This is a genomic window from Citrobacter telavivensis, from assembly GCF_041807075.1.
Taxonomy (GTDB): domain Bacteria; phylum Pseudomonadota; class Gammaproteobacteria; order Enterobacterales; family Enterobacteriaceae; genus Citrobacter_A; species Citrobacter_A telavivensis.
The window spans coordinates 172,783-288,125 of the sequence record NZ_JBGUBF010000002.1 but is presented as its reverse complement, the minus strand read 5'-3'; the positions used below and the strand labels follow the sequence as shown (position 1 = coordinate 288,125).

The following is a 115,343-nucleotide window of genomic DNA, read 5'->3' as shown; positions in this document are numbered from 1 at the left end:
CTTCAGGTGTTAGTGTCCTTACGGACGTGGGGGTTCAAGTCCCCCCCCTCGCACCAATTATCTTACATCCCTCTCTGTAGCATTCCCGGTTTTCATCCCTGATTCCAGTTCATCATTACCAGCATCATTCCACCGATCAGCACGACACACGATGGCAGCAACACAAAGTGCCGCAATTGTTTGTGATAGAGCATCACCGGGGTCAGCAATAACCCTAATACAATGATGGCTTTCCATGCCCCGAGAGAAAGATCGGCAAATGCCAGCCCGGTAATGACGATTCCAGGCAGCAATACTCCCCAGCCACTCCCCAGCGCCCGTTGCAACATGGTTTCACCTCTCACATCGATAATGATAACCAATATCATATGACAATCTTTCTCATTTGTCAGCAATCCATACGTCACTTATATGAGCTTTACTCAAGCAATGATGACATGAATTATTTAAGGTGATAAATTGCACAACGGTAAACGTACAGATACAATAATCTGATTCCAGGCAAGCATCTTCTCACCCATTATTTATGTGTCGTGAACAGTGTATGCGACGTGAACAGTGTAATTGTTAGATAAATAATGACGTTAAGATATGACTGCACAATCCTGGCAAACGCTGCGCACTAAAAAGTACCAACTCTCTCTGCGACTCTTTTTGTTTCTCAACGCTATTTCTGCGTTGTTTGTCATTGCTTTTCCTATCTATCCCAGTAAAACCGTCTCCACACCGGTGTCTCTCATCCTTGTGCTGAGCACTGCGTTGCTGACATGGCATGTAAGGTATGCGAAGAAGCGGATTAATCTCCATGTCATCTCAATACTCTTTGGCGGTTTATGGGCAGCGCACATTACGCTGAAATACCAGGCGTTGCAGAATCCTGACTATGCCTTTTTGCTGATCGCACTGCTGAGCGTGTTGTTTATTGGATCAATTGCGTTTGCCAATAACATCGTCGCATTTACCCTCCATTCACTGCCGTCCTTGTTGGCCTGTTTATGTCTGAACGGTAGCGAACACGCTCTACGACTGCTCTATTTTATGGCCCTGCCCATGGCTGGTATTGCCATTCAGCATGTGATTCAAAAGCGCTACGACGATTTCGCCCAGCAACTTATGTTCAAACTGCTCGCCGAAAGAGAGACGCTGACCGACCTGAGTATGCTCGACCCCTTAACGGGATTGTACAATCGGCGAGGACTCCAGCATAAGCTGAAAGCTGTGCTGGAACTGGATACGCATGAGCATTACGTTTTGCTGATCGACATCGACCATTTCAAAGCCTACAACGATCACTATGGGCATATGATGGGCGATCAGGCCCTGATCCGCGTTTCCGCCGCGATCCGCAATGCCGTGCGTTCACGCGATATTGTCGCCCGTTTTGGCGGTGAAGAGTTTATGGTGCTACTGACGGCGAGCGATCCACTGACAGCCCGCGAGGCGGCTGAACGCATCCGGCAGAATGTTTACGATCTTAAAATTCCCCATATGTTCAATGAGAACGTCGCAACGCAGGTCACAATCAGTATTGGTATTGCGCCTCTGGTAGGGGGAGATGTCGAAGAGGCGATTCGTCATGCTGATAAAGCGCTCTATAAAGCGAAAGATCTGGGTCGTAACCATATTTTAGTCAGTGACGATCCGGGTATCGCCTGACACGCCGTAGCCAATTAATGCGCCGTTGAATGTCAGACTGACAAAGATCTTGCTATCGGTTATGCCTGTCGCTAGGATTAGCAATCATTATCATTTAGATTACTATCTAACTCATGGCCTATCGTTCCGCACCGATTATTGACGATGTCATCTGGCGAGGGCATCTCCAACCGCAGATGCCCTCGCTGGCTGAGGCCGTGCGCGCAACCATAGCCCAGACGCGTGAGCATCTGCTGGATTTCATCCGTCTGGATGAACCCGCCCCTCCGAGCGCGATGACACTGGCGCAATGGCGTCGCCCAAGCGAACTCCAGTCTCTGCTGGCAATTTACTCCAATCATATTTATCGCAACCACCCCACGCAGTCGCGCGAAAACAAACCATTACTCTCGCTGTGGGCACAGTGGTACATCGGTCTGATGGTGCCCCCACTGATGCTTGCCCTGCTGACGCAGGAGACGGCAATTGATGTCTCTCCCGAACACGTCCACGTGGAGTTTCACGAGACGGGGCGTGCGGCGTGCTTCTGGATTGACGTGCATCAGGATCGTCTGGCGACGACGCAATCACCGCAGGCGCGCATGGAAACATTGGTTAAGCAGGCGTTGACTCCGGTCATCCAGGCGCTTGAGGCAACCGGAGAAATCAACGGTAAACTTATCTGGAGCAATACCGGCTATCTGATTAACTGGTATCTCACGGAGATGAAACCGCTGCTGGGTGAAGAGTTGTTGAACACGCTGCGCCAGGGCTGCTTCTTTGAAAAGCAGTTGTCCTGTGGTGCTGACAACCCACTCTGGCGCACGGTCGTCCCTCGCGAGGGGATTCTGGTACGCAGAACATGCTGTCAGCGTTATCGTCTGCCGGACGTTCAGCAGTGCGGTGACTGTACGCTGAAGTAATCAGGGAGCGTTCGCCCCCTGATGATTACAACGCAATCTGCTCGTTTTCCGCGTCTGAACGCTGTGCCTCTTCCGCCTCTTGTTCCAGCAGCTGCTTCTCGTACACTTTAAAGAACGGGAAATAGATGACGGCAGAAACGATAGCCAGGAGAACCACCAGAATCGCTGCGCGATAATCCCAACCTAGCGCCCACGCCGCACCGACAGGTGCCGGCGCGGTCCATGGCACCACCGAAATCACGCGACCAATCAGATCCAGTTTCATCGCCGCCCAGGCCAGCACGGCATTCACCATCGGTGCCAGCAGGAAAGGAATAAAGAACACGGGATTCATGACGATAGGCGTACCAAAAATCACCGGCTCGTTAATGTTGAAGATACTGGGAACCACGCTCAGTCGGCCTATCGAGCGCAGATGTACGGAACGACTGCGCAAATAGCAAATCACCAGCCCCATTGTCGCACCCGACCCACCGATCACGATGAAGAATGTCCAGAATGCCTCCATGAAAATATGCGGTAATGGTGCGCCCTGCGCCAGCGCAGTCTGGTTCATACCGAGGTTGGTCAGCCAAAACATTTGCAGCATCCCGGAGACGATCGCCGCGCCGTGAATACCGGCAAACCACAACAAATGGCCAATCAGCACCGCCAGTAAGATCGCTGGCAGAGAATCGGCAGCCGATACCAGCGGTTTAAAAATAGACATAATGGCCTGCGGGATGAGCATGTCGAACTGTGCCTGAATCAGCAGGCTGAGCGGGTACAATGTGAGCACCACCACCAGCACCGGAATCAGGAGATCGAATGAGTTTTTGATCATCGGCGGAACCTGATCGGGTAAACGAATGCCAATGTTATGTGCCTTCAGAAAACGCATCATTTCTACGCAATAAATTGCCACCAGAATCGCCGTAAAAATCCCCGTTCCGCCGAGGCTGTCCACAGGCAGAGTGCCTTTTGTTTTAGGCGCAGCGACCAGTAAGAACGCCATGGTGGAGAGCATGGCGCACATGAACGGATCCAACTGATGTGACTTCGCGTAATGTTTGCCCAGGTTATAGGCAATAGCGGCACAAATATAGATCGACATGATCCCCATGGTCATATCAAAAGGGGTCAGGATCTGCCCTTCAAACTGTTTCGCCATATCCAGCCAGGCCCGGGCAAATCCCCAGGTGGTATCCGGCGAAAACGGAGGATAGGCAAATACCAACAGAAACGATCCGACAATCATAAATGGCATCGCGGAAATAAAGCCGTCACGGATAGACATAACATGACGCTGTGAAGAAATGCGCCCGGCAATCGGGCTGACATAGTTTTCAACAAACCGAAAAATCACATTAAAGACTGCATGGTTGGTAGATTTCATAAGTGGCTCTTTTTATGTGATACAGAGGAAGTGACAACTCCAGTATTAATCGCTCTTTCACAGACTGCAACCGGTTACGGTAACCGGTTTCCGTGATTGTGAAGAGGATCGAAAAATCTCTCATGTTGCTGGTTTGTTACATTAAAATATTTACAGTACAGGGCGACTTATGCCAAATTACACTCGCAGTTTTCTGGAGCGTCGGGGACTGCAGAAATGGTGTCAGGAGAATCGAATGAGTCTGCAATCGGTACGGCAATTTCTGGCCGAACATGCCCCGGATATTGAAATCATTGAATTAAAACAAAGTACCGCGACGGTTGAACTGGCGGCCAAAGCACATAACGTACAGCCCGGACAAATAGCAAAAACCCTTTCGCTGAAGGTGAAAGACACCATCATCCTGGTTGTCGCCAAAGGCGACGCAAGACTGGACAATAAAAAGCTCAAAAGCACCTTCGGTGCCAAAGCGCGCATGCTGAACAGTGATGAAGTCGTCAACGCGACGGGGCATCCCGTTGGCGGGGTTTGCCCTTTCGGGCTGGAAACTCCGTTGCCCGTTTATTGTGACGTCTCTTTACGATCGTTCACCGAAGTCCTTCCGGCAGCAGGAGCCACATATAGCGCCGTGCGTATTGCACCAGAGCGTATGGCTGAACTAACTTCAGCCACCTGGGTTGATGTGTGCCAGTAATCATCCGTTTTTAGCTTTCGCGGCGGTTAAAGCAAAATATCTGCCGCATGCAGTAAACCGGCGTCAGAATTGACGCCCAGTTTCGACATCACGTTAAACTTGTGCGCCCGGATGGTCTTAATATTCCGCGCCAGTTCAATCGCAATTTGCGGCATTGAGTAGCCATTGGACATAAAGCGCAAAATCTCACGCTCAGTTGGACTCAGCATGCGGCTCTGATTGAGATACCAGAGATTGTTGTTACTTTCACTGATCCGCCGCGTGCCGCTTAATGCGGTAAATAACGCCTCCTGCAGCGCAGGGAGCGAGTTTGCCTTACTCAGCACACCATCTAACGGGGAGGGCGACAGTGCGCTGATTAAACGCGCTTCATCATCATCATCCGCAATAACCAGACGACGCATGCCAGGATAGTTTTCAGACAGTTCGGTAAGGCTCATTAGTTCTACCCGCCGGGCTTTTCGGACCGAGGAGAGAGAAAAAATAACGGCAGAAAAGACTGTCGAACTCATCGCCTGTTGAAAATCATCCAGCGTCAAATAGAGATGCAATTTGAATTGGTTATCTGAGGTTGCATTAAATAGATTCTGAATACCAATTCCACTCATAACACATTTTTCTATGAGTGCGACATTTCGCGTACGGTTTCTATTTTCCATTCCGCTGACTCTCCATATACCGAAGGTAAATTCAGCTCTCTGGCTCCCTGAGAACTGTTAATCCATGCATACATTTCCGCATTACTGTGTATTGATAAGCGGCGCATGGCGCTGTTTTTCTGGGCGCTAATAGTTTTATTACTTTTCTTAAGTAACGCCGCAATTTGATTGATCCCCCACCCCTTCCCCAACAGGCGCAGTACTTTTCGCTCCGATAGCGTCAAAAGAATAGCATGGGAACTGAATTCCAGATGTTCTAACGGGGGGGGCGACAACAGCATTTTGCTGATTCGGTCTGGACTGTTATGCCCGGAACGGATAGTGCTTACCAGACTCTCAATTGGTTCGACGTCAGACAGCAGCGTACTGGAGGGGCGTATCAGCAATTCAACCGCCTGCGCGTAATACGCACGTGACACCAGGAAAACCCAATGGATATCACGATATTGAGAAAGGAGTGCGTAGAATCGTTCGCAGACCGTGCGCGGGTGTTGGCATTCACCGGTTAAATCCACGATCGCCAACTCCGCCCGCCGGAGTTGTAGTGGCGTGAGTTCTTCTACCGCACCACAAGCGGTAAGCTCATACTCCGGGAAATGCCGTTGCATAACGCCGTGGAATCCCGCTTGTATAACAGGGACTTTACTGATGACAATTCCGTTTTTGCAGCATCCTGGCAACATATATCCTCCACATTCATATGAATTTATCTGCTATTAACTGGATCGCATGAGTATTAATACATACAACGATACAATACAAAAAACAGAATAATAGCCAATATGAATTGTTTATCCTTGGTGTTTTTCTTTAATTTCGCAAGAGGTGGTTATACAACTATCACGGGGTATAATACAAGTCGATATTGTCAATATGTACACTATATTCCTGAATGGGACATTAAACATTCCTATTTTATATACGATTTTTTTATTCATCCAAATTTGGACAAACTATTTGTTTTTAATTAATTCCCGATATGACTTCGGAGACAACGTTGAATGTTTTTTAAAAAAACGGGAAAAATAGGTTACATCACTGAATCCCAGATAGTCGGAGATCTGACTTATGGTCATGCTGGTATATTGCAGGCTGCGCTTGGCTTCGAGCATCAACCGCTGATGCAAAACGTTTAATGCACTGCAATGATGAAATTCACGACATAACTGATTCAGATAATTGGCAGAGAGGCCGATTCGATGCGCATATTCTGTAAGAGGAAGATGCTCACGATAGTGGCTCTCAATCTGCCGGGCAAAAAGACGGAGTGTGCTACGCCGACGCGCCAGAGTGTCATTCGATTGCGCAATAGGCCGGCTCTGCCGACGAAGCCAGACCAGCAACGCACTCAGCAACGAAAACAACATCATTTCCCGCGCCTCGTTATCCGTCTGATACTCCTTCTGCAAGGCGGAAAAAAGCGTGCGGATGTGACTGCGGGACTGAGCTACCGATATGCACTGCGGACTATTCAGCAAAGGCAGCGGCTGTGGAAACTGGGATTCCAGGCGGCCAATCAGCGGCAACGCCAGAGAGAGAACATAGCCCTGGGTTCCGGGGGAAAAGCGAAAACCGTGGACACAAAGCGCAGGAACGACCTGAATACAGGCATCGCGCCTCACCGTCGTCTGCCCCTCAATTTCAATCGTTGCTTCACCCCGATGCAAGTAGAGTAACTGGACGATCTCCGCATGCTGATGCACCCGAATATGCCATTCATACAAACTGCTACGCTGATGAATCGACTCGCAGTGCAGCAGATCGGGGGTTGGCCATCCCTGTTGTTCACCATACAGTTTAAAAACAGGAATAACGTCAGCCAGTTGCATCATTTTTCCTCATCATTTACCCACCGTTTCATAAGGCAGTCCGACGTAGTTCTCCGCAATCGTCGTCAGCCCAGCCCTCGAACCCAGATAGTACTGACGATCCGCCTCCTGCATCTTGCGATCAAAATCGCTCTTTTCCTGAAAATCATGCAGCAGGTGAGTCATAAACCAGCTGAATCGCTCTCCTTTCCACACCCGGTTAAGGGCCAGCCGGGAATAGGTTGCCAGCAGATCGCTACGACCATGCTGATAGTACTGCGTCAAAATACGCCATAAATAATTCACGTCAGACGCGGCCAGATTCAACCCCTTTGCACCGGTCGGCGGAACGATATGCGCCGCATCACCGACCAGAAAGAGCTTGCCGTACTGCATCGGTTCCACCACGTAGCTGCGTAATGGCGCGATACTCTTTTCAAGTGAGTGACCAGTCACTAACTTCGTGGCCAGTTCCTCAGGCAAACGCCGTTTCAGCTCGCCCCAGAAGCGCTCATCGCTCCAGGATTCCACCTGCTCGCTGAGCGGGACCTGCAAATAGTAGCGACTTCTGGTTAGTGAGCGCTGACTACAAAGTACAAATCCGCGCTCATGATGCGCATAAATCAACTCCGGATTGACCGGCGGCGTATCGGCAAGTAACCCCAGCCAGCCAAACGGCCAGATACTTTCGTACTCGCGGATGACATCTCGCGGAATACTTTGTCGCGAAATGCCGTGGAATCCATCACACCCGGCAATGAAATCACACTCAATGCGGCACTTCTCCCCCTCTTTCTCAAACGTGACTGAGGGGCGGTCACTTTTGGCATCGTGAATCTCAACCTGCTGGACGCCATAAATCGTAGGCGCGCCACAATCGCTACGCGCCTGCATCAGGTCCCGTGTGACTTCCGTCTGCCCGTAGACCATTACGCTTTTGCCGCCGGTTAATTCGCTCAGCGCAACGGGAATGCGTTTGCCGTCAAAAATAAACTCAACGCCGTGATGCACCAGACCTTCGCTGTCCATACGCTGCGCCACGCCGGCCTCCCGCAAGAGCGAGACGGTCCCACTCTCGAGGATCCCTGCCCGGATGCGCCCCAACACATACTCTGGCGTCTGACGTTCAATGATGAGTGTGCGGATCCCCGCCTTATGCAGCAACTGACCTAACAGCAGCCCGGAAGGTCCTGCCCCAATAATTGCGACCTGAGTTTTCATCACATTCCCCATCTGCTTGGTTGATTATTTGTTTAATCAATGTTGAATAAAAGTTTCAAATTGCATTTTTGATAAGCAGGCACAGAAAAAGAAGGTCCAAATGCGGGCAAAAATTGCACTTTTCACCGATTTAGCAAAACTGTGGAGCAGTTCAAATTCTGGCCACCGCATGGCAGGTTCTTTTTTCAACAAAAAGATTGATCTCAGCCGGAGCCAAAAAATGCGCGCTTCGTGATACAAAGGAGTCTTTCGTCATTCGACAGTACGCAACACGTCTTTTCAGCCAGGGCGAGTCATGCAAGAAGAGCAGTCATTACAGCGAACGGTTACACGGTTATGCATTCAGTGTGGGCTTTTTTTACTGCAACACGGCGCGGAGAGCGCGTTAGTTGATGAACTTTCTACCCGACTTGGGCTGGCATTGGGGATGGACAGCGTCGAAAGCGCTATCTCCTCCAATGCTATCGTTCTGACCACCATTAAAGACGGGCAATGCCTGACCTCCACGCGAAAAAACCAGGATCGCGGCATTAATATGCATGTGGTCACGGAGGTTCAGCACATCGTCATTCTCGCCGAACACAAGCTGCTGGATTACAAAGGCGTCGAGAAGCGCTTCAGTCAGGTCAGACCCTTGCGCTATCCGCGCTGGCTGGTCGCGCTAATGGTCGGCCTCTCCTGTGCCTGCTTCTGTAAGCTGAATGATGGTGGTTGGGACGGCGCGGTGATTACCTTTTTTGCCAGTATGGTGGCAATGTATATTCGTCAGATCCTGGCACATCGCCATTTACATCCGCAGATCAACTTTTGCGTTACCGCGTTTGTCGCGACCACCATTTCCGGTCTGATGCTGCATCTTCCCACCTTTAGCCAGACGCCCTCGGTGGCAATGGCCGCCAGCGTCTTGCTGCTGGTTCCCGGCTTTCCGCTGATCAATGCGGTGGCGGATATGTTTAAAGGACACATTAATACCGGTCTGGCGCGCTGGGCTATCGCCAGCCTACTGACGCTCGCGACCTGCGTGGGCGTGGTCATGGCGCTGACACTTTGGGGGCTTCGCGGATGGGTATAATCGATTTCATTCTTGCGCTAATGCAGGACATGTTGCTTTCCGCGATCCCCGCCGTGGGGTTCGCGATGGTCTTTAACGTCCCGCACCGCGCGCTGCCCTGGTGTGCGCTGCTTGGCGCGCTCGGTCACGGTTCGCGGATGGTGATGATGACCGCCGGATTTAATATTGAATGGTCCACGTTTGTCGCCTCGCTGCTCGTCGGTAGCATTGGCATTCAATGGTCGCGCTGGTATCTGGCGCATCCCAAAGTGTTTACCGTTGCGGCGGTGATCCCGATGTTCCCTGGAATCTCAGCCTATACGGCGATGATCTCGGCGGTGAAAATCAGCCACTTCGGCTACAGCGAACCGTTGATGATTACGCTGTTGACCAATTTCCTGAAAGCCTCGTCGATTGTGGGCGCGCTTTCGATCGGACTCTCCGTGCCCGGCCTGTGGCTCTACCGGAAACGCCCGCGCGTTTAATCGCCGCGGCAGGCGCATCCCTGCCGCTGCTCCTCATCGATGTGTTACTATAGAAGCAGTGTCCCTTCTCGGTTGCAGTCAGTCTTGAGAAACGTTATGTCATCCAGAATTTTGACCCCAGACGTCATTGGTATTGACGCCTTATTACACGATCATCAGACGGTGCTGGCGAAGTCAGAAGGCGGCGCGGTGGCGGTGTTTGCCAATAACGCTCCGGCCTTTTACGCGCTGACCCCCGCTCGTCTGGCACAACTGCTGGCGCTCGAAGAAAAGCTCGCCCGACCGGGGAGCGATGTGACGCTGGATGCACAGTTTTATGAAGAACCGCAGCCTGTACCGGTCGCCGTACCGCTGGGGAAATTCGCCATGTACCCCGACTGGCAACCGGATGACGACTTTCAGCGTCAGGCCGCGCTGTGGGGCGTGGCGTTAAGAGAACCGGTCACCGCCGAAGAACTGGCCTCATTCGTGGCTTACTGGCAAGCGGAAGGCAAAGTTTTTCATCACGTGCAATGGCAGCAAAAACTGGCACGCAGCGTCCAGATCGGACGCGCGAGCAATGGTGGCCTGCCAAAGCGCGATGTGAACACGGTCAGCGAACCAGATAATCAAATTCCACCGGGTTTTAGAGGTTAACCATGAAAAACGTTGGCGATCTGATGAAACGTCTGCAAAAAATGATGCCCGCCCATATCGAACCCGCGTTCAAAACGGGTGAAGAGCTACTGGCATGGCAGAAGGAGCAAGGTGAAATTCGCGCCGCCGCGCTGGCTCGCGAAAATCGGGCGATGAAAATGCAGCGCACCTTTAACCGTTCCGGCATTCGTCCGTTGCACCAGAACTGCTCGTTCGATAACTATCATGTTGAATGCGAAGGTCAGATGAATGCGCTGAGCAAAGCGCGCCAGTATGTGGAAGAGTTTGATGGCAACATCGCCAGTTTTATCTTCTCCGGCAAACCGGGGACGGGGAAAAACCATCTCGCTGCGGCAATCTGTAACGAACTGCTGCTGCGCGGAAAGTCGGTGCTGATTATCACCGTGGCAGACATCATGTCGGCGATGAAAGAGACGTTCAGCAATCGCCAGACCAGCGAAGAACAGTTGCTGAACGATCTCAGCAATGTTGATCTACTGGTCATTGATGAGATCGGCGTACAAACCGAATCGCGCTATGAAAAAGTGATCATCAACCAGATCGTCGATCGTCGTTCCTCTTCAAAGCGCCCGACCGGCATGCTCACCAACAGCAATATGGAAGAAATGACCAAGCTGTTGGGTGAACGCGTGATGGATCGCATGCGACTGGGCAACAGCCTGTGGGTGATCTTCAACTGGGACAGTTTCCGCAGTCGGGTAACCGGCAAAGAGTATTAAGACCATTCTTAGACTGAGCGGCGCTATACTTCGACGAAGGTCTATACACGAGTAATCATAATGAAAACGACAAAACGTTTGCTGTGCTGCGCGATAGCGGCCAGCGCCTGCTTCGCAGCCAATACTTTCGCCGCCTCCTGGCAAGACTCGCTCTCCAGCGCCGCCAGCGAACTGAGCAAGCAGAGTACCACCTCATCGCAAAGCGGCACGTCGCTCTCTTCCCTGACCAGCCTGCTGAATGGCGGCAACCAGGCACTGAGTGCGAACAATATGAATAACGCAGCCGGGATTTTACAGTACTGCGCGAAGCAGAAGCTGGCTTCCGTTACCGATGCGGAAAATGTGAAAAATCAGGTACTGGATAAACTGGGTCTCGGCGCAACCGAGCAAAAACAGGACACCAACTATCTGGACGGTATTCAGGGTCTGCTCAATACCAAAGATGGTCAGCAGCTTAACCTGAACAACATCGGCAGCACGCCGCTCGCAGAAAAAGTGAAAACCAAAGCCTGCGACCTGGTGCTCAAACAGGGTATGAGCTTTATTTCCTGATTCCCGACGCCGCGTTTTGGCCGTTTTTCGCCAGACGCGGCGCTTCTCGTCCCTTTTCGCCCTTCTCTTTTGCCCACCTCAGGAACGACAGGAGGTGACGGCGATCAAAAAAGTCCCGATCTAAACCAATTCTGAATAACAACGTAATTAAATGTCACTAGAATTGCAGCTAAGTGACAACCCCATTACATTGTACTTTCTGTAAACGCTGAACTGCCAGTCGAACACCTGGTTTAGAGCCTTATCGCAAGGCTATTTGTGAGGATCGTCCGTTGTCTGAGTTACTCTCCATCGCGCTGTTTCTTGCCTCTGTACTGATTTATGCCTGGAAAGCGGGTCGCAACACCTGGTGGTTTATCGCCACCCTGACGGTGCTGGGACTTTTTGTGGTTCTGAATATCACGCTATTTGCCAGCGACTATTTCACAGGTGATGGCATTAACGATGCAGTACTCTACACGTTGACGAACAGTCTGACGGGGGCCGGTGTCGGCAAATATATTCTGCCGGGCATTGGCATTGCGCTGGCGCTCGTGGCGGTGTTTGGCACGCTGGGCTGGGTGCTGCGTCGTCGCCGTCATCATCCTCACCATTTTGGTTACAGCCTGCTGGCACTACTGTTGGCGCTGGGTTCCGTCGATGCCAGCCCGGCATTTCGTCAGATCAGCGAGCTGGTCAAATCTCAGACCCGCGACGGCGATCCCGATTTCGCGGCCTACTATAAAGAACCGGCGAAAAGCATACCCAACCCGAAGCTGAATCTGGTGTACATCTACGGTGAAAGCCTGGAGCGAACCTATTTCGACAATGAGGCCTTCCCGGAACTCACTCCGGAACTCGGCGCGTTGAAAAACGAAGGTATGGATTTCAGCCACACCCAGCAGTTACCGGGAACAGACTACACCATCGCCGGGATGGTCGCCTCCCAGTGCGGCATTCCCCTGTTCGCACCGTTTGAAGGCAATGCGTCGGCATCGGTCTCCAGCTTCTTCCCGCAGAATCTCTGTCTTGGGGATATCCTTAAAAACTCCGGCTACCAGAACCACTTTGTGCAGGGCGCAAACCTGCGTTTTGCCGGGAAAGACGTGTTCCTGAAGTCCCACGGCTTCGATTATCTGTATGGCGCCGAAGAGCTAAAAAGCGTCGTCGCCGATCCAAATTACCGTAACGATTGGGGTTTCTATGACGACACGGTACTGGATGAAGCGTGGAAGAAGTTCGAAGCACTCTCTCGCTCCGGCCAGCGTTTTTCGTTGTTTACCCTGACGGTCGATACCCATCATCCGGATGGTTTTATCTCGCGCGCCTGTCAGCGCAAACGCTATGATTTCGACGGTAAACCCAATCAGTCTTTTAGCGCCGTCAGCTGTAGCCAGGAAAACATCGCGGCGTTTATCAATAAAATCAAAGCCTCACCGTGGTTTAAAGATACCGTCATTGTGGTCTCTTCAGACCATCTGGCGATGAACAACAGCGCATGGAAATACCTGAACAAACAGGATCGTAACAACCTGTTCTTCGTGATCCGCGGCGACAAGCCTCAGCAGGAGACGCTGGCGGTCAAACGTAACACCATGGATAACGGCGCGACGGTACTGGATATTCTCGGCGGCGATAACTATATCGGCCTGGGACGCAGCAGCCTGTCGGGTCAGTCGATGTCGGAAGTGTTCCTTAACAGTAAAGAAAAGGTCCTTGCCATGAAGCCGGACATTATTCGCCTGTGGAACTTCCCGAAAGAGATGAAAGATTTCACCGTCGACCGGGATAAAAATATGATCGCCTTCTCCGGCAGCCATTTCCGTCTGCCGCTGCTGTTGAGGATATCGGATAAGCGCGTCGAACCCCTCCCGGAAAGCGAATACTCCGCCCCGCTGCGCTTCCAGCTTGCCGATTTTGCCCCTCGCGATAACTTCGTCTGGGTCGATCGCTGCTACAAAATGGGCCAGTTATGGTCACCGGCGCTGGCGCTCTCAACCGACTGGTGCGTCTCGCAGGGCCAGCTTGGCGGAGAGCAAATCGTCCAGCATGTTGATAAAGCGCAGTGGAAAGGTAAAACGGCCTTTAAAGACACGGTGATCGACATGGAGCGCTATAAAGGCAACGTCGATACCCTGAAAATCGTCGACAACGACATCCGCTATAAAGCCGACAGTTTTGTCTTCAACGTGGCGGGCGCACCGGAAGAGGTGAAGCAGTTCAGCGGGATTTCTCGTCCGGAATCCTGGGGACGCTGGTCCAACGCGCAGCTGGCGGAAGAAGTGAAGATCGAGTACAAACAGCCGCTGCCGAAAAAATTCGACCTGGTGATCACCGCGAAAGCCTTTGGCGACAATGCCAATCGCCCGATTCCGGTGCGTGTAGGCCAGGAAGAGCAGACGCTGGTGTTAAGTCACGATGTCACCACCACCACGCTGCATTTCGACAACCCGACGGATGCGGATACGCTGGTGATTGTCCCGCCCGATCCGGTCTCGACCAACGAAGGCAACATCCTCGGCCACTCGCCGCGTAAGCTGGGGATCGGGATGGTTGAAATCAAAGTGGTCAGCGCCCAGGGCTGACCACCGGTGATAAAAAAACAGCGCCCAACACCACCCCGGGCGCTGCATGGCAATCGTCAGAACGTAATCACCCCTTTGATTAGCGTCCGGTTATTAATCACATCGCGTTCGAAGACCTCCGCTAGTTGGCTAAACGGATAGCGATGCGTAAGCATCATTTCAGCGTTCAGTTTACCTTCCGCCATCAGCCGTCCCACCTTCGCAAAATCCTCCGGCGTGGCGTTACGACTGCCCATCATCGTGGTCTCTTTCTTGTGAAATTCCGGGTCAGAGAACTGCAAGTCGCCTTTGAACAGCCCGACAAAAACAATGGTGCCGCCGTGGCGGATCAGGTTAACGGTATTGTTCATGGCATGCTGGTTACCCGTCGCATCGAGCACCTTCTGCGCCAATGAACCGCCAAATTGCGAACGTAGCTGAGCCTCAAAATCGTCCGCAGAGGGATCCACCACCGGCAGGCCGAGGCGGGAAGTCACGTGTTCGCGACGAGCGATACTGGTATCTGCCACCACCACCTGTGCCCCATCAGCCCTCGCAATCGCTGCCGCCCCGATCCCAATCGGCCCGGCCCCAACGACCAGCACCTGATCACCCGGCGCGATCGCTGCCCGACGCACCGCATGTGCGCTAATCGCGTAAGGCTCGATCAAGGCTGCTGCGTGAGGATCAATCCCCTCCGCCTGCAACAGATTGGTCACCGGAACGCTGAGATACTCGCTAAAACCCCCATCCTGATGCACGCCGATCACGGAGATCTTTTCACAGCAGTTCGTCCGTCCCCCCAGACACGCCGGACACTGCTGGCACGCAACGTAGGGAATTACCGCCACCTGCTGACCCACCTTAAATTGCGTTACCTTCTCGCCGAGCGTCACAATATCCCCACATATTTCATGGCCTAATACGCGTGGATAACTGAAAAAAGGTTGATTGCCTCCCCAGGCATGAATATCGGTTCCACATATACCGACAGACTTAATTTTAATTAATGCTTCATGTTTATCCGGAATCGGAATGTCGCGTTTCTCATGAATTAATTTCCTGGGTTCCTGGCAAATCAACATATTCATTGTGGACATCGTTATGCGCTCCTGTTTCTTTGTTGCTTCAGATATTGATGAAAATAGAAATAGCCGCGTAACGAGAAAGCTAATTTGTGAAACCCTGCGCATTAAAATGTTTTAAATCGGGTTTTAATGCAGGCAAAAGGAGATCCCGATGAGCCGTTCGCAAAATTTACGTCACAATGTCATTAACCAGGTGATCGATGATATGGCGCGCGGTCATCTTCCTTCCCCGCTGCCGTCGCAAAGCGCATTAGCCGAGATGTACAACATCAGTCGCACCACGGTGCGGCACATGCTCAATCACCTCAGCGAGTGTGGCGTATTGACCCTGGTCGGCAACGACCATGTCATTACCCGTAGCCCTGAACATGATGATGGTTTTGCCTGTACTACCGCCTCCATGGCGGAGCAAAATCGTATTTTTGAGCAGGCGTTTTATACGATGATTAACCAGCGCCAGCTTCGCGCTGGCGAGACGTTTTCTGAACTTCAACTGGCCCGGATGGCGGGCGTCAGCCCGGTAGTGGTGCGAGAATACCTTTTAAAATTTGGGCGTTACAATCTCATCCAGAGTGAAAAGCGCGGCCAGTGGAGCATGAAAAAGTTCGATCAGTCCTATGCCGAACAGCTTTTTGAGCTGCGCGAGATGCTGGAAACCCATGCGCTACAACACTTTCTCAATTTGCCGGATGACGATCCGCGCTGGCTGCAGGCAAAAATGTTGCTTGAACGCCACCGTCTGCTGCGCGACAGCGTCGGTAGCAACTTCCGCATGTTCTCCCTGTTAGACCGTGATTTTCACGCGCTGCTGCTCTCTGCCGCCGACAATATATTTTTTAATCAGTCGCTTGAAATCATCTCCGTGATCTTCCATTTCCATTACCAATGGGATGAACGCGATCTTAAACAACGCAATATCATCGCCATTGATGAGCACATGACCATCCTCAGCGCGCTGATTTGCCGCAGCGATCTCGATGCGCTTCTTGCGCTGCGAAACCACCTGAATACGGCGAAACAATCGATGATTCGCTCCATCCGACAAGAAAATGAATGAATTAAAAACACATTAAAAACAACAAACCTTTAGCAAGAGCACGATTTCATACAACGCATACAGCACCATGATGACTTTCTGCTTACTTTCTGATTAGGCAGGATTCACTATGAATTTTTCCGCCAGTACAAATGTTGGTTTTATTCGTTGATCCCTGGGAGCAAGTAGAAAATGAACAAGATAATAGCCGTGCTGATTACTGTTTGTACTTTTTTTCTGCCATTCACCATTCAGGCTAAACCGCTTTCTATTAAAGTCGCATATGAGAATAATCCAGGCGAGCCATTAGACGTGGTGATGCGCTACTGGGCTGAGATTCTGAATAAAAAGAGTGATGGAGAAATAACGCTGGTTCTCTATCCCAGCTCACAGCTAGGGTCAAAACAAGATGTGACTGAACAAGCCATGATGGGAATGAACGTCATCACGCTCACCGATGTGGCTTTCCTCGCCGATTACGAACCTGATTTAGGTATTTTGTTTGGACCTTATCTGACCGATGACCCACAGAAACTCTTCAAAATTTATGAGAGCGACTGGTTTCGTCAAAAAAATGAAGACCTGAAGAAAAAAGGAATTCATGTGGTGATGAACAATTATCTGTATGGCACCCGTCAGATTATTTCTAAAAAACCGATTCGCAAAGTGGAAGATCTTGCGGGAATGAAGATCCGCGTACCGAATAACGTGATGCAAATTAAAGCCATTCAGGCAATGGGTGCCACACCAACCCCAATGCCGCTGGGTGAGGTTTACCCTGCGCTGACTCAGGGCGTTATTGATGGCGTCGAAAACCCAATTTCGGTTCTGCAAGGGCAAAAACTGTTTGAGCAGGCGAAATATCTGTCGATGGTAAATTACCTGACCAACACCTCGGTATGGATTGGCGGCGAAGCCTTTTTCAGTACGCTCTCTCCTGAGCAACTGGAATTGATTCATTCAACGGGTTATGAAGCCGGCCTTTACAGCCAGAAATTAACGATTGAACACGACGCCGAAATGCTGAAGAGCATGGAAGCGGAAGGCGTTGAAGTTATTTATCCGGATACCGAAGCATTCCGCCAGAAAGCACGCGAAGTTTACTCGCAATTCCCGGAGTGGACACCGGGCTTGTATGAAACCATTCAACAGCAACTGCAATAAATACAGGCACAGAGCGCCCAACGCCTTTTCCTCTCAAGGCCAGGGCGACTCTCTGAAGGAGGATTAATGCGTTTCTTTGGCAAGCTTGTAGAACTGAGCGCAGCACTGGCACTGTTTATCCTGGTGATAATGACCATTGCAGCCGTATTCATGCGCTATTTTGTAGGACAGCCCATTCAATGGACTGAGGAAATGTCCGGACTGCTGATGATTTGGGTTGTGATGTTGGGCGGAGTGGTGGCTGAACGCGATCGGGCGCATCTGACTATTCCTTTTGTCGTCGATATGTTCCCACATAAAGTCAAACGCATTATTGCCTCGCTGGTTGCCCTGCTTTCCATCGGGTTGCTGGTTTATATGGCCTGGCTGGGTTACCGACTGGCGGAAATGGCGCAGTATAAGGTCACGCAAATATTGAAAGTTTCCTGGTTCTGGATTGATATCGCTGTTCCCGTCGGTACTCTGGCAACGGCAATTTATACGCTCTACTGGTTAATTAACGACGTTAAACAGGTAGATGTCGGCGAGGAAAAACAATGAGCTGGTTATTGATTATTCCACTAATGATCGTGTGCTTATTTCTGAATATTCGTGTGTATCTGGCAATGTTTATCGGCATTATTGCCTATTTCCTCTTTTTTTCCACGGTTCCGATTGAAATTGCTGTTCAGCGATTAATTGCGCCAACCCAGAGCCCATCATTGCTGGCGATACCTTTCTTTATTCTGTTGGGTACGCTGATGAGTTATACCGGTATTGCAGAACGTATTCTGCAAGTGGCGAATATTCTGGTGGGTAAAATGCGGGGCGGACTCGGTGTCGCCAATATTCTGGTCAGTACCATGATGGGAGGGGTCAGCGCCTCAAACCTGGCCGACGCGGCGATGCTGTCGCGCATGATGGTTCCTGAGATGGAACGTAAAGGCTACAACCGTGCCTTCGCTGCTGCAATCACCGCCGGAGGGTCCCTCGTCACCCCAATCATCCCGCCGGGGATTGCCCTGATTATTTATGGCCTGGTGGCAGACGTCTCCATCGGAAAGATGTTCATGGCCGGTCTGATTCCGGGTCTGCTCTGTGCGGTACTGTTAATGATTACGGTTTATCTGGTTGCCCGTAAAACGAACGCTAAGCCCTCACGCGACACCTGGCCTACCGGTAAGGAAGCGCTCTTCTCTATTGGACAAGCCTGGCCCGCGCTGTTTTTGATTTTTGCCGTCGTAGGAGGGATTCGCGCCAACATCTTCACTCCAACAGAAGCCGGCGCGGCTGCGGTACTCATTGTGTTGATCATCGGTTTCTTCATTTATCGTCAAATGACCCTTGGCCATGTCGTAAAAGCGCTGGGAGAAACGGCACGGGCAACGGCATCGGTCATGTTAGTCATCATGGCAAGTGCCGCGCTCGGTTGGATCTTCTCAATGGAACATGCCGGCGTCGCGGTGGCGAACTTTGTCACGACGCTGACAGAAAACAAATACATTTTCCTGTTAATTATCAATATTCTTTTGCTGACACTGGGGATGTTTCTTGAAGGGAATGCCATTCTGCTGATTCTGGTTCCATTGCTTAAACCTGTCGTGGCGCATTTTGGTATCGACCCGGTACACTTCGGTATCATCATGATCTTCAACCTTTCTATCGGCGCCTTCACGCCGCCGGTTGGCACCGTCATGTTACTGGTCTGCAATATTACTCAGGTTTCAGTCGGACAGTTTTTCCGTCAATCTCTGCCGTTGCTGGGGACTTTATTGCTCATGCTGTTGCTGGTGACCTACATACCGGCCATTTCGTTATTACTCGTTTAACCCGTTAACACCGTAAAGTCCCCGCTGCCGGGGACTTTTCCCTGTGGCGGGGCACCGCGTTATACTGCCCACACTGTCACCTTAATCCCGGTATCGTTATGCACATTACCTTTCGCCCAACCACACTGGCAGATGCTACCGCCCTGCCCGCCATTGAACGCTCAGCAGGACAGCGCTTTTTAGACGTGCCGGAACTGGCATGGATCGCGGACGATCGCATTGTCAGCGTGGAACAGCATCGGGAATATGCCGGTAAGGGGATGAGTTGGCTGGCGCTGGTTGACGACAGACCCGTTGGATTTCTGCTGGGCGAAGCAATGGAATCGTCGCTGTATATTGCCGAATTTTCGCTGCATCTGGCGTGGCAGGGTAAAGGCATTGGCCGTCAGTTAGTAGACACGGTCGCGCAGTGGGCGCGCGAGCAGGGCTTTACCTCTCTGACGCTCACCACGTTTCGCCATGTCGACTGGAACGCGCCGCTGTATCAACATCTGGGATTTGAAATACTGGAAGATGGCGCGTTGCCGGCAGCATTGCGCCAGAAGCGAGAGGAAGAGACGGCGCATGGTATCGCGTTTGAATCACGTTGTGCCATGCGCCTGATGCTTAATTAAAACGTTTCCCAGTTATCCCCGCTCTCCGCCACAGCGGCTTTACGCGGTTGAACCGTCGAGGAAGCGGGCTTAACGCTGGCAACGTCACGCGCACGCCGCTGTTCCTGCTGGATGTGGAACACGGCAACGGCCTGAGTCAGACGACTGGCCTGCTCTTCCAGCGCGGCGGCAGCGGCGGCGGACTCTTCCACCAGCGAGGCGTTCTGCTGGGTGACGCGATCCATTTCCGCTACGGCCAGACCCACCTGGTCAATCCCACGACTTTGCTCATCGGAAGCCGACGCGATCTCGCCCATGATGTCGGTCACGCGGGTAACGGCATTCACGATCTCATCCATGGTTTCACCGGCGCTTTCTACCAGCGTAGAACCGACGTCAACACGGCTGACGGAGTCTTCAATCAGGCTCTTGATCTCACGTGCTGCCTGCGCGCTGCGCTGCGCGAGGTTACGCACTTCACCAGCAACCACCGCAAAGCCACGCCCCTGCTCACCGGCACGCGCCGCTTCTACCGCCGCGTTCAGCGCCAGAATGTTGGTCTGGAAGGCAATGCCGTCGATCACGCTGATGATGTCAGCAATTTTCTGCGAGCTGGAGGCGATATCACGCATGGTTTGCACCACGTTATCGACCACTTTCCCGCCTTTCTGCGCCGTTTCGGACGCGCTCAGCGCCAGATGGCTGGCCTGACGCGCGTTTTCGGCGTTCTGCTTAACGGTAGCCGTCAGCTCTTCCATGCTCGCCGCCGTCTCTTCCAGAGACGCCGCCTGCTGCTCGGTACGGGAAGAGAGATCGTTGTTACCCATCGCGATTTCGCTGGCACCGCTGTAAATGGCGTTCGCGCCGTTACGCACGTCGCCCACGGTACGCACCAGCTCACCCTGCATGTGGCGCAGGCTTTCCGCCAGTTGGCCCATTTCATTGGTGCCTTCCACATCAATACGCTTCACCAGATCGCCGCTGGCAATATGACGAATGCTCGCGATCAGGCGGTTCATTGGTGCTATCAGCGACAGCTTGATGCCAAACCAGACAGCAATAATGACTACCAGCACCGCCAACAACACGCTGACCAGAACCCACATCGCCTGGCTGTATGAGCGGTTGTTGTCCTCTACCGCCAGGTCATACAGGCGGTCGTTCTGTTGCAGATAGTTCACATACTGCTTCTCAAAACCGTCCTGATACCCCTGAGTGGGCTGATCGAAAAACTCGTTGATTTTCCCGGCACCCAGCAACTGGATCAGTTCAGCTAACGCGTTGTGATAGATATCGTAATTACGTTTGATTTCCGCCGATGCCGCTTCGCTTTGGCGCGGGTCACGCGGTAACGCTTCGTAATCCGTCCAGTTCTTTTCCGCCTGTTTCAGGGAGACGCTGGCAATCTGCATCAGATCCGCAACGGTCGCACCGCTACCGATATTGCTCTGATCCATCATGTAGCGGATACCCGCACGGTTAAGGGTGTTACGCGTTTGCAGCAGCGCCACCCAACTGCCATTCAGCGTGGACTGCTGCTGACGAATAGTTTGCAGAACGGTGAAGTTCTCTTTGTCATTTTTCAATGCATTAAAGAACAATCCGCCTGAAGTGAGTTGTAAAAGGCCAAATAAAACCAGAACCAACAGTAGGCTGGTCACAATCTTGATACGTTTTAACATGTTTTCTCTTTCCGCTAGACAGATACTCTGGTTTTCGGCCCGGAATGAGAAAACTTTATGTAATCGCAGGGGGTATCACAGGAAATTTGTTCAATTAACTGGCAAAAAATGCGATTACCCTCTACCCGAACGGGAATCAGGCGAGGATGCCTCGCCCATTCTGCCTTATCTCAGCGCGGAAATGTCCGCAAACAGAGAACGGGTAATCGTCACGCCTTCCTGCATTGATTTCTCCCGCGAACGGAAGCGTCTTTCTCCCGGCAGTCGCGCCCCCTGCGCCTGCATCGCGGCAAACAGGGTTTCTGCCCGCTCAAGATGGAGATACGCCTCATCTCCGAGGAATCGGGACGGGTCAAACGCCAGAATCAACTCACCGCCGTACGGCAGACCGCCCGCCCCTTCATCCCAGGCCAGCGATTCCGCGCTGGTCATATCACCGATGAGCGGCCCTGCCAGCAGTTCAACCATTGCTGCAAACGCCGAGCCCTTGTGACCGCCAAAGGTCAGCATGGCACCGTTTAATACCGCCTGCGGATCGGTTGACGGTTGCCCCTCGCTGTCGATGCCCCACCCTTCCGGGATCGCTTTACCGGCCCGCTGATGCAACTGGATCTCGCCGCGCGCCGCCGCGCTGGTTGCCATATCAAAAATGTAAGGCGGTTTGCCTTTACGCGGCCAACCAAAGGCGATGGGGTTCGTGCCAAACAGCGGACGCGTACCGCCAGCCGGGGCGACCCAGGCGTGGCTTGGCGTACAGGCGTAACCCACCAGTCCGGCGTCGGTCAGCGGCTCAATGTCCGCAAACAACGCGGAAAAGTGAACGCAGCGGTTGATCGCCAGCGCCGCAATGCCGCACGTGCTGGCTTTACTGATGAGCAACGGCAGCGCCTGTTCATACGCCACCAGCGAGAACGCGCCGCCAGCGTCCGCCCTGACGATTGCGGGCGCCCGATCGGAAATCTGCGGACGTGCATCAGCGGAGACTTTTCCTTTACGCAGAGTCTCGACGATCCCCAACAATCGCCATAACCCGTGAGACGCGCAGCCATCACGCTCGCCTGCCGTCACGTTACGCGCGATGGCATCCGCATGTTCCGCGCTAAAGCCGTTGGTGCTCAGCACCTCACGCGCCAGCGTGTAAGCCTCAGATAATGTGAGGTTTACTGTTTCCATGTTGTTCTCCTTATGATGTTGTCGGCAATAAGCGTAGTCGGTATTCGTCAGTCGTTGGCGGATTTTTCTTTGTGATCTCAGTCACATAATATCCGTCGTTCAGCGATCCTCTTTACCGCTTACTGACACTTCTGACCGCTTAACTCACCATTTGACCGCTCACTTATTTACCGTACTTTACGCGCGCGACTCTCTGGCAAGATCGTCACCAGCATAGCAGTCCAATTACCTCTTCAAACGCAACCCAAACCAAACGGCTTCGGCCAATTATTAATCTTATAAAACCAGGTTTTACTATGGATACGAAAAAGATATTCAAGCACATACCCTGGGTGATCCTCGGGATCATCGGGGCATTCTGCCTCTCGGTTGTCGCCTTACGCCGGGGTGAACACGTCAGCGCCCTGTGGATCGTGGTCGCTTCCGTGTCGGTATATCTGGTGGCTTACCGCTACTACAGTCTGTACATCGCCCAGAAGGTGATGAAGCTCGACCCTACACGTTCGACACCTGCGGTCATCAATAACGATGGCCTGAACTACGTTCCAACCAACCGCTATGTCCTGTTCGGACACCACTTTGCCGCCATCGCTGGCGCCGGTCCGCTGGTCGGTCCGGTTCTGGCCGCGCAGATGGGCTACCTGCCTGGTACCCTGTGGCTGCTGGCGGGCGTCGTGCTGGCGGGTGCGGTTCAGGACTTCATGGTGCTGTTTATCTCTTCTCGCCGTAACGGCGCGTCGCTTGGCGAGATGATTAAAGAAGAGATGGGCTCCGTGCCGGGGACGATTGCGCTGTTTGGCTGCTTCTTAATTATGATCATCATCCTTGCGGTACTGGCGCTGATCGTCGTAAAAGCGCTGGCCGAAAGTCCGTGGGGGGTCTTCACCGTTTGCTCCACCGTGCCTATCGCGCTGTTCATGGGGATCTACATGCGCTTCCTGCGTCCGGGGCGTGTAGGTGAAGTGTCGGTGATTGGTATTGTTCTGCTGGTGGCATCTATTTATTTCGGTGGCGTGATTGCTCACGACCCATACTGGGGTCCGGCGCTGACCTTTAAAGACACCACCATTACCTTTGCACTGATCGGCTATGCGTTTGTGTCTGCGCTGCTGCCGGTATGGCTGATCCTCGCCCCGCGCGACTATCTGGCCACCTTCCTGAAAATCGGCGTTATCGTCGGCCTGGCGCTGGGTATTGTGATCCTCAACCCTGAGCTGAAAATGCCGGCCATGACGCAGTACATCGACGGTACCGGTCCGCTGTGGAAAGGTGCACTGTTCCCGTTCCTGTTCATTACCATCGCCTGTGGCGCTGTCTCTGGCTTCCACGCGCTGATCTCTTCCGGTACCACCCCGAAACTGCTGGCCTGTGAAACTGACGCCCGCTTCATCGGTTACGGTGCGATGCTGATGGAATCCTTCGTGGCGATTATGGCGCTGGTTGCGGCTTCCATTATCGAACCGGGTCTCTACTTTGCGATGAACACCCCGCCGGCAGGCCTGGGCATTACGATGCCGAACCTGCATGAAATGGGGGGTGAGAACGCGCCGCTGATTATGGCGCAGTTGAAAGACGTGACCGCGCATGCGGCGGCAACCGTCAGCTCATGGGGCTTCGTGATTTCGCCTGAGCAGATCCTGCAAACCGCGAAAGACATCGGCGAACCGTCCGTTCTGAACCGTGCCGGTGGTGCACCGACGCTGGCGGTTGGTATCGCGCACGTATTCCACAAAGTACTGCCGATGGCTGACATGGGCTTCTGGTACCACTTCGGTATTCTGTTTGAAGCGCTGTTCATCCTGACCGCACTGGATGCGGGTACGCGTTCCGGTCGATTCATGCTGCAGGACCTGCTGGGTAACTTCGTACCGTTCCTGAAGAAAACCGACTCTCTGGTTGCCGGTATCATTGGTACAGCGGGTTGTGTGGGCCTGTGGGGCTACCTGCTGTATCAGGGCGTGGTCGATCCGCTGGGCGGCGTTAAGAGCCTGTGGCCGCTGTTCGGTATCTCTAACCAGATGCTGGCAGCCGTGGCGCTGGTTCTGGGTACCGTGGTACTGATTAAAATGCAGCGCACCAAATACATCTGGGTGACCGTTATCCCGGCTGTGTGGCTGCTGATCTGCACCACCTGGGCGCTGGGTCTGAAACTGTTCAGCACCAACCCGCAGATGGAAGGCTTCTTCTACATGGCTAACCAGTACAAAGAGAAGATTGCCAACGGCGGCGAACTGACCGCTCAGCAGATTGCCAACATGAATCACATCGTTGTGAACAACTACACTAACGCAGGCCTGAGTATTCTGTTCCTGGTGGTGGTGTACAGCATCATCTTCTACGGTTTCAAAACCTGGATGAATGTGCGCAACGTGGACAAACGTACCGATAAAGAAACCCCGTACGTTCCGATTCCTGAAGGCGGCGTGAAAACCTCTTCACATCACTAAGCTGATGCCGGGTAACGTTTCGCTTACCCGGCTTACAGAATGCTGTAAGCGTAGGCCGGATAAGGCGAAAGCCGCCATCCGGCTTTAATCATTCACGAGGCGGCACAATGTTTGGTAACTTAGGTCAGGCAAAAAAATATCTCGGCCAGGCGGCAAAGATGTTGATTGGTATTCCAGACTACGACAACTACGTCGAGCATATGCAAACCAACCATCCGGACAAGCCGTACATGAGCTATGAAGAATTCTTCCGCGAGCGCCAGCAGGCGCGCTACGGCGGCGACGGTAAAGGCGGCATGCGCTGCTGTTAGAAGGAGAAGTGAATGACCCCGATTGCAGTCACCCTACTCACCGGCTTTCTTGGCGCGGGTAAAACCACTCTGCTGCGCCACATCCTCAACGAAGAACACGGCTATAAGATTGCCGTTATCGAAAACGAATTCGGCGAAGTGTCCGTTGACGATCAGCTGATTGGCGATCGCGCCACGCAGATCAAAACCCTGACCAACGGCTGCATCTGCTGTACGCGTTCGAACGAACTGGAGGACGCGCTATTAGACCTTCTCGACAACCTCGATAAGGGCAATATCAGCTTCGATCGTCTGGTGATTGAATGCACCGGCATGGCCGACCCCGGCCCGATTATTCAGACCTTTTTCTCGCACGAGATCCTTTGCCAGCGCTATCTGTTAGACGGCGTTATTGCGCTGGTCGATGCGGTCCATGCCGACGATCAGATGAACCAGTTCACGATTGCCCAGTCGCAGGTTGGCTACGCCGATCGCATCCTGCTGACCAAAACCGATGTCGCAGGCGAAAGCGAGAAACTGCGCGAACGTCTGGCGCGTATCAACGCCCGCGCGCCGGTTTATACCGTGACACATGGCGATATCGATCTCTCCCTGCTGTTCGACACCAACGGCTTTATGCTGGAAGAGAACGTCGTTAGCGCTAAACCGCGCTTCCACTTCATCGCCGACAAGCAGAACGATATCTCTTCTATTGTGGTGGAACTGGATTACCCGGTGGATATCAGCGACGTCTCCCGCGTGATGGAAAACCTGCTGCTGGAGTCCGCAGAAAAACTGCTGCGTTACAAAGGGATGTTGTGGATTGAAGGCGAACCGAACCGTCTGCTGTTCCAGGGCGTGCAACGCCTGTACAGCGCCGACTGGGATCGCCCGTGGGGCGATGAACCGCCGCACAGCACGCTGGTGTTTATTGGCATTCAGCTCCCCGAAGACGACATCAGAGCCGCGTTCGCGGGGCTGAAGAAGTCGTGATTCCCGTGCCCGATGGCGCTGCGCTTATCGGGCCTACGCCGATTTGTAGGCCGGATAAGGCGTAGCCGCCATCCGGCATCTACACCCGAGTAAACACTCACTATTTCTTGTTTTGCTCCCGCAGCATCGCTTCCCGCAGAATCGCGTTAAGTCGGGTCTGATACCCTTTGCCCGGACGCTTCAACCATTCCATCACATCGGCGTCAATCCGTACGGACGCCTGAGTTTTTAGCGGGCGAAAAAACTTACCGCGTACCGCGTCAGACCACTGCGCCTCTTCCGAGGAGGGAATATCGCTGTAATCAATTTCATCATCGGATTGCTTCGCCAGCGCGTTGAGTTCAGCTTCATGCTGAGCACTGAGCGCGGATTGTGTGCCGCGTTTATGTTTAACCATGCTCATAACGATTCCTCTCTTTACGATCCGCCTTTCGGGCGCTGATGATGCGAATGACTTCAATGCCGCTTTCAAACCGAATGCTGTGGGCAACCAGAATAATCACGATGCCATGAACGAGACCGATTGTTTGCCAGCGATATTCCCCGTTCTCTATGCGATCCTGTCGTGACAGATGTCGGGGATCGTCGAATACCAGAATCGCATCTTCAAAACGGACACCGTGTTTACCGACGTTGCTTTTTGCCTTGTTTGTATCCCATTCAAACTCCGTTGGCATATCGCGCTTCCTGATTGTATATACAAAAAAGTATAGACAATTATCTTACGAGTATAACGACGCTGTTGGAAAAAGCATCACCATTTACGTATTTTTCTGCCTGCGTTCATGTATGGATTAGCTGAGATCGCTATGAGGAACCTCACTCCACCACCACAAACCGTGTCGCGGCGAAGCAGTTCAATATCCGGTGTACCAGAAAAACCATCGTCAGCGTCACCACCAGCGCGACGGTGACTGAGGTGATGCGATACAGATCGCTGAACACTAAATCGCTGTTCGGGTGCAGATTCTGGCCGAACATAATGCCGATGGTGGTGATGCTGGCGAAACCAACGCCTGCGCCCACTTTTTCCATCACGTGCAGACGGGCGCTGAAGGCCAGCCCGAGGCCAATCAGCGGCATCATCAGCAGCATATGGTTGCTGAAATCATAAATAAGTAACTGCACCACCAGAATATAGAGACAGGCCAGCACCACGCCCACGACGCGCCAGATAGAACTCAGGACCGCGCCGCGATAATGCATGGGAAACAGAATCAAAATCCCCGCCATCAGCGCCGACAGCGAATCACTCAGATCGCAGACCTGAAAGATGACAAAAATCATCGTCGCCACGCTCCCGGAAAGCAGCGATTCATGGCGAACGCGGGCGTCATCTTTCTCAATGCGCGGCGGCGGCTTGCGTGGTTCCACGTCGGGGATCAGATAGTGCAGCAGCGCGCTCAGCGCCACCGCCATCACGCAGGCTTCCATGTTGGAAAACATCAGCGTGTGCCAGTTCGTGGTGGAATAGCTCATAAAGTTGAGCATCGTGCTCTGGCAGACCACGCCCATTGACCCCAGCAAAAACAACGGCCCCTTGCTCATAAAGCGAAAGCGCAGGACGTACAGACCAAACACCACCAGCGTCATGATCACCGGCCACTGCGAGAGATAGCCAACGATAAGCACCATTTCGACGCAGTTCACCGCTGCACTGAACACAAACTGTCGCGCCACGTGGCGGTTGAATACCGGCACCAACGACATCAGCATCAGTGGATAAACCACGAAGAAAACGCCGTACTGCACGTTGTAAAAGGTCGAAATACTCAGCGCGATCGTCCCGGCAACGGCTATCCGCAGGGTCTGGCGAAAGTCGTTCGCCGTATAGACGATATTGTCATGTGGCGTAAACACGCGCGCCAGCGTGTTAATAGACATAATGCAGCCAGCTAACCAGATGGATTTGCGCGCCGGCAAAGGTGCGGGCAAACGGCCCTTCACTGTTGTACAACTGCACCGTCGCGCGGGCACCGGTCGGCAACGGTTTATCCAGTGGCTCACTCAGCGTCACGTGAATACGCATCCGCTGCGCATCGCGCACCCAGCGCGTGGATTGCTCCGGCTGCGACAACTGACCGTTGACCGCTTCCTGTCCGGCGAGGATCCCGGCATCGCTGCTGGTCACGCGCGCACGGAACACTTTGCCCGGCATGGCATCAAATACCACGGCGGCATCGGTGTTCACGCGGGTATGACGCAGGCTTTTCTCGCGAAAATCGGCCACGATATCCGTCTGGTTGCTGACCAGCGCCAGCAGCGGCGTGGCGGCGGTGGCGTAAAGCCCGGCGTTAAGCTGGAGATTACTCACCGTCCCGTCCGTCTCTGCGTGCACTTTTGTCCATGCCAGATTCAACTGCGCCTCTTCCAGCGCATTACGATATTTTTGCAGCGTCACGTTATGGCTATCTTCGCGCTCGCCACGCTGGATCAGCAGATTCTGGATGTTGGCATGCAGGGCGGTTACCGACTGTTCGCTGGTTTGCCAGGTCGTCCGCACCTTGTCGAGATCCGCCTGTGAAACGTTCTGCATCGTGCTTAGCCGCTGATAGCGATCGAACGTCAGCTTGTCATTACGCGCAGTATATTCGGCAGTACGCAGACTGGCGCGGGCAGAGGCAATCTGCGCATCCAGTTGCTGATTGCTCAGTCTGGCCTGCGCAAAGGCGATTTGCGCGGCCTCGACTTTATTGATAAATGGCGTGGGATCCAACTCATACAGCAGATCGCCTTTTTTCACCTGGCTATTATTGCGCACATAGACGTGCGAGACGTATCCGGAAACGCGCGACGAAACCGGCGTGACCGAGCGCATCACCGTGGAGTCCGGCGTCAACGGGATCCAGATATCGGCAACGATAAACCAGGCGAATATGGCAAGGAAAGCGGCAATACTCACCCTTACCCAACGGGCAAATTTCTGTTCTGGGGTCATCATAGTTTTTTAGTGTTGATTATCTTCTTCGCGGATTGTCCGCAAATTGCAGGCGATTAAATTTAGGGTGGCGCTGAAGGAAGCGAGATCCGCTTCAGGTATGGAACGCGTGACGCGATGTTGATAGGCCTCAATCACCCGGTTCAACTCTTCCAGCCGGGCACGGCCTTCCACGGTCAGCATAAGCAGGCGGATGCGTTTGTCATATGGCGATGTGGAACGCACCAGATAGCCCTGATTTTCCAGTTGCGTGAGAGTGCGCATCAGCGGCGGCAGTTCAATGCCCTGCACCTCCGCCAGTTCGCTGACCGAGACGTTATCGCCCAACTGATGCAGTTGCATCAGTACCGTCCAACTGGACTGGGTCAGGCCGGTATCGGTAATAGCCGCATCAATAATGGCACGCCATTGACGCACTACCATCGCCATACGCATTCCCATCGGGCGGCAGGCAAACCGCTCATCTTCAGTCATGTGTCTTTCCTCTCTTAGAGAAAGGGAAAATAATACTTATCAGGGTAAGTATCAAGAAACATACTGTCAGGAAGCATAAATTGATAAATTTTCTGAATGTAAAAAAAGGCCGGACAGGGTCAACATCCAGCCTCTGACTCCCAAAATCGCGCTAGTCAATCTGATCCCGGCGTAATCCCAGGTCTTTGAGCCGTTCATCGCTCATCTGTTGCAGGATCCGTCGGGTCTGTACCTGCAAGCGCCATTTTTTAAACGCTCGCCAGATCAGGACAAAACCAATAAACGGCTGCTTCGCTCTGTTTTCATGAAATTCCATACTCCACCCCCTCGCCTACCAGAGCCTTTATTCTGGCGGTTTCCGGGCTGAACAATACAGATTCAAAAACAGCTTTTATTTAACATACAGATCCGCTAAAACAGTCTCTGCACCGCACATTTTCCGCCTGTCTGTACTGATTTTTGCATCTGTATGGCATCTTCGAGGGATACAGCATGACGCGTTACCAACATCTGGCCAACCTGCTGGCCGAGCGTATTGAACAAGGGCTGTATCGTCACGGAGAAAAACTACCGTCGGTGCGCAGTCTGAGTCAGGAGCACGGGGTCAGCATTAGCACTGTGCAGCAGGCGTATCAGGTACTGGAATCGCTGCAACTCATCACGCCGCAGCCCCGCTCAGGTTACTTCGTCGCGCCGCAGAAAGCGCAGCCGCCGGTCCCGCCGATGTCGCGTCCGGTACAGCGTCCGGTTGAGATTACCCAATGGGAGCAGGTGCTGAACATGCTGGAAGGCCATCACGACCAATCGGTTATCCCGCTTAGCAGCGGTATTCCGGATGTCAGCCAACCCAGTCTGAAACCGCTCTGGCGCGAACTCAGTCGCGTAGCACAACACAATCTAAGTGCGATTCTGGGCTACGATGAACTGGCTGGCAGCCTCGCACTACGCCAACAAATCGCGAGGCTGATGCTTGATGGCGGTTCGGTTGTTAACGCCGATGATCTGGTGATCACCAGCGGCAGTCAAAGCGGCATGTCGCTGGCACTGCTGGCCGTCTGCCAGCCAGGAGACATTGTGGCCGTGGAATCCCCGGCTTATTACGGCACCATGCAATTGCTGCGCGGCTTAGGGATCAAAGTGATTGAAATCCCGACAGATCCGGATACCGGCATCAGTATTGAAGCGCTGGAGCTGGCGCTGGAACAATGGCCGATCAAAGGGGTAATTCTGGTGCCGAATTGCAACAATCCGCTGGGGTTTATCATGCCGGATGCCCGTAAACGGGCCGTACTGGCGCTTGCCCAACGCCACGACATTGTGATTTTTGAAGATGATGTGTATGGCGAGCTGGCGACAGAGTATCCCCGTCCCAGAACCCTTCATTCCTGGGATATCGACGGTCGGGTTATCCTTTGCAGTTCATTCACCAAATCGGTCGCCCCCGGCCTGCGCGTTGGCTGGGTCGCACCGGGTCGTTATCATGACAAACTGCTGCACATGAAATACGCCGTCATTGGCACTAACGTTCCCGCCACACAGCTGGCCGCGACGGCGTTTGTCCGGGAGGGGCACTATCATCGCCACGTTCGGCGAATGCGCCAGATTTATCAGCGTAACAGGGAGATGTATACCTGCTGGGCGCGGGAATATTTTCCCTGTGGGATCTGCGTTACGCGGCCAAAAGGCGGTTTTATGCTGTGGGTTGAACTCCCGGAGCAGGTCGACATGGTTTGTGTCGCCAAACAGCTCTGTCGCCTGAAAATTCAGGTCGCGCCGGGTTCATTGTTTTCCGCATCCGGAAAATACCGCAACTGCGTGCGCATAAACTGCGCGCTCCCGCCCAATGAAAAGCATCGGGATGTGATGCAGAAACTGGGTGAGGCGTTAAAGGTGGCGATGGAAGAAGTCGCGACGCCAGGGGCCGTGAACCTGTGATATAACAAATCATCACTTTGTCGGAGGCGCTGACCGTGACCCATACCCGAGATATTCCGCAATCGTTCTGGCGCGATGAACGGCTTACGTGGCTGGAACTGCGCAGCACCTGGCGCAGTCATCAGGCCTATAAGCGTCATCATCATCCGCAACTCTCTATTGGGGCCATTCTGGAAGGTGAAACCTGCTGCGTCAGCCACGGCAAAGAATATCGCCTGCAGGTGGGCGATCTGATTGTGATCCCGCCACTGGTGCCTCACAGCTGTAACCCTGTCGATGGACAGTTCCGCAGCTACCATATGCTCTACCTTGACGCCGACTGGTGCCTTGCTCAGTTGCCCGAACTGACGCCCCACACACCACTCTTCGCACCGAATCCGGTGGTCCGCAACCCACAACGCTTTCAGCACTTTCTGGATCTTGTTGCGTTAATGGGGAAGCGGCAAACCGCACCGCTTGTCGATGCCGCCCGCCTCCTGTTGCGCGCACTCCCCTTGCAGTCAGGAAATCCGCAGCGTTCGCGTGCGACCAGTCAGTCTCTGAAAGCGCGACTGCAACGCAATTTGCTTTCTCCACCGTCGCTTGATGACGTCGCGCAAGAGTTCGGCATGCGTAAAGAAACGCTGATCCGCACCTTTAAGCAGGACACCGGTCTGACGCCGGGCAGCTATCTGAACATCGCGCGGATCGATTTTGCCAGGACGCGACTGCGCGCCGGAGACGACATCGCCGACGTCGGCTATCAGAGCGGTTTTGCCGACCAGAGTCATTTCCACCGTACCTTTGTCAGCTATACCGCCGCCACGCCGCGCCAGTATGCGCGGGCACGATCAATATCAGACAATAATTAGCGTTTCACCGGGCGTAACGTGACCTCAGGTTTGCACACTGAGGTCATTATGGAAGCGTTGTCTGTACTCTTTCCCCCTGCATTTCCCGCACTGGCGCTGGCGCACTTTGTGGCACTGCTCAGCCCCGGACCAGATTTCTTTTTACTGCTGGGCTACGCCGTTCGCTACCGACTTCGCGGCAGCGCTGGGCTGTGTCTGGGGATCGCCGCCGGTAATGGGATCTATATCCTGCTGGCGATTGCCGGCTGGGGAATTCTCCGTCAGCATCCTCTGCTCTTCACGCTGATCGCGCTGCTGGGCGCACTCTATTTACTGTGGATCGGTAGCCTGCTGTTACGCAGTCGTCCGCAAGCGCTGACGGGCGCAGATGCCCAGTCCACGTGTCCGGGCCTGAGCAAACAGGTGCTGCTGGGGCTGGGTTCGTCGCTGCTCAATCCGAAAAATGCCCTGTTCTATCTGGCGCTGATGACCGCCCTGCTTGGCCCGTCAGTGACGCTGTTGCAGCAGGCCGCCAGCGGCGTCTGGATGACCAGCGTCGTGCTAGGCTGGGATCTGTTGATTGTGATGGGAATTGGCCTGCCGTTTGTCCAGCGACGGCTCAGTCATGGGATCGTGTGGATCGAACGCATTGCCGGGGCCGTGTTGATCGCCTTCGGCTGCGGGATCGTCTGGCGTTTTCTCTTCCCGTAGACCACTGGCGCGCGGAATGTTTTCAGCTCAATCTATTGACTAACATCAAATTATAATGACACTTAAGGTGTATATTTTCCGTTCAACTTACTTTTCCCGAGGTGTGATGTGCTGATAACCATTTGTAATCGATACACATTCTGACACAGATCAGAATGTGTTCCCCTGTCTGTGATTCCCCATGGGCAGTGCTTTTGATTACATGAAATTCAGTACATCCGCAGTCTGCTGTTCTCTATTTTCTGCCTGATGTCCCTGTGACAGTATTGAATTTCGTTGTTCCCGTTAAGGGGTTCTCCACATGGAGTTCGTTTTGTATGCAATGGATTATTGAGTTTTTCAAGCGGCACGCCACGACGCTGTTCTTTCCGATGGCGCTGATTCTGTACGATTTTGCCGCCTATCTGTCGACGGACCTGATTCAGCCCGGCATCATCAATGTCGTGAGAGAGTTTGATGCCGATGTCAGTCTGGCACCGGCAGCGGTCAGCCTTTATCTCGCGGGGGGGATGGCGCTGCAATGGCTGCTGGGGCCGCTTTCCGACAGGATCGGGCGTCGTCCGGTACTGGTCACGGGGGCGCTCATTTTTGCTCTCGCCTGTACCGCTACACTGTTCACCACCTCAATGACACAGTTTCTGGCGGCACGCGTGGTGCAGGGCACCAGCATCTGCTTTATCGCGACGGTCGGTTATGTCACGGTGCAGGAAGCGTTCGGGCAGACAAAAGCCATCAAGCTGATGGCGATCATCACCTCTATCGTGCTGGTGGCGCCGATCATCGGCCCGCTTTCCGGCGCGGCGTTGATGCACTTCGTCCACTGGAAAGTGCTGTTTGCCATTATTGCGGTGATGGGTTTTATCGCCTTTATGGGCCTGTTGCTGGCGATGCCGGAAACGGTCCAGCGCGGTGCAGTGCCATTTAGCGCGATCGGCGTCATACGCGATTTCCGTGATGTCTTTCGCAACCGCGTGTTCCTCTTTGGGGTCGCCACGATCTCGTTGAGCTACATCCCGATGATGAGCTGGGTCGCCGTTTCCCCGGTGATCCTGATCGACGCGGGCGGCATGAGTTCCTCACAGTTCGCCTGGGTGCAGGTCCCGGTATTTGGTGCGGTGATCGTTGCCAACATGGTCGTTGCACGTTTTGTGAAAGATCCGACCGACCCACGCTTTATCTGGCGTGCGGTGCCGATTCAACTCAGCGGCCTGTTTGTCCTGATTGCCGGTAACCTTTTCTGGCCTCACGTGTGGCTGTGGTCGGTACTGGGCACCAGCCTGTATGCGTTTGGTATCGGGCTTATCTTCCCGACGCTGTTTCGCTTCACGCTGTTTACCAACAATCTGCCGAAAGGCACCGTGTCAGCCTCGCTGAACATGGTTATCCTGGCGGTCATGGCCGTTTCCGTCGAAATCGGGCGTGGACTGTGGTTTAACGGCGGCAGGATCCCGTTTCACCTGCTGGCGGTGATTGCGGGTGTGGCGGTGGTATTCACGTTGAAAGGATTGTTAGCGCGGGTGCGTCAGTATCAGGCAACGGAGCTGGCAACAGAGAAGTAAAATCAGGCCCCGCCATGCGGGGCCTGTGACTTTTTACGCGATGCGGGCGAAGCCGGCTTCAAGGTCGGCAATCAAATCGCCGACATCTTCCAGACCGATATGCACCCTCACCAGCGTCCCGCTGAAATCGACATCTCCGGCCGGGCGAATACTGTTCAACTCCTCCGGCTGGTTTGCCAGAATCAGCGACTCAAACCCGCCCCACGAGTAAGCCATATGGAACAGCGAGAAGTTATCAAGGAAGTTCGCTAACTGCTCATCCGTCAGTCGTTTTTTCAGCACAAACGAGAACAGACCGGAACTGCCGCTGAAATCACGCGTGAAGTATTCGTGCCCCGGACACTCCGGCAGCGCCGGATGATTTACTCGCGCCACTTCCGCTCGTGCTGACAACCAGCGCGCAATCTGAATACTGCTCTCCTGATGCTGCTTCAGGCGCACCGACAGCGTGCGCAATCCACGACTGCCGTTATACGCGGTATCAGCATCCAGCGTTTGCCCCATCAGATACGAGTTCTCGCGCAATTGATCCCAGCAGCGCGCATTGGACACCGCCGTTCCCAGCATGCCATCCGAGTGACCGATCGTGTATTTAGTCCCCGCCTGAATCGAGATATCCACCCCGTAGTCCAGCGCCTTAAACAGCACGCCCGCCGCCCAGGTGTTGTCGATCATAATGACGATCTCCGGATTCACCGCGCGGATCGCCTTCACCATTCCCGGCACATCCTGAACTTCCATCGTGATCGAGCTCGGTGATTCAAGAAACACCACTTTGGTTTCCGGGCGGATCAGGTCGACAATCCCGGCGCCAATCATCGGATCGTAGTACGTTGTTTCGACGTTGAATTTACTCAGGATCTTATTGCAGAAATCCTGTGTCGGTTCATACGCTGCCCCGGTCATCAGCAGATGATCGCCGCTCTGTACAAACGCGAGGATCGCGTTTGTCACCGCCGCCGCACCGCACGGGTAAAGCGCGCAGCCAACGCCGCCTTCCAGTTCACTCATCGCCTTCTGGAACGCGAAGTGGGTATAAGTGCCACGGCGACCGTAAAACAACTCGCCGTTTGCGCGATTGGCGGTGGCGAATTTTTTGTCCTTCACGGTATCAAACACCAGCGAAGAGGCGCGCTGGATAACCGGGTTTACCGCACCCTGGGTATAGCGTTTATCGCGTCCGGCGATGATCAACTGGGTTTCGAGTTTCACTGAATCTTTCATAACTTTTCTTATCCTTAATTCTGCGTTAAACCTCGGCTACCGTAGCCGTCGCATCTATCTCTGCATTCACCGATTTTTTCCCGGAGAAGCGTTCTACAATTTGTGCCGCATTCAAATCATGAATCACGTTAATCAGCGTCGCCGGCGCATCGGTAATGGTGCCCAGCACCACTAACATAGGAATGGTTTCCATCGGCAGCCCCAGCGTAGTGACGATAAAGATCTCCCCAAGGAATGCCCCACCCGGTACGCCGCCGACGATAATCGCGGAAAGCACGGCGATCAGCATGGTTAGGAAGAAGGTTTCCGTCGTGAACGGAATCCCCAGCACCGAGTAGATAAAGACTATCTTCAGCGCCGCGATCATCGCCACGCCGCCCTTATTCAGGTTGACCAGCAGCGGGATCGAGACATCCACGATTTCCGGGTTAATCCCCATCGCTTTGCCCGCGCGCAGCGTCACCGGCAGCGTTCCCAACGAAGAACAGGTGCCCAGCGCCGTCACGGAAGGCTCAATGGCGTGACGCCAGAAGGCTTTCACTGCCGGTATGCCGCCGCCAATGTAAGAGTAAAGAATAGAACCCAAAATGTAGTAAGCCAGCGTGGCAACCATGAACAGGCCAATCGCCCGGGCAAAGGTGAGCAGCAGTCCGGAATCCTGACTGGCCATCGTGGCGGCAAAGTAGCAGCCAAGCCCCAGCGGCGCGACCTTCATGATGATCGATACGATCTTCATAATGACGGTGTTGGCATCTTCCAGCAGCGAGGCAATGCGTTTGCCCGCCTGTTCTGACTGACCAATCGCGATCCCGGCAATGATCGCCATCACGATCAGCGCGAGGATATTCGACTTAGAAAACAGGCCAATAAAGTCGTTGGTGGTGATCATGCTGACAAAATCCATCTTGCCGCTGCCCGCCTGCACGGACTGCGAAAGATCGATGGTGACCCCCTGCGCCGGGTTGTACCACAGGGCTAACGCCACGATACCGGCAGCAGGAATAAACGCCATTGCGATGGAAACGATAAAGATAATCGCCATAATTCGCCCTAAACGTTTCAGGTCGGTCATGCTGGCGATGGAGGACATTACGCTGATTCCAACCAGCGGAACGATAATCATAAATAACAGGTTCAGGAAAATCTGACCTATCGGCTGGAGTTTACTGGCAAACGCGGGGGCGTAAATCCCTAATAAACCACCTGCAACCAGAGCAAGTAATAAAATAATTGACGATTTGTAGGGTTCGAGTCGTGTCCACATAATCGGTACCTTTTATAAGAATGGAATTAAATGAGAGTAAATTCACAATTTGGCGACGTTCTGTTTTTGCCTCCTTACTATTTGTGACGCAACTCACTTAAGTTGTTATTTTTTCATTTTGTGCGTAGGTCGTTTCCTGTGGTTCAATAGTTACATGTTTCAAAACCCAATGTAACGGCCTATTCGTACCGTTTTTGCAAATCACTTGTGAGTAAAAGGAAATAATGAGCACACCCATTTCTCTCAAGCATTTAGAATTTTTTGTCCGGATTGTGGACTGCGGAGGATTATCTGAAGCCGCGGTGCAACTTAACGTGTCGCCGTCGGCGGTCAGTAAAAGTCTGGCGGCAATGGAGGATACGCTGGGGACAACATTAATTAAGCGCACGACCCGCAGTATTACCCTGACCGACGCCGGGCAATATTTATTTAACCGGGCCAATAAATTACTGAAAGAGTTTGATGAAACGTTAAATACCACCTCCGGTTATTATCACAATCCGCAGGGTGAATTACGCATTACCTGTTCGATTGCCTTCGGCTATTCCCGACTGGTCAATCTGGTGGACAAATATCGCACCCAGTACCCGGATGTGAATCTGTATATCGATCTCAACGATAACTTCGTCAATCTGAACGACACGGATTTCGATATCGCCCTGCGCATCTCCACCGCGCCACCGCAAAACTATGCCATGCGTAAACTGGTGCCTATCCGCTGGGCGTACTGCGCGTCTCCCGGTTACCTCGCGAAAAAAGGAATGCCGCTACGGCGTACCGATCTGGTGAATCATGACTGTCTGGTTTACCCCGGCCTGACCCCCGTTCTGAAGGTTGCCGACGAGCAGGATCGCCTGCATCAGTTGAAACTGCATATGCCTATCCAGGCCAACAGCAGCCTGGTGCTGCTGAAATCGGTGCTGGAAGATCAGGGCGTAGCCTATCTGCCCACCTATCTGATTGGCGATCATATTCAGAAAGAGGAGATCACCCCGCTAATGCTCGACGGCACCATCACCTGCGAAACGCACACCCTTTATGCGCTCTATTTCCCCAGCAAATACAGCAACCCGAAGGTGCGTTCATTTATTGATTTTCTGGTCGCAGAGCTAGGGACGCTGCCGGCGTGGGACAACTGGATCCCCGGCTGATCCCCGGTTGTTTTTGCACGATCCCCCCGTCTGGCTCTATCCTTAACCCTATGAATAAAATCGCTGAACTCAAACGCGCCAAACTGTTGGCGCTCTCATTACTGCTGATCGCTGCCACCACGTTCGTCGTCACCCTCTTCCTGCCGCCCGGCTTTTGGGTCAGCGGGATCAAAGCCATTGCCGAGGCGGCGATGGTCGGTGCGCTGGCGGACTGGTTTGCGGTGGTGGCGCTGTTTCGCCGCGTCCCCCTCCCGTTCATTTCTCGGCACACGGCGATTATTCCCCGTAATAAGGACCGGATCGGCGAGAACCTGGGTCAGTTCGTGCAGGAGAAATTCCTCGATACCCAGTCCCTGGTCGCGCTAATCCGCCGCCATGAGCCCGCGCTACTGATTGGCAACTGGTTCAGCCAGCCGGAAAACGCCCAGCGGATCGGGCAGCATCTGTTGCAGATCATGAGTGGTTTTCTGGAGCTGACCGATGATGCCCGTATCCAGCGCCTGCTAAAACGTGCGGTGCATAAGGCAATTGATAAGGTCGATCTCTCTGGCACCAGCGCCCTGATGCTGGAAAGCATGACCAAAAACGATCGCCATCAGGAGTTACTCGACACGCTGATCGCCCAGTTGATAGCGCTCCTCCAGCGCGACAGTTCCAGAACCTTTATCGCCCGGCAAATCGTCCACTGGCTGGAGACCGAGCACCCGCTGAAGGCCCGAATTCTGCCCACCGAGTGGCTGGGCGAGCACAGTGCAGAACTGGTGTCAGAGGCGGTGAACTCGCTGCTTGATGACATCAGCCACGATCGCGCACATCAGATCCGCCACGCCTTCGATCGCGCCACCTTTAAGCTCATCGACAAACTGAAAAACGATCCGGAGATGGCGAACCGGGCGGAAAGCATCAAGGATTACCTGAAAGAAGATGATGCCTTTAACCGCTATCTCGGCGAGCTGTGGGCGGATTTACGCCAGTGGTTAAAGAATGATATCAACGCCGAGGATTCCCGGGTGAAACAGCGAATCGCCCATGCCGGACAGTGGTTTGGCGAAACGCTGGTTGCCGACGATGCGCTACGCGCCTCGCTCAACGGCCATCTGGAGCAGGCCGCCCATCGGGTAGCACCGGAGTTTGCCGCCTTCCTGACCCGCCACATCAGCGACACGGTGAAAAGCTGGGATGCCCGCGATATGTCGCGGCAAATTGAACTCAACATCGGTAAAGATTTGCAGTTTATCCGCGTCAACGGCACGCTGGTGGGCGGGACTATCGGGCTGGTGTTATATCTGTTGTCGCAAATCCCCTCACTACTGCCCGCACTGCCCACTTTTTAAGGAGAAAAAATGGCTGACATTACCCTGTCCCCGGCGGAACGCGACGGTCTGCGCGAGGCGCTCAGAGACTACTGCCGCGATCATTTCGAACTGGAGCTGGAACAGTTCGACGCCGAGTTTTTTATTGATTTTATTAGCGAAAAATTGGGTCCGGCGTACTACAACGCGGGCATTGAGGAGGCGATTCGCACGCATCTTGCCTGGAGCGAGCGCATCCAGGAAGAGATGGATCTGAAGAAAATTTTATAGTGCCTTACCTGGCGGGAGATCAATAAATCCACAATAACGACATGGTTATAATGCGAACACTTTTAACATCTCCCGTGTCACGGGGAAGGAAAATCCATGTCGCTTATCACCGATTTGCCCGCCATTTTCGACCAGTTTTCTGAAGCCCGCCAGAAAGGCTTTCTCACCGTGATGGATCTCAAAGAGCAGGGTATCCCGCTGGTGGGGACCTATTGCACCTTCATGCCGCAGGAGATCCCGATGGCGGCGGGAGCGGTGGTGGTCTCGCTGTGCTCAACGTCCGATGAAACCATCGAAGAGGCCGAAAAAGATCTGCCGCGCAACCTCTGCCCGTTGATCAAAAGTAGCTACGGCTTCGGCAAAACCGACAAATGCCCCTATTTCTACTTTTCTGACCTGGTGGTGGGTGAAACCACCTGCGACGGCAAAAAGAAAATGTACGAGTACATGGCTGAGTTTAAAGCCGTTCACGTCATGCAGTTGCCAAACAGCAGCCAGGATGCCGCCTCACGCGCACTGTGGAAAGCAGAAATTCTGCGCCTGCAACAGGCCGTGGAAGCACGCTTTGGGACGCCGGTAACTGAAGCGGCGCTGCGTGAAGCCATTGTCCTCAAAAACCGTGAACGTCGCGCGCTGGCGAATTTCTATCGTCTCGGGCAGCTTAATCCCCCCGCATTGAGCGGCAGCGATATCCTGAAAGTGGTGTACGGTGCAACCTTCCGCTTTGATAAAGAAGCCCTCATTGACGAACTGAACAGCATGACCGCGCGGGTGCGCCAGGCGTGGCAAGACGGCAAACGACTGGACGCCCGTCCGCGCATTCTGATCACCGGTTGCCCGATTGGCGGGGCGGCAGAAAAAGTGGTGCGCGCCATTGAAGACAACGGCGGTTGGGTGGTGGGATACGAAAACTGCACCGGCGCGAAGGCGACCGAGCAGTGCGTTGCGGAAACCGGCGACGTCTATGACGCGCTCACCGACAAATATCTCGCCATCGGCTGTTCGTGCATCTCTCCAAACGAACAGCGTCTGACGTTGCTCAGTCAAATGGTGGAAGAGTACCAGGCGGACGGCGTGGTGGATGTGATTTTGCAGGCCTGTCATACCTATGCCGTTGAGTCACTGGCCATTAAGCGTCATGTTCGTCAGCAGCACAACCTCCCTTATATCGCCATTGAAACCGACTACTCCACCTCGGATATCGGCCAACTCAGCACCCGCGTCGCGGCCTTTATTGAAATGCTGTAAGGAACAGGCGTGACGTATTCGATAGGGATTGATTCCGGCTCGACGGCGACCAAAGGTATCTTACTGGCAGGCGGCGTGATTCAGCGCCGTTTCCTGTGCCCGACGCCATTCCGACCAGCCGACGCCATCCGCGAGGCTTGGGACGTTCTCGCACAAGGTCTGGAAACGCGACCGTACCTGACCTTAACCGGCTATGGTCGCCAGTTGGTTGATTTTGCCGACAAGCAGGTAACCGAAATTTCCTGTCACGGACTGGGGGCGCGGCTACTGGTTCCCGCCACCCGCACGGTCATTGATATTGGTGGACAGGACAGCAAGGTTATCCAACTGGATGACGACGGCAACCTCACCGACTTCCTGATGAATGACAAGTGTGCAGCGGGCACCGGACGTTTTCTGGAAGTGATTTCGCGTACCCTGGGCGCCAGCGTGGAGCAACTCGACGCCATTACCGCCGGCGTTGCGCCGCACGCCATCAGCAGCATGTGCACCGTCTTTGCCGAATCCGAAGTGATTAGCCTGCGCTCTGCGGGTATCGCTCCGGAAGCAATCCTTGCGGGCGTGATCAACGCAATGGCGCGGCGCAGCGCCAACTTCATTGGTCGACTCTCCTCACAAGGTCCGCTGCTGTTTACCGGCGGCGTCAGCCACTGCTCGGCCTTTGCCCATATGCTGGAAGGCCATGTCGGCATCCCGGTACACACCCACCCGGACGCGCAGTTTGCCGGTGCCATTGGCGCGGCGCTGATTGGTCAACGGCAGAGAAAGCGCGAATGACGGAATACCTGTTTTTGTTTCATTCGACGGTGGGCGTGATTCAGACCCGCAAAGCGTTGCAGGCCGCAGGCATGACCTTTCAGGTTGCTGATATTCCCCGCCAGTTGCGCGGGGGCTGCGGGCTGTGCGTCTACCTGCATTGCCAGCCCGGAGAAGAAGAGCGGTGGGTGATCCCCGGTCACACCGAATCGATCTACCGCCTTGAGTCGGGCGACTGGCAATGTGTGGCAACCTTCGATGCGCCAGCGCGTTGACCCGCTAAACCGCGATAAATTTCACCCTGCAATTATCGCGAAGTTAAGGATTCATTAAGATAAATCGTTATACTTCTCATCTTGCTCTCTTTGATTTTATTTAAGGAAGAATAATGAGATTGTCCGCCCGATGTCTGAATCCCCCTCTGCGAGTCATGCTACTTCTTGCTTTACTCAGTGTGGGAGTGAGTGATGTCGTATCGGGTGGGGCCGCGCCCGACGGCGACAATAATTCCCTTGCGGATTATCGCGTGACGATAGATGGGGAACGAATCGCCGGAGTGAAAAAGAATGTCTCCTCACTCACCTGGTCTGATAAAAGTGACACGCTGTTCAGCACAATCAATAAACCTGCCGCGATTATTGAATTGACCAAACAGGGTCAATTACTGCGTACCATCCCACTCGATTTTATTCGCGATCTGGAGACCATCGAGTTCATCGGCGACGACACCTTTGTCATCAGCGATGAAAGTGATTATTCCATTTACGTTATTACTATCAATGCGCAGTCACAGGTGAACATTATAAAAAAGTTGAAGCTAGATCTGTATGAAACCCCGACCAACGATGGCTTTGAGGGACTCGCCTGGTCACGAGAGAAAAAGACATTCTGGTTTTTCAAAGAAAAGAGACCGATTGGGATCTATAAAGTGACGGGGCTGCTCAATAATGACAATTTGACTATTGCTAAAGACAATACTCTGCAACAGCAGCTTAATGTGAAGGATATTTCAGGCGCGGAATTTAATGCGCGACAGAATAGCCTGCTGATCCTGTCTCACGAATCACGCGTGCTCAAAGAGGTCAAAACCGACGGCGACGTCATCGGCGTCATGACGCTGACAGAAGGCCACCACGGGTTAGAACACACCATACGGCAGGCAGAAGGGATCGCGATGGATAACCAGGGATCGCTGTTTATGGTTGCTGAGCCTAATTTGTTTTACCGCTTCACGTCCAACACCACGCAATAATTCCTCCATCGCCTTACCCATTTGTTATAAATTTGTTACTCTCGCATTTCTCACTCGACGAATAACAATGGGTAGGGCATGAGCCAGCCACAGCACATCGCAGACCGGTATTCACTCAGCACCGCCCTCTTCGGGATGATGGTATTAGCGCTGGGCATGGGGATTGGCCGTTTTCTCTATACCCCGATGCTGCCGGTGCTGCTGGCCGAGGGGCGCTTTACGTTTTCCGAACTGTCGTGGGTAGCCAGCGTCAACTATGCGGGATACCTGGTCGGCAGCCTGCTGTTCTCCTTCGGACTTTTTCATCAGCCGGGACGTTTACGCCCCATGCTGCTGAGTTCAGCGGTGGCAACCGGCGGACTGATCCTCGCGATGGCGCTGTTCTCCGGGCCAGTGGTGGTAATGCTGGTACGCTTTCTGGCGGGCGTCGCCAGCGCCGGGATGCTGATCTTTGGCTCTACGCTGGTGCTGCAACATACCCGCAATCCTTTTGTCATTGCCTCACTGTTTTCTGGCGTCGGCGTGGGGATTGCGCTGGGTAACGAGTACGTGATTGCCGGATTGCACTTTGCGCTCTCCTCTCACGCGCTGTGGATCGGGGCGGCGGCCTTCTCCGCCGTGCTGGCGATTCTGCTGGCGCTGTTGCTTCCGTCCCGCGCTCACGCGCTGCCAGCCGTAACGCAGGCAAAAAACGTATCGCAGTCGATGCGCTGGTGGCTGCTGGCGCTGCTCTACGGCCTGGCCGGATTCGGCTACATCATCGTCGCGACCTATTTGCCGTTGATGGCAAAAGACGCGGGTTCGCCACTGCTGACGGTCCATCTGTGGACGTTGGTTGGCGTCTCGATTGTGCCGGGCTGCTTCGCCTGGCTGTGGGCCGCGAAACGCTGGGGGGTGTTGCAATGTCTGACCGCAAACCTGGTGATTCAGGCCGCCTGTGTGCTCCTGACACTAGCCAGCGGCTCTCCGCTGTTGCTGGTACTGAGCAGCGTGGGATTTGGCGCGACGTTTATGGGTACCACGTCGCTGGTTATGACCCTCGCGCGCCAGCTTATTGTGCCAGGAAACCTCAATCTGCTGGGGTTTGTCACGCTGACCTACGGCATCGGGCAGATCCTGGGACCGCTGTTAACCACGCTGTTGGGCAGCGGTACGCAGGCCATTACCGATGCCACGCTGTGTGGTGCGCTGGCGTTATTTATCGCCGCAACAATCAGCGCCCTGCAGTGCTATAAACAAAAGCGTTTGCTGGCGTGTCGTATCAACGACATGCGCTCACGATCATAATGCGGGGAGCCTGGTGAATCCACGCCAGTAATTCGTTAAGCAGTGAAGCCGCGACGATTTTACTGGCGGCGGCGGTTGACCAGGAAAAGAGCGTCACGCTGAGCTCCCACGCCATGAACGAAACGGTCGTCACGACCAGAGTCAGGCCAACTGCGATGACCGTAATACACGCCACAGAACGCCAGAATGGTAAAGGCATCATCCTGTAAAACCGGCCCGCACTTATTCACGACCGCCTTCATGGGCGATGCGATGAAGCATAAGCGCTTCGGCAATAATATCCTGTTTGCTTTTACGCGTTTCTAAAGCCAGTGTCCGGACATAGTCCCAAAGCGTGGTTTCAACACGGGCACTTAACAGCACCATATCTTTAGAACGGGTTCCTCTGGCTTTACGGATATCGGGATAATCGCGGGAAGGCATCGTCAGCTCCTGAAGGCTATTTCATCTTAACTGGGGAGGAATATGCAGTTGGCTGAATAACAAGTCAACGCACAGTATTTCAGCAGTCGGGTGATGAAAATGTTAAGAAAACGCCTTGAAATGGAACGCTGTTTCAAGTGAAAGATGACCCGTAGCAGACTAATGATGTCAGGGTTTATTGACATGCCAGGATTAATTCAGTGATTTTCAGCCCCCGTTCTCCCGGCTAAACATTCACTGCAATTATTGAAAGTTCCTATCCGCCAATACGTTACTTCTGCGATAAATGTTTACATTGAGGACAATAACGGGCTTTTTTAGAGCGAGTTACGACGACCTCTTTCAATTATTTTCGCTAAGGCAGCACATCCCTTTTGTCATCAGACGTCTTACCACCACCACCGCAAACGCCAAAAAGGTAAACAGGTCGTAAATAAGGACATTTTTTAACGGCGCAAATTAAGCGCGCATTAATTGATATTTATCAATTCTGAAGGGTGTGATTTGCCAGTTTTTGGTAAGAATCTGATGAAGCACACAAATACCGACGGCTTTTGTACACTAAATTTTACGTTACCTGCCAGATGCATAATAAACGACAGGCATTGACTTCATGTACCGCGCCGGTCTGTGCTGCTTCCCCCCATCAGCCGGAGACACGGCGCACTGTCTGTTATCGTTCCCTTAATGCCTCTTTCGCCTTATTCAGCGGTTTCAACAGGTACTCAAGAATCGTTTTATTCCCCGTTTTGATGTCCACCGTCGCAATCATGCCTGGAAAAACCGGGAAGGCTTTTTTCTGCTTGTTAATTAACTGATTACTGTCGGTACGGATATAGACGCGGTAGTAATACAGATCGCGTTTAACTTCATCCTGGATGGTGTCCGGTGAGATGACCGTCACCACGCCATTGATACCGCCATAAATGGAATAATCGTACGCCGTAATCTTCACCATCGCTTCTTGCCCGGGATGGATAAAGGCAACATCGCGCGGCAGGATCTTCGTCTCAATCAGGATCTGATCGTCTAACGGCACCAGACTCATCAGTTTTCCGCCTGGCGGGATCACCCCACCGACGGTGGTCACGTCGATATCTTTCACGATCCCGCGCACAGGGGCGGTAAAGGTCAGACGCGTCAGCGAATCTTCACGTCCGCGCACCACCGAACGCTCTGTTTCAATCTCCGCATTAGCCCGCGCCAGCTCTTCCCGGGCGCGGACGTAATATTGCGTCTGCAACTCGGCAATCTTATTTTCCATCTCATTCATTTGACGGCGCAGACGCAGTACTTCGACATGGCTGGCGGCCCCCTCTTTAATCAGCGGCTGGGTCAGCGCCAGCTCTCTCTGAATAAGTGCAATCCCCTGTCGCAGCCCTTCAACGCCTTTCTCAAGGCTTTCGCGGCGGGAATGATACAACGCGCGCTCCTGGTTAATCAGTGCCGTCTCGTTGTTCAGTTCTGCCGGAAACACCAGATCGGTGCCGTTCACTTCCGCAGTAAGACGCGCCGACGTCGCCATCGCAGCATTCAGTTTCGATTCACTCTCTTTCACGCCCGATTCTGTTTTCGTCCGGTCAAGCTGCGCCAGAATCTGCCCTTTTTCAACGATATCCCCTTCACGAACATGCAGTTTGTAGATAATGCCGCCTTCCAGCGACTGAATCTCCTGCTCGTGGGATGATGGCACCACCTTACCGCTGCCAGTGGTGACCTCGTCGAGATGAAAGTAGCTCATCCAACCGACAAACGCGGCCAGCAGAGCAAACAGGAACCAGGCGACCAGTGAAGAGCGCGGGAGCTTCGGTTCACTGAGGCGACTGTTAAAACGGTTAAAATCGCTCATATTACGACCTCCCAGGGTTGTTTGACGGCGGGGTATTGATTCTCGACACATTACTTTGTGTCGCCTCCGGCTGCGCCATACCATGTTTATTCAGGATGGCGTCACGCGGACCGTCCATCACAATACGTCCGTTATCCAGCACGATAATGCGATCCACCAGTTCGAGGATCGGCAGGCGATGCGTCGCGACAACCATCGTGCGCTGGCTACCTAACCAGGTTTTGAGGTGCTGAATGAACTGCTTTTCACCAATCTCATCCAGCCACGCGGTCGGTTCATCAAGCAGTAAAATAGTGGGTGATGTCAGCAGCGCACGCGCCAACAGCAGCGACTGACGCTGACCGCCAGACAACCCGGTGCCCCCTTCGCTTATCACGTAGTTCATCCCCATCTTCTGCTTACGGACAAAATCGAGCGCGCCACCGATCGCCAGTGCCTGCTGGATGTCGTCGTCTGTCGCCGTAGGGTTACCCAACGTAATGTTGTCGTGAATGGAGCCAAAGAACAGGCGTGCCTGCTGGCTCAGCAGTTGCATATCGCGGCGCAAATCCGCCGGGTCCAGATGATTCAGGGCGATGTCATCCAGTAAGACGGCCCCCTGCTGCGGCTCCTGCATCCCCGCCAGTACCTGAAGTAGCGTACTTTTACCTGAGCCATTGCGCCCGAGCAGCGCCACGCGTTCACCGGCTTTGATGTTCAACGCCGGCACCGTCAGCACGTTCACTTTCTCTTCTTCGTCGTAGTAAAAGCTGACGTTTTCCAGTTGATAGTGGCCGCGCAGGTGCGCTTTGTGCACTTTCTTACCCTGAAGCGGCTCATCAATCGGACGCTGCATCAGTTCATCCAGCCCTTTCAGCGCCACTTTTGCCGATTGCCAACGCGAAAGCACACCGGAGATCTGCGACAACGGCGCGATAGTGCGTGAGGCGAGGATCGAGGTCCCGACCAGCGCACCGGTCGTCAGATCGCCATCAATCACCAGGTAGCAGCCAATCAGCAGTACCACGGCGTAGACTATCGATTGCACTTCCTGGGTCCACGTCAGCAGCAGACTGGTCAGCCAGCGCTGACGCATACCCACTTCAGCGGCCACAAAATTGGTGTTGTTCCACTGATTCTGGAAACGCTGTTCGGCACGCATCAGTTTGATGTCTTCAATGCCCTGCACCGCTTCCACGAGCGTTGCGTTGCGGATTGCCGATTCACGCATCCCTTCGTTGGAAAGCCGTCCCAGTGGGCGTTGTACCAGCAGGCCGGGGATCAATAACAGGGGAACCGCCATCAGCACGACCAGTACCAGCGGCCCGCCAATCATCCACAAAATAAACACAAACAGCAGGAAAAACGGCAGGTCGGAAATAGCCGAGATGGTCGTTGAGGTGATCAGTTCACGCACCGACTCTAGTTCACGAATCTGGGCGATAAACGAGCCCGTCGATTTCGAACGCGCACCGTTTTTGATGCGCAGCGCATGGGCAAAGATACGCTCAGAGATACGGAGATCTGCGCGTTTACCGACGACATCAGAAATATAAACCCGCAGCATGCGCATAATAAATTCGAACAGGATTGCCAGCATCACCCCGCCAAACAGCACCCACAGCGTGGTTTCTGACTGTGAGGGCACGACACGGTCATACACCTGCATAGAGAAAATCATGCCGGAAAGCGCCAGCACGTTGGCAACCAGCGCAACAACCATAATATCGATATAGCGATGCCAGTCTTTTAACGCCAGTCGCCAGAACCAGTTTTTCTTATATGGCTTAATATAATCGTCAACGCGCGCATCGGGCGTGGATTCGAGTGGACGCAGAACCAATAATGTTTTTATCCGTGCGCGTAATTCATCACGCGTTAACACAGTTTCCAGTCCTTCATCACCGCTGAACTGAAGGCTAATATTGCCGTCGCTGTCCATTCGGTTAATCACCGCGATTTGCCCTTCGCTAAATTCCGCAATCAGCGGCAAACGCCACGGATCGAGAAAAGAGATTTTTGCCGCCACAACGCGCAGTCCCAGCCCCAACTGGCGAGCCATATCTTTTAACACCAGGTCACGCGGCGAGTCGCTTTCATAATTAATCGACACCCGAACATGCTCTTGCGAGAAATCGAGACGATAATGCTGCGCCACACCGATCATTGCCTGTAACCAGGGTTCGTATTGCGACTGCGTGTTCATAGCGTTCGGTTCCTGTTGTGTGGCACTGCGCCATAACGGAATTGCATTAGGAATAACGGAATGTGTGCTCATACTTTTATATTCGTCCGAAAAGACACTCGTCATCTGCGGACGGTAATGTTCATGACTTTTATTTTAGTGCGATTTTGACGCGATATATTCCGGGGGAAATCATTCCCCCGGAATAGTGCATTACATAATCACTAACTGATGGTTTGCCAGCAGAGTGGCAAGGTCGGTTTGTACACCGTTCAGGGTAACCACATTGGTGGACGAGAAGTTACCGCCCGCCCCATCGAGATCCACATGGATTTCAGTGTTGCTGCCGTTCTGCACCACGCGGACGTAGTCCTCGATGTTCCCTGCCTGGGCATCCAGCGTCGCAACGCTATTCACATAGCTCGCGGCGCCGCTACCGGTGTAGCCGCTGCCGGACAGAAGTTCGCGCAGGTCGATACGGTCAGTATCTGCAGTCCCTTCCCAGGTACCGATGGTAAAGCCATTTACAACATCGCTGCCGTTGCCGCCCGTGGCGTCTGAGGCAGTGATCAACTTGTACAACAGGGTATCCTGGCCGCCGTTACCAATATTGAAGGTATCGTCGCCACCGCGACCTTCGAAGAAGTTTTCTGTCGCGTTGCCAGTAAACACATCGTTGCCGTTGCCGCCGGCAATCCCTTCCACATTCACGAACTGCGCGTTACCGAAACCGGTATTCTGCATTCCGGTGTTGCTCAGATCGATGTTCAGCGCGGAACTTCCCGCCAGTTCATAGTCGACAATGTCCATCCCACCCTGTGCGGTCCAGACGTCGGCATCAGACACTACGCGGCTACCGCCGCCGCCGTTATAAACGTGCGTTCCTGCCGTGGCATACAGCGTATCGTTGTAGCCGGTTCCGACAATACCCGTGGTGTTCGTCCCGTCCGTCGCTGCCGTGGCGCTGTTCGTCGCCGAGGCACCGTCTTCTGCGGTCAGCGTGTACGCGTGGTTCTTCTCAACCGCTTTCAGGCCACCCCAGGCGGCGTTGACGTTCTCGATGGTATTCGACACGCCGGAGGAGTCGAAATTCACCGAGGAGACGCCGCCATAGTCCTTACCGCTAGCCAGCAGTACTGCGCTGTACGACTTGCTCGCATCCAGTCCGTAGAAGTAGACCATGCCGGACGAGTCGTTCATGTTCACGCCGCCCTGCGGGTTAATGACCTGCGAGCTGACCACCTTGCCGGTACTTTCATCAATGAGCAGCACCGTGTTGCCATAGAAGGCGTTAATGCCGTTCGCATCCGAAATACGCAGGATAATGCTGGTTCCGTCAGCGATAGTGCTGTTGTTGGTGATGTATTCCGTTTTACCGCCTGCGGCACGGAAGACCACCAGATCCTTGTCGCCGTCGTAATCCAGATCCAGCGTCAGCGCACCGGTAGTGATGTTAGTGCTGCCCTGGTTTGCTCCAGTTAAAAGGGTCTGTGACGTCCAGTCGACCTGATTGCTGCCATTCACACCGTTATTGGTCCACAACAGACCGATGTTGTTGGTATTGGTGGCAACCGTTGAACCTGCTGCACCGGCAATTTCGATCAAATCCATCTTGCCGTCGCCGTTCCAGTCCACTGCCAGCGACGTCATACTGTTAACGCTGTCGCCCAACGTCTGCACGTTCGATCCGGCGCCCATGCCGTTTGCGGCTGAAGTTAACTTACCTGTACCGTCGTTATAGAAGATGGCGCTGGTGGCATTCCCCTGACCGGTCAGACCGCCAACAAACAGATCCATATAACCGTCGCCGTTTAAGTCGGACCAGGTCATGGTGGTGTAGTAGTTGGTCGTCGCACTGTCACCGTTAAACACACCCGTCACCACCTGGGTGTTGGTGAGCGTCATATTGCCATTACTATCCACGCCGTTGGTCACGACGACCAGACGACTGCTCGAAGTACTTGATCCTCCCGCCGAAGTGGTATTCGAGCCAGATGTACCGTGATAGGTGATGTCGACATAGCCATCGTTGTTCAGATCGACACCTGAAACCTCGCGGTCTGGGGTAGCATTGTTGCTGTTCGTCGATGCCACACCATCTTGTGTGGTGCTCGAGTTCACATAGGCACCCGTCTTATCAAATCCGGCAATTGTCCCGTCGGTATTGATCACAAACCCGGTGTCGTAGCCACCTCGCCCCTCAGAATCGTTCGGCGTTTCATCGCCGTACACCATATCAATATAGCCATCGCCATTGATATCGACGCCCATTGCGCCGCCGTACCAGCCGTAGACGTTACCGTTAGGATCGTTAGTTTGCCCTGATACGCCATAGGCACCCACCTGGAAGGAGGTATAGGTCCCATCTTCGTTGTATTTGAACGACTGCTGACCGTTCGCATAGCCGGTGTCCGCCCCCAGAATATCCATCAGACCGTCGCGGTCAAAATCGACAAACGACGACTGCTGCTGTTTGTCCGGACCGCTAATTGCCACCGAATCAAACGACCCTAACGTCGTGGAATCGGTCGCGTTCTGGGTAAACACCGTCGAGTTGCTGAGGATGCGCCATGTGCCATCTTCACTCATCGTCAGCGCCGTTCCGGTATCTTCAGAAGAGGCCGCCGTTGACGTAAAGGAGATTGACGGCGTTGCGGCGACCGTCAGCTCGTTGCTGCTGTCATCTTTGGTAATTTCCGTGCCGTCCGCTTTATAAAGGACGGCTTTCACCTCGTACGTTCCCAGCGCCAGCGCATCGCTGTCAGGGATCTGCACGTACCAGGTACTGTTTTTCGGATCAATCACCACCGCGCCATTGCGCGAGCTGTACACCACGTTGTTGACCGTCACTTCCACGTACTCACCCGGAAGGATTTCAAAATCAACGCTGCCCGTAATGATTGGCGTGGTATCCAGCGTGCTTTGGGTATCGGCATACATCACCAGATCAACGGTGAAATCAAACACCGGAGAGTGCGTCCCTTCGTTACCGGCGGCATCAACCACCACCGCGTAGAACTCCCCTTTTTCACCATCGACCAGCGGGACGTTCAGTTGATACGTCCAGTCTGTGCCATTCACATCAGCTTCGCCCAACAGCGTGCCGTCGGCGCTGTAAATACGTACCCGTTCACCGGTTTGCAGCGTGGTCGACAGGGTGCCGTTCAGCACTGGCGTACGATCATCCGTGGTCGTACCGGAGGCAAAATCACCCCGAGAAGAGGCCACATCATCGGTGTAGCTGACGATCGTTGCCGTCGTCGCCGACGGGGTCAGGTCAACCGTCACGATCTGATCGTTGGTCGCCCCGACGTTTCCGGCGACATCCACCACACGGACCTGATAAGTGTGATCGCCTTCCACTAGCGTACGTGAATCCACATACGACCAGTCGGTGCCATTCACGATGATATCCTGCCAGGTCACCCCGTTATCGATGCTGATCTGCACGCGATCGCCTGCCGCCAACGGCGCAGCAATAGAACCTTTGATCGTCAGCGATGTGTCATTGGTCAGCCAGTCTGTGCTGCTGTAGCCCGTATCCGTAGAGATGCTGTCGATACTGACGGTAATGGCGCTATCCGGCGGCGTCAGATCGACCGTCACCTGCTGGTGCGCGGTCGAGCCAATGTTGCCCGCGATATCAATCACGCGCACCCAGTAGTCATAAGTCCCTTCAGCCAGCGTACGACCATCATCGAAGAACCAGTTATTGCCAATCACCGTCACGTTCTGCCAGGTTGCGCCGCCGTCCAGACTGATCTGCACGATTTCGCCCGGGGCCAGCGTCGCGCCCAGAGACCCCTGCAGACTGAGCGACGTATCTTTAGTGATAAAGTCGCTGCTGCTCAGACCGCTGTCGTCAGAGATGCTGTCGAACACGATCGTTTTGCTGGCGTCCGGCACTTGCGTGTCGATAGTGACCGTCTGGCTGGTAGTCGCACTGACGTTACCCGCGTCGTCAATCACCCGCAGTTGGTAAACATAATCACCGTCGGCAAGCGTACGTCCATCCGCGTAAGACCATGTCTGCCCGCTTACGCTGACGTCAATCCATGTGAGCCCGCCATCAAGGCTTATCTGCACATGTTCGCCGCTGGCAAGAACCGCATTCAGTGAACCGTGCAGGGCAAGCTGATTATCGTGCGTGATGAAGTCGCTGGTCGACAGACCGGTATCCTGAGTAATGGAATCGACGGAAATCAACGTGACTGCCGGTGGCGTTGTATCCACCCGGATCGCCTGACTGTCGAGCGACCCAACGTTGCCTGCGGCATCAATCACACGTACCAGATACTGATATGAACCATCCGCCAGGGTACGCCCATCGGCATACGACCAGGAGGTACCATTCACCACCAGGTCAATCCAGGTTGCGCCGCCGTCAAGGCTTACCTGCGCGGTTTCACCGCTTCCCAGAGGGGCGGAAAGTGACCCCTCAAGCACGACCTGATTCGTGTTGGTCACAAAATCGCTGGCGCTGAGGCCACTGTCACCTTGTACCGAATCGATAGAGATTGTCTGGCCGGGCGCGGTCAAATCAACGTTAACCACATGCATCGAATTGCTGCTGTTGCCGATGGCATTGCTGACTTCTGCATTCACAATGTACGCGGTGCCATCCACCAGAGCGGCAACGTCAGTACTGCTGACTACGCAGCTCCACTGACCATTACTGTCCACGACGGCTGTATATGTCTGGCCGTTCAGCGTGATCGTGACCATCTGACCCGCCGGCGCGTTCGTCGTCCCGCTAATCGTCAGCGGTACGCCGTGTTCCGCAGCATTGATCACATCATCCATACTGAGCGTATCAATCGTAATTGTCGGAACTTCACGACTCAGCGTAACGTCATGATTGATATCAACGGTGTTACCCGCCTTATCGTTCACGGTTGCCTTGATAGTGTAATCACCATCCGGCAAGCCGTTGAAACCACTCGCTGGAACCAGTACCGACCAGTTTCCGCTGGCATCAACAAGTGCCTGATAGAGATGACCGTTAAAGGTCACCGTCACGATACTCCCCTGCCCTGCATCGGAGGTCCCGCTGATGGTCTGCCCGGCCTGTTGTTCTGCCGTGTTGACCACATCATCAAACGCGACCGTATTAAGGGTAATAACCGGTGGAGTGGTATCGACTGTCACCGTCACAGAAGACACCGCTCCGCCCATATTACCGGCGTCATCAACAACCTTAACCTGCCAGGTGTGATCCCCATCTGCCAGTACGCGTGGATCCGTAAAGCTCCAGCCTGTGCCGTTCACGATTGCTTCAACCCACGTAGCACCGCCATCGACACTGATCATTAAATGCTCGTCGCCGCGCAGGGCGTTGCTAAGCGAGCCCTGAATAGTCAACGTGGTATCACTGGTAATAAAATCGCTGCCTGAAACACCGGTATCATTTGACACGCTGTCAAACTGGATCGTCGGCCAGCTGACGTCATTATCAACAGTCACCCTTTGAGACGTTGTCGCCCCAACGTTGCCCGCCGCATCAACCACGCGCAGCATATAGAGATAGTCACCATCCGCCAGGATACGGTTATCGTCGTAATGCCATTGCGTCCCGGTAACCGTCGTGGTAATCCATGTCACCCCATTATCCAGGCTAATCTGCACAACTTCGCCCGCTACCAGAGGGGCACCCAATGTCCCTTCAAGCGTGAAGACGCGCGATTGGGTCAGGAAATCATTGTTATCCGCCCCCGTATCGGAGGAGATGCGGTCAACGGTCACGGTGGTCGCGGCATCCGGCGGAGTCAGATCGACTGTCACCTGCTGGTGCGCAGTCTCACCGACGTTGCCCGCCGTATCCATCACGCGCACCCAGTAGTCATAAGTTCCTTCCGCCAGCGTACGGCCATCATCAAAGGTCCAGCTATTACCAATCACCGTCACGTTCTGCCACGTCGCGCCGCCGTCGAGGCTGATTTGTACGGTTTCATCTGCCGCCAGCGACGCCCCCAGCGTACCTTTCAGGCTGAGCGAGGTATCATTAGTCAAGAAGTCGGTATTGCTCAGGCCACTGTCGTCAGTAATGCTGTCAAAAGTGATTGTTTTGCTGGCGTCCGGTGCCTGCATATCAATGGTCACCGTCTGGCTGGTGGTCGCACTGACGTTACCCGCATCGTCAATCACACGCAGTTGGTAAACGTAATCACCGTCGGCAAGCGTGCGTCCATCCGCATAAGACCAGCTCTGACCGCTCACGCTGACGTCAATCCAGGTATTCCCACCATCAAGGCTTATCTGCACATGTTCACCGCTGGCCAGCGGCGCGTTTAACGAGCCCTGTACGGTAAGTTGGTTGTCGCTGGTAATGAAATCACTTGTCGAGATCCCTGAATCCTGAGTAATGGAATCGACGGAAATCAACGTCACTGCCGGTGGGGTCGTATCCACGACCACCGTCTGGCTGATGACCGCGCCAACGTTGCCCGCGGCATCAATCACACGCACCAGATACTGATATGAACCATCCGCCAGGGTACGCCCATCGGCATACGACCAGGAGGTACCATTCACCACCAGGTCAATCCAGGTTGCGCCGCCGTCAAGGCTGATTTGCGCGGTTTCACCGGTAGCAAGCGTTGTTGAAAGTGAACCATCGAGCACAATCTGGTTATCGCTGGTGATGAAGTCGGAGGCACTCAGCCCCGTATCATTCTGCACCGCCACGATAGTGATGATCTGCGCCGGTGCGGTCAGATCCACGTTGATCGAATGATCGTCACTGGCGCTATTGCCAATGGCGTTGCTGACCTCCGCATGCACCGTGTAAGCCGTGCCATCTGCCAGCGCGGCAACGTCGGCGCTGCCCACAACGCAGCTCCACTGACCGTTGCTGTCCACGACGGCTGTATATGTCTGGCCGTTCAGCGTGATCGTGACCGTCTGACCCGCCGGGGCAGTGGTCGTCCCGCTGAGGATCAGCGATGTCCCGTGCTCTGCAGCATTAATGATGTCATCGGTGCTGAGCGTATTGATGGTAATCGTCGGAGCATCACCGTTCAGCGTCACGTCGTGGCTGGTATCACCCGCGTTGCCCGCCATATCGTTCACCGTGGCGGTGATGGTGTAATTTCCATCCACCAGACCATTGAAATCCGTTGCCGGCACAAAGACCGACCAGTTTCCGCTGGCATCCACCGTGGCCTGATAGGAATGACCGTTAAAGGTCACCGTTACCGTTTGACCCGGTTCTGCGGTTGTCGTACCGCTAATGGTTTGTCCGGCTCGCTGCTCCCCAGTATTCACGATATCGTCGCTTGCCACGGTATCAATCGTGATAAGCGGTGCCGTGGTATCGACCGTCACGTTATGCGTTGTCTGGCTTTCATTGCCCGCCTTATCGCTGACGGTGGCCGTCACAATCAACGCACCCTCACTGAGTCCAGCCAGATCCGCTGCCGGAACGGTAACGCTCCAGGTACCATCGGCGGCGACAACGGCAGTCCAGGACTGACCGCCTGCTGTGATGGTCACCACCTGACCCGGCTCTGCACTGGTGTTGCCCTGAATAGTCAGAGGCTGCTGCTGTTCGGCAGCGTTGAGCACATCGTCTGCGGAGATTGTGTTGATAGTGACAACCGGAGCAGAGGTATCCACCGAGACCAGAGAGGAGGCCGACGCACTGTTGCCAGCGCTGTCCTGCGCCGTCACAGAGACGGTATAACGCTGGCCGTCGCCAAGCTGCGCCACATCGGCTGCTGGTACGGTCACGGTCCAGGTGCCGTTCGCCTGTACGGTCGCGGTGTAACTCTGTCCGTTCAGCATCACCGTGACGATCGTACCTGCAGGCAACTGACCGCTGGTTCCACTGATGATGAGATGACTCCCCGCTTCCAGCGCGTTGATCACGTCATCGACGGCAATGGTATCCACTGCCAGCGTGACGGTTGCGGTATTAACCTCCACATCGTGGGTCGCGGAGCCGCTGTTGCCGGCCGCGTTCGTTACGGTCACGGCGATGGTGGTGGTGCCGTCGTTCAGGGCGCTGATGTCCGCGGCCGGCACGCCGACGCTCCAGTTGCCCGCCGCGTCCACCACCGTGGTGTAGTTTTTGCCGTTCACGGTCACGGTGACCGCATCACCCGCCGCCGCCCCGCTGGCGGAGCCGCTGATGATCTGGGTCTGGCCGTGCTCGGTACGGTTGATGATGTCGTCGGACGCCACGGTGCTGATGGTCACCACCGGTGACGTGGTATCAACCGTCAGGGCATGGCTCGCCGAGCCGGTGTTGCCGGCCGCGTCAGAGACCGTGGCGGTAACACTGCCGGTGGTCAGGACACCGGCTTCTGCGGCCGGAACGGTGACGCTCCAGCTGCCGTTCGCCTGTACCAGCGCCGTGTAATCGTTGCCGTTAATGGTCACGGTCACCGTCTGACCGGCCGGTGCGGTGGTGGTCCCGGTAATGACCAGGTCCGCCTGTGCTTCAGTGGCGTTGAGGATATCGTCCGCCGCGAGGGTGCTGATGGTGATGACCGGCGCGGTGGTGTCGATGCTGTAGTCGTGGGTCGCCGACGCGCTGTTGCCGGCGGCATTGCTCACACTCACCTCCACGCGGGCGCTGCCGTCGGTCAGACCGGACAGGTCCGCAGACGGTACGGTCAGGGTCCACTCGCCGTTGTTATCCACCGTCGCGGTGTACGGTCTGCCGTTAAACATCACTGTTACTGTCTGACCGGCTTCCACGTTCGTGGTCGTGCCGGAGAGCACCAGGTCCGCGCCCTGCTCGGCGGCGTTAATCACGTCGTCAGCGGTCACGCTGTTAAGGGTGACGGACGGTGCCGCAGTGTCCACGGTCACATCGTGGGTCGCGGAGCCGCTGTTGCCTGCCGCGTTCGTCACGGTCACGGCGATGGTGGTGGTGCCGTCGTTCAGGGCGCTGATGTCCGCTGCCGGCACGCCGACGCTCCAGTTGCCCGCCGCGTCCACCACCGTGGTGTAGTTTTTGCCGTTCACGGTCACGGTGACCGTATCACCCGCCGCCGCGCCGCTGGCGGAGCCGCTGACGATCTGGGTCTGGCCGTGTTCGGCACGGTTGATGATGTCGTCGGACGCCACGGTGCTGATGGTCACCACCGGTGACGTGGTGTCGACCGTCAGGGCATGGCTCGCCGAGCCGGTGTTCCCGGCCGCGTCAGAGACCGTGGCGGTAACACTGCCGGTGGTCAGGGCACCGGCTGCCGCTGCCGGGACGGTGACGCTCCAGCTGCCGTTCGCCTGTACCAGCGCCGTGTAATCGTTGCCGTTAATGGTCACGGTGACGGTCTGACCGGCCGGCGCGGTGGTGGTCCCGGTAATGACCAGGTCCGCCTGTGCTTCAGTGGCGTTGAGGATATCGTCCGCCGCGAGGGTGCTGATGGTGATGACCGGCGCGGTGGTGTCGACGCTGTAGTCGTGGGTCGCCGACGCGCTGTTGCCAGCGGCATTGCTCACACTCACCTCCACGCGGGCGCTGCCGTCGGTCAGACCGGACAGGTCCGCAGACGGTACGGTCAGGGTCCACTCGCCGTTCGCCTGCACCTGCGCGGTATAGGTCTGGCCATTCAGGGTCACGGTGACCAGTTGACCGGCTTCCACGTTCGTGGTCGTCCCGGAGAGCACCAGGTCCGCGCCCTGTTCGGCGGCGTTAATCACGTCGTCGGCGGTCACGCTGCTGACGGTGACGGACGGTGCCGCAGTGTCCACGGTCACATCGTGGGTCGCGGAGCCGCTGTTGCCGGCCGCGTTCGTCACGGTCACGGCGATGGTGGTGGTGCCGTCGTTCAGGGCGCTGATGTCCGCTGCCGGCACGCCGACGCTCCAGTTGCCCGCCGCGTCCACCACCGTGGTGTAGTTTTTGCCGTTCACGGTCACGGTGACCGTATCACCCGCCGCCGCGCCGCTGGCGGAGCCGCTGACGATCTGGGTCTGGCCGTGTTCGGCACGGTTGATGATGTCGTCGGACGCCACGGTGCTGATGGTCACCACCGGTGACGTGGTGTCGACCGTCAGGGCATGGCTCGCCGAGCCGGTGTTCCCGGCCGCGTCAGAGACCGTGGCGGTAACACTGCCGGTGGTCAGGGCACCGGCTGCCGCTGCCGGGACGGTGACGCTCCAGCTGCCGTTCGCCTGTACCAGCGCCGTGTAATCGTTGCCGTTAATGGTCACGGTGACGGTCTGACCGGCCGGCGCGGTGGTGGTCCCGGTAATGACCAGGTCCGCCTGTGCTTCAGTGGCGTTGAGGATATCGTCCGCCGCGAGGGTGCTGATGGTGATGACCGGCGCGGTGGTGTCGACGCTGTAGTCGTGGGTCGCCGACGCGCTGTTGCCAGCGGCATTGCTCACACTCACCTCCACGCGGGCGCTGCCGTCGGTCAGACCGGACAGGTCCGCAGACGGTACGGTCAGGGTCCACTCGCCGTTCGCCTGCACCTGCGCGGTATAGGTCTGGCCATTCAGGGTCACGGTGACCAGTTGACCGGCTTCCACGTTCGTGGTCGTCCCGGAGAGCACCAGGTCCGCGCCCTGTTCGGCGGCGTTAATCACGTCGTCGGCGGTCACGCTGCTGACGGTGACGGACGGTGCCGCAGTGTCCACGGTCACATCGTGGGTCGCGGAGCCGCTGTTGCCGGCCGCGTTCGTCACGGTCACGGCGATGGTGGTGGTGCCGTCGTTCAGGGCGCTGATGTCCGCGGCCGGCACGCCGACGCTCCAGTTGCCCGCCGCGTCCACCACCGTGGTGTAGTTTTTGCCGTTCACGGTCACGGTGACCGCATCACCCGCCGCCGCCCCGCTGGCGGAGCCGCTGATGATCTGGGTCTGGCCGTGCTCGGCACGGTTGATGATGTCGTCGGACGCCACGGTGCTGATGGTCACCACCGGTGACGTGGTGTCGACCGTCAGGGCATGGCTCGCCGAACCGGTGTTGCCGGCCGCATCAGAGACCGTGGCGGTAACACTGCCGGTGGTCAGGGCACCGGCTGCCGCTGCCGGAACGGTGACGCTCCAGCTGCCGTTCGCCTGTACCAGCGCCGTGTAGTCGTTGCCGTTAATGGTCACGGTGACGGTCTGACCGGCCGGTGCGGTGGTGGTCCCGGTAATGACCAGGTCTGCCTGTGCTTCCGTGGCGTTGAGGATATCGTCCGCCGCGAGGGTGCTGATGGTGATGACCGGCGCGGTGGTGTCGACACTGTAGTCGTGGGTCGCCGACGCGCTGTTGCCGGCGGCATTGCTGACGCTGGCCTCCACGCGGGCACTGCCGTCGGTCAGACCGGACAGGTCCGCAGACGGTACGGTCAGGGTCCACTCGCCGTTCGCCTGCACCTGCGCGGTATAGGTCTGGCCATTCAGGATCACGGTGACCAGCTGACCGGCTTCCACGTTCGTGGTCGTGCCGGAGAGCACCAGGTCCGCGCCCTGCTCGGCGGCGTTAATCACGTCGTCGGCGGTCACGCTGTTAAGGGTGACGGACGGTGCCGCAGTGTCCACGGTCACATCGTGGGTCGCGGAGCCGCTGTTGCCGGCCGCGTTCGTCACGGTCACGGCGATGGTGGTGATGCCGTCGTTCAGGGCGCTGATGTCCGCTGCCGGGACGCCGACGCTCCAGTTGCCCGCCGCGTCCACCACCGTGGTGTAGGTTTTGCCGTTCACGGTCACGGTGACCGCATCACCCGCCGCCGCGCCGCTGGCGGAGCCGCTAATGATCTGGGTCTGGCCGTGCTCGGTACGGTTGATGATGTCGTCGGCTGCCACGGTGCTGATGGTCACCACCGGTGACGTGGTGTCGACCGTCAGGGCATGGCTCGCCGAACCGGTGTTGCCGGCCGCGTCAGAGACCGTGGCGGTAACCGTGCCGGTGGTCAGTACGCCAGCGACGGCCATGATGGAATAGACGCTCCCCGTCGGAACGGTCACGCTCCAGGTACCGTTCGCCTGTACCAGCGCGGTGTAGCTGTTGCCGTTAATCATCACGGTCACCGTCTGACCGGCTGGCGCCGTGGTGGTCCCGCTGATGACCAGGTCCGCCTGTGCTTCAGTGGCGTTAAGGATATCGTCAGCGGCAATGGTATTGATCGTAATCAATGGCGCAGAGGTATCCAGAGTGACGGTACGACCCGCATCGGCCGTGTTACCACTGACATTGGTGACGCTAACGCTGATCTGTTCGCGGCTGTCGGTCAGTGATGCAATGGCCGAAGGCGGCACGGTCACACTCCATGAACCATCGGTCTGAACCAGCGCAGTAAAGGTCTGACCGGCGAACTTCACCACTACCGTCTGACCCGCTTCAACGCCCTGAGTCTGACCAGAAATCAGCAGGTCGCTCCCTTTTTCGGCGCTATTGATAAGATCATCGGTGGAGACGGTATCAATGGAGATCGCGACAGGATCCAAATCGAGTTCGACCTGGTGGTCAACCGTCACCGTGTTTGCCCAGGCATCCTGTGCGCTGGCATTCACCACCACCTGGCCTGCGGTCCAGCTTTGCAGATCCGCAGCCGGTACCCCAATCTGCCAGTTACCGCTACTATCAACGACCGTCTGGTAAGTCACGTTATTGATAGTCACGTTGACCGTCGTACCTGCCGCCAGATGGCTGCTGCTCCCGGTGACCACCAAATCCCGATGTTGTTCGATGGCGTTAATAATGTCGTCGCCAGAGAGGGTATTGATACGCAGGCCAGGCAACGACGCGTTGATGTTGATATCGCGATCGCCGGTACCGGTGTTGCCGTGGCTGTTCGTTACAGAAGCGGTAAAGGTCAGATCACCATCACCAAAGCTGTTCAGGTCGCTCGCCGGAATGGTTACTTTCCAGCTCAAATCATTTTCTACGGTGGCGGTATAATGCTTGCCGCCCACCATGATGGAAACCGTGTCGCCTGCTGCGGCATTTGTCACGCGACCGCTTAAGATTTGATCGCTATTGGCTTCGGTGTTGTTCACCAGGTTGTCCGTGGCGAAATTATTGATAATCACCTGCGGCAGCGTCGTGTCGACAAGGAATGATGCGGTGGTCGTCCCACTGTTGCCAATGGAATCTGTCCCGCTGACGGTCACGTTATAAATTGTGTTCGCCAGATTCAGCACGTCAGAAACCGGCACCTGAACAGACCAGGTACCGTTATTGACCGTCGTGGTGTAGGCGATATTGTTGAGCATCACGGTCACCGTGCTGCCGTCAGCCAGGGTGCTGGTGCCGCTGAGGGTCAGCGGTTGCATAGACTCCTGCGCATTCAGCACGTTATCAACACTGATAGGGTCCACGGTGATCCCAACAGCCATGCTGTTGAGCGTCACATCATGAGTCGCGGTGCTGGTATTGCCTGCCGCATCCGTCACGGTCACCGTGATCGTATGCTGGCCGTTACTCATGGCATTGAACACCGACGCCGGAACGCCGACGCTCCAGCTACCGTCCGCTTGTACAACGCCGGTAAAGGTCTGGTTACCAAACTGAACGGTGATAACGTCGCCAGGCGCGGCACCATTCGCCATCCCCGAGATCAGTTGTGCGACATCCTGTTCATCGTCATTCAGTATGTTATCGCCTGCAACAGTGTTGACCGTCAGAATCGGCGCCGTGGTATCAACGGTCACTAATTCAGAAATGTTTGTCGCGTTTCCGGCTTTATCGTTTACCGATACCGTCAGGGAGTGGTTACCGTCCGCCAGCGCCTGCACATCAGCCGCATCCAGCGTCATAGACCAGGTGCCATCGGCTGCCACGGTCGCCGTGTACGTTTTGCCATTGAACATCAACGTTACCGTCTGCCCGGCTTCAGCCGTGGTTTTCCCGCTCAAAACCAGAGACGCGTTATGCTCAGCGGCGTTAATAATCTGGTCGATGGCGATGTTGTCCATCGACAGCAGCGGTGGCTGAGTATCTACCGTAATAACCTGGCTGCCCGATACCGCATTACCCGCCGCATTTTGTCCGCTAACCGCGACGGTCCAACTGCCGTCTGCCAGCGCGTTCGCATCGGCGGCCAGCACGTTAACCTGCCATTCGCCGTTTGCACCCACGGTGGTGACGTACGTTTTACCGTTCAGCGTTACCGTCAGTGTTGTGCCCTGTGCCAAATGGCTGCTGGCACCAGAAAGTGTAAAACCAGCGGACTGTTCACTGGCATTAACGATGTTATCGCCGGCGGTGGTTGCCAGCGTCAATGTGGCAATGGTGGTATCTACATTGATCGTAATGCTACCGGCGGAAGTGGTGTCGTTGCCGTTGATCTGCACAACAGACCAGGTGTGAGTCCCGTCGGTCTGCACTGGCAGCAGCACGGTCCACACGCCATTGGCATCCACCATCGTACTGGCAATGGTGTTGCCGTGGCTGTCTTTAATCTGAATGGTGGCGCCCGGATGACCCGTCCCGCTGAAGGTTGGGGTGTTGTCATCGGTCGTGTCATTGGCTGACAGTCCGCCCTGTTTGTCCCCTTTCTTATCGGTGACCATATACGTCGGCGTATTTTTGGTGTTATCAACCACTTCGGTTTGGGTTTCAGTGACGGTTTTGGTTTTACCGCTATCACCATTAGCCAGCAGTGCGCCAATTGCACCGCCACCCAGTCCTGCCCCCGCGAGCCACGCCCACGGGAAATCATTATCGTCGCTGGCCGCTTCCGCCATCAGAGGCTCAAGGCTGTCGACAGGCGTCGCGTGCGCCGTCAGTTCCACGGCATCAAGGCTGGCGACATCGCCAGTCTCGTCAAACGTCACATGTGTCAGGCCCGTTTCATCGCTGAATACCAGCTCGGAGTGCAATTTTGACTCCGGCTCTTCAGTGAAATAGCCACTGCAACGGATCACGCTGCCATCTTTCATGTAAATCAGCAGGTCATTACCCTGGCGGACATAACGCGCCACATCCTGAGCGGAACCCAGGATTTCAATGATGGATGCACCAGAGACAGCTACGGAAAGGTTGCCTTCGCCGGACAGTACGGTTTTCTTTGCGGTGTGACGATTAATAATGTTTGCGGTTTTTAAGGTATTCATCATCTGGCTCATAAGGTCAGTTAATCAGTAATAGCCGTCCGGTGTTTTCCCGGAGAGAGTCGGTTGAGTGGGGTTCGCGTCGCTACTGAAGATCAGGCAACTTTTTCGACGCCTGTTTTTCTATCCCGATCAGGGGCAGCAGGTTGTCGATCGCCGTCGCGTAACTGATAGCCGCATTCCAGCCATCAAATTCAGCGTTGATTCGTGAAGACTCCGCCTGCCAGACGTCTTGTTCGACGCTCAATAGGTCATTGATACTTTTCTTGCTCAGGGTGTATTCCTGCTTATAAACGCGACGGGTTTGTTCGGCGTTGACCAGTTGGAACTTGCCGGCATCTTCACGGCCTCGTGCACCTTTCCAGTCCGCCATCGCCGCAGAGGCTTTTTGCAGAATCTCGTAACGCACCTGATCCACTTCGGAGGCGGCCATCGCTTTCGCGCCTTCTGCCTGGTCAACACGAGCGGAGACTGCCCCCCCCTGATACAGCGGCGCATCCACACTTAGCTGGATTTGGTCGTCCCAGTAACCGCGGTTGTCTGACTCATAACGAGTACGACCCGCTTTCAGGCTCACCGTCGGCATATGCTGTGCTTTTGCGCGCTCGACGCCGTGTTGTGCGGAGGTCACCATTGCCCGTGCCGCGAGTACCGAGGGGATCTTCGCGTAGTCGATGTTTTCAACAGTGACTTGTTTAACTTCAAGGTTTTCAGGCAGGCGGGCATAACGGTTAGCACTGACACCCGTTTGTACGGCGAGGACCGCTTTCGCTTTCTGCAGCGCGGCGGAGTACTGCTCCAGCGTGGCGTGCATTCCGGCAATACGGGTCTGCGTTTGCAAATCGTCTGAAGTCGAACTCAAACCTGCACTGGCGCGAAGTTGCGCCAGATGCTGAATTTTCTCCAGCGCGACGATATTCTCGCGTGCGGCGTCAACCAATGCGCTATAGCGTTTTACTTCAACGTAGCCCAGCGCCGCTTTTGACGCGACATCAGACAGCGTACTCATCAGTTGATAGCGATAGCTTTCGTACTGGGCTTCTGACTGGGCAATCGCGCTGTTGGTTTTACCGAAGTCATAAACTAACTGTGTGACGCTAATGCCCCATGCAGCGGAGTTATTGAGAGAACCGCTGGAATCCGTGGTCTTATTTTGACCGGTGCTGGCGGTTAAACCAATTTGTGGCATCCAGCCGCTTTTCGCTTCATCGGTCATTGCCTGGCCAATACCCATTTGTGCGGCCTGGCTGCTTACCGAAGGGTCACGATCAAAAGCAAATAAAATACTTTCTTTCAGATTCGTTTCTTCGACATTGGCTAATGCGGCGAAACATGGCGTTGTGGCTACCCAGAGAGAAAGAGCCAGAGTAACCCATGTAAAAACAATACGAGTGCTCAAAACAAATATCCTAAAAATATAATGACGATTTTCGGTTATACCAGGCAACCGTATTACATCCGCCAGGAAGAATACGGGGTAAACATACCTGTAATGAGATATACAATTATCAATGTGCTATTGCAGACCTGATATCCAATTTTTCCGGTTCACGCCATCCTGAGCGACAATCACGCTCACACTGATAATGATATATATATTCCAGAGTTGACCTGTTTAGAAAACGCTATTATTAGCGTGCTTTCTTTTCCTTTCGCAGAGCCTAAAAATGACACTTACCCGGGTATTCGCAGTAAGCGTTATCAGGAATGCGGACATCACTGGATAGGGAATATTCTGAGTATTACGACGAGGAGTGGAAAGCAAAAAAAGCTTAATTCATCTTAAATGATTGCCAGATGTTAGCACTGTCAATAATTAACAATTAAAACAACAAGTTAAGAAACATAAAAAATATCTTAAACACTTTGAAATCGCACAACCTGTACAAAAAAAAGACACAAATGTGTTTTTAAGAGGCAAAAACGAGCAATAAGTGTGACTAATAGCACAAAAATAGCATGGGTATTAGTACAAATATAAAACAATAAAAGATCAATTAATAAACAATTAGATCACCAAATAAAAACAAAGAAAAAATAACGGTCACTGTTTTAAATAAAAGGTCAATCACAATTTCACGATTCCGGCACATCTTAACAAATTCCCGTCATTCTCTGTAAAATATAATAAGCAGGAGAATATTTTATTTTCTTAAATAGCTTTCACATTGATACCCTCCGATGCGCTTACATTTTTCATCGCCAGACTTCCAGCACTACCGAACCAAAGTTATTCCAGTACATCCCCGAAATATCATTTGCAAAGACCACTAACTCACCGCTGCGGGGCGCAATCCAGCCGTTATTTAGTCGGGCACCGTCACCAATCACAAACATGGTATCGGTTGATTTATCGATAGTGCCAATTAAGGTAAACCAGGTCGCAGGTTCGTGGCGGCAACGCAGCCAGATTCGGGCAAAATTAAGATAGTCGGCGGTATAACCGTTCGCGTCGCAGCAATGGTTCATATCGCACCACTTACCGGTCACACGAAAAAAATACCTGACCCCCTGCTCAACAAACAGATCCGTTTCAACCCATTTGTCGCGTGAGCGAATTTGGGTTCGCTTCACCCGTCGTGAAGCCAGTGGCGGAACGTACATTCGATCAACCATACATCATCACCTTTGCGCAAACACAGTTATGCAGGCCGCAGAAGGCCGTCCGTATAGAACGATGACGAACTGGCGGGGGTAACACTAATTTTTATGAACTCTGCGCCCGCGCTCCATAACAGGAAAGTCGTAGTCTGTACGTGCAGCGTCATACCTTTCATTGACCTGCCGCGATCGCGCCTACAGATGCTCCGTCCATTTACTGAACCGCGACTGGGATTGCCCCCAGGCATTGATGGCACGGCCATCCGGTAGCCAGCGCTCGGGTTCGTGGGCCAGGCGACCGAGGACATACTGTTGTCGCATGGCACAGGCCCCATCGGGATAGAACTGTTCACTCTGTTGATGACGCAGGCCGTCCTGCCACTGTTCACGCATCTGCATCTGCATCTGCCCGGACGGATAAAAGCAGCGGCATTCGCCGTGCAGTTGCCCTTCCCGCCAGTGCTCTTCACGGATCAACACGCCCTCTTCGCTAAAGTAGCGCGCCACCCCCTGCAATCTGCCGTGATGATATTCCTGCTGCATCGCCAGTTGGCCATTAGGATGCCAGCTTTCGGTGACGCCGTGCAGAACGCCCTGCTGATAGTGCATCGCTATCAGCCGACGCCCATGCTCCTCAATACGCATCTCGCCACTGAGCTGGCCGTCCGTCAGGCCAGCCTGTAGCCGGGTGGTGTCCTGCTGATAGTCCAGTCGTTCGCTCATTAGTTGATCTTCACTAACCCGCCCTTGAGCGTCAGCATTCCGCCGCCCTCCAGGGTCTGTGTCGCGCTGGCTTTGCTGGTCAGCGTGGCTTTCGCCTCCTGATTAATCGTTGCCGCTTTCTGAGTGAGCGAACTCTTCGCTTCGCTGGCAATACTGGTAGCGTCAAGATTCAGGTTCGTGGCCGCACTGGCTTTCAGATCCGCCCCGCTCTTCACCGTCAGCGTTTTACCGCTTTCCAGCGTGAGCGTACCACTGACCTTAATCGTCAGATTGCCGTCGACGTTCAGCGTGTAGTTGCCCTTCACTTTGTGCGTCTCATTGCCGTCCACCGCGTGTTCCTGATCGCCTTTCACCGTCACGCTACGCTTATCTTTGACCGTCAGCGTATCGCTACCCTTTTCAATGTTGACCACCCGGTTGCCCTTCTTCAGCGTGACGGTTTCATTGCCCTCTTCAACGGTGCGCGTACGGTCGTTTTTCACGCTCTGAATGTCATCGTGGCCGACTGTCGTGTTACTGTCGTTCAGCACGATAAGCTGAAAGTCCTTTTGCGCCTGCATCGCCAGCAGTTCGGCATCCTTTTTGTCGTCGAAACGCAGTTCGTTAAAGCCTGCTTTGCTTTGCGTTTTAACGCCAGACTGGGTCTGATTCGCCGGAAGCGGATAGGGCAGCGCGTTGACGCCGTTATAGACGCAGCCGGTGACGAGCGGTTTATCCGGCTCGCCGTCGATAAAGCTCACCACGACCTCCTGGCCGACGCGGGGGATAAACTGTGTACCGAAGCCGTTGCCGCTCCAGGCGGTCGCCACCCGCAGCCAGCAGGAGCTGGTTTCATCACGTTTGCCTTCCCGATCCCACGCAAACTGTACTTTTACCCTGCCGAGTTTATCGGTCCAGATCTCCTCTTCCTGCTTGCCGACCACCGTTGCCGTTTGCGTGTGCATAAACGGTTTCGGCGTGCTGCTTTGCGGTCGATAGAGCGTGGCTTTTGGGATGGCGGTAAAGCGGTTGCGGTAGTGCTCACCGTCGTAGTCGTGGGTGACGGCGGTGACCAGCCAGTCGGTATTCAGCGTCTTATCATCATGATCGGTCAGGGTAAACCAGTGGCCCGCGGTTAACGTCGCGCAGTCGCTTTCGCCTACCAGTTGCTTCGCCTGCGACGTCAGGGCGTTGACCTTCCACGCCGCCAGCGCGTCACCGTCGGCTTTGACGCTAAACCGCCCTGGATGCTGATAATGCACCCCGCCTTTCTTCTCTCCCGCCTGCGAAAAGAGCGCGGCCTTCGGCTGCTCGTAGTTGAAATCGCTGGTCTGAAATCCTTGCGCGGTAGCTTGCATACGCAATGCCGCCGAGCGAATCGCCCCGGCTTCCCGCTCACCGCTCTGCGCCGCCAGATACTTCACCTTTTTCTCGCCGGGGATGGATGGAAACGCGCTGTTGTCATCCGCCAGCACCAGCGTGTGTGTGCCTGCTGCGTGGGTAAAGAACCAGAAAATTCCCTCCTGTTCCAGCAGCCGCGACACAAAATTAAAATCGCTCTCGTTGTATTGCAGGCAGTACTCGCGCTTTGCCGGTGTGGTTTTGAGCTGAAATGTGTAGTCAGTAAAGCCGCCGACCTTAAACACCTTCTCGACAATTTCCTGCGCGCTGAGGTTCTGAAAGACGCGATTATGGCTGGAAAGCGTCAGCCACCACAGCCAGGGACGCAGCACAAACTGATAGCAGTCGGCGTTACGCGTCGCGGGCAGTTGGTGAATCTCCGCAATCAGCCCGTCATAGTCGGCGTTGTTGATGGTGGCGGTAAGATGGGTCGCCAGCGCGGTATCAAGCGTTAACGGCGCAGAGGTGGTTACGGTAACCGTGGCGATGGTCAGGCCGTTAAGTTGAGAATCGGTTTGCAAGGTTGAGGCGGTTAGGCCAGTTAGCTTCGCGGTGAGTTTGAGGATGGTAGTGTCGGGCATGGGAAATTCCTTTTTAGTGCCTTTTTCATATAATAAAAAGATAAATGTTTTTAATATAAAGTCATAATTTATTACTAATAGGTATGGTGAATCTTCCTGGGAATACCGTAGAAAACGGAGAGTCTTGCTTTCTTGTATTACATGACATGCACATAAACTGTAGGTTTTCCAAATCATTATACCAGGCGTTCTCTGAACTTATTGTATTTAACTGTTTAATTGAACTCGTTTCCCGCCCAAAAGTAGAGTACGAAATTGTTTTTTCTTGTATATAACCAATACCGCCATGAACGACTCCAGTCATTGAATTTATTTTATTATGTGAAACGTTTAAAGAATAAAAAGACAATGCACATTCAGAAATAAATTTATGTCCATATGATACAAATGGAAGTATATGGTCTAAATGCATACAGCACATGGGTAATTTTCTTCCGCAACCCGCACAAGTGCTGTAAAATTCCGAGCCAGCACCAAAATCATTCGTCCCATCAGAAAATTTCAAACTTGTAGTTACTGCTGATCTCGTTGCTGCCCAACTAAACCGTCCTTGCTCATCAACTAGAAGTTTCATATTATTTATCCATATTTCATAATAATGATAAAAATTCACTCCCCATCACTTCCCCAACCACCAGATTATCAACATCCCTGGCCCCGACCCCCTTACACTTCTCCATCACTCTATCAACCAGTCCTTCATCCATATTTAACTGCTCCCCGGTCGCCACTAAATACCGCTGCGCTAATTTCTCCAGCTTCGCCAGCACAATCCCTTTTAATATCTCTTCATCCAGCGAGCGATAGGCCACCGTGGTCATCCTTGCTAAAAACGCCGGACGAAAATGATGTAACAGCGTCTCCCGTAATTCCCCGTTAAACCGCTCGCTATTTAATTCAGATAGCGGCGTCTCCAGAATCAGTTCCGCCCCGATATTGCTGGTTGCCAGCATCACCGTATTTTTAAAATCGATAATCAGCCCGGTGCCGTCCTCCATCACGCCCTTATCGAAAACGTTATAGAACGCCTCCAGCACGTCCGGGTGCGCCTTTTCGATCTCATCCAGCAGCACCACCGAATAGGGGCGACGACGCACGGCTTCGGTTAATGCCCCACCGCTGCCGTAGCCGACGTAACCCGGCGGTGCGCCTTTGAGCTGGCTGACGGTGTGCGCTTCCTGATACTCGGAAAGATTAATGGTGATGAGGTTACGTTCACCGCCGTACAGGGCATCGGCCAGCGCATACGCGGTTTCGGTTTTGCCAACGCCGGTTGGCCCCACCAGCAGGAACACGCCGACCGGCTTCTGCGGGTCGGTCAGGCCGCTACGATACGCGCGCAGGCGCTGGACGATGGTTTCCAGCGCCGCCTGTTGTCCCATCACCCGTTCGCTCATCCGCTCAACCAGCGTACGCAGGGCGTGGGCTTCATCGGTCAGCATCTGCCCGAGCGGGATCCCCGTCCAGCCGCTAATCACGGCGGCGACAGTGGCGGCGTCTACGCAATCGGCCACCAGCGGCACTTCCTCGCGCAGCTGCGCGGCGGCGGTTTCCAGCTTGCCAATCAGCGCCGCACACTCCACCAACTGCTGCTCCAGTTCTTCGTCATCTTCATCGAGCCGTTCGCTCAGATTCAGCATCCGCTGACGGGCGGAGAGCAGCTCGCCGACCCGCTGGCGCTCATCCTGCCAGCGCCCTTCCACTTCCCGCGCCTGAATCTGGAGTTTCTCCGCCTGCGCCTCCAGCTCGCACAGCCGGTCGTGATGATCAACGCCCACCAGCAGCTCGCGATTCAGCCGTTGCCCCTCTTCCTCAATGGCCGCCCATTGTTGGCGGATCTCTTCGAGCGCGGGCGGCACGTCATGCTGCGCCAGCGCCACCCGCGCGCAGGCGGTGTCGAGCACGCTGATGGCTTTGTCCGGTAGCTGTCGTCCGGAGATGTAGCGCTGCGACAGGCGCACCGCTTCGTGGATTGCACTGTCGAGGATCTGCACGCCGTGATGCGCTTCCAGCTTATCGGCGACCGCCCGCAGCATCACCACCGCGCGATGCTCGTCCGGTTCTTCAATCTGGATACGCTGAAAGCGCCGGTCCAGCGCGGGATCCTTCTCGAAATATTTTTTGTACTCCTGCCAGGTGGTCGCCGCGAGAGTGCGCAGCTCACCGCGCGCCAGTGCCGGTTTCAGCAGGTTGGCGGCGTCGCTGCCGCCCTCGGCGCCCCCCGCGCCAATCAGCGTATGGGCTTCGTCGATAAACAAAATAATCGGCTGAGAGGATTTTTTGACCGCGTCGATCACGCCTTTCAGCCGCTGCTCAAATTCGCCCTTTACGCCTGCGCCAGCCTGCAACAGGCCAAGATCGAGCGCCAGCAGCGACACGTCGCGCAGCGGCGGCGGCACGCTGCCTTCAGTGATGCGTCGCGCCAGCCCTTCGGCGACGGCCGTTTTCCCGACACCAGGCGCACCAACCAGAATCGGGTTGTTCTGTCGACGACGTAGCAGAATGTCGATACACTGGCGGATCTCGCTATCGCGACCGATGATCGGGTCGATCCGTCCCTCGCGCGCATCGCGGGTCAGGTCGTGGGTAAATTGCTCCAGTACGCCGCTTTCATGGTCAGGGCGATCGTCAGACTGCGGCCCGTTTTGTTCCTCCACGGAAAGTCGGCACCAGTTCCGCCACTGATTTTCCAGCGTCATGGCCTGAATGCCGAGCAACAACGGCATCCCCTGTGCCAGTTGGCTACGCAGCCGTTCGCGGGTCAGCAATGCCAGCAGCAGTAACGCCGAACGCACCAGCGCAAGACGCTGGAAGGTCGCCAGCAGAATCGCCCCTTCCAGCAGTTCCACTAGCTGGACGGAAAAGACCGGCATGCGCGTACAGCCGGTTTTAAACTGCGCCTGGGTGCGCTGAATCTCTTCACGCAGCCTGTCCGCAGGGATCGCCGCCTCGCTGAGGCAACAGGCCAGATCGCCCTGTTCCTCATCCAGCAGAGCTAACAACAAATGTTCGGGTTCAACAAACCAGTGTCCCTGTCCCCGGCTCCGTTCAGCCGCCAGCTCCAGCGCGCGAAAGCAATTCGGGTTCAGTCGTTGTACCAATGCTTTTAAATCCATGTTCATCCTCCCTGAAAAACAGACGACAGCAGCACGGCGACGCTTTGCGCCCCTGTAGCTGTGCGGTACGCCCCAGGCGCGGAGGCCGCGCGCGGGACAGATGCGTGTCAAGCGTCAACGTCCCGCGCATGACCAGCTCCAGCGAAATCGCCGCGCCAAACCAGAGGCGTCCGGCCAGGCTCAGCGTGGTGAAGCCTTCGCCACCGGGTAAAAATGTGCGCCATTGCGCGGCACTGCTGGCGATCAGATGGAGCCGGATGCCCGCGTGTTGATGCCAGGCGTGGCGGCCCGCCACGCTGTTGCGCCCCAGCCGACAGCCGGTGCGGCTCTGCGCATCGGCGGGTAATCCCTGCCAGCGCCCCACAAACGCTTCCACCGACACGCTGATGTTCATCATCGCCGCCGCCAGTGCGACAAATCCTGCGGCACCGCGCCTGCGGTTTGCCAACAGACCGCTTTGGATCAGCGATAACGGCACCTGCGCCGGACGCGCCGCGGTCAAAAATCCACACAGCGCCTGCATGAGTTCGCCGCCTGCCGCCTGCTCTCGTCGGGCATAAGGCGTCGCCAGCCGATATACGCTCCGGCTTCGGCAGTCGTGTTCAATCATCCGCTGCTCAAACAGGTTGAGGAAATCCTGTGCCGCCTGTGGCAGCGCCTCCAGTCCCTCGTAGGGTAAAACGCCGTCCGCACCGCCCAGGCCGAGGCTTCGCACCTCTACGCGCGCCCCCTGCAAACGGCCAATCTCCGCCGGGGCAAAGGTCAGCCCCAGCTCACCGCGCAGTTCAGGCGACACGCCGCTCAGTTCGAGCAACCGGACGCACTGCTCCAGCGAAAAGCGCCAGGGTTCGCGCCGAAGCTGCGCTATCACACTATCGGCAGGCTGGGATCGGTATCGCGCCATAGCGGGATCTCCTCGCTGTCATCCTGCAACACGGTATGTACAAAGCAGTTTGCCGTGGCGTTACGCGCCAGAAAACGGGCGATGATCGCGGCAAAAAGCAGGCGACTGCTGGCGGTGAACGCCTGAGGATCCAGCGTCAGCGTGACCCGAATACCGTTACGCCAGCCACGCCATGCGTCGCGACCAGAATGTTCGCTGGCCCGTTCGCAGCGCATCGCGCGGATGCCGTCGATTTGCTGCCAGACCGCCGCCGATTCCCCCGAAGAGGCATACAGAGAGAGCATCTCTTTCAGTGACGCCAGCGCCTCGTCGCCTTCGGTCAACGACACATGATTGAGCACCAGCGAGGAAACCAACTTCCAGCGTGCGTTCCGCTGCCTTACGGACTGACCCGGACTCGTCGGCGTGCCCAGCAAGCACGCCTGCGCTATCGGCCCCGGAAACTCAAAGGCCAGCGGGGTTCCGGCCATCAGCGACGACGCACACTCACCGTTGGTACACAGAAGCGTTGCCGTCAGCGTGGACGCTTCATCGGCGGCAAAGGGATCAAAACGGCTGTCCACCAGCGTCAGCCAGAGATCGTTCTCCTGCCGATAATGTCGCCGCGCATGCCAGAACCATCGAGCATCAGCATGCTGTTGCGCGCCGTAATAGGGCGGCACCGGCCAGGCTTCATCGCGTCGGCTCATCCACAGTTGAACAATGCGGTAGATTTGCATCTCTTTGTCGTAGAGATCGGCGACCAGCCGGTATTCGCTGTGCGTGTGCCCGACGGGCAGCGGTTCCGAGGTTCGCGTAAACAGATTCGCCACCGGTACGCAGTTGAGACGCACATCGTCCCGAGTCAGATGCAGCGCCGTGTCCGGGGCGCGACGAAAAGGAATGCAGAGCGTCATCGTGTCGCCGTGCGGGGTCTGCGGGATCGGCAAATCGAAATACATCAGCGCCTGCGGGCAGTGCATCCAGGCGCTCAACGCCAGCCCGCTCGACTCGACGCCCGGCTCGCTCGCCAACAGGTGCTCCGCATTTTCGAGCCCTACCGGCTGCGGGCGCAGTGGGCCTATCGTGTGGGCATAGAGCAGGTCGAAAAGCGCGGCGTTAACCTGCGCAGAACCCCCCAGGTAAATGCGCAACGTGCGCATCGTCAGCGTGGAAAACTTATAGGGTGGTAAACAACGAAGCCGAAGCGACAATGCACCCCGCGCCTGGCTTAGCCCACATGCCTGACGAGCCGCACTCGCGTCGAGCCAGGTGAGGTCATCGATCGCGACCGGCCACAGCGTATGCTGCAATGCGGTACGCCACCAGACCGTTTCGCCCTCTGCCGTCAGCGCGTACAGCGGCGTACCGGCGGGCAGCGTGTAACCCTGCGTCAGATCGCCTGCCAGCGGATCGGGCGTAAAACGGGCGGTGGCAAATGAGGGATAGGGGCGCAGCAGATGCGGGGTGAGCAGTTCCAGAAGCGATTCACTCAGTTCGCTAAACCCTTCGTCCAGCCGCTGGTTCAGGCGCGCGCTTTGCAGCGCGAACCCTTCCAGCAGCCGCTCGACGTGCGGGTCGGGACAGTCAAATTCGCTTAAACGCAGGCGGGCGGCGATCTTCGGATGCTGGCGGGAAAATTCACCGCTGGCGGCACGCAACCACCGGAGTTCCTGCAAATAATCCTCCAGCAACCTGTCGTCCATCGTTCTCTCCTGTTGGCTTTACCGCCAACGACCATTTTGATACGCCAGATCCAGCGCCAGCAGCGCATCGTCATCCCACAGTTGCGCTTCCAGATGGAGCGCCAGCGTGGTGTGGCGCGCCTCTTTGACACTCACCGTCAACGCTTTAATGCGGGGTTCAAGATGCAAAATCGTGCGTCTGAGCTGGCGACAAAACCAGTCGAGCACCCGATCATCATCCGCATTGATGCCGTGCCATTCGGGAACGCCCCAGGCGAGCAGCGCGGGGAGTGACGCGACGTCTTTCGGCGCGCGGGTGTTGAACAACCTGCGCAGTTCCCGGTAGACCGACTCGCGTGGTGAGATAGCCTCATCCGCCAGCCTGTCGAGTAGCGCAACCGGTATGGAGGAGCTCATCATTAGCTCCCTTTCTTATTCATCGTCATATCCCAGACCGAAGAACTGGTTCCCTGCTGGGTCCCCTCCGATTTCTGCGCGGTAATTTCCCATTTGATTTTGGTGAAATTCAGCGACATCGTTTCGACCGGTTTTCCACCGGACCCGCCGCTTACGCTCAGGTGAGAAATGATGACATTGGTCAGGGTGTAGACGATAAAAGGCAGCATTTTGCCGTCATCATTGCGGCACAGCGTCAGCTTTCCTTCTTTAATCATTTTGCCGCTACAGCAGTATTCGTTGAGCACCGGGGTGGCGAGATCGACAAACTTGGTCAGCGACATCTCCCCTACGTGCGCGCGCCCGGAGGTACGCTCGGTGTTACTGACATCGTTGGTCACCTGCATCGCCACGTTGTGGCTGAAGGACATGATCTCTATCTGATCGGTAAAGCCATCTGCCTGACTTTCGCCCTTGATATCGTCCAGTTTTAAAAAAATAGCATCCATGATTTATCTCCTTTTAATCAGGCGACTGCCGGTGGCGGCAGCTCAGCAACCAGACGAATTGAGGTGGTCAACTCTTCCAGTTGGAAATGCGGGCGCAGAAAAACGACGGCGCGATAAACTCCCGGCTTACCGGGAACGTCGCTGACGTCAACCCGCGCTTCGCGCAGCGGGTAGCGGGCTTTGATCTCCTGCGGCGCGCTATCGCGCAGCAGAACGTAGTCGGCAATCCAGTTATTGAGATAGCTTTCAACCTCGTCGCGGCTCATAAAACTGCCGACTTTGTCGCGCATAATGACCTTGAGATAGTGGGCAAAGCGGGAGGCGGCAAGGATGTAAGGCAGCATCGCGGAAATGCGCGCGTTGGCGTTCGCTTCCGGCGTGTTGTAGATCCGCGCCTGGTTAGTGGTTTGCCCGCCAAAAAATGCGCCCGAGTTGCTGTTCTTTTTGTGGCACAGGGCAACAAACCCCAGATCGTTCAACTCTTTCTCGCGGCGATCGGTAATGGCAATCTCCGTCGGGCAGCGCAAACTGATGTCGCCGGAAGGCGTGCTGAAGGTATGCGCCGGAAGATCTTCCACCAGCCCGCCGCCTTCCGCTCCGCGAATCGCCGCGCACCAGCCGTACAACGCAAAGGCATCGGTGATCCGATTTGCCAGCTTCCACGCCGCATTACCCCACAGGTACTTACTGGCATCCAGGCCGTTGACGTCCTCAACGAAGTTGACGCCTTCCACGGGTACGGTATCCGGGCCATAGGGCAGGCGCTGTAATACATGGGGTAAAACCAGCGTCACATAGCGGGACTCATCGCTTTCACGGAATGCCCGCCATTTGATCAGCTCAGCACTTTCGAAGATCTTCGCCAGACTGCGCGGCACGCCAAGCTCAGCGAACGATCCCATATCAAACAGACGTGGGCTGGCTGCGGCAATAAAGGGGGCATGAGCCGCCGCCGCGACCTGCGAAATTTTCTCCAGCAGCGCCACATCCTGCGGATGGCGACCAAATTCATAATCGCCGACCAGCACGCTATAGGGGTTGCCGCCAAAGGTGCCGTATTCATCTTCATACAGCTTTTTGAACAACGTGCTTTGATCGAACTCCACCGCTTTTTCGAGATCGTTTTGCAGCGCTTTACGCGAGACGTTAAGCAAACGCAGCTTGAGTCGGGAACTGGTTTCGGTGTTCATCACAAACTGATGAAGCCCGCGCCAGGACGCCTCCAGCCGCTGCATATCCGGATGGTGCAGCACCTCATTAAGCTGAGCGCTAATGAGCGCGTCAATTTGTGCGATACGGTGGTTGATCATGGCGACAGTGTCGCTTTCCACCGTCATGCCTTCATCAAGGATCTGCGTTGCCAGCTCTTCCAGCATGTCGCGCGCGTAGGTCTGCTGCAGTTCATCGCGCGCCATACGCCCTTCCTGAATGATGCGATCCAATACGCTCAGCGTGACCGTTTGCCCGCCTGTTTCAGCCTGTTCCTGAACCGTTTCCATTGTTCGTTCCTCTTCGGTTAGGCATTTTCTGCCGGCTTGTCTTCCGCTGTTGACCGCAACGCCTGAAGTTCAGCATTGTCATTGACCACCTGCTGGAGCAGGGCATCCAGATCGTCGTTGCCATCCAGTTTGGTCAGCAGATCGCGCAGGCGCTGACGGGCAAGAAACAGGCGCTGAAGGGGTTTCACTTGATCGATAATGTTGAGAGGAGAGAAATCGTCGATGGTTTTGAAATGAAGCTCAATGTTGAATTTGCTGTCATCATTTGCCAGCCGATTCTCCACCTGGAGCGCCAGGCGGGGGGCGATCGACGCGAGCACATCATCAAAGTTATCACGATCGATATCGACAAACCGCCGGTCACGTAGCTTTTCAGGTGGGGTCGCCGGCTGGCCGGATAAATCGGCTAAAATACCGACAACAAGAGGCAATTCTTTTTTTTCTATTGCTCCACCCGTTTCCACGTCATAGGTAATTTGCACCCGTGGTGGTCTAATACGACTGAGTTTATGTTGAATACTCTCTGCCATAACTTGTCCTTTTCGCAATAAAAATCCCGAGTGCAATCCTGCGTGCACCTTTATTTGAAAACGTTATTTCAGAATAATCAATCGCCATTATAAAAAACACAATGGAAAATAAATATCAACCAATTTTTGTTTTCTGGATGAGAATCTTCCTGGTTGATCAATATCACATGCAAAGAACAAAAGGTTCATTATTCAATGAGATACTGAAAAGTAGATGATAGAGTGAATATTCCATACGGTATATTCACTCTACGGGCACACCCTATTTTCACCTGTTTATTTAATGATTAACGCCGAATAATGATTTAAATCAACTAAACAAACCTCACCATTAATTATTTTCTTAACGGGGATATAAAAGGAATTTATATGACTAACGGCATAAGCCATGTAGCCAGAATAATATTTATGACTTGTTTAGCATTACTTAATAATGGCTGTTCATTCTGGTCAAATCAGGTGGAATTAAAGACGGTGGTCATCGACACCGCTGCGGATGCTAATGATAACACCCCTGTCGCCGTGGATATTGTCGCCATTGCCGATGCCTCACTTGTGCCTGTGGTGCAGACGCTTTCAGCAACGCAGTGGTTTAACGCCAGAGCGCAACTACAGCGCGATTACCCTGGCGGTTTGCACGTGTGGTCTCTGGAACTGGTTCCCGGCTCCCGCTTTACCGCTGATGACAATCCGCTGAGCGGTGCTCCTGCAGAAGCCACGCTGCTGTTTGCCCGCTATCGCAGCGAAGGCGAGCACCGCCTGCGACTGGACAAAACCACCGCCCTGCATCTGCAACTGATGGCGGACGAGGCGGTACTGGCTCCTGAACAAGGAAAGTAATATGACGACAATTCCGGCAATGGTCTGCTGGTATGAAGGGATGGCGATGCTGCCGCAGCATTTCCAGTTGCAGTCGCTGCGCCATGACGCCCTCGCCGCCGCGCTTGCCGGTCATGCTAACCCGTGGTTCTGGGGGGTGAACCATCTGGAGATTGACGATGCCGCGCTTTGCGCCGGTACTCTGCGACTCTTACGCCTGACGGCGATCATGCCCGATGGCTTACCCATTGACTACGATATCCAACGCGATCCGCCGCTGGAATTTGACTGCACTCGCCTGCTTCCGGCTGCCGCTGACAGCGAACACACGCTCTGGCTGGCGCTGCCGTCGGCAAACCGCGGTGGTCAGTGGCAGCCGTTTACCACCCGCTTTCGTTCCGTCACCAGCGCACCGCTACCCGATTTAACCAGCGGAGAGTTTCCCGAATCCATTGCCAGCTGGCAGCCGGCACCGCGTCTGGTCAGTCTGCATGAACGCGCCGATCTCCTCTGCCTGCCGCTGATTCAGGTGGTCTATACCGAAGGGGGATTTCGCCGCAACGACTGGTTCCCCCCGTCGCCTCAGGTGGTCGAGGGCAGTACGCTCTGCCAACAGGCTCGTGAACTTTGTCTGCTGGCCAGAGAGAAGATCCTGTTTCTCAGCCGTGAAGCGCAACTTGCCAGGCAGAACGACAATACCCACAACTGGCTCTGGCTGACGCTTTGCCTGCAAAGTATTCAGGGAGTACTGCCGCTGCTGGAATGTCTGGTAAACAGCGGAAAGACCCATCCGGCGGATCTGTTTCGCACACTGTGTTTATTCTGCGGTCAGACCGCTGTCCTGACTCAGGATAAACCCCTGCCCTGGCTTCCCGGTTTCGACTACGAAAATATGCAGCCAGGATTTACCGCGCTGTTTACGCTGCTGCGCACGCAACTGGCACATATCCATCGCCGTCGACTGCGGCTGAATTTTACTGCCGGGGAGGACGACTTCTCCCTGACGCTGCCTGGCGGGACACGCGCGGGTGAGCAGGTGGTGATAGGTATCCTGATGCCCGACGGTAGCCCGCTGTCGGCGGTCGACTGGCTACAGGCGTCACTGATTGCCTGCCAGCCGTTTCTGCCGATCTTACGCCGCCAGCGCATGCACGGCATGTCCGTCGTACCGCTTGCGGCACAACAGCGGACGGAGTGGGAAACCGACAGCACCATCGCACTGTTTACCCTTACGCTCACCACGCAATGGTTTGAGCACGACGCCCCACTGGTCATCGCCCCACTGCATGAGACCAGCGTCAGACCTGAGCGGATCATGCTTTATCGGCAGGAGGCGCAATACCATGCCGATGGCGACTGACATGCCCGCAAGCCGTCTGTTTGATACGGTTTTTACCCGCTGGCTGGCGCAATTTGAACGCTGGAAAACCAGCACGCTGGCACCGGAAATGCTGTATCAACAGGCATTCTCCTGGAGTAATCAGGTCGTCGCGGACTACACGCAGCGGTTGAACCGGGTGTTAGGCAGTCCGTTTCAGGCGCAGATCGATGCCGCCGTGTATGCGCTGGTCGCGCTGATTGATGAGACGGTGCTCTACACGTCATGGCCTGCGCACCTCCCGTGGCAGGCGTGCCCGCTGGAATACCACCTCTGGCAAACGCATCGCGCGGGGGATGCGTTACCGCAGCGCATTCAAACCCTGCTCAGCGAACGTCAACCGGGCCAGCGCGATGTCGCCGCACTCTATTTACGCTGCCTGACGCTGGGCTTTGGCATCAACCGCGACGATTTCAATGAAACCGCGCATCAGGAGACCTGTCGGTTACTGTGGCATTTTGCTTTTCAGCAGGATCCCCGGGCCGATGACATTGCCGCACGCCTGAATGCCGACTCGCTGGGGGCACCGCTGCAACTGCCTCCCCGCCGCCGTCTGCCCGATCACTCTCGTCTGCATCTGGTCGCGCTGATCGTGCTGTTGGCGCTGTTATTGCTGAGCCAACATCTGTGGCTGGGCCTCGAAGAGGCCATTGGCGTGAATACGCTACCGGACTTTTCCGCGACGCAACTTTGCCCGGAGGAGACGCCATGACGCAGCCGTGGCTGTCGCTTACGATCCTCGTGCTGGTGCTGCTGGCGATCACGCTGTGGTGCGTCTGGTGGCAATGGCAATATCGTAACGACACCTTTATCCGCGCGCAAAAGGAGATCCAGCGCGCCAATGGCGGACAGGATCCTTACGACAGCACCCGGATCCTGATGCTGGGCAACGAGGAGGACAACCGTCTGCTGTGCCGCACCTGGTCATTAACCGACGGCGCGGAGTCCTGGTTCGGGCAGTGGTGGTTTGATGCGCAGTGCAGCCTGCTCTGCGTGCCGCATTCGCTGCAAACCACGGGGAAAAAACGGCTTATCCGGCAGAACGACTGGCAAAAGATGATGGCGGCACTGGTGAAAAGTCGCCCTCAGCGCCCGCTGGATGCGCTGATCCTGACGCTTCCGCTCGCGGATTTAGAGAGCGATGCATACGCTTATCTGTCAGAACGCTGCCAGCAGATCCAGCAGGTGTGCGGCCTCAGCCTGCCTGTTTATCTCTTAATCAGCGGTATGGAAGCGCAGGACGGCGTGCGGACGCTGTTGCGCCAGCTCCCGTCCCTGGCTCAGGGAAGCGCCATCGGGAGCGCGATTTCTTGTCCCCGGGAAGCCGTCTGGAAACCACAGTGGATTGACGATGCGCTGGAGAACACCCGTTTCTCACTGCGCCAGGCGGTCACTGAACTTGGCGCGCTCAGTGGCAGTACGCCAGCATCGCTGTTTCGTCTGCCGGAGTTTTTTCCGTCGCTGGCGACGGCGCTTCACGCCAGTTTCGATGGGCTTCTGAGCAGCAATGCCCGCGATGAACCGCCGCTACTGCGTGGGATCTGGTTTGTCACTCATCACGTGGTGGACGAAAAGCCGCAGATGGCGTTCTGTCAGACGCTTCTGCATGACAAAATCACCGCGGAACGGGGGCTGGCGCTGCCGGTACGTCGCCTGCTGCGGCTTAATCTGCGCCGCCATTTTATTGTCCTCGCGGGCTACAGCGCGCTGTGCGTCGTCTGGCTGGCGGTGATGCTCTGGCGCTGGCCGTCTCAGCATACCAACGCCCTGTTGCTGCATAACCAGTTGCAGAGTCTCGCGACGCAAATTGCCCCCAGCGATACGCCAGGTGAACGTTCTGCCACGCGGTACTGGCGGATGGTGAATGACGTCCCGCAGTGGCATTTTCGCTCGCTCATCTGGCCAGGATCGCTGTTCAGCCGGACTGACAGCAAACTGAGCACCACCTTTCATGATGCAACGCTGCGCAGCCTGCTGGTGCCGGCGATGAACAGCATCTGCCTGCAACATCAGAGCGCAACGCGCGGCGATAGCCTGCGCGAACGGGACGATCTGCTGGCGGAAGAGCGTTACCGGCAGATCCTGTTTTTACTCGAGCAGACGAAGCAGATGGAGACCCAGTATCTGCCGTTGCTGCAACTGACACAGGTCAAACGCCCCACGGTGCAGACGCTGGCCGAGGTCTCTTCAACCGTCTGGGGGGTTAACGTGGAAGTCGCTGCCCTGCCCGCCACGTCTGAGCTTAATGAGATGCTCGCCACGCTCCCCGTAAGCCAGATGAACCTGCCCGATGCCAGCGAACTGACCCAGCGCAACAGCGAACAGTTTACCCGCGAGACCCGGCGCTGGCTGGCGCAAATCTACGATAACGCCAGTCTGGAAATCTATGCCAGGCAACTCGACGAGCTGCTGCTGACATTCAGCAGTAACGAAGAGATTAACGCGGATTTCGTGCGCCTGCTGATGCGGCAGATAAGTCGGCTGCAGAACGCCCTGACCACGCTCAATAGTCTCAGTCAGGACGCGGCGCACTCCCCTGCACGGCTTGCGCTGAACACCTTGCAGACCCAGACGCAGGCGCGGCGCCTGCTCGACCGGACGGCCATTCATAATCTACTTAACGATGAGGAACAACTGCGTCAGCGGTTGGTGGCTCAGATTGATCGCTCTCTACTGCATTTTTCCACGCTGACCGCGCAATCCACAGAGGGCGAATTCCATGTTTCCCCCGACATTCTGGCGCTGCAAAAAAGTTTACGCGATCTGCTGAATCAACCGTTCTGGCAGCGAGGCGCGGGGCAGCCGCCTCCTGAGCGCTTAGGCTATCCCGGCGATCCACAGATTCAGCAGGCTGCAACGCTGTTTGCCGGCTATCAGCGGTATAGTGAACAGCTCCCCGACAGCCTCTGGCGACCCCGGCTCAATGAACTGGCGCAGAATGCCGTCGAGCGCGCCATTCGTCAGACGCTCTACCGCGGCGTTCCTGGCACCGCACCGGCGCGAGAGCTCAACACGGAAAATGCCGATCGCGTCATCGCGGCGCTGACGCAGATCAATCGCCCGGCTCTCGCCAGCGCGCTGCGCCAGCAGGTTGCCGCACAGATCATTGCGCGGGTCAATGATGAAGGCGGCGCACGTCTGCCCGGCATCCGCCCGCCGTCGGTCAACACGGCGACGCCGGAGCAGGCACAGGCGAGCGGACAGCAGGTGATGGGCTGGGCCACCGCCCAGACGGAGCAAATTTCCGCGACGCTCACCCGCTACCAGCAACCGATAGAATGGCTCAGCACGCAGCGTCCGTGGCTGACCGCCGCGCAAAATCAGCAAATCGCCCGCTGGGTCAGTTCGCAGGAGACGTTAATGCGCCTGCAACAGCAGGATCCCACCAGTGCACCGGCACAACTGCAAACCCTCGCCGCAACATTACCCACATTAACCGCCCAAAATTGTCAGAGCGAACTGGCTTCGTTTCATGCATCGGGTCAGCAGGATTTTTACAGCGCCTCGCTGAACGCGTTGCTCAGCGCCTCGGCGCAAAACTGTCAACAACTGCGCCAGCAGGGCAGCGTCGGCGTGGTGCAGAACATCTTCACGTTGTATAACAACTGGCTTGCCGGGCGTTTCCCTTTCACGGCGCGGCCCCATGCCCCGGATGCGGATGTGGATCGGGTTCGCGAACTGGTGTCGCTGCTGGCGAAACTGCCGCCGGAAACGCTCGCAGACCAACCCGCGCTGATTCGCCAGTTAGCCGCCGCACAGCCGTTGCTTTCCGCACTGGTCTCGCCAGACGGTGTGGTGGTGCGGGTGAACTGGCGGACGCAGCGCAATCAGGAAGCCGGTGCGGATCAAATCGTCGACTGGCGGTTAAGCGGTAATCAGCAGACCCTGATCTGGCCCGGCGGCACCAGCGCCGATCTGCACTGGCGCAGCGGCGATAATCTGACGTTCAGCCTGCGCTGGGCGGCAAATTCCGCGTGGCGTCCCGTGCCGGATACCACCGTCGTCGGCCTGAGCGTGGCGGGCGATACGGCACGCTGGCGCTGGCAAGGGGCATGGGCGCTGCTGCGCATGACAGACCAGCAGCGCATCGGCGGCGCACTGGCGCAGCCTGTGCCGCTTCGTTTTTCACTGCCGGTGAGCGACGGACAACAGCGCTCTCGTGCGACCGTCAATATCCAGTTTGCGTTACTGAATGCGCAAGACAATGCACCGCTGCCCTGGGTCATCCTGACTGAACAGGGATTTTCGGGAGAACATCAATGGAACAGATAGACGCGTTACTTATTCCCATTAGTCCGGACAGCCCCTGTGGGGAGTCCATCCGCTATTCGCCCGAGTTCGATCGGTTGGTCAGCGCGCGCCAGGAGGACGATGAGTCATTGCCCACCGGCGTCTGGCAGAGCGCACCACGGCGCGCCGACTGGGAGGAGGTCGCCAGACTGGCCAGCCACCTGACCACCACGCGAAGTAAAGATCTGGTGGTGATGGCCTGGCTTGGCGATGCCTGGATTCGCCTGCACGGAGTGTCGGCCCTGCCGCGCGCGCTGGCGCTGCTGACGCTGGCGCTGGAACATTACCCGGGCGAGTTGCATCCGCAGATTAGAGACGGGGATTATGATTATCGCGCCGCACCGCTTAGCTGGGTGGCGCAGCATTATGCCATGCTGGTTGCCAATGCCCCGCTGTTTGCGGTCAACGGCGCAAGCATCACGCTCGGCCAGTGGCAGCAGGGTCATCATCCCAGCCCACCGTTCAGCGAGGCCAGCCGCCCTGTCGCCGAAGCGCTGGAGGCCAGTCTGCACTGGCTGCAGCGCCTGAACGCGGTCTGCCAGCACTGGCCGGAAGCGTCCGCGCCCTCCTTTCGCGTGCTGGAACAAAAGATCAAAACCTGCCAACAGGCGCTGGGCAGCGCACCACCTGAAAACACGCAGACGGTGGCCGTCAATGAACCGCCGACGGTATCGTCCCCCGTCACTTTCGCCAGCCGCGAGGAGGCCTATCAGATGCTTCGCCAGGTTGCCAGCTATCTGCAACGAACGGAGCCGCACAGTCCGGTACCTTATCTGCTTGAGCGCGCCTGGGCCTGGGGACACACGCCCTTGCCGGAGCTACTTCAGGAATTAATCAGCGGAGATGAATCCGCCCGCCGACTCTGGCGGCAACTGGGGGTGCTACCATGAGTTGTCCCGCCGTTTGTACCGGGGCCATGATGCAGTGCTCGTTTGGCATTGCGCCTTCGACGTTAAACGTCCTGCCCGTCAACCGTACGCTGGTCAATAGCCTGCCGATGGCAAATATTATGGATAACCGACCGTTCGTTAATATTCTGCCCTTTGGCATGTGCAGCAGCCTGGCTAACCCTATGGTGGCGGCGGCCACCGCCGCCGCGCTGGGCGTGCTTACCCCCATGCCGTGTATTCCCGCAACCGTTGCGCCGTGGGCGCCTGGTTCACCAACAATCATGGTCGGCAACGCTCCGGCACTGAATGCGCAGTCCAGACTGATGTGCGCCTGGGGCGGGGTGATTCAAATCAGTTTTCCGGGACAGATGACGACGATGGTGAGTTAAACACACGGACGGCGAAGTGCGGGTTAGCCCATATGCTTACCCGCACATCATCACGCCGGTTACCGGTAGTTGACCTTCATATTTTTCGACAAGGGTTCAATGACCGTGGAGACCAGAATAAAGCACAGAACACAGAATCCGGTCATCGCCATGAACACCGCATCCCAGTTGTAGGCATCCAGAATTATGCCCACAATCAGCGGCATACACATTCCGCCCAGTTGTCCGCCCATGTTGATCACGCTATAAGCGATCGGGTAAATGTCTTTATTCGCCCGTCCCATCGCGTAGACCGAGTAAGCCGAATAGCCCAGCGACAGCATCAGCCCCAACAGGAACAGCATCAGCGACAGAACGATTTTGCTTTCCGGCGCATAAACCAGCGAGTACATGGTGAAAATCGTCGCCCCGGCACTGAGCAACATCAGCGGTTTACGCCGCTTGTTCAGCACCCGATCGGAAAGAACGCCGCCAATAAAGTTGCCCATTACCGTCCCGAGGAACGGTGCCGCGGCCAGAGCGGCAGAACTCGTCAGATCGAATCCGCGCTCGGTGATCAGATACTTGGGCAGCCAGGACATCAGCACGCTGACAATCCCCACCATCGAAAAGTATCCCAGCGCGACGCCGTAAATATCCCAGCAACGGAAAACCTGCTTCGAACAGGACAGTTCTTCCACCTGCTTTGTGCGAATCAGCTTGTCGAGCCAGCAATAATTGAACTCTGGCGCGACCGGTGCGGCGGCTTCCTGGGTCGTCGCCGGCAGCTGTTCTTCACGGATATAAGCGACTTCTTGCTCATTAACGAAGCGGCTTTCTTCCGGCTTATTGCGAACCATCAGATACCAGAAGATCGCCAACAGCATGCCCGGAATAGCAAAGAAAACAAAAATATAACGCCATCCCCAGACGGTGATTATCCATGCGCACAACGGCGGGACAATCAGCGGACCAAACTTGGATCCCGCCAGAAACAGCCCGGTCGCCGTCCCTTTCTCCTTCGACGGGAACCACTGGTTAATGGTCACCGTCGAGCCAATAACCACCGGCGACTCACAGACGCCCACCATAAAACGCAGGATCTTTAGCAGGAAAATGTTATTCACCATCCCCATCAACCCCGTAAACACGGAGGTTAATAACATCCCCATCGCAAAGGCATTACGCATCCCGAATTTCTTAATTAAATACCCGGCAGGGATCTGAAAAAAAGCATATCCGGCAAAGAACAGGCTGATCAACAACCCGGCCATGGTATTCGAGATTTGAAACTCTTCCTGAATAAACGGAATAGCAAAGCCGATATTCGCGCGGTCGGCGTTCGCCACGGTGTAGGTAACAAAGATAAAACTCATGACCCACCATCTGTAATGGGTCATCTTCGGTTTCCCGATATTATTATTCATCATGTCTGTTTCCGTATCAGAGGTCAGAATTGTTCGCTGCGAAAATTAAATTCACCGTAGGTTCTGGCACGCGAAAGACTGCTCAACAATACCGGCTCGATCGTGCTGCGGATCAGGTTTGCGATATCCAGCAGGTCAGGCAGGGAAATCCCCGTATCGAGCCCCATTCGGTTAAACATATTCACCGCATCCTCGGTCGCCGCATTGCCGGCGGCGCCTGGCGCAAAAGGACACCCGCCCAGTCCGCCGACGGCGGTCTCAAAGCGCGTGATCCCGGACTGAACGCCAGCAAACATGCAGGCCAGCGCCATGCCGTGGGTATTATGCAGATGCAAACCAATATCCATTTTGGGGAATTTCTGCTGGATCCCGTGCAGCACGGACAACGTCTGGGTCGGGTTGGCGACGCCGATGGTATCGCACAGGGTGATCGCCGAAATCCCGAGGTCATCCGCAAACTTGATCATATCCATCAACGTTTCACGACTCGTCTCGCCAATAAACGGGCAGCCAAATACCGTCGCCAGCGACAGCGTGATGGTCATATCCGCAAAGGTCTGGCGAATGTTATAAAGATCCTCCAGCGATTCGGCATGGGTCCGGTTAATGTTGGCCTTGTTGTGCGCCGGGCTGACCGAAACGACATAGTTAATATTTTTAATACCCGCCTCATTAGCGAGGCTCGCACCCTTTATGTTCGGTACTAACACGGAGGGAATAATATGCGGATGCGTGGTCAGAACATGCTGAATAACCTCACGGGCATCACGCATTTGTGGGATCGCTTTCGGGCTGACCATCGAGGTGATTTCCATCGCACCGATACCCGCCTCAACCAGACGATCGATAATTTTTATTTTTAAATCGGTGGGGATAAACGTTTTGATATTCTGAAAGCCGTCTCTCGGTCCCACTTCCGTAATCTGGATAAATGTCGACATGGTGAAATCCCTTACAGAATGCCTGAACGAATGAGCTGCTCAATTTTTTCATCTGAATAGTTCAGACGTTCTTTAAGCACTTCGTAATTGTGTTGACCGAGCGTTGGCGCAGGCATTCTGATGGTTGCCTTGTTATGCGTGAATTTAACCTGATTGCCGGTCATGGTAATTTTCCCGGCGACCGGGTGTTCAATATCGACAAACATTTCGCGGGCTCCGGCAATATGTGGATCCTGCGTCACGCGGTCAATGGTATTGATCGGCGCAGAAGGAATACCGGCATCCAGCAGCAACGTCACGATGGTGTCGATATCTAAATCGCGGGTCCAGCATTCGATTATTTCTTTCAGTTCGGCGTGGTGGGCGACACGGTCGAGGTTAGATTTAAATTTCTCATCTTCCAGGGCGCTTATTTGCAGGACGTGTTTCAGTAGACCGTATAATTTGTCATTACCGCAGGCAATAATGACGTAGCCATCACGCGCCTGGAAAGAGTCATACGGATAAATCGCTTCATAGCGGTTACCAATACGCGTCGGAATACGTCCGGTATTAAGGTAAATAATGTTGATAATTTCCAGTGACGATACCATCGAGTCGACCAGCGCAATATCCACTTTTTCACCGACACCGGTTTTCAGACGATTAACGTAAGCGGCAAGGACGCCGATGGCGCAACTCATTCCGCCAACCACATCGGCAATGGCTGTTCCGGTACGAGTAGGCGGTGTATCAGGCCAACCGGTAGTGCTCATCAATCCACTCATGGCCTGGCCGATAATGTCGTAGCCCGCGCGTTTCGAATACGGTCCGGTATGACCAAAGCCGGAAACCGCGCCGTAAATAATCGCCGGATTTACTTTGCGTAAATCCTCATAACCGAGCCCCAGTTTTTCCATCACCCCTGGGCGATAGTTTTCCAGCACCACGTCGCTGTCGCGGACTAAATCGAGGAATATCTGTCGACCTTCTTCCGATTTAAGATTCAGCGTCATCCCGCGCTTATTGCGGTTTAAATTCATGAAATAGGCACTTTCGCCATTTATCTGCGGCGCGTTAGCCCGCGAATCATCCCCTTTTCCCGGCAATTCGATTTTAATGACATCTGCGCCGAAATCCGCCAGCATCATCCCGCAATAGGGACCAGCCAGTACCCGGGTTAAATCCAGAACGCGAACCCCACTTAATACACCAGACTGTTTATTCATTCTTTCCCTCACTTTTTATTGGATAGTGCAACAAGGCTGCTCGCCTGTACCCTGTGCAATCCAAGATGCGTGCCAGAAATGAATAAAACAAAAATTAACATCATAACCAGATGATATTACTGACCTTATTGATTTTTATTATTTATATGAAAGAGGGGAAAATGCCTTTCAATTTTGAAATCTATAACAGTTGTGATATTGATTTGTGATAGCCACAAATTTTACATGGTGATTTATGTCACACAAAACATTACCCAACCTGGCCTTGATTACCCCCTATCCGGCACTGGCAGCCGTTGTTACTGAACAATGCGCCGGTATTTTTAATTGCCATGTCTTTCACGGCAGTCTGGAAAAAGCGGCGGGGATCGCCCGCAATCTCGATCCTGATTTTTATGACATCATTATTAGTCGTGGCGGTACGGCGGACTATATCGATCGCGTGACTAAAATTCCCGTGGTGCGTATTCTCACGTCCGCGCTGGATTTACTTAAATCGCTCACACCGCTGAAAAAACATCCGCATAAAATCGCTTTTTTTAATTATCAGAACTATTTATCTGACGTAAATCTGGTAGCGACCGCACTGGAAGTAGAGATTGAAGAATTTATCTTTCTGTCGCACGCCGATATGGTCGATAAACTCAAAAAATGCCGCGCGAGAAATTTCCAGACTGTAGCGGGAGGATTACCGGTCTCAGACACGGCGGAGCACTATGCGATGCAGGGAATTCTGATCGAAAATGGCCTGGAATCGGTGAATAGTGCCCTGCGCGAGGCGATGGCTATCGTTGAGACAACTCACCGCAAGCAGCAGGATATGGCGCGCCTGGAGATAATCCTCTCCTCGATTACGGAAGGGATCATCGTCACCAATGAAAATAACGAGATCCAGATTTTCAATAAATCCGCAGAAAACATATTTGGCCTGATGTCCTCGCAGGTGATTGGCAAACCGGTGGATACCGTCATCAAAAATACGCGGATTAATCAGGTATTGCTGACAAAATCCCCCGAAATTCGGGAGATTATGGATCTGGACAATACGTCCATCATTACCAGTCGGGTGCCGATATTTCGTGGAACGCAGTGTATCGGAGTGGTGTGCTCGTTTACCGATACGCCGCAAATTCAAAAAGTGGAACGGATTATTCGTGGCAAGCTGATGAAAAAAGGCTTCACCGCCCGTTACCGGTTTGAGCATATCCTCACGCAAAATAAACACATGGAGTCGGTGATTCATCTGGCAAAAATTTATGCGAATACCCACTCGCCGGTGATGATTTATGGAGAATCCGGCACCGGTAAAGAGTTATTCGCGCAAAGTATTCATAACCAGAGTAAACGCCACCGGGGTCCTTTTGTCGCCATTAACTGCGCCGCCATCCCGGAAACCCTGCTGGAAAGCGAACTGTTTGGTTATGAAGGCGGCTCCTTTACCGGGGCGCGGCGCGAAGGAAAAGAAGGTCTGATTGAACTGGCGCACCAGGGAACCTTATTTCTCGATGAAATTGGCGAACTACCGCTACCCATTCAGAGCCGTTTATTACGCGTCTTACAGGAATACGAAATTATGCGCGTGGGGGGAAAGGACATTATTCCTGTCGATGTGCGGATTATTGGCGCCACCAACCGGTCTCTGGAGAAAATGGCGGAGGAAGGCTCGTTTCGCGGTGACCTCTATTACCGTCTAAACGTCTTACCGCTGATGGTACCGCCACTGCGGGAAAGAGAGGGCGATGTCCGTTTTCTGGCTGACCACTTCCTCGAAAAATCGGGCTGTGGGCATAAGCTGGCGCAGTTCATCGCCCTGTTTTCCACCTACAACTGGCCGGGAAACGTGCGCGAACTGAATTTTATCATTGAACGACTGGCGCTATTATCCGCCGGATTCCCCAACGCTTCGCTGTTTGAAATATTAAATCTCACCGGTTTTAACGCGCTTAAATCCTTCAACTCGTCACAGGCGACCGGAACGATCGTCGCGGATCTGAGTAAGGGGCAACTGAAAGCCGTGATTAAAGATCTTGAGCGACAGATTATTGCGTTTTATATGGATCTTTTTGAACAGGATCAGGAGAAAGTCGCCGTCCATCTGGGGATCAGCAAAATGAGTTTATGGCGCAAGTATAATCAGAATGTCTTTGAGTTGGGGGAATGAGAGAATTTGCAGACTTGAAGGATAAGTTTGCAACGAGATGCCTTCAACGCAGCCAGGGTAGCGAGAGTTGACCCACCCGTAGACTACACAAGCATCGGGCAATCCTGCGCTTATCCGGCCAAAAACGTGCATCATGCAAGCGTGTCCGGCATTGCTTTTCCGCAACGAAAATAGTACGGTCACACAAGAAAAATCCTTCGTGGACGGTGGAAAATTATGCCAATAATTCAGTCTGTTGAACGTGCTTTGCAGATCCTCGACTTGTTTAATGAACAGGCGACGGAACTCAAAATCACCGAGATAAGCAAACTGATGGGATTGAGCAAAAGTACCCTCCACTCGCTCCTCAAAACGCTTCAACTACATGGCTATATCGATCAGAACCCGGAAAACGGGAAATACCGCCTGGGGATGAAGCTGGTCGAGCGTGGCCACTTTGTTGTTGGCACGATGGATATTCGCCAGAAGGCAAAAAGCTGGTTGACCCGTCTCTCGCAGGAAACGGGACAGACCACGCATCTGGGTATTCTGGACGGCAGCGAAGGCGTCTACATAGAGAAAATTGAAGGTAAGCAGGCTGCCATCGCCTACTCGCGAATTGGTCGCCGTTTGCCCGTTCACGCCACGGCTATCGGTAAGGTGCTGCTCGCCTGGCTGGATGATGAAGAACTTGCCGCGGTGCTAGAGGGGTATCAGTTCAACGGCTTTACGCCCTCCACCATTACCGATCGTGCCTCACTGCTTGCCGAGCTGAAAGAAACCCGCCGCAACCGGTATGCGCTGGATAACGAAGAGAATGAGCCCGGCGTGCGCTGCGTCGCGGTACCGGTCTGGAATCATGAATCGCGGGTTATCGCGGCCCTGAGCCTCTCAACCCTCACTTCTCGCGTTAACGACAATGAGCTGACAGCCTGGCGCCAGAAACTGATGGATGCCGGGCTGGGGTTGTCGATAACGCTGGGCTACCGTCAACCCTAGCCAGCGTCTCGCTATACGTTGGGCTGATAAGAGAATGTCGCGAAATCGGCGTAGCAGCCGTCGCCGCTGATATCCTCACAGTGCAAACCGACAAATGCCCCGGTAAAGAAGCCTCTGCCGCCAATATAGTCATCCGAAAGTTTCCACGCCTCAAACGTTAGCGGAATGGTCTGCCAGCGATCGCCATCGAATGAGTAGCTATAGCGGTATTCCAGATGGTCCACATCCACGCGCAGCCAGACGTTTTCCGCATTCTCCGGCACCAGAATCGGATTATCGTAAAGATGCCAGTGCGCCACGTTGTGGTCGAGCTGAATAATCTTCAGCGTCCGCCCACGCCCCTCTTCCCAGTCCATAAAGCAGTATGTCCAGTTTTTACTGTTGTAGTAACAGGTTAGCCCTGCGCTTTGTTGAAAGTAGCGAGGGGAAAAAGCCATCTGCGTTTCAGCACGGAAACAGAAATGCTGCCAGCGGCGGGCGACCGTTGACTGGGTAAAGGTGGAATTCAGTGAATCATTGCCATACAGACGTAAAAATCCGGGTCTGGCGGTAAGCGAGCCAAGCTGGTCATCAAACGGGATACGCAGGGTCTGCAGTTCCGGATCGAGCCTTTCACTGTCAAAATCCGTCCGCCACGCCCCCGTTCTGGCGGCGGCCTGCTCCGCCATCCGCGGCCCCGGCACCGTCAGCGCGGCATGTTTACCCCCCTCAACATAGGGCCAGCCGTCACGCCACTCGATACGCGCAATCCCTGTCTCACGCCCGAGCGGACAGTATCCCCGCCCGCCCGCCGCTAATCGCGGGATTCCCGGAAGATGCAGCGGGCGACTGGTCAGATACGCCAGATACCATTCGCCTGTATGCGTCTCCAGCAATGAACCATGACCACTCTTCTGTAACGGATTTTCCGGCAGATGCCAGCTGGTCATCATCGTCACATCAGGATGCAGCTCGTATGGCCCATCAATATTTTTCGCCCGCAATACCACCACGGCATGTTCGTAGCTGGTTCCTCCTTCCGCGACCACCAGATAGTAATAGCCCTCGCGGTGATAAATATGTGCCCCTTCGGTATAGCCTAACGGTGTACCGGTAAAGAGCGTTGAACGATGCGGCGAAAGCGTTTGTGTGTCAGCGAAATACTCCTGCAGCACAATGGTGTTATGGGGGTTACTGTGATGGCGTGGTCCCCACGGGCGATAGATATAGTATTTTCGTCCATCCGCGTCATGGAAGAGTGAAGGGTCAAACCCGCCGTTGCCCATTGAAACGGGTGCGCTCCACGGCCCTTCAACAGACGGAGCGGTAACCAGGAAGTTGCGGCCATTTTTCCATGGCGAATCAACGATTTTAACGTCGGTATACAGCAGCCAGAATTTGCCATCGGCATAGCTCAGGCAAGGTGCCCAGATGCCGCCAGAGTCTGGATTACCTTTCATATCCAGTAGCGCCACGCTGTCGAGCGGTGTACTGACCAGAGACCAGTGTTTCAGGTCGCGAGAATGATAAATACGCACGCCAGGAAACCATTCAAAGGTTGAGGTGGCAATATAATAATCTTCCCCCACGCGGCACAGAGACGGGTCCGGGTTGAAGCCGGTCAGGATCGGGTTTTCAATCTGATACATGATTCTCTCCTCAGTTCACCGCCACAGCGGCATCGGCAGGGTTTTTCTCAGGCTGCGCGGTGCGCTGACGTTGCAGTTGCTGGCTGATCTCTTCCACACGCTTGCTGCTCAGTTTGTAGAACGAAAGCAGCGTAAACATACCGACGTAAAGTACGACCGGTACGATACAGAAGAGGATTTTGATGGTTGTCAGGACGTTATCTGGCTGCACGGCGTTACCTGCCGAGTAGCTGGAGAAGGCAAGGATCCAGCCCACCAGCGCGCCACCAATGGCCAGTCCGATTTTCAGGCTGAAGAGATAGGTGGAGAATACCAGGCCATCGAGGCGACGCCCGCTTCGGCTCTCTTCGTAATCCACCACATCAGAGGCCATCAACCATTGCAACGGGGTGGTGGTATTAAAGACAAACAGGAACAAAATATTCAGCGCAAATATCAGCGCGATATTGTCCGACGGAATAAAGAAAATACTCAGGCTGATCAGTGAGTAAATGCCAATAATCCACTTAAACGACGTGACGCGGTCAAAGCGACCGAGCAGACGAGACGAACAAAGGGAGCCAAACATGGTCGCCAGGCTACCATAGAGCAGAAACTGCGTTGCCAGTTCAGGATGGTCCATCACGTATTTTACAAAATAGAGCGTTGCGCCACCGCGAACAACGTTCGAACCGGTGGCCATCATTTTAAAGACGCACATAATTCGCCACTGGCTATTGCCCATCAGCAATTTAAGGTCTTTCTTAACAGAGGATTCAGGTTGAATCTCGAACGTATAACGTTCTTTGGTCGTAAAGAAGCACACAAACAGCAGTATCACACCGCAAATGCCCAGCACACACATCGCGCCAAAATACCCGACTTGTTCATCCCCCTTGCCGATAATTTTCACCAACGGCAAAGCAATGCCGCTAATGGCTAATGAACCGGCAGCGGCCAGGAAAAAACGCCACGATTGTAAAGCATGACGCTCTTTTGGATCGGCGGTAATGGCGCCGGGCATTGCACAATAGGGGACATTAACGAAGGTATAAACCAGCGTCAGTAAAATATAGGTGACAGACGCGTAGATAATTTTACCCTGAGCGGAGAAATCAGGCGTATAAAACGTTAATACGCAGACGATGCCAAACGGGATCGCCCCCCACAACAGATAGGGACGAAACTGGCCGTAGCGGGTACGCGTTCGGTCAACCATTAGTCCCATTAATGGATCGGTTATCGCATCCAGCACGCGCGAAATCAGGAATAATGTGCCCATCACGCCTGCGGAAAGGCCAAAGACATCCGTATAGAAATAGGCCAGTAAAAACATCGTGGCCTGCCAGACAAACCCGCAGGCGGTGTCCCCCAGTCCATAACCAATTTTATCTTTCATTGTTAACTGCATTTCTACCTCCAGATCATATGAGAGAAATACGTTCCGAATGACCGGGACCTACAAAATTAAATATCTGAACGAGAACTTTGTGAGGAATACACCCTTTATCCGTGTGCTTACCAGATGATGCTTACGAGGAAGATTGTAGAGAGAGATTAGATGAGGCAACAATTGTCATATTTGCTTTAGTGATTATGTATTTTAACTTCTGTGATAACGATTCACTTTCCCGAAAAATAAAAAAAGCCATCCCTCCCGTAAAGGATAATATATTTCAGCCTCATGTTATCAGTCGCCGAAAATAATTTTTCGGCGATCGGGTAAATTAATTTTAATTATTCAAAGCCCAAGTGCTTTTTTCCCGGCGTTAATCACCTCAATAATTTTATCGGTATCATAGATGCACCCTTTCCAGGTACCACCACTGATGGCCTGCAGCGCGGCCCACAGTCGCGTATCGTCTGGCAGATAGTCATGGGCCTTCAGGTCGGGATGTAACTCGCGCTCCGCCAGTACCGTCGCGCCCTCTGCCGGCGTCAATCGTGCTTGCGCGCTGCCGATAAAGTTCACGCTGCCTTTCAATGACAGGCGATCGACCACGATTTCAATCACATCCCCCGTGCGCAGTTTGCCAATAGGCCCTCCCGCCAGCGCTTCCGGCGCAACGTGCCCCAGGCAAGCGCCGGTGGATACGCCGGAAAAACGAGCATCGGTAATGAGCGATACGGTTTTCCCCCATGAGATATGCTTCAGCGCCGAGGTGAGCTGGTAAGTCTCCTCCATGCCGGTACCGGATGGCCCGCCACCGATGATTACCATGATATCGCCCTGCTGGATCTGCCCCTGTTTGATGGCTTTGATCGCCGCCTCTTCGGAGACAAAGACGCGTGCCTCGCCCGTATGGCGATACACACCGTCCTCATCCACCACTGACGGATCGATAGCCGTCGCTTTGATAACTGAACCTTCAGGCGCGATATTGCCCACCGGGAATGCTACCGTGGAGGTCATCCCTTTGGCTTTTGCTCCTTCCGGCGACAGGATCACGTCATCCGGATCCACTCCGTCCCGATCGCGCAGGCACTGGCGGAATTTCACCCGTCGTTCGCAGTGCTCCCACCAGTCGAGGTTTTCACCAAGCGTCTGCCCGGTCACCGTCATCACATCTTCATGCAGTAACCCCAGTCGACGCAGGTGCAGCATCACCTCCGGCACACCTCCCGCCAGGAATGCGCGCACCGTCGGGTGATAATCCGGCCCGTTGGGCAGCACGCTGACCAGGCGCGGCACCTTGCGGTTGATGGCGCTCCACTGCGCCACATCCGGCAGGCGACATCTGGCGGCATGGGCGATAGCCGGTATATGCAGCAGCAAATTCGTCGATCCCCCGAAGGCCGCGTGCACCACCATCGCATTCTCTATCGCTTTATCGGTGAGGATGTCGCGGGCGGTGATCCCCTTCTCATCCAGCGCCATCACTGCCCGTGCCGACTGACGCGCAATCTCCAGCCACACCTCCTGGCCTGATGGCGCCAGCGCCGAGTGCGGCAGCGCCAGTCCTAACGCTTCCGCCACCACCTGCGAGGTCCCTGCGGTGCCCAGGAACTGGCATCCGCCGCCGGGCGACGCGCAAGCGCGACACCCCAATTCGGACGCCTCTTTCAAACTCAGTTCGTTACTCGCGTAACGCGCCCCGATGGTTTGTACCTTTCCGGCATCTTCGCCAAAGGTTGGCGGCAGTGTCGCCCCGCCCGGCACGAGGATCACCGGCAGATCGTGCATTGACGCCAGCGCAATCATCGTCGCGGGTAAGCCCTTATCGCAGGTCGCCACGCCAATTACCGCCCGCCGTGTCGGCAGTGAACGAATCAAACGACGAAAGACAATCGCCGCGTCGTTACGATAAGGTAGCGAATCGAACATCCCGTGCGTCCCCTGCGAGCGACCATCACACGGGTCGCTGACAAACGCCGCGAACGGAATACCACTCAGGCGGGTGATCTCCTTCGCCGCCGCCGACATTTGCAGGCCAATCTCCCAGTGCCCGGTGTGATAACCGAGTGCGATGGGACGACCATCCGAATGGCGAATCCCCCCCTGGGTGCCAATCAATAGCACTTCTCTGCCAGTGAGTTTGTTAGCATCCCAGCCCATTCCGGCATTTTGCGTCATGCCAAAAAGATTGCCGCTGGGGGATTCCAGTAACATCTGCGGCGTCAGCGGCAACGCGCCCTGGGGGCCGGCTGCGTGGGTTTTCACCGCATAGAACTGTTCGTCCTGCGGCGTAAAAATGGTGTTGATAGACATCTTCTCACTCTCCCGAGCGACGGGGTTCAGGCGCTCCAGTGTTGTTCTACATTATAGAACAACGTTCTTATTTATAAATTCACTGTAATGCAGGCCGTGCGTAGAGGTAAATCAGAGAGAGCGGCAGTCTGTGTGTTTTTTAGCCTTGATCACAAAATGATAAGCAACGAGATGTAACGAGGAGGAAATCGCAGCGAAACGGTCGGATAACAAATGGCTATCCGACCGCTGATGTCTATTAACAAATCCCGGAAGCTAATACCCGGCAGGCTCGACGGGATGGCTGTCACCCGGTATATGGGGGGATTTCACAAAGACGCCCTTCCACGGCACATCCCCGTTGTTCACCAGAAAATGCGCTTCACCGGGATCGCAGTGCAGAACATCCCCCGAGCCTAACGTGTAGGGCTCACCGTTCAGGTACAGCGTCACTTCGCCTGCCAGGGTATAAAAAATTTCACAGGCTTCGATGTGCTGATGATTGGGAAAAGACTGACCGGGCTGGAGCATGACGACGCCCATGTCACATACCGGACCGCGAATGAGATACTTCGGACCACTGTCGCCAAAACGGTACTCATGCTGCGCTTCATTCGATTTAATCATGACGATCTCCTGTTATAAACCCGGCGCTTTCCACAGCGAGGTGGTCAACCCGTGATCGACCAGACCTAACTGTTCCTGATATACCGCCTGCCATTTTTCTCGTGATTCCCGATAAAGCTCATGTTTCTCTTTGTCTGGCACATGCTCCCGCTCCCAGCGCACCAGTCGTTCACCGGTCTCAGCCATGGATGACCAGATCCCTGCCCCGACGCCGGCGGCAATGGCGCAGCCCAGCGCCGTTGCCTCTTTGACCACAGGAACGTTGACCGTCAGCCCTGAAACGTCCGCCAGAATCTGGCTCCAGAGCTTGCCCTTCGAGCCTCCTCCCGCAAACACCAGCGACGTGGGATGGATCCCCGTAAAATCAGCGATTTGCTGTAAATTGCAGGTCGACACAATGGCCGCATTCTCTTCCAGCGCGCGGAACAGCGTGGCCTTATTGCATTTTTCCGGATCGATAGACAGGTTGATAAATGAAGGGGCGGCGTGATACCAGCTTTTGAAACGCATCCGGTCGGAGAAAATCGGCATCACTCCCCATGCGCCTGCCGGTACCCTGGAGGCCATCTCTTCCAGGAGCGTGTAGGTGTCGACGCCCAGACGCTCGGCAATCAGCTTTTCTTCGGCGCAGAAAGCGTCGCGGAACCAGCGCATCGTCAGACCGGTAAAAAAGCTGATGGATTCGGTTTGTACCATCCCCGGAATGACGTGTGGATTAATGCGCACATTCATCTCAGGATCAACAATCGGCGCGGGTAAATTCACTACCTGCTGCCAGAATGTTCCGCCCAATACGGCGGTTTGCGCCGGACGTACGACCCCAAGGCCGAGGCAGCCCAACTGAACATCTCCGCCTCCGACAACCACCGGCGTGCCTGCTTTCAACCCGCACTGTGCGGCGGCCTGGGCCGTCACTTTTCCCAGCAGCGTCCCGGTCTCTTTTACCGGTGAGAGAATATCCGAGCGCAGTCCGGCCATCTGTAGCAATGACGGCTTCCAGTCGCGCGTTTTGAGGTCCAACAGGCCCGTGGTTCCGGCATTGGAAGGATCCACCGCCAGCTCGCCGCTGAGCATGTAGGCCATCCAGTCGCTGATCATCGTCACCGTCGAAGCGCGACGATAGATATCCGAACGATGGTGCGCCAGCCAGAGCAGACGCGGGATGGCGCTCAACGCCAGCGTCTGACCGGTGCTGCGATAAACCTCGCTTTCGAAGGTGTAGTCGTGGATCTCCTTAAGCTCGCTGACTTCCCGTGCCGCTCTGGCATCCACGTTTGCACAGGCCCAGACGGGCGTTCCCTCTGCGTCATAAACCACAATGCCTTCGCGCATCGAACAAGCGGAGACAGCAGCAATCGCTTCCGGCGCAATCCCGGCGTTGTGTAATGCCTGATGGATGCATTCACAGGCCAGTTGCCAGTTTTTCCCCAGATCAAACTCCATTGAGCCGGGAACATCCGGTACGGCAAGGTGCCGCCATTCCGCTTGTCCCACCGCGATTTGTTTGCCTTCCAGGTCGAAAATCACGGCACGGACGCTTCCGGTTCCGGCGTCCAGTGCCATCAGGTAATGCGCTGATTCAGAGAGGGTACAGGGTCGGGCCATCTTTTTTGTCCTCGGCTTATTATATCTGTCAGGTCGTCAATGCTTTCTCCACGGTACAAACGGAAATTCTGTTACTCCCCTGCCGGTCACCTGCACGGCAGATACGCATTACTGCCCGCTGACAATGGCGGCGGCAGTTTCCTGGTCGGTGACCAATGCGTTGATATAACCCCCTTTCATCGCCGCAGCGATCGCTTCCGCTTTATTCACGCCCCCGGCAACACCGATCACGGTCGGGATCGTCTTCAGGGTATTGAGGGTTAACCCGATCAGTTCATCGTGGATCTTCATCTCCGAAATCACCTGCCCTTCGCCATCGAAGAAGTAACCCAGAATGTCGCCCACGGCCCCTTTGCGGCCAATCATCAGTTGTTCACCCTTAGTGATATAACCTGAGCGAATAATGGTGGCCTCATCTTTCTGGTTGATTGCGCCGATACCGACAATCGCCGCATCGGCAGCCTGGGCGGCCAGCAGGACATCCTGGACGCTGTTTTCATTTTTTAACGTCTGGGCAATCTCCGCAGAGGAGGCACGAAGCGGCGCCGGAATAATACTGACCGGACAGGCCGCGTTGAGCTGTCCAATCCCGGTCATGTATGGCCCCACGCCACCCGACAGCGTCACCAGGCGAATTTGCTGAGCAGAGATAAACCCGCTCAGCCGCTTTAAGGTATTCATGGTCGCCTCACCGAAGCCCGCCGCCAGAATCTGCTGCGGCTGGAGTGACTCCATCAGCATATGCGCCGCGCCGATCCCCAGGCGAACGCAGGCATCCGCGCCGGGAAGTCCCGGGATGACCCGCACATTGTTCAGGTCAAAGCGACGACGTAATTCGGTTTCATATTCCAGACAGCCTTCAAAGCGAGAATTAATCTGGACGCGAATAATCCCGGACTGATGCCCCTTCTCCAGCAGCCGCGACACCTTCAGCCGCGTCAGCCCCAGTCTGTTGCTGATGTCGCTCTGCGTCATACCGTCGTGGTAATAGAACCACGCAATGCGCGCCACCAGCTCTTCTTCACACATCCCTTGCTCGGAAATCATCGGGTCATTAATAGTCATCATTCTGTCTTCACTTTGAACATATCGAATTTCTGAACACAATTGTTCATTCATTGGTCGTTAATAACTGTGATTAAACCCACATTTCAGGGGCTTTCGTTTGAACAAATTTAATATTGATGATCATTTTAACATAAAACGTGATCTATTCGTCGGTTTTATGAGCAGTTAGGTCATAAGGTTATGAACAATTCGAATCGCACAATACATTTGTTCAACCTGATTCTACCCAGGCCGAACGGAGGTGGCATGCAAATGAGTCAAGAAAAGATCGCACCACTGCTCAGCGCACAGTCTGTCTGTAAGCAGTACTCTGGTGTCAAAGTACTGAAAGGCATTGACTTTGTCTTGCGCAAAGGCGAAGTCCATGCGCTCCTGGGGGGGAATGGTGCCGGGAAATCCACGCTGATGAAGATCATCGCCGGTATTACCCCAGCGGATAGCGGGATCATTGAGATTGAGGGATCCCGCTGTACCAAACTGACGCCCATCCTGGCGCATCAGTTAGGCATCTATCTTGTGCCGCAGGAGCCGCTGCTCTTCCCCAGCCTGACGGTAAAAGAGAACATTCTCTTTGGTCTGCCCAAACACCAGAGCTCGGCGCAAAAAATGAGCGCAATGCTGGCCGCGCTGGGCTGCCAGTTTGATATCAACAGCCCGGCAGGTTCACTGGATGTGGCCGACCGACAAATGGTCGAAATCATGCGCGGGCTGATGCGCGATTCGCGAATTTTGATCCTCGATGAACCCACCGCCTCACTGACGCCTGCGGAAACCGATCGTTTATTCAGCCGCCTGCGTGAATTGTTGAGCACCGGCGTGGGGATCGTCTTTATCTCCCACAAGCTGCCAGAGATACGCCAGATAGCGGATTACATTAGCGTGATGCGGGACGGCACCATTGCGCTTTCCGGGAAAACGGCGGAACTGACCACTGACGAGATTATCCAGGCCATCACGCCCGCCTCACGCACAAACGCGCTAAGTGCGACACAGAAACTGTGGCTGGAACTGCCCGGCAACCGGCCGCAGCACGACGCGGGCACGCCGGTGTTGAGCCTCGAGAATCTGACCGGCGAAGGGTTTATGAACATCAGCTTCGAGGTCCGCGCCGGAGAAATTTTAGGTCTGGCCGGTCTGGTCGGTGCCGGGCGCACCGAGCTTGCCGAAACGCTTTACGGGCTACGGCCTCTGCGAGCCGGAAGCGTGGTGCTCGGCGGCAAAGATATCTCCGCGCTTTCCACGCGCGAACGTCTGCAACACGGCCTGGTGTATCTGCCGGAAGATCGGCAATCGTCAGGGCTGAATCTGGACGCCTCGCTGGCGTGGAATGTTTGCGCGTTAACCCACAACCACAGCGGTTTCTGGGCAAATCCGGCAAAAGACAGCGCCACGCTCGAACGCTATCGTCGCGCGCTCAATATTAAGCTGAGCGATTCCGAACAGCCTGCCCGCACGCTCTCCGGCGGTAATCAGCAAAAAATTCTGATTGCCAAATGCCTCGAAGCCTCGCCGCAGGTGCTGATTGTCGATGAGCCGACGCGCGGTGTGGACGTCTCTGCCCGTAACGACATCTATCAGTTGCTCCGCAGTATTGCGGCGCAGAATGTTGCGGTGCTGTTCATCTCGTCTGACCTGGAAGAGATCGAACAGATGGCCGATCGCGTTTACGTCATGCACCAGGGGGAAACGGGCGACGATGCCCTGCAAGGCGACGAGATTAATGTCGACACCATCATGCACGTAGCGTTTGGCGACCGCACGTCAGGGACTACACCACATTCCGGGGAAGCGCCATGTTGAAATTTATCCAGAATAACCGCGAGGCAACCGCACTGTTGGCTGTGCTGCTGCTGTTCGTTCTACCGGGGATGCTTGACAGCCAGTACCTCAGCGTTCAGACGCTGACGATGATCTTCAGCAGCGCCCAAATCCTCATGCTGCTGGCGATGGGGGCGACGCTGGTGATGCTGACCCGCAATATCGACGTATCGGTCGGATCGATAACCGGGATGTGCGCCGTACTGTTGGGGCTGCTGTTGAACGCAGGATATCCCTTGCCTGTGGCCTGCGTCGCGACGCTGTTACTGGGACTGCTGGCAGGATTTATCAATGGTGTGCTGGTCGCCTGGCTGAAAATCCCGGCGATTGTCGCCACGCTGGGCACACTGGGCCTGTATCGCGGCGTCATGCTGCTCTGGACGGGCGGTAAATGGATTGAAGGACTGCCGGCGCAGCTTAAGCAACTCTCTGCTCCGGTTTTCCTTGGGATCTCCGCCATCGGCTGGCTGACCCTGCTGCTGATGCTGCTGATGGCCTGGCTGCTGGCAAAAACCGCTTTTGGCCGTTGTTTTTATGCCACCGGAGATAATTTGCAGGGCGCGCGGCAACTGGGCGTGCGTACCGAAGCCATCCGTATTCTGGCCTTCTCGCTCAATGGCTGCATGGCGGCGCTGGCCGGGATCGTCTTTGCCTCACAGATTGGCTTTATCCCTAATCAGACGGGAACCGGGCTGGAAATGAAAGCCATTGCCGCCTGTGTGCTGGGGGGAATCAGCCTGCTGGGCGGTTCCGGGACGATCGTTGGTGCCGTGCTCGGTGCCTATTTCCTGACGCAAATCGATAGCGTACTGGTCCTGCTGCGCATTCCGGCCTGGTGGAATGACTTTATTGCCGGTCTGGTTCTGCTGGCAGTGCTGGTATTTGATGGCCGCCTGCGCTGCGCGCTGGAACGTAATATCCGCCGGCAAAAATATGCCCGCTTCACTCCGCCGCCCCAGCCGCGTCCGTCGGCAAAAAGCGCAGCGGATACCGTGCGCACCGCCAAAAAACGTGAGGTTGCCTGATGACTCGTTTACATCGTTACGGCTGGGAACTGGCGCTCGCCGCGCTGCTGGTGATTGAAATTCTGGGATTCGGCGCCCTGAACCCACGCCTGCTGGATCTGAACGTTCTGCTGTTCAGCACCAGCGACTTTATCTGCATTGGCATTGTCGCCCTGCCTTTAACCATGGTGATCGTCAGCGGCGGGATCGATATCTCTTTTGGCTCCACAATGGGGCTGTGCGCCATCGCGCTGGGCGTAATGTTCCAGGGAGGCATCCCGCTGCCGCTGGCCATTGTCCTGACGCTCGCGCTGGGCGCGCTGTGCGGACTGATCAACGCCGGGCTGATTATCTACACGGGCGTAAACCCTCTGGTCATCACCCTGGGAACGTTATACCTGTTCGGCGGCAGCGCATTGCTGCTTTCGGGGATGGCAGGGGCGACCGGTTATGAAGGTATCGGCGGCTTCCCACAGGGCTTCACCGATTTTGCCAACCTCGATGTGTTGGGCCTGCCCGTCCCGCTGATCTTCTTTCTCGTCAGCGTGCTCTTTTTCTGGTTACTGATGCATCGAACCCACGCCGGACGAAATGTCTTTCTGATTGGGCAGAGCCCCCGCGTGGCGCTGTATAGCGCTATCCCGGTGAACCGGACGCTGTATGCGCTGTACGCGATGACCGGTTTTGCCTCGGCGGTCGCCGCGGTGCTGCTGGTCTCTTACTTTGGCTCTGCGCGTTCCGATCTGGGCGCCTCCTTCCTGATGCCGGCCATCACGGCGGTTGTTCTCGGTGGTGCCAATATCTACGGCGGATCCGGGTCCATTCTCGGTACTGCCATCGCCGCGCTGTTAGTGGGCTATCTGCAGCAGGGGTTGCAGATGGCTGGCGTGCCCAATCAGGTATCCAGCGCCCTCTCCGGCGCATTACTTATTGTCGTTGTCGTAGGTCGTTCCGTCAGCCTGCATCGTCAGCAAATTAAAGACTGGCTGGCGCGTCGTCGCGCTATCCGGCAGGCCTGAAACCCATTGCCCTAAAGGAAAAGTACATGACTATTCAGAGCATTAAAAAAATTGCCGTAATCAGTACCCTTAGCCTGGCGGCGTTCACCCTCAACGCTTATGCCGCAGAGCGAATCGCGTTTATCCCCAAACTGGTTGGCGTGGGATTCTTTACCAGTGGCGGTAACGGTGCCCTGGAGGCGGGCAAAGCGCTGGGCGTCGATGTCACCTATGACGGTCCGACGGAGCCCAGCGTGTCCGGTCAGGTTCAGCTCATCAATAACTTCGTCAACCAGGGGTATAACGCCATCGTGGTTTCCGCCGTGTCGCCGGATGGTTTATGTCCGGCGTTAAAACGCGCCATGCAGCGCGGCGTGAAAGTGCTGACCTGGGATTCTGACACCAAGCCGGAATGCCGTTCGTACTATATCAACCAGGGCACGCCTGCTCAGTTAGGCGGCATGCTGGTCGATATGGCCGCAAACCAGGTCAAAAAAGAGAAAGCCAAAGTGGCCTTCTTCTACTCCAGCCCGACCGTGACCGATCAGAACCAGTGGGTGAAAGAGGCAAAAGACAAAATCGCCAAAGATCATCCGGGCTGGGAAGTCGTCACCACTCAGTTTGGCTATAACGACGCCACCAAATCGCTGCAAACCGCAGAAGGCATCATTAAAGCGTATGCCGATCTTGACGCCATCATCGCACCGGATGCCAACGCCCTTCCCGCCGCCGCTCAGGCCGCTGAAAACCTGAAAAACACCAGCGTGGCGATTGTCGGTTTCAGTACGCCAAACGTGATGCGTCCTTATGTTGAACGCGGCACGGTGAAAGAGTTTGGCCTCTGGGACGTGGTCCAGCAGGGCAAGATCTCCGTATACGTGGCTGACGCGTTGCTGAAAAAAGGCGACATGAATACTGGCGACAAGCTGGACATTCCGGGCGTGGGCCAGGTCGAGGTCTCGCCGAACAGCGTTCAGGGCTACAGCTATGAAGCGAAAGGCAACGGCATTGTGCTTCTGCCTGAACGCGTGGTGTTCACCAAAGAGAACATCGACAAATACGATTTCTGAGTTTCATTCCTTAACCATGGAGTAAAAAATGGCTGATTTAGATGACATCAAAGATGGCAAGGATTTCCATACCGATACGCCGCAGCGCAACACCCCGTTCACGCTTAAGGGATGCGGCGCGCTTGACTGGGGGATGCAGTCCCGACTGTCGCGCATTTTTAATCCTGAGACGGGAAGAACGGTCATGCTCGCGTTTGACCATGGCTATTTTCAGGGGCCGACGACGGGACTGGAGCGTATTGATATCAATATCGCCCCGCTGTTCCCGCTCGCCGATGTGCTGATGTGCACACGTGGCATCCTGCGCAGTGTCGTGCCACCCGCCACCAACAAGCCGGTGGTCCTGCGCGCCTCAGGCGCTAACTCTATTCTCACCGAGCTTAGCAATGAGGCGGTCGCACTTTCCATTGATGATGCCGTTCGTCTCAACAGTTGCGCCGTGGCGGCACAGGTGTATATCGGCAGTGAGTACGAGCACCAGTCGATCAAAAATATCATTCAGTTGATCGATGCCGGCATCAAAGTCGGTATGCCGACGATGGCGGTAACCGGCGTGGGGAAAGACATGGTGCGCGATCAGCGCTACTTCTCACTCGCCACCCGTATCGCCGCAGAAATGGGGGCGCAGATCATCAAGACCTACTATGTCGATAAAGGTTTTGAGCGCATCGCCGCGGGTTGCCCGGTCCCGATTGTTATCGCCGGCGGTAAAAAATTACCTGAACGTGAAGCGCTTGAGATGTGCTGGCAGGCCATCGACCAGGGGGCATCCGGTGTGGATATGGGACGTAACATCTTCCAGTCCGATCACCCTGTCGCCATGATGAAGGCCGTCCACGCGGTGGTACATCGCAATGAAACCGCTGAACGCGCGTATGAACTCTATCTGAGCGAGAAAAACTAAAAGGTCATGGGCCTGCCTGGCGGGCCCATGCGTTTCAAGGAGAACAGTATGCATGTCACTCTGGTGGAAATTAACGTCCACGACGATAAGGTTGACGAATTTATCGACGTATTTCGCCTCAATCATCTGGGGTCTGTGCGTGAAGAGGGGAATCTGCGTTTTGATGTGTTGCAGGATCCGGAGGTTAAGAGCCGCTTTTATATTTATGAAGCCTATAAGGATGAAGCCGCCGTGGCGTTCCATAAAACAACGTCCCACTACCTCGCCTGCGTTGAAAAACTGGAATCGCTGATGAGCTGCCCACGAAAAAAACGCGTCTTCAATGGACTGATGCCATAAGGATCTTAAAAATGAACCGTCCCTTTTCCGGTTTGAATCGCGCAGAGTGCGTATCGTTGATGAAGCGCTACCCGTTAAGCATCGGTATTCTTGCCGGCCAGTGGCTCAAACTCAATGAGTACCAGCAACATCTTCGCGCGCTTGAACAACCTGTTCTTCACCTGGATCTGATGGACGGGCATTTTTGCCCTCAGTTCACCGTTGGTCCCTGGGCTATCGCGCAACTGCCACAGCAGATGATTAAGGATGTTCACCTGATGGTGGATAATCCCTGGCCCGTCGTGCAGGCAAGCGTAAAGGCGGGCGCGCACTGCGTCACGTTACAGGTGGAAAACGCGCCGCATCTGCACCATATGCTCCATTGGCTTGGTGAGCAAACTGCAGAAGTCTCCGGTGGTACGATGCCGGTGTTGCGAGGGATTAGCCTGTGCCCGGCAACACCACTGGAACACATTCTGCCGGTTATTGAAGACGTTGAGATCGTGCAAATTCTGGCGGTGAATCCTGGCTACGGTAGCAAGCTCAGCAGGTCAGCCTTGCTGAGGCGCATCGCCCAGGTTGTCGCATTACTCAATGCGTCCGGCAAGCGAGATTCCATTCTGCTGGCCGTTGACGGTTCGCTAACCCTGGAAGAACTCCCGGAGATCATTGCTGGCGGCGTCGATCGCGTGGTATCCGGCAGCGCCCTCTTCAGGAACGATGCTCTGGCTGAAAACACCACCCGCTGGCTAACGACGATACATTCTGCGAAGGGGTGATGAGGGGGAGTTCTGTTGGGTGGGCGTAATTTGCGGTATTACCTTGTTGAATTAGTTGAGGTTCGGGAGTCAGGGCGAGGCGATCTATTGTTGAAATGGCAAATCTTGTATGGCGCGGTTTCCGGCAAGCCCGTTGACGTTTATTTTTCGTTTTTGGTGCGAAGGCCGGACTCGAATTACACACCTAATAGACTGATATCAATGTTTTTTATAAACAGGGGTAAATAGTTATACCCGCACTTGTACCCACAAGTGAAAATCCGTACAAAAAATAGACATTTCGAGTGGGTATAAAGCCATATCAGTAGAACACCGATATGGCTATCAAAGCAAGATTCAGGCAGGTAGGAAAGTTTTCTTCAGAGGAACCAAAAGTTTGGTTTCGATATCGACTTGCTCGTAGTTCTCAATAAGAGCACGGACGAGATCATCAAGCGTCCAGAGCGTCAGTGGTATCGTCGAACGGTCGGCTTCATATCGAGCATCTTTCGTAAAACCCCCTGTACTGACATAAAGCCCGCGATCGTCTTTATGGCGACCGCCGATAAAGCTGCGTATCTGTTGGCTTCCCATCTGTTCCCTGCGGTGCTTTACTTCAACGATGATACGCGGATTTTCAAAACCGAACCCATCAGGTGAAGCAATGATGTCTTTACCCCGATCAGCTCCCGCAGGTGAGACCTGCGTTTTATAGCCCATACTGCGTAAAACTCCGGCAACAAGATTTTGCATCTCGTCCCAGTCAAGAGAGTTGATGCGATCTTTGATACCTTCAAACGCGAGCATTTCCATATCGCGGAGCGGATCAGAAACGACCTCATCTTCATCCATCGCAATTGGATTCTGTGTAATCACATCTACAGTGGGTTTCTTATCCTGCAAAAGCTCTTCTAGAGCATATTCTGGAAGCTGGAAAACCGTCAGCGTAGAACCCAATGTATTCTTGGTAGCAACAGACAGTCGATCGCGATCAATTTCTTGAGTATTCCATTTAACCTGCCGAGCGATTCCCATCCCCTCTTCCACCCATTCAGGATGATATTGGAAGTCTGAAGTAACTTTGCCTAGCAAATAAGTACGGTTAGCTGGCGAATAGGTAATAACCCAATCACCCTTTTGGATCTCATTCACAAAACGCCAGACCTGCGATGCACCAGAACGCGCAGTTCCCAGCTTTGTTAAGGGATCTGCCTCTTGGTATAAGGCGAGCAACTGGGCTCGGGACAGGCCAGGCTTGACTAATGGAGCCAGCTGAGACCAACCGATGCCTACAATTTGCTTATCGCGAAAATCGTCATAGAGCTTGCCGCCGTCACCGCGGATCATCCACATTCTGTTGCCCATACCAGTCTCTTAATGAGGAAAAGAAATTAAACTGGATCATAAGCTTGTTCGCCGTAGGCGTCAAAACTCTCCAAAATTACTTCACTAACATTCCTGGGTAGTGTTTAGCGATAATATCGTTCATCCTCTCGACCAAATCCAGGCGCTTAAAAGTTAAGTGCGCAGTGCCTTTCTGAAAGTAGCGAACGCGGAATAACTCATCCTCATAAACATCCTTACCCGGGTTATCTCGAATATGCGCCATCAACCGAGTAGTTATATCGCTACGGTTGTCAGGTATTGATTTACCGCTCAGTAAAAACAGCATTCGATCCAAGTCAGCCAACTGATCCCTCCGCCACCCCCAGTTAAGGCTAAAGCCCCAGCGGTTATAAGTTACCAAATTATTAATTATTATCTTCTTACCAAAGCTGCAGGGACTGATGGTTTTGTAATCCCAAGACAGTCCTTTGAAAACATTTATCACTCCGCGCTCAAACACCTCGCCTTTATTCAGATGTAACTGCTCAAACGTGCTGAGTACGTTGGCTTCAGAGATCGTCGGGATGTCGTCTTTCTGCAGGCTGTTGTACCACTCGTCACGGGCTTGTGCATCCATGAACGAGAGCATTCCTGACCGTTGCATTAAATCTTTCCAGATGCTGCGATCGATGTTGCGGGTGATGGCTTTCATCGCCGTTTCTGGTTTCTCCATCAGCCAGCAGTCGTAACGGTATTGCTGCACTCCCCATTCATTCGCTTTGCCCCTACCAATGCTGTCGGTGAGTGCAGAAATATCATTAAGCTGATGGTTCAGGATTTCTGTCAGGCTCAGCGCAGCATTACGTCCGGTGACAATACGCTCAATGCTGGTGGAGCAAATCACGTCGGTGTGATCGGTTAACACGTCAGGATCGGTGTGCGTTAATGCGACAATTATTTTCTTTCCTTATATAGAGTAAAGCACCAGCCCGGTTAAGGCTGGTGCTTATATGGATATGTAATGTGCAGGAGGCTGGACTATTCTGATCGGGTTCGTTGCAGCAACTGCAGATGGTGGAGGTCACGAACATCATTCAGTGCCTGCTCCACGTACGGGAGCAGCATGGTGGAGTCCGTGTTCTCCTCGTCGTTATCGAAGATAATCCCGCTGTCGCAGTCGATATTGTCCCGTAGCCAGTCGATCAGGATTTGCAGGGCCTCTTCGGTGGTTAATGTCCGCATGTAAAAACCTCGTGGTAACCGGAAGCGGATCACCACTCAAAGGTGGAGAAACCGGATAGCTGCTCGCCCAGGGCATCAAGATGAATAATGCGAATGTGATAACGGCACATTAATGTCACCACTAACCGATGGCAGGCTTTTGATAATCCCCGTTTCTTTAGCTGAAGTACCGGGTACTGCCACGCATCAAGGTAGATCAGATAACCGGAACCGGTATAGCAGATCCACTCACTGTCGCCGTGGTCTTCATGCTGGTGCGAGAACATATACAGCAGGCTGTTATCAGCTTCGGTGACATGGGCGGTACTGCACTGAATACCGTTAAACCGGGCGACAGGCGGGAGTGGAGCATCATCATCGTTAACCACACGAAGTGAATAACCGTTATCACAGACCACATTAATCAGGTCGGTCAGTTCAATACCATCAATATCCACGCTAATCCGGCCCATGTTGAGGGCCAGAACGTTGATGGCATCCGCTTCCACGGTGAGGGAGAGTTTCATCATGTCACCCCGCTGTGTTTTCCACGGGTAATATCCGTGATGGTCCTGTAATTGTCCCGCGTCATCAGCCCGGTGGCTTTACGGGCGCGGAGGATATCGATACTGCTGATAAACGGTGACTGCTCCGCGCCACTGAAGCCGTGACGGTCAGTACGAACCAGCCCGTACTTTTCCACGATAAAATTCAGCGCATCTGCCAGTGAAATACCAGCGTCAATGTGCTGCTCAGTCACGCCGTCGTTACCAAACGGCGTGTCATTGACCGTAAGACCATAATGCTGCTCCAGCAGGTACGTGAGCAGGGTCTGCCAGATTTGGACGGGTGAAGGGCGTTGCCGGGCCGCTCCCGTACCGGGTGCTGTGGGTGTCTGCATAAGGGTTATCTCTTTATGGCATGGTTAAGGCAGAGAGAGGTTTTGCTAGGAGTCAATCAGTTATTGCTGGTGTCGGATAAATCGCGATATAGACATATCCACAAGAGCCGAGTGAATCTGCTTCGCAGGTCAGTCCCTTCGCGTACAGTGTGACACAGTGCTGATGACGGGGAGTGAGTTCACCGCTGGTGAGCATCAGTTCCATCTGCTTCATCAGCAGCGAAAATGCCTGGTCAAGATGACGTAAATCCTTGTCATTGAATTTACCGGTAATACTGGCGCGGTCAGCCAGATAATGAAGGCAGTAACCTTCCTGAACCAGACGGGCACCAAAACACGGGGTGATATTGCGCTTCAGTCCCCACCAGGGTTCTGCAATACCATGCTCTGTTGCGGGTGTTGTATTCGACAATGTAGTGCTCCTCATATCAGGTTAATTAAGTGTGACGCAGCGCAGTACCACATACGGGCCGCAGCGGTCCTGACGACGTTCTGCGAATACCGCCAGCACACCGTGAATATCCTGAACCTCCCGGCCTGCATAATGGCAGACGCTGCCGGACCACTGATATCTGCCGGTACAGAAGCGAAACAGCCGGGACTGTGGATGTTGCCGGTATATCGTCATTGCCTGACGTTTGCTGATAATCTTCATAAGTCGTTGACTCTTTTAAAGCCAGCCATGTTCAGCAAATGAAACGATATCCATGCCACCGACGACCAGATGGTCCGGCAGACGGATATCGACCAGCGCCAGCGCCTGTTTAAGACGTTCAGTAATCTGCCGGTCAGCCAGGCTGGGTTCCGCAAGTCCCGAAGGGTGGCAATGTGCAATGATGACGGCAGTAGCGTTGTGTTTCAGTGCCGCCTTCACCACCTCACGGGGATGGACCTGTGTATGACTGATGGTGCCGGTGAAGAGGGTTTCGTGCGCAATCAGTCTGTGCTGGTTATCGAGGAACAGTACGATAAATTCCTCCCTCTCCAGTGACGCCAGTTGCAGACGCAGCCAGTCGCGAACGGCATGGCTGGAGGTAAATGACGCACCGGGTTCACGTAACTGACGCTCCAGCAGGGTTAACGCTTCTCGGATGGTCTGTTGTTCTGCCGGGGGGAGTTTCCGGGCAAACAGCGGAAACTGATATTCCATAGCGGCTTACCTCAGTCGATAATGAGCATGATGGCGTTACATTCCGCATGGCTCAGGGCGTAGTCACGCAGTCGGTAATAATGCGCGGTCATCGCATCACATTCGGTCCGGCAGGCATGGTGGCTGTATTCAATAAGACAGGCCGCAATCCCGGCAGCTTCCGCGCTCATTTCTGCACCGTTGCCATTCATGTCGTTAAACAGCGTCCAGGCTTCATCATCGTTTTCTGCTTCCGGTGCCATAAACGCGCCACCGTTGCTGAGGGGGTGGAAGTGCCAGATACCGCCCCGGTAGTTGTCACAGAGCCTATCCATCCTGCCAAAAATGCGGGGCTCCAGCAGCATCCACTGCGGAATACCACCGAAGTACTGCGGCCAGAAGCTGATGCGATTCTCATCGATTACCTGTGTTGCGGTAATCTGATGTTGAGACGCAACATGAACAGATTCTGAGGGTGTGAACAGTGACAGTGCATTGTCGGTCATGCTGATTTTTCCTTGTTCATTAATGGGGTAAATCTGTGGGGGAATAAAGCGGGATATCAGTGGGGATGCGCAGGCGGTTATTTGCCGAGAAGGTCCAGCATGTTTTCTGCCATCACCCAGAGCGCACGGTTTAACTTAACGTCGCCGTCAATACCGTTAACGGCGCGGGTATGGCTGCGTTTACCTTTTGCAGTGCGTCCGGGCAGACCGCCTTTAAGCAGGTTTTCCTGCAGCCTCTGGAATGTTGTCCACAGGTCGTCCTGACGGTCTTCATAGCGGCGCGGTGTCAGAATCTGCGATGTCGTCACTGGCTGGTGGTCTTCACCATAACGGTACTGGAGTGCGGCATTCGCCAGGGCGTATTGTGCTGGTGGTGGCAGGAGCAGCGACTGCATGGCGTCACGCTTCTCTTCCACCCGGTCAAAGACGCCGAGCACTTCATAAGCGCCCTCAATCACCTTTTCCACCACATCGCCCCGGTGTGGAATTCTGATTTCGCCAAACGACTGCCCACAGACGAGCGAGTTGGTACAGACACTGCGGAAGATACCGGGCAGCATCTGATATGAACTGCTTCCATCATGTGAATTGAGCAAAATTATCTCCGGTACCAGATGACCGGTGATTTGCCCGGTACGACGCAGACGCAGCATATGCTTCGTGTGTTCGCGTTTACTCGGATCACGCACTCTGGTCTGACAGGCGAAGAACGGCTGAAAACCTTCGCGCTGCAGGTTTTCAAGGATGGTGATGGTCGGTATCCAGGTGTAATGTTCACTACGGGACGGATGTTTGTCCTCACCGAAGATACTGGGGACATGGCTCATCAGTTCTTCGTGAGTCAGCGGACGGTCGCGGCGTATCTGGTTAATCCGCCCGAAGCGGCTGGCTAAACGCATGGTTAACTCCTTATATGGCAGGAAAAGAAAAGGGCTGTTCCTCACGAAGGAGGAACAGCCCTGTCAGTGCACTGGTGTATGACCGGTTCAGTATTCACCGGCGAAGGTTGCAGACCCTTTTTTACAAGCAGAACCGTACAGCCGTTACGGATTACCAGTTAAAGGTAAAAGCACTCTTGCTGGTTTGTACTGCTAACTCACTTCATTTAGATTTCTCACAATCAACCAGCTGTATCATGGGGCAAAAAACCGTATTGATGTCATCCGGTAGATGCTGCTATCAGAGGCTGTCAGCCTGTACAACCCCCTCTTCTGCCAGTGAATGGCTGATGTTGTTAGCTACTGTATCCGGGTCAAGTTTTATCTCTGCGAGCAGTTTTCCGGTCTCCGGGGTGCCCTTATAGACATAAAGGGAAGCAAATGGCTCTCCGGAATCATTCGAACCAGCTGAAATCTGATAGCTGGTATCACCATTTCTGACCGTAAAATCCTGAATACTGATGACCTGATTGTTCTGGTACGCGTAAGTGGTGCTACCCGCAGGAACAGTAAGATTCATCTCTTTGCTTTTTGCACCAACCTTACCGAATGAATACGAGACCGACGGCGTGACAATGCAAATCTCCACCTCTTTTTTGTGATTCGTAGTCTGTGCGTAAAACACCGGTTTTGCACAGCGCTGGTAATGAGCCTGACGAAGTGTGTCCTGTGTGGCTGCATGTGCCACTGATGTCACGGAGAATAAAATCACCGCATTAAGCACCAGACATCGGGAAATACTTTTTACTGTTTCCATCTTCTTCACTCTCCTGCTTCGGGTAATACGACATAAATATCCCGGCCCCTGACCTCAATGGTCACGGGCTCCTTTACACCGGTGTTCAGCAACGCCTGTGCCCGCCAGAAACGCCCCCTCACTTCTTCCTGCATATCCGTCACACGGATGCAGCGTTCATCATATCCTTCATCACGCAGGATTTTCGTAACCGTAGTGCAGGCACTCAGTGCTAGGTTTTCCGTACCTGACTGGCGGTTAAGCAGATATATCGCCACGAATGACAGCACTGTACACAGCAGCCAGACCTGCATCAATCGCCACGGTTTACCCTGCATCTGGTCACGCTGGCGCAGGTACACCACCGGAAACCAGAACCAGATAAAAGAAGGTGGCGTGATGCCCTGCTTCATCAGGTTTGTCCGGTCCAGCAATACCCAGACCAGTGCGACGACAAGATAAATGACAAGTGCGGCAGTCTGTGGAAAGTTCAGGTACAGCACCACCCATATTGCCGGAA

Annotated in this window: 99 protein-coding genes and 1 tRNA gene (2 of these 100 only partly in view); 45 read left to right on the top strand and 55 right to left on the bottom strand. The window is 54.8% G+C overall.

Annotated elements, in window-relative coordinates:
- Positions 1–56 (top strand) — tRNA-Leu (locus ACERJC_RS12475); it begins 31 nt to the left of the window's first position.
- A gap of 36 nt (positions 57–92) precedes the next feature.
- Here the strand turns inward: ACERJC_RS12475 and ACERJC_RS12470 are convergent.
- Positions 93–329 (bottom strand): DUF1435 domain-containing protein, encoded by a 237-nt coding sequence (locus ACERJC_RS12470; protein ID WP_084196628.1) that lies wholly within the window; start codon positions 327–329, stop codon positions 93–95.
- A 262-nt stretch (positions 330–591) separates the two neighbouring features.
- On the opposite strand from ACERJC_RS12470, the gene ACERJC_RS12465 reads away from it, so the two are divergent.
- Positions 592–1,656, top strand: coding sequence for a GGDEF domain-containing protein (locus tag ACERJC_RS12465; protein WP_373671813.1), 1,065 nt, complete (start codon positions 592–594; stop codon positions 1,654–1,656).
- Positions 1,657–1,769: 113 nt separating this feature from the next.
- Entirely contained in the window at positions 1,770–2,558 is a 789-nt protein-coding gene (fhuF, locus tag ACERJC_RS12460) for a siderophore-iron reductase FhuF (RefSeq protein ID WP_178826210.1), read from the top strand.
- A gap of 25 nt (positions 2,559–2,583) precedes the next feature.
- Here fhuF and ACERJC_RS12455 read toward each other — a convergent pair whose 3' ends face one another.
- On the bottom strand, positions 2,584–3,933 hold the full coding sequence (locus ACERJC_RS12455) for a PTS sugar transporter subunit IIC (protein WP_152402065.1): 1,350 nt from the start codon (positions 3,931–3,933) through the stop codon (positions 2,584–2,586).
- A gap of 235 nt (positions 3,934–4,168) precedes the next feature.
- Here ACERJC_RS12455 and ACERJC_RS12450 point away from each other — a divergent pair, with 235 nt between their 5' ends.
- Positions 4,169–4,627, top strand: coding sequence for a YbaK/EbsC family protein (locus tag ACERJC_RS12450; protein ID WP_152402063.1), 459 nt, complete (start codon positions 4,169–4,171; stop codon positions 4,625–4,627).
- A gap of 26 nt (positions 4,628–4,653) precedes the next feature.
- Here ACERJC_RS12450 and bglJ read toward each other — a convergent pair whose 3' ends face one another.
- The 4 genes from bglJ to pobA all read right to left on the bottom strand — a co-directional run bounded on the left by bglJ (position 4,654) and on the right by pobA (position 8,315).
- On the bottom strand, positions 4,654–5,286 hold the full coding sequence (gene bglJ, locus ACERJC_RS12445) for a DNA-binding transcriptional activator BglJ (protein WP_373671812.1): 633 nt from the start codon (positions 5,284–5,286) through the stop codon (positions 4,654–4,656).
- Positions 5,247–5,969 (bottom strand): helix-turn-helix transcriptional regulator, encoded by a 723-nt coding sequence (locus ACERJC_RS12440; RefSeq protein ID WP_178826216.1) that lies wholly within the window; start codon positions 5,967–5,969, stop codon positions 5,247–5,249. Before ACERJC_RS12440 ends, bglJ begins: the two co-directional genes overlap by 40 nt.
- Before the next feature lie 270 nt (positions 5,970–6,239).
- The gene (locus ACERJC_RS12435; protein ID WP_286632327.1) at positions 6,240–7,115 is read right to left on the bottom strand and encodes a helix-turn-helix domain-containing protein; all 876 of its coding nucleotides are present in this window, start codon (positions 7,113–7,115) and stop codon (positions 6,240–6,242) included.
- A gap of 12 nt (positions 7,116–7,127) precedes the next feature.
- Entirely contained in the window at positions 7,128–8,315 is a 1,188-nt protein-coding gene (pobA, locus tag ACERJC_RS12430) for a 4-hydroxybenzoate 3-monooxygenase (protein WP_152402057.1), read from the bottom strand.
- Positions 8,316–8,610: 295 nt separating this feature from the next.
- On the opposite strand from pobA, the gene ACERJC_RS12425 reads away from it, so the two are divergent.
- The 6 genes from ACERJC_RS12425 (at position 8,611) to opgB (ending at position 14,343) form a co-directional block, all read left to right on the top strand.
- Entirely contained in the window at positions 8,611–9,387 is a 777-nt protein-coding gene (locus ACERJC_RS12425) for a threonine/serine exporter family protein (RefSeq protein ID WP_152402055.1), read from the top strand.
- Complete coding sequence (locus ACERJC_RS12420) at positions 9,378–9,851, top strand: threonine/serine exporter (protein WP_152402053.1); 474 nt, start codon at positions 9,378–9,380, stop codon at positions 9,849–9,851. The genes ACERJC_RS12425 and ACERJC_RS12420 overlap by 10 nt, the downstream gene beginning before the upstream one ends.
- Positions 9,852–9,947: 96 nt before the next feature.
- The gene (gene dnaT / locus ACERJC_RS12415; protein ID WP_152402051.1) at positions 9,948–10,487 is read left to right on the top strand and encodes a primosomal protein DnaT; all 540 of its coding nucleotides are present in this window, start codon (positions 9,948–9,950) and stop codon (positions 10,485–10,487) included.
- Positions 10,488–10,489: 2 nt separating this feature from the next.
- Entirely contained in the window at positions 10,490–11,227 is a 738-nt protein-coding gene (gene dnaC / locus ACERJC_RS12410) for a replicative helicase loader DnaC (RefSeq protein WP_042321989.1), read from the top strand.
- Positions 11,228–11,284: 57 nt separating this feature from the next.
- Positions 11,285–11,779, top strand: a complete 495-nt coding sequence (locus ACERJC_RS12405) for a YjjA family protein (protein ID WP_152402048.1) — start codon at positions 11,285–11,287, stop codon at positions 11,777–11,779.
- A 272-nt stretch (positions 11,780–12,051) separates the two neighbouring features.
- On the top strand, positions 12,052–14,343 hold the full coding sequence (gene opgB / locus ACERJC_RS12400) for a phosphatidylglycerol--membrane-oligosaccharide glycerophosphotransferase (RefSeq protein ID WP_373671811.1): 2,292 nt from the start codon (positions 12,052–12,054) through the stop codon (positions 14,341–14,343).
- Positions 14,344–14,399: 56 nt separating this feature from the next.
- Here opgB and ACERJC_RS12395 read toward each other — a convergent pair whose 3' ends face one another.
- Positions 14,400–15,422, bottom strand: a complete 1,023-nt coding sequence (locus ACERJC_RS12395) for a zinc-binding alcohol dehydrogenase family protein (protein WP_373671810.1) — start codon at positions 15,420–15,422, stop codon at positions 14,400–14,402.
- A gap of 139 nt (positions 15,423–15,561) precedes the next feature.
- Between ACERJC_RS12395 and ACERJC_RS12390 the strand changes: the two genes are divergently transcribed.
- From ACERJC_RS12390 to ACERJC_RS12370, 5 genes are all read left to right on the top strand, one after another.
- Positions 15,562–16,467, top strand: a complete 906-nt coding sequence (locus ACERJC_RS12390; RefSeq protein ID WP_178825967.1) for a GntR family transcriptional regulator — start codon at positions 15,562–15,564, stop codon at positions 16,465–16,467.
- 171 nt (positions 16,468–16,638) lie between these two features.
- A complete protein-coding gene (locus tag ACERJC_RS12385; protein ID WP_373671809.1) occupies positions 16,639–17,610 on the top strand; it encodes a C4-dicarboxylate TRAP transporter substrate-binding protein in 972 nt (323 codons plus the stop codon).
- 66 nt (positions 17,611–17,676) lie between these two features.
- Positions 17,677–18,150, top strand: a complete 474-nt coding sequence (locus ACERJC_RS12380; RefSeq protein ID WP_042321974.1) for a TRAP transporter small permease — start codon at positions 17,677–17,679, stop codon at positions 18,148–18,150.
- The gene (locus ACERJC_RS12375) at positions 18,147–19,418 is read left to right on the top strand and encodes a TRAP transporter large permease (RefSeq protein ID WP_178825965.1); all 1,272 of its coding nucleotides are present in this window, start codon (positions 18,147–18,149) and stop codon (positions 19,416–19,418) included. The genes ACERJC_RS12380 and ACERJC_RS12375 overlap by 4 nt, the downstream gene beginning before the upstream one ends.
- Before the next feature lie 98 nt (positions 19,419–19,516).
- On the top strand, positions 19,517–20,032 hold the full coding sequence (locus ACERJC_RS12370) for a GNAT family N-acetyltransferase (RefSeq protein WP_373671808.1): 516 nt from the start codon (positions 19,517–19,519) through the stop codon (positions 20,030–20,032).
- On the opposite strand, the gene tsr is transcribed toward ACERJC_RS12370, so the two are convergent.
- Both tsr and ACERJC_RS12360 read right to left on the bottom strand, forming a co-directional pair.
- On the bottom strand, positions 20,029–21,693 hold the full coding sequence (tsr, locus tag ACERJC_RS12365; protein ID WP_373671807.1) for a methyl-accepting chemotaxis protein: 1,665 nt from the start codon (positions 21,691–21,693) through the stop codon (positions 20,029–20,031). The genes ACERJC_RS12370 and tsr overlap by 4 nt on opposite strands.
- Positions 21,694–21,858: 165 nt before the next feature.
- Positions 21,859–22,866 carry an Ldh family oxidoreductase gene (locus ACERJC_RS12360; protein ID WP_373671806.1) on the bottom strand — a complete coding sequence of 336 codons (1,008 nt, stop codon included), beginning with the start codon at positions 22,864–22,866 and terminating at the stop codon, positions 21,859–21,861.
- A gap of 296 nt (positions 22,867–23,162) precedes the next feature.
- Between ACERJC_RS12360 and btsT the strand changes: the two genes are divergently transcribed.
- The 3 genes from btsT to yjiA all read left to right on the top strand — a co-directional run bounded on the left by btsT (position 23,163) and on the right by yjiA (position 26,596).
- Positions 23,163–25,313 (top strand): pyruvate/proton symporter BtsT, encoded by a 2,151-nt coding sequence (btsT, locus tag ACERJC_RS12355; protein WP_152402030.1) that lies wholly within the window; start codon positions 23,163–23,165, stop codon positions 25,311–25,313.
- A gap of 107 nt (positions 25,314–25,420) precedes the next feature.
- Positions 25,421–25,624 carry a YbdD/YjiX family protein gene (locus ACERJC_RS12350; protein ID WP_024130742.1) on the top strand — a complete coding sequence of 68 codons (204 nt, stop codon included), beginning with the start codon at positions 25,421–25,423 and terminating at the stop codon, positions 25,622–25,624.
- A gap of 12 nt (positions 25,625–25,636) precedes the next feature.
- Positions 25,637–26,596, top strand: a complete 960-nt coding sequence (gene yjiA, locus ACERJC_RS12345; protein WP_178823206.1) for a GTPase — start codon at positions 25,637–25,639, stop codon at positions 26,594–26,596.
- Between the two features lie 100 nt (positions 26,597–26,696).
- Here the strand turns inward: yjiA and ACERJC_RS12340 are convergent, their stop codons facing one another.
- From ACERJC_RS12340 to ACERJC_RS12315, 6 genes are all read right to left on the bottom strand, one after another.
- Entirely contained in the window at positions 26,697–26,999 is a 303-nt protein-coding gene (locus tag ACERJC_RS12340) for a BrnA antitoxin family protein (RefSeq protein ID WP_152402026.1), read from the bottom strand.
- Entirely contained in the window at positions 26,986–27,273 is a 288-nt protein-coding gene (locus ACERJC_RS12335; protein ID WP_152402023.1) for a BrnT family toxin, read from the bottom strand. The genes ACERJC_RS12340 and ACERJC_RS12335 overlap by 14 nt, the downstream gene beginning before the upstream one ends.
- Positions 27,274–27,415: 142 nt before the next feature.
- The gene (locus ACERJC_RS12330; RefSeq protein ID WP_373671805.1) at positions 27,416–28,480 is read right to left on the bottom strand and encodes a DUF2955 domain-containing protein; all 1,065 of its coding nucleotides are present in this window, start codon (positions 28,478–28,480) and stop codon (positions 27,416–27,418) included.
- Positions 28,470–29,537, bottom strand: a complete 1,068-nt coding sequence (locus ACERJC_RS12325) for an HlyD family secretion protein (RefSeq protein WP_286632308.1) — start codon at positions 29,535–29,537, stop codon at positions 28,470–28,472. The genes ACERJC_RS12330 and ACERJC_RS12325 overlap by 11 nt, the downstream gene beginning before the upstream one ends.
- 6 nt (positions 29,538–29,543) lie before the next feature.
- A complete protein-coding gene (locus ACERJC_RS12320) occupies positions 29,544–30,008 on the bottom strand; it encodes a MarR family transcriptional regulator (protein ID WP_373671804.1) in 465 nt (154 codons plus the stop codon).
- A 151-nt stretch (positions 30,009–30,159) separates the two neighbouring features.
- Complete coding sequence (locus ACERJC_RS12315; protein ID WP_152402016.1) at positions 30,160–30,324, bottom strand: DUF1127 domain-containing protein; 165 nt, start codon at positions 30,322–30,324, stop codon at positions 30,160–30,162.
- Positions 30,325–30,500: 176 nt separating this feature from the next.
- Here ACERJC_RS12315 and ACERJC_RS12310 point away from each other — a divergent pair, with 176 nt between their 5' ends.
- From ACERJC_RS12310 to mdtM, 4 genes are all read left to right on the top strand, one after another.
- Positions 30,501–31,943: an aminotransferase-like domain-containing protein gene (locus ACERJC_RS12310; RefSeq protein ID WP_286632310.1), complete on the top strand. Its 1,443-nt coding sequence runs from the start codon at positions 30,501–30,503 to the stop codon at positions 31,941–31,943.
- 35 nt (positions 31,944–31,978) lie between these two features.
- Positions 31,979–32,794 carry a helix-turn-helix transcriptional regulator gene (locus ACERJC_RS12305; protein WP_178825047.1) on the top strand — a complete coding sequence of 272 codons (816 nt, stop codon included), beginning with the start codon at positions 31,979–31,981 and terminating at the stop codon, positions 32,792–32,794.
- Positions 32,795–32,842: 48 nt separating this feature from the next.
- The gene (locus ACERJC_RS12300) at positions 32,843–33,484 is read left to right on the top strand and encodes a LysE family translocator (RefSeq protein ID WP_373671803.1); all 642 of its coding nucleotides are present in this window, start codon (positions 32,843–32,845) and stop codon (positions 33,482–33,484) included.
- 326 nt (positions 33,485–33,810) lie between these two features.
- Positions 33,811–35,043, top strand: a complete 1,233-nt coding sequence (gene mdtM, locus ACERJC_RS12295; protein WP_373671967.1) for a multidrug efflux MFS transporter MdtM — start codon at positions 33,811–33,813, stop codon at positions 35,041–35,043.
- A gap of 33 nt (positions 35,044–35,076) precedes the next feature.
- Here mdtM and metC read toward each other — a convergent pair whose 3' ends face one another.
- Positions 35,077–36,267, bottom strand: a complete 1,191-nt coding sequence (gene metC / locus ACERJC_RS12290) for a cystathionine beta-lyase (protein WP_152401975.1) — start codon at positions 36,265–36,267, stop codon at positions 35,077–35,079.
- Positions 36,268–36,292: 25 nt separating this feature from the next.
- Complete coding sequence (locus ACERJC_RS12285; RefSeq protein ID WP_152401972.1) at positions 36,293–37,531, bottom strand: dicarboxylate/amino acid:cation symporter; 1,239 nt, start codon at positions 37,529–37,531, stop codon at positions 36,293–36,295.
- Positions 37,532–37,755: 224 nt separating this feature from the next.
- Between ACERJC_RS12285 and ACERJC_RS12280 the strand changes: the two genes are divergently transcribed.
- From ACERJC_RS12280 to ACERJC_RS12245, 8 genes are all read left to right on the top strand, one after another.
- Positions 37,756–38,682: a LysR family transcriptional regulator gene (locus ACERJC_RS12280; RefSeq protein WP_152401970.1), complete on the top strand. Its 927-nt coding sequence runs from the start codon at positions 37,756–37,758 to the stop codon at positions 38,680–38,682.
- Between the two features lie 50 nt (positions 38,683–38,732).
- On the top strand, positions 38,733–40,016 hold the full coding sequence (locus ACERJC_RS12275; protein ID WP_373671802.1) for a DUF445 domain-containing protein: 1,284 nt from the start codon (positions 38,733–38,735) through the stop codon (positions 40,014–40,016).
- A 9-nt stretch (positions 40,017–40,025) separates the two neighbouring features.
- Positions 40,026–40,265 (top strand): DUF2164 domain-containing protein, encoded by a 240-nt coding sequence (locus ACERJC_RS12270; protein ID WP_046487156.1) that lies wholly within the window; start codon positions 40,026–40,028, stop codon positions 40,263–40,265.
- Between the two features lie 96 nt (positions 40,266–40,361).
- Positions 40,362–41,513: a double-cubane-cluster-containing anaerobic reductase gene (locus ACERJC_RS12265; protein WP_371895088.1), complete on the top strand. Its 1,152-nt coding sequence runs from the start codon at positions 40,362–40,364 to the stop codon at positions 41,511–41,513.
- Between the two features lie 9 nt (positions 41,514–41,522).
- The gene (yjiL, locus tag ACERJC_RS12260; protein WP_373671801.1) at positions 41,523–42,290 is read left to right on the top strand and encodes a putative 2-hydroxyacyl-CoA dehydratase activator YjiL; all 768 of its coding nucleotides are present in this window, start codon (positions 41,523–41,525) and stop codon (positions 42,288–42,290) included.
- Positions 42,287–42,544, top strand: a complete 258-nt coding sequence (locus ACERJC_RS12255; RefSeq protein WP_373671800.1) for a putative Se/S carrier protein — start codon at positions 42,287–42,289, stop codon at positions 42,542–42,544. Before yjiL ends, ACERJC_RS12255 begins: the two co-directional genes overlap by 4 nt.
- Before the next feature lie 113 nt (positions 42,545–42,657).
- Complete coding sequence (locus ACERJC_RS12250) at positions 42,658–43,521, top strand: SdiA-regulated domain-containing protein (protein WP_373671799.1); 864 nt, start codon at positions 42,658–42,660, stop codon at positions 43,519–43,521.
- Positions 43,522–43,599: 78 nt separating this feature from the next.
- Positions 43,600–44,808 carry an MFS transporter gene (locus ACERJC_RS12245; RefSeq protein ID WP_373671798.1) on the top strand — a complete coding sequence of 403 codons (1,209 nt, stop codon included), beginning with the start codon at positions 43,600–43,602 and terminating at the stop codon, positions 44,806–44,808.
- Here ACERJC_RS12245 and ACERJC_RS12240 read toward each other — a convergent pair.
- The 17 genes from ACERJC_RS12240 to tssB form a co-directional block, all read right to left on the bottom strand.
- Positions 44,783–45,010 (bottom strand): hypothetical protein, encoded by a 228-nt coding sequence (locus tag ACERJC_RS12240; RefSeq protein ID WP_178823962.1) that lies wholly within the window; start codon positions 45,008–45,010, stop codon positions 44,783–44,785. The two genes, ACERJC_RS12245 and ACERJC_RS12240, sit on opposite strands and share 26 nt — an antisense overlap.
- 20 nt (positions 45,011–45,030) lie before the next feature.
- Entirely contained in the window at positions 45,031–45,231 is a 201-nt protein-coding gene (locus tag ACERJC_RS12235) for a hypothetical protein (RefSeq protein ID WP_152401953.1), read from the bottom strand.
- 673 nt (positions 45,232–45,904) lie between these two features.
- Positions 45,905–47,080 (bottom strand): HlyD family type I secretion periplasmic adaptor subunit, encoded by a 1,176-nt coding sequence (locus tag ACERJC_RS12230; protein ID WP_373671797.1) that lies wholly within the window; start codon positions 47,078–47,080, stop codon positions 45,905–45,907.
- Between the two features lies 1 nt (position 47,081).
- Positions 47,082–49,265, bottom strand: coding sequence for a type I secretion system permease/ATPase (locus tag ACERJC_RS12225; RefSeq protein WP_373671796.1), 2,184 nt, complete (start codon positions 49,263–49,265; stop codon positions 47,082–47,084).
- Between the two features lie 192 nt (positions 49,266–49,457).
- The gene (locus ACERJC_RS12220) at positions 49,458–64,241 is read right to left on the bottom strand and encodes an Ig-like domain-containing protein (protein ID WP_373671966.1); all 14,784 of its coding nucleotides are present in this window, start codon (positions 64,239–64,241) and stop codon (positions 49,458–49,460) included.
- A gap of 82 nt (positions 64,242–64,323) precedes the next feature.
- Positions 64,324–65,637: a TolC family outer membrane protein gene (locus tag ACERJC_RS12215; protein ID WP_373671795.1), complete on the bottom strand. Its 1,314-nt coding sequence runs from the start codon at positions 65,635–65,637 to the stop codon at positions 64,324–64,326.
- Between the two features lie 797 nt (positions 65,638–66,434).
- Positions 66,435–66,854: a hypothetical protein gene (locus ACERJC_RS12210; protein WP_235922362.1), complete on the bottom strand. Its 420-nt coding sequence runs from the start codon at positions 66,852–66,854 to the stop codon at positions 66,435–66,437.
- 180 nt (positions 66,855–67,034) lie between these two features.
- A complete protein-coding gene (locus ACERJC_RS12205) occupies positions 67,035–67,562 on the bottom strand; it encodes a toxin-antitoxin system YwqK family antitoxin (RefSeq protein WP_373671794.1) in 528 nt (175 codons plus the stop codon).
- The gene (locus ACERJC_RS12200; protein WP_373671793.1) at positions 67,562–69,523 is read right to left on the bottom strand and encodes a type VI secretion system Vgr family protein; all 1,962 of its coding nucleotides are present in this window, start codon (positions 69,521–69,523) and stop codon (positions 67,562–67,564) included. The genes ACERJC_RS12205 and ACERJC_RS12200 overlap by 1 nt, the downstream gene beginning before the upstream one ends.
- Positions 69,524–69,584: 61 nt before the next feature.
- A complete protein-coding gene (locus ACERJC_RS12195; protein ID WP_373671792.1) occupies positions 69,585–70,097 on the bottom strand; it encodes a hypothetical protein in 513 nt (170 codons plus the stop codon).
- A 16-nt stretch (positions 70,098–70,113) separates the two neighbouring features.
- A complete protein-coding gene (gene tssH / locus ACERJC_RS12190; protein WP_373671791.1) occupies positions 70,114–72,639 on the bottom strand; it encodes a type VI secretion system ATPase TssH in 2,526 nt (841 codons plus the stop codon).
- Positions 72,572–73,543 (bottom strand): type VI secretion system baseplate subunit TssG, encoded by a 972-nt coding sequence (locus tag ACERJC_RS12185; protein ID WP_373671790.1) that lies wholly within the window; start codon positions 73,541–73,543, stop codon positions 72,572–72,574. Before ACERJC_RS12185 ends, tssH begins: the two co-directional genes overlap by 68 nt.
- Positions 73,507–75,228 carry a type VI secretion system baseplate subunit TssF gene (gene tssF, locus ACERJC_RS12180; RefSeq protein ID WP_373671789.1) on the bottom strand — a complete coding sequence of 574 codons (1,722 nt, stop codon included), beginning with the start codon at positions 75,226–75,228 and terminating at the stop codon, positions 73,507–73,509. The genes ACERJC_RS12185 and tssF overlap by 37 nt, the downstream gene beginning before the upstream one ends.
- Positions 75,229–75,246: 18 nt before the next feature.
- Positions 75,247–75,627, bottom strand: coding sequence for a type VI secretion system baseplate subunit TssE (tssE, locus tag ACERJC_RS12175; protein ID WP_373671788.1), 381 nt, complete (start codon positions 75,625–75,627; stop codon positions 75,247–75,249).
- Positions 75,627–76,112: an Hcp family type VI secretion system effector gene (locus tag ACERJC_RS12170; RefSeq protein WP_373671787.1), complete on the bottom strand. Its 486-nt coding sequence runs from the start codon at positions 76,110–76,112 to the stop codon at positions 75,627–75,629. Before ACERJC_RS12170 ends, tssE begins: the two co-directional genes overlap by 1 nt.
- A 17-nt stretch (positions 76,113–76,129) precedes the next feature.
- Entirely contained in the window at positions 76,130–77,611 is a 1,482-nt protein-coding gene (gene tssC, locus ACERJC_RS12165) for a type VI secretion system contractile sheath large subunit (RefSeq protein ID WP_178826476.1), read from the bottom strand.
- A gap of 17 nt (positions 77,612–77,628) precedes the next feature.
- Entirely contained in the window at positions 77,629–78,141 is a 513-nt protein-coding gene (gene tssB, locus ACERJC_RS12160) for a type VI secretion system contractile sheath small subunit (protein ID WP_373671786.1), read from the bottom strand.
- A 408-nt stretch (positions 78,142–78,549) separates the two neighbouring features.
- On the opposite strand from tssB, the gene ACERJC_RS12155 reads away from it, so the two are divergent.
- From ACERJC_RS12155 to ACERJC_RS12130, 6 genes are read left to right on the top strand one after another with little or no spacing between them, the layout of a single operon-like run.
- Positions 78,550–78,981: a T6SS protein Cts2N gene (locus tag ACERJC_RS12155; RefSeq protein WP_373671785.1), complete on the top strand. Its 432-nt coding sequence runs from the start codon at positions 78,550–78,552 to the stop codon at positions 78,979–78,981.
- Position 78,982: 1 nt separating this feature from the next.
- Complete coding sequence (tssK, locus tag ACERJC_RS12150; protein WP_373671784.1) at positions 78,983–80,320, top strand: type VI secretion system baseplate subunit TssK; 1,338 nt, start codon at positions 78,983–78,985, stop codon at positions 80,318–80,320.
- Positions 80,304–81,050 (top strand): DotU family type IV/VI secretion system protein, encoded by a 747-nt coding sequence (locus tag ACERJC_RS12145; RefSeq protein ID WP_373671783.1) that lies wholly within the window; start codon positions 80,304–80,306, stop codon positions 81,048–81,050. Before tssK ends, ACERJC_RS12145 begins: the two co-directional genes overlap by 17 nt.
- Positions 81,047–84,610 (top strand): type VI secretion system protein, encoded by a 3,564-nt coding sequence (locus ACERJC_RS12140; protein WP_373671782.1) that lies wholly within the window; start codon positions 81,047–81,049, stop codon positions 84,608–84,610. The genes ACERJC_RS12145 and ACERJC_RS12140 overlap by 4 nt, the downstream gene beginning before the upstream one ends.
- Positions 84,598–85,518, top strand: coding sequence for a type VI secretion system protein TssA (gene tssA / locus ACERJC_RS12135; protein ID WP_373671781.1), 921 nt, complete (start codon positions 84,598–84,600; stop codon positions 85,516–85,518). The genes ACERJC_RS12140 and tssA overlap by 13 nt, the downstream gene beginning before the upstream one ends.
- Positions 85,515–85,907, top strand: coding sequence for a DUF4280 domain-containing protein (locus tag ACERJC_RS12130; protein ID WP_373671780.1), 393 nt, complete (start codon positions 85,515–85,517; stop codon positions 85,905–85,907). The genes tssA and ACERJC_RS12130 overlap by 4 nt, the downstream gene beginning before the upstream one ends.
- A 59-nt stretch (positions 85,908–85,966) precedes the next feature.
- Here the strand turns inward: ACERJC_RS12130 and ACERJC_RS12125 are convergent, their stop codons facing one another.
- From ACERJC_RS12125 to ACERJC_RS12115, 3 genes are read right to left on the bottom strand one after another with little or no spacing between them, the layout of a single operon-like run.
- Positions 85,967–87,316, bottom strand: a complete 1,350-nt coding sequence (locus ACERJC_RS12125) for an MFS transporter (RefSeq protein WP_152401912.1) — start codon at positions 87,314–87,316, stop codon at positions 85,967–85,969.
- 20 nt (positions 87,317–87,336) lie between these two features.
- Entirely contained in the window at positions 87,337–88,254 is a 918-nt protein-coding gene (locus ACERJC_RS12120; RefSeq protein WP_373671779.1) for a hydroxymethylglutaryl-CoA lyase, read from the bottom strand.
- Between the two features lie 11 nt (positions 88,255–88,265).
- Complete coding sequence (locus tag ACERJC_RS12115; protein ID WP_152401908.1) at positions 88,266–89,462, bottom strand: CaiB/BaiF CoA transferase family protein; 1,197 nt, start codon at positions 89,460–89,462, stop codon at positions 88,266–88,268.
- A gap of 235 nt (positions 89,463–89,697) precedes the next feature.
- Here ACERJC_RS12115 and ACERJC_RS12110 point away from each other — a divergent pair, with 235 nt between their 5' ends.
- Entirely contained in the window at positions 89,698–91,623 is a 1,926-nt protein-coding gene (locus tag ACERJC_RS12110) for a sigma 54-interacting transcriptional regulator (RefSeq protein ID WP_373671778.1), read from the top strand.
- Between the two features lie 216 nt (positions 91,624–91,839).
- Positions 91,840–92,601: an IclR family transcriptional regulator gene (locus tag ACERJC_RS12105; RefSeq protein WP_152401903.1), complete on the top strand. Its 762-nt coding sequence runs from the start codon at positions 91,840–91,842 to the stop codon at positions 92,599–92,601.
- An 11-nt stretch (positions 92,602–92,612) separates the two neighbouring features.
- On the opposite strand, the gene ACERJC_RS12100 is transcribed toward ACERJC_RS12105, so the two are convergent.
- The 6 genes from ACERJC_RS12100 to lsrR form a co-directional block, all read right to left on the bottom strand.
- Complete coding sequence (locus ACERJC_RS12100) at positions 92,613–94,229, bottom strand: glycoside hydrolase family 43 protein (protein WP_373671777.1); 1,617 nt, start codon at positions 94,227–94,229, stop codon at positions 92,613–92,615.
- A 10-nt stretch (positions 94,230–94,239) separates the two neighbouring features.
- Entirely contained in the window at positions 94,240–95,619 is a 1,380-nt protein-coding gene (locus ACERJC_RS12095; RefSeq protein WP_152401899.1) for a glycoside-pentoside-hexuronide (GPH):cation symporter, read from the bottom strand.
- A 330-nt stretch (positions 95,620–95,949) separates the two neighbouring features.
- The gene (locus ACERJC_RS12090) at positions 95,950–97,917 is read right to left on the bottom strand and encodes a YjhG/YagF family D-xylonate dehydratase (protein ID WP_373671776.1); all 1,968 of its coding nucleotides are present in this window, start codon (positions 97,915–97,917) and stop codon (positions 95,950–95,952) included.
- A gap of 255 nt (positions 97,918–98,172) precedes the next feature.
- Positions 98,173–98,523, bottom strand: coding sequence for a cupin domain-containing protein (locus tag ACERJC_RS12085; RefSeq protein WP_046487256.1), 351 nt, complete (start codon positions 98,521–98,523; stop codon positions 98,173–98,175).
- A gap of 12 nt (positions 98,524–98,535) precedes the next feature.
- On the bottom strand, positions 98,536–100,128 hold the full coding sequence (gene lsrK, locus ACERJC_RS12080; RefSeq protein WP_373671775.1) for an autoinducer-2 kinase: 1,593 nt from the start codon (positions 100,126–100,128) through the stop codon (positions 98,536–98,538).
- 108 nt (positions 100,129–100,236) lie between these two features.
- Positions 100,237–101,193: a transcriptional regulator LsrR gene (gene lsrR, locus ACERJC_RS12075; RefSeq protein WP_152406252.1), complete on the bottom strand. Its 957-nt coding sequence runs from the start codon at positions 101,191–101,193 to the stop codon at positions 100,237–100,239.
- A 255-nt stretch (positions 101,194–101,448) separates the two neighbouring features.
- Between lsrR and lsrA the strand changes: the two genes are divergently transcribed.
- Genes lsrA through ACERJC_RS12040 form a run of 7 tightly spaced genes read left to right on the top strand, consistent with a single transcriptional unit; the run spans position 101,449 to position 108,087 of the window.
- Positions 101,449–102,996 (top strand): autoinducer 2 ABC transporter ATP-binding protein LsrA, encoded by a 1,548-nt coding sequence (gene lsrA, locus ACERJC_RS12070; protein ID WP_373671774.1) that lies wholly within the window; start codon positions 101,449–101,451, stop codon positions 102,994–102,996.
- The gene (lsrC, locus tag ACERJC_RS12065; protein WP_178827558.1) at positions 102,990–104,039 is read left to right on the top strand and encodes an autoinducer 2 ABC transporter permease LsrC; all 1,050 of its coding nucleotides are present in this window, start codon (positions 102,990–102,992) and stop codon (positions 104,037–104,039) included. Before lsrA ends, lsrC begins: the two co-directional genes overlap by 7 nt.
- Positions 104,039–105,037 carry an autoinducer 2 ABC transporter permease LsrD gene (lsrD, locus tag ACERJC_RS12060; RefSeq protein WP_152401888.1) on the top strand — a complete coding sequence of 333 codons (999 nt, stop codon included), beginning with the start codon at positions 104,039–104,041 and terminating at the stop codon, positions 105,035–105,037. Before lsrC ends, lsrD begins: the two co-directional genes overlap by 1 nt.
- Positions 105,038–105,063: 26 nt before the next feature.
- Entirely contained in the window at positions 105,064–106,086 is a 1,023-nt protein-coding gene (gene lsrB / locus ACERJC_RS12055; protein WP_152401885.1) for an autoinducer 2 ABC transporter substrate-binding protein LsrB, read from the top strand.
- A 28-nt stretch (positions 106,087–106,114) separates the two neighbouring features.
- Positions 106,115–106,990, top strand: a complete 876-nt coding sequence (gene lsrF, locus ACERJC_RS12050) for a 3-hydroxy-5-phosphonooxypentane-2,4-dione thiolase (RefSeq protein WP_042321783.1) — start codon at positions 106,115–106,117, stop codon at positions 106,988–106,990.
- A 48-nt stretch (positions 106,991–107,038) separates the two neighbouring features.
- Entirely contained in the window at positions 107,039–107,329 is a 291-nt protein-coding gene (gene lsrG, locus ACERJC_RS12045) for a (4S)-4-hydroxy-5-phosphonooxypentane-2,3-dione isomerase (RefSeq protein WP_373671773.1), read from the top strand.
- An 11-nt stretch (positions 107,330–107,340) separates the two neighbouring features.
- Positions 107,341–108,087: a beta/alpha barrel domain-containing protein gene (locus ACERJC_RS12040; RefSeq protein WP_373671772.1), complete on the top strand. Its 747-nt coding sequence runs from the start codon at positions 107,341–107,343 to the stop codon at positions 108,085–108,087.
- Between the two features lie 336 nt (positions 108,088–108,423).
- Here ACERJC_RS12040 and ACERJC_RS12035 read toward each other — a convergent pair whose 3' ends face one another.
- The 12 genes from ACERJC_RS12035 to ACERJC_RS11980 all read right to left on the bottom strand — a co-directional run.
- Positions 108,424–109,413 carry a restriction endonuclease gene (locus tag ACERJC_RS12035; RefSeq protein ID WP_490517899.1) on the bottom strand — a complete coding sequence of 330 codons (990 nt, stop codon included), beginning with the start codon at positions 109,411–109,413 and terminating at the stop codon, positions 108,424–108,426.
- Between the two features lie 94 nt (positions 109,414–109,507).
- Positions 109,508–110,317 (bottom strand): DUF4942 domain-containing protein, encoded by an 810-nt coding sequence (locus tag ACERJC_RS12030; RefSeq protein ID WP_373671771.1) that lies wholly within the window; start codon positions 110,315–110,317, stop codon positions 109,508–109,510.
- Positions 110,318–110,430: 113 nt separating this feature from the next.
- On the bottom strand, positions 110,431–110,634 hold the full coding sequence (locus ACERJC_RS12025) for a hypothetical protein (protein ID WP_373671770.1): 204 nt from the start codon (positions 110,632–110,634) through the stop codon (positions 110,431–110,433).
- A 29-nt stretch (positions 110,635–110,663) separates the two neighbouring features.
- Positions 110,664–111,140 (bottom strand): DUF5983 family protein, encoded by a 477-nt coding sequence (locus tag ACERJC_RS12020; RefSeq protein WP_373671965.1) that lies wholly within the window; start codon positions 111,138–111,140, stop codon positions 110,664–110,666.
- A complete protein-coding gene (locus tag ACERJC_RS12015) occupies positions 111,140–111,514 on the bottom strand; it encodes a TA system toxin CbtA family protein (RefSeq protein ID WP_373671769.1) in 375 nt (124 codons plus the stop codon). The genes ACERJC_RS12020 and ACERJC_RS12015 overlap by 1 nt, the downstream gene beginning before the upstream one ends.
- Positions 111,515–111,566: 52 nt before the next feature.
- Positions 111,567–111,941, bottom strand: a complete 375-nt coding sequence (locus ACERJC_RS12010) for a type IV toxin-antitoxin system YeeU family antitoxin (protein ID WP_373671768.1) — start codon at positions 111,939–111,941, stop codon at positions 111,567–111,569.
- 6 nt (positions 111,942–111,947) lie between these two features.
- Entirely contained in the window at positions 111,948–112,169 is a 222-nt protein-coding gene (locus ACERJC_RS12005) for a DUF987 domain-containing protein (protein ID WP_373671767.1), read from the bottom strand.
- A gap of 15 nt (positions 112,170–112,184) precedes the next feature.
- Positions 112,185–112,664: a RadC family protein gene (radC, locus tag ACERJC_RS12000; protein WP_373671766.1), complete on the bottom strand. Its 480-nt coding sequence runs from the start codon at positions 112,662–112,664 to the stop codon at positions 112,185–112,187.
- 11 nt (positions 112,665–112,675) lie between these two features.
- Entirely contained in the window at positions 112,676–113,149 is a 474-nt protein-coding gene (locus ACERJC_RS11995) for an antirestriction protein (protein ID WP_373671765.1), read from the bottom strand.
- Positions 113,150–113,226: 77 nt separating this feature from the next.
- On the bottom strand, positions 113,227–114,048 hold the full coding sequence (locus ACERJC_RS11990) for a DUF932 domain-containing protein (protein WP_373671764.1): 822 nt from the start codon (positions 114,046–114,048) through the stop codon (positions 113,227–113,229).
- Between the two features lie 280 nt (positions 114,049–114,328).
- Positions 114,329–114,844: a hypothetical protein gene (locus ACERJC_RS11985; protein ID WP_373671763.1), complete on the bottom strand. Its 516-nt coding sequence runs from the start codon at positions 114,842–114,844 to the stop codon at positions 114,329–114,331.
- Positions 114,845–114,849: 5 nt separating this feature from the next.
- A protein-coding gene (locus tag ACERJC_RS11980) for a hypothetical protein (protein WP_373671762.1) crosses the window boundary here: on the bottom strand, positions 114,850–115,343 show its 3' portion. 58 nt of this gene lie beyond the right edge of the window; only the last 494 of its 552 coding nucleotides appear in the window; the start codon falls outside the window, past its right edge; its stop codon occupies positions 114,850–114,852.

What these genes read in the sequence shown, in the direction of transcription:
- ACERJC_RS12470 (WP_084196628.1), bottom strand. Translation starts at nt 329, where the DNA reads ATGTTGCAACGGGCGCTGGGGAGTGGCTGGGGAGTATTGCTGCCTGGA.
- ACERJC_RS12465 (WP_373671813.1), top strand. Translation starts at nt 592, where the DNA reads ATGACTGCACAATCCTGGCAAACGCTGCGCACTAAAAAGTACCAACTC.
- fhuF (WP_178826210.1), top strand. Translation starts at nt 1,770, where the DNA reads ATGGCCTATCGTTCCGCACCGATTATTGACGATGTCATCTGGCGAGGG.
- ACERJC_RS12455 (WP_152402065.1), bottom strand. Translation starts at nt 3,933, where the DNA reads ATGAAATCTACCAACCATGCAGTCTTTAATGTGATTTTTCGGTTTGTT.
- ACERJC_RS12450 (WP_152402063.1), top strand. Translation starts at nt 4,169, where the DNA reads ATGAGTCTGCAATCGGTACGGCAATTTCTGGCCGAACATGCCCCGGAT.
- bglJ (WP_373671812.1), bottom strand. Translation starts at nt 5,286, where the DNA reads ATGGAAAATAGAAACCGTACGCGAAATGTCGCACTCATAGAAAAATGT.
- ACERJC_RS12440 (WP_178826216.1), bottom strand. Translation starts at nt 5,969, where the DNA reads ATGTTGCCAGGATGCTGCAAAAACGGAATTGTCATCAGTAAAGTCCCT.
- ACERJC_RS12435 (WP_286632327.1), bottom strand. Translation starts at nt 7,115, where the DNA reads ATGCAACTGGCTGACGTTATTCCTGTTTTTAAACTGTATGGTGAACAA.
- pobA (WP_152402057.1), bottom strand. Translation starts at nt 8,315, where the DNA reads ATGAAAACTCAGGTCGCAATTATTGGGGCAGGACCTTCCGGGCTGCTG.
- ACERJC_RS12425 (WP_152402055.1), top strand. Translation starts at nt 8,611, where the DNA reads ATGCAAGAAGAGCAGTCATTACAGCGAACGGTTACACGGTTATGCATT.
- ACERJC_RS12420 (WP_152402053.1), top strand. Translation starts at nt 9,378, where the DNA reads ATGGGTATAATCGATTTCATTCTTGCGCTAATGCAGGACATGTTGCTT.
- dnaT (WP_152402051.1), top strand. Translation starts at nt 9,948, where the DNA reads ATGTCATCCAGAATTTTGACCCCAGACGTCATTGGTATTGACGCCTTA.
- dnaC (WP_042321989.1), top strand. Translation starts at nt 10,490, where the DNA reads ATGAAAAACGTTGGCGATCTGATGAAACGTCTGCAAAAAATGATGCCC.
- ACERJC_RS12395 (WP_373671810.1), bottom strand. Translation starts at nt 15,422, where the DNA reads ATGTCCACAATGAATATGTTGATTTGCCAGGAACCCAGGAAATTAATT.
- ACERJC_RS12390 (WP_178825967.1), top strand. Translation starts at nt 15,562, where the DNA reads ATGAGCCGTTCGCAAAATTTACGTCACAATGTCATTAACCAGGTGATC.
- ACERJC_RS12385 (WP_373671809.1), top strand. Translation starts at nt 16,639, where the DNA reads ATGAACAAGATAATAGCCGTGCTGATTACTGTTTGTACTTTTTTTCTG.
- ACERJC_RS12380 (WP_042321974.1), top strand. Translation starts at nt 17,677, where the DNA reads ATGCGTTTCTTTGGCAAGCTTGTAGAACTGAGCGCAGCACTGGCACTG.
- ACERJC_RS12375 (WP_178825965.1), top strand. Translation starts at nt 18,147, where the DNA reads ATGAGCTGGTTATTGATTATTCCACTAATGATCGTGTGCTTATTTCTG.
- ACERJC_RS12370 (WP_373671808.1), top strand. Translation starts at nt 19,517, where the DNA reads ATGCACATTACCTTTCGCCCAACCACACTGGCAGATGCTACCGCCCTG.
- tsr (WP_373671807.1), bottom strand. Translation starts at nt 21,693, where the DNA reads ATGTTAAAACGTATCAAGATTGTGACCAGCCTACTGTTGGTTCTGGTT.
- ACERJC_RS12360 (WP_373671806.1), bottom strand. Translation starts at nt 22,866, where the DNA reads ATGGAAACAGTAAACCTCACATTATCTGAGGCTTACACGCTGGCGCGT.
- btsT (WP_152402030.1), top strand. Translation starts at nt 23,163, where the DNA reads ATGGATACGAAAAAGATATTCAAGCACATACCCTGGGTGATCCTCGGG.
- ACERJC_RS12350 (WP_024130742.1), top strand. Translation starts at nt 25,421, where the DNA reads ATGTTTGGTAACTTAGGTCAGGCAAAAAAATATCTCGGCCAGGCGGCA.
- yjiA (WP_178823206.1), top strand. Translation starts at nt 25,637, where the DNA reads ATGACCCCGATTGCAGTCACCCTACTCACCGGCTTTCTTGGCGCGGGT.
- ACERJC_RS12340 (WP_152402026.1), bottom strand. Translation starts at nt 26,999, where the DNA reads ATGAGCATGGTTAAACATAAACGCGGCACACAATCCGCGCTCAGTGCT.
- ACERJC_RS12335 (WP_152402023.1), bottom strand. Translation starts at nt 27,273, where the DNA reads ATGCCAACGGAGTTTGAATGGGATACAAACAAGGCAAAAAGCAACGTC.
- ACERJC_RS12330 (WP_373671805.1), bottom strand. Translation starts at nt 28,480, where the DNA reads ATGTCTATTAACACGCTGGCGCGCGTGTTTACGCCACATGACAATATC.
- ACERJC_RS12325 (WP_286632308.1), bottom strand. Translation starts at nt 29,537, where the DNA reads ATGATGACCCCAGAACAGAAATTTGCCCGTTGGGTAAGGGTGAGTATT.
- ACERJC_RS12320 (WP_373671804.1), bottom strand. Translation starts at nt 30,008, where the DNA reads ATGACTGAAGATGAGCGGTTTGCCTGCCGCCCGATGGGAATGCGTATG.
- ACERJC_RS12315 (WP_152402016.1), bottom strand. Translation starts at nt 30,324, where the DNA reads ATGGAATTTCATGAAAACAGAGCGAAGCAGCCGTTTATTGGTTTTGTC.
- ACERJC_RS12310 (WP_286632310.1), top strand. Translation starts at nt 30,501, where the DNA reads ATGACGCGTTACCAACATCTGGCCAACCTGCTGGCCGAGCGTATTGAA.
- ACERJC_RS12300 (WP_373671803.1), top strand. Translation starts at nt 32,843, where the DNA reads ATGGAAGCGTTGTCTGTACTCTTTCCCCCTGCATTTCCCGCACTGGCG.
- metC (WP_152401975.1), bottom strand. Translation starts at nt 36,267, where the DNA reads ATGAAAGATTCAGTGAAACTCGAAACCCAGTTGATCATCGCCGGACGC.
- ACERJC_RS12285 (WP_152401972.1), bottom strand. Translation starts at nt 37,531, where the DNA reads ATGTGGACACGACTCGAACCCTACAAATCGTCAATTATTTTATTACTT.
- ACERJC_RS12280 (WP_152401970.1), top strand. Translation starts at nt 37,756, where the DNA reads ATGAGCACACCCATTTCTCTCAAGCATTTAGAATTTTTTGTCCGGATT.
- ACERJC_RS12275 (WP_373671802.1), top strand. Translation starts at nt 38,733, where the DNA reads ATGAATAAAATCGCTGAACTCAAACGCGCCAAACTGTTGGCGCTCTCA.
- ACERJC_RS12270 (WP_046487156.1), top strand. Translation starts at nt 40,026, where the DNA reads ATGGCTGACATTACCCTGTCCCCGGCGGAACGCGACGGTCTGCGCGAG.
- ACERJC_RS12265 (WP_371895088.1), top strand. Translation starts at nt 40,362, where the DNA reads ATGTCGCTTATCACCGATTTGCCCGCCATTTTCGACCAGTTTTCTGAA.
- ACERJC_RS12255 (WP_373671800.1), top strand. Translation starts at nt 42,287, where the DNA reads ATGACGGAATACCTGTTTTTGTTTCATTCGACGGTGGGCGTGATTCAG.
- ACERJC_RS12250 (WP_373671799.1), top strand. Translation starts at nt 42,658, where the DNA reads ATGAGATTGTCCGCCCGATGTCTGAATCCCCCTCTGCGAGTCATGCTA.
- ACERJC_RS12245 (WP_373671798.1), top strand. Translation starts at nt 43,600, where the DNA reads ATGAGCCAGCCACAGCACATCGCAGACCGGTATTCACTCAGCACCGCC.
- ACERJC_RS12240 (WP_178823962.1), bottom strand. Translation starts at nt 45,010, where the DNA reads ATGATGCCTTTACCATTCTGGCGTTCTGTGGCGTGTATTACGGTCATC.
- ACERJC_RS12235 (WP_152401953.1), bottom strand. Translation starts at nt 45,231, where the DNA reads ATGCCTTCCCGCGATTATCCCGATATCCGTAAAGCCAGAGGAACCCGT.
- ACERJC_RS12230 (WP_373671797.1), bottom strand. Translation starts at nt 47,080, where the DNA reads ATGAGCGATTTTAACCGTTTTAACAGTCGCCTCAGTGAACCGAAGCTC.
- ACERJC_RS12225 (WP_373671796.1), bottom strand. Translation starts at nt 49,265, where the DNA reads ATGAACACGCAGTCGCAATACGAACCCTGGTTACAGGCAATGATCGGT.
- ACERJC_RS12220 (WP_373671966.1), bottom strand. Translation starts at nt 64,241, where the DNA reads ATGAATACCTTAAAAACCGCAAACATTATTAATCGTCACACCGCAAAG.
- ACERJC_RS12210 (WP_235922362.1), bottom strand. Translation starts at nt 66,854, where the DNA reads ATGGTTGATCGAATGTACGTTCCGCCACTGGCTTCACGACGGGTGAAG.
- ACERJC_RS12205 (WP_373671794.1), bottom strand. Translation starts at nt 67,562, where the DNA reads ATGAGCGAACGACTGGACTATCAGCAGGACACCACCCGGCTACAGGCT.
- ACERJC_RS12200 (WP_373671793.1), bottom strand. Translation starts at nt 69,523, where the DNA reads ATGCCCGACACTACCATCCTCAAACTCACCGCGAAGCTAACTGGCCTA.
- ACERJC_RS12195 (WP_373671792.1), bottom strand. Translation starts at nt 70,097, where the DNA reads ATGAAACTTCTAGTTGATGAGCAAGGACGGTTTAGTTGGGCAGCAACG.
- tssH (WP_373671791.1), bottom strand. Translation starts at nt 72,639, where the DNA reads ATGGATTTAAAAGCATTGGTACAACGACTGAACCCGAATTGCTTTCGC.
- ACERJC_RS12185 (WP_373671790.1), bottom strand. Translation starts at nt 73,543, where the DNA reads ATGGCGCGATACCGATCCCAGCCTGCCGATAGTGTGATAGCGCAGCTT.
- tssF (WP_373671789.1), bottom strand. Translation starts at nt 75,228, where the DNA reads ATGGACGACAGGTTGCTGGAGGATTATTTGCAGGAACTCCGGTGGTTG.
- tssE (WP_373671788.1), bottom strand. Translation starts at nt 75,627, where the DNA reads ATGATGAGCTCCTCCATACCGGTTGCGCTACTCGACAGGCTGGCGGAT.
- ACERJC_RS12170 (WP_373671787.1), bottom strand. Translation starts at nt 76,112, where the DNA reads ATGGATGCTATTTTTTTAAAACTGGACGATATCAAGGGCGAAAGTCAG.
- tssC (WP_178826476.1), bottom strand. Translation starts at nt 77,611, where the DNA reads ATGGAAACGGTTCAGGAACAGGCTGAAACAGGCGGGCAAACGGTCACG.
- tssB (WP_373671786.1), bottom strand. Translation starts at nt 78,141, where the DNA reads ATGGCAGAGAGTATTCAACATAAACTCAGTCGTATTAGACCACCACGG.
- ACERJC_RS12155 (WP_373671785.1), top strand. Translation starts at nt 78,550, where the DNA reads ATGACTTGTTTAGCATTACTTAATAATGGCTGTTCATTCTGGTCAAAT.
- tssK (WP_373671784.1), top strand. Translation starts at nt 78,983, where the DNA reads ATGACGACAATTCCGGCAATGGTCTGCTGGTATGAAGGGATGGCGATG.
- ACERJC_RS12145 (WP_373671783.1), top strand. Translation starts at nt 80,304, where the DNA reads ATGCCGATGGCGACTGACATGCCCGCAAGCCGTCTGTTTGATACGGTT.
- ACERJC_RS12140 (WP_373671782.1), top strand. Translation starts at nt 81,047, where the DNA reads ATGACGCAGCCGTGGCTGTCGCTTACGATCCTCGTGCTGGTGCTGCTG.
- tssA (WP_373671781.1), top strand. Translation starts at nt 84,598, where the DNA reads ATGGAACAGATAGACGCGTTACTTATTCCCATTAGTCCGGACAGCCCC.
- ACERJC_RS12130 (WP_373671780.1), top strand. Translation starts at nt 85,515, where the DNA reads ATGAGTTGTCCCGCCGTTTGTACCGGGGCCATGATGCAGTGCTCGTTT.
- ACERJC_RS12125 (WP_152401912.1), bottom strand. Translation starts at nt 87,316, where the DNA reads ATGATGAATAATAATATCGGGAAACCGAAGATGACCCATTACAGATGG.
- ACERJC_RS12120 (WP_373671779.1), bottom strand. Translation starts at nt 88,254, where the DNA reads ATGTCGACATTTATCCAGATTACGGAAGTGGGACCGAGAGACGGCTTT.
- ACERJC_RS12115 (WP_152401908.1), bottom strand. Translation starts at nt 89,462, where the DNA reads ATGAATAAACAGTCTGGTGTATTAAGTGGGGTTCGCGTTCTGGATTTA.
- ACERJC_RS12110 (WP_373671778.1), top strand. Translation starts at nt 89,698, where the DNA reads ATGTCACACAAAACATTACCCAACCTGGCCTTGATTACCCCCTATCCG.
- ACERJC_RS12105 (WP_152401903.1), top strand. Translation starts at nt 91,840, where the DNA reads ATGCCAATAATTCAGTCTGTTGAACGTGCTTTGCAGATCCTCGACTTG.
- ACERJC_RS12100 (WP_373671777.1), bottom strand. Translation starts at nt 94,229, where the DNA reads ATGTATCAGATTGAAAACCCGATCCTGACCGGCTTCAACCCGGACCCG.
- ACERJC_RS12095 (WP_152401899.1), bottom strand. Translation starts at nt 95,619, where the DNA reads ATGCAGTTAACAATGAAAGATAAAATTGGTTATGGACTGGGGGACACC.
- ACERJC_RS12090 (WP_373671776.1), bottom strand. Translation starts at nt 97,917, where the DNA reads ATGTCTATCAACACCATTTTTACGCCGCAGGACGAACAGTTCTATGCG.
- ACERJC_RS12085 (WP_046487256.1), bottom strand. Translation starts at nt 98,523, where the DNA reads ATGATTAAATCGAATGAAGCGCAGCATGAGTACCGTTTTGGCGACAGT.
- lsrK (WP_373671775.1), bottom strand. Translation starts at nt 100,128, where the DNA reads ATGGCCCGACCCTGTACCCTCTCTGAATCAGCGCATTACCTGATGGCA.
- lsrR (WP_152406252.1), bottom strand. Translation starts at nt 101,193, where the DNA reads ATGACTATTAATGACCCGATGATTTCCGAGCAAGGGATGTGTGAAGAA.
- lsrA (WP_373671774.1), top strand. Translation starts at nt 101,449, where the DNA reads ATGAGTCAAGAAAAGATCGCACCACTGCTCAGCGCACAGTCTGTCTGT.
- lsrC (WP_178827558.1), top strand. Translation starts at nt 102,990, where the DNA reads ATGTTGAAATTTATCCAGAATAACCGCGAGGCAACCGCACTGTTGGCT.
- lsrD (WP_152401888.1), top strand. Translation starts at nt 104,039, where the DNA reads ATGACTCGTTTACATCGTTACGGCTGGGAACTGGCGCTCGCCGCGCTG.
- lsrB (WP_152401885.1), top strand. Translation starts at nt 105,064, where the DNA reads ATGACTATTCAGAGCATTAAAAAAATTGCCGTAATCAGTACCCTTAGC.
- lsrF (WP_042321783.1), top strand. Translation starts at nt 106,115, where the DNA reads ATGGCTGATTTAGATGACATCAAAGATGGCAAGGATTTCCATACCGAT.
- lsrG (WP_373671773.1), top strand. Translation starts at nt 107,039, where the DNA reads ATGCATGTCACTCTGGTGGAAATTAACGTCCACGACGATAAGGTTGAC.
- ACERJC_RS12040 (WP_373671772.1), top strand. Translation starts at nt 107,341, where the DNA reads ATGAACCGTCCCTTTTCCGGTTTGAATCGCGCAGAGTGCGTATCGTTG.
- ACERJC_RS12035 (WP_490517899.1), bottom strand. Translation starts at nt 109,413, where the DNA reads ATGATCCGCGGTGACGGCGGCAAGCTCTATGACGATTTTCGCGATAAG.
- ACERJC_RS12025 (WP_373671770.1), bottom strand. Translation starts at nt 110,634, where the DNA reads ATGCGGACATTAACCACCGAAGAGGCCCTGCAAATCCTGATCGACTGG.
- ACERJC_RS12020 (WP_373671965.1), bottom strand. Translation starts at nt 111,140, where the DNA reads ATGAAACTCTCCCTCACCGTGGAAGCGGATGCCATCAACGTTCTGGCC.
- ACERJC_RS12015 (WP_373671769.1), bottom strand. Translation starts at nt 111,514, where the DNA reads ATGCAGACACCCACAGCACCCGGTACGGGAGCGGCCCGGCAACGCCCT.
- ACERJC_RS12010 (WP_373671768.1), bottom strand. Translation starts at nt 111,941, where the DNA reads ATGAGGAGCACTACATTGTCGAATACAACACCCGCAACAGAGCATGGT.
- ACERJC_RS12005 (WP_373671767.1), bottom strand. Translation starts at nt 112,169, where the DNA reads ATGAAGATTATCAGCAAACGTCAGGCAATGACGATATACCGGCAACAT.
- radC (WP_373671766.1), bottom strand. Translation starts at nt 112,664, where the DNA reads ATGGAATATCAGTTTCCGCTGTTTGCCCGGAAACTCCCCCCGGCAGAA.
- ACERJC_RS11995 (WP_373671765.1), bottom strand. Translation starts at nt 113,149, where the DNA reads ATGACCGACAATGCACTGTCACTGTTCACACCCTCAGAATCTGTTCAT.
- ACERJC_RS11990 (WP_373671764.1), bottom strand. Translation starts at nt 114,048, where the DNA reads ATGCGTTTAGCCAGCCGCTTCGGGCGGATTAACCAGATACGCCGCGAC.
- ACERJC_RS11985 (WP_373671763.1), bottom strand. Translation starts at nt 114,844, where the DNA reads ATGGAAACAGTAAAAAGTATTTCCCGATGTCTGGTGCTTAATGCGGTG.